At 66.0% G+C, this 111,284-nt stretch carries 108 protein-coding genes (2 of these 108 cut by a window edge); 50 read left to right on the top strand and 58 right to left on the bottom strand.

All coding sequences use genetic code 11. The features are described from left to right. Together G467_RS17410 and G467_RS0106870 are read right to left on the bottom strand one after the other, a co-directional pair. On the bottom strand, positions 1 to 241 hold the start of the coding sequence (locus tag G467_RS17410; protein ID WP_022968997.1) for a DUF418 domain-containing protein. The gene continues 1,211 nt to the left of window position 1, outside the view; 241 of the gene's 1,452 nt are visible here — the first part of the coding sequence; the start codon lies at positions 239 to 241; its stop codon lies beyond the left edge, outside the window. Between the two features lie 188 nt (positions 242 to 429). Further along, positions 430 to 909 carry an FKBP-type peptidyl-prolyl cis-trans isomerase gene (locus G467_RS0106870; protein WP_022968998.1) on the bottom strand — a complete coding sequence of 160 codons (480 nt, stop codon included), beginning with the start codon at positions 907 to 909 and terminating at the stop codon, positions 430 to 432. 126 nt (positions 910 to 1,035) lie between these two features. On the opposite strand from G467_RS0106870, the gene G467_RS0106875 reads away from it, so the two are divergent. Both G467_RS0106875 and G467_RS15765 read left to right on the top strand, forming a co-directional pair. After that, the gene (locus tag G467_RS0106875; RefSeq protein ID WP_022968999.1) at positions 1,036 to 1,536 is read left to right on the top strand and encodes a C40 family peptidase; all 501 of its coding nucleotides are present in this window, start codon (positions 1,036 to 1,038) and stop codon (positions 1,534 to 1,536) included. A gap of 263 nt (positions 1,537 to 1,799) precedes the next feature. Continuing rightward, positions 1,800 to 3,128 carry a DEAD/DEAH box helicase gene (locus tag G467_RS15765; RefSeq protein WP_022969000.1) on the top strand — a complete coding sequence of 443 codons (1,329 nt, stop codon included), beginning with the start codon at positions 1,800 to 1,802 and terminating at the stop codon, positions 3,126 to 3,128. 66 nt (positions 3,129 to 3,194) lie between these two features. Here G467_RS15765 and G467_RS0106885 read toward each other — a convergent pair whose 3' ends face one another. Further along, positions 3,195 to 4,463, bottom strand: a complete 1,269-nt coding sequence (locus tag G467_RS0106885) for a dicarboxylate/amino acid:cation symporter (protein ID WP_022969001.1) — start codon at positions 4,461 to 4,463, stop codon at positions 3,195 to 3,197. A gap of 150 nt (positions 4,464 to 4,613) precedes the next feature. Between G467_RS0106885 and G467_RS0106890 the strand changes: the two genes are divergently transcribed. After that, positions 4,614 to 5,042, top strand: coding sequence for a hypothetical protein (locus G467_RS0106890; protein WP_022969002.1), 429 nt, complete (start codon positions 4,614 to 4,616; stop codon positions 5,040 to 5,042). Here G467_RS0106890 and G467_RS0106895 read toward each other — a convergent pair. Further along, complete coding sequence (locus G467_RS0106895; protein WP_022969003.1) at positions 5,015 to 5,461, bottom strand: CopD family protein; 447 nt, start codon at positions 5,459 to 5,461, stop codon at positions 5,015 to 5,017. The genes G467_RS0106890 and G467_RS0106895 overlap by 28 nt on opposite strands. Positions 5,462 to 5,596: 135 nt before the next feature. Between G467_RS0106895 and G467_RS15770 the strand changes: the two genes are divergently transcribed. Next, the gene (locus tag G467_RS15770) at positions 5,597 to 7,528 is read left to right on the top strand and encodes a DEAD/DEAH box helicase (RefSeq protein ID WP_022969004.1); all 1,932 of its coding nucleotides are present in this window, start codon (positions 5,597 to 5,599) and stop codon (positions 7,526 to 7,528) included. Positions 7,529 to 7,576: 48 nt separating this feature from the next. Here the strand turns inward: G467_RS15770 and G467_RS0106905 are convergent, their stop codons facing one another. Beyond that, positions 7,577 to 8,416 carry a DUF4349 domain-containing protein gene (locus tag G467_RS0106905; protein WP_022969005.1) on the bottom strand — a complete coding sequence of 280 codons (840 nt, stop codon included), beginning with the start codon at positions 8,414 to 8,416 and terminating at the stop codon, positions 7,577 to 7,579. Between the two features lie 160 nt (positions 8,417 to 8,576). Here G467_RS0106905 and G467_RS15775 point away from each other — a divergent pair, with 160 nt between their 5' ends. The 5 genes from G467_RS15775 to G467_RS0106930 all read left to right on the top strand — a co-directional run bounded on the left by G467_RS15775 (position 8,577) and on the right by G467_RS0106930 (position 14,299). Further along, the gene (locus G467_RS15775) at positions 8,577 to 9,248 is read left to right on the top strand and encodes a GntR family transcriptional regulator (protein WP_022969006.1); all 672 of its coding nucleotides are present in this window, start codon (positions 8,577 to 8,579) and stop codon (positions 9,246 to 9,248) included. Then, positions 9,245 to 10,900, top strand: a complete 1,656-nt coding sequence (locus G467_RS0106915) for a S41 family peptidase (protein ID WP_022969007.1) — start codon at positions 9,245 to 9,247, stop codon at positions 10,898 to 10,900. Before G467_RS15775 ends, G467_RS0106915 begins: the two co-directional genes overlap by 4 nt. A gap of 1 nt (position 10,901) precedes the next feature. Beyond that, entirely contained in the window at positions 10,902 to 12,056 is a 1,155-nt protein-coding gene (locus G467_RS0106920) for a tetratricopeptide repeat protein (RefSeq protein WP_022969008.1), read from the top strand. A 69-nt stretch (positions 12,057 to 12,125) separates the two neighbouring features. Continuing rightward, positions 12,126 to 13,130, top strand: a complete 1,005-nt coding sequence (locus G467_RS0106925) for an NADP-dependent oxidoreductase (RefSeq protein WP_026802444.1) — start codon at positions 12,126 to 12,128, stop codon at positions 13,128 to 13,130. Further along, positions 13,127 to 14,299 carry a BaiN/RdsA family NAD(P)/FAD-dependent oxidoreductase gene (locus G467_RS0106930; RefSeq protein WP_026802445.1) on the top strand — a complete coding sequence of 391 codons (1,173 nt, stop codon included), beginning with the start codon at positions 13,127 to 13,129 and terminating at the stop codon, positions 14,297 to 14,299. Before G467_RS0106925 ends, G467_RS0106930 begins: the two co-directional genes overlap by 4 nt. 10 nt (positions 14,300 to 14,309) lie before the next feature. Here G467_RS0106930 and G467_RS0106935 read toward each other — a convergent pair whose 3' ends face one another. Further along, complete coding sequence (locus G467_RS0106935; protein WP_022969011.1) at positions 14,310 to 14,921, bottom strand: hypothetical protein; 612 nt, start codon at positions 14,919 to 14,921, stop codon at positions 14,310 to 14,312. A 139-nt stretch (positions 14,922 to 15,060) separates the two neighbouring features. On the opposite strand from G467_RS0106935, the gene G467_RS0106940 reads away from it, so the two are divergent. Beyond that, a complete protein-coding gene (locus tag G467_RS0106940) occupies positions 15,061 to 16,848 on the top strand; it encodes an acyl-CoA dehydrogenase C-terminal domain-containing protein (RefSeq protein WP_022969012.1) in 1,788 nt (595 codons plus the stop codon). A 211-nt stretch (positions 16,849 to 17,059) separates the two neighbouring features. On the opposite strand, the gene G467_RS15780 is transcribed toward G467_RS0106940, so the two are convergent. Both G467_RS15780 and G467_RS0106955 read right to left on the bottom strand, forming a co-directional pair. Then, entirely contained in the window at positions 17,060 to 17,593 is a 534-nt protein-coding gene (locus G467_RS15780) for a DUF1415 domain-containing protein (RefSeq protein WP_022969013.1), read from the bottom strand. An 89-nt stretch (positions 17,594 to 17,682) separates the two neighbouring features. Further along, positions 17,683 to 18,984 (bottom strand): NADH:flavin oxidoreductase/NADH oxidase family protein, encoded by a 1,302-nt coding sequence (locus tag G467_RS0106955; protein ID WP_022969014.1) that lies wholly within the window; start codon positions 18,982 to 18,984, stop codon positions 17,683 to 17,685. A gap of 115 nt (positions 18,985 to 19,099) precedes the next feature. On the opposite strand from G467_RS0106955, the gene G467_RS0106960 reads away from it, so the two are divergent. After that, positions 19,100 to 19,489, top strand: coding sequence for an MAPEG family protein (locus tag G467_RS0106960; protein WP_022969015.1), 390 nt, complete (start codon positions 19,100 to 19,102; stop codon positions 19,487 to 19,489). Between the two features lie 74 nt (positions 19,490 to 19,563). On the opposite strand, the gene G467_RS0106965 is transcribed toward G467_RS0106960, so the two are convergent. Then, positions 19,564 to 20,460: a sensor domain-containing protein gene (locus G467_RS0106965; RefSeq protein WP_022969016.1), complete on the bottom strand. Its 897-nt coding sequence runs from the start codon at positions 20,458 to 20,460 to the stop codon at positions 19,564 to 19,566. After that, positions 20,460 to 20,825, bottom strand: a complete 366-nt coding sequence (locus tag G467_RS0106970; RefSeq protein WP_022969017.1) for a PadR family transcriptional regulator — start codon at positions 20,823 to 20,825, stop codon at positions 20,460 to 20,462. Before G467_RS0106970 ends, G467_RS0106965 begins: the two co-directional genes overlap by 1 nt. A 144-nt stretch (positions 20,826 to 20,969) precedes the next feature. On the opposite strand from G467_RS0106970, the gene ygiD reads away from it, so the two are divergent. After that, entirely contained in the window at positions 20,970 to 21,758 is a 789-nt protein-coding gene (ygiD, locus tag G467_RS0106975; protein WP_245559041.1) for a 4,5-DOPA-extradiol-dioxygenase, read from the top strand. A 46-nt stretch (positions 21,759 to 21,804) separates the two neighbouring features. Here the strand turns inward: ygiD and G467_RS15785 are convergent, their stop codons facing one another. From G467_RS15785 to G467_RS0106990, 3 genes are all read right to left on the bottom strand, one after another. Next, on the bottom strand, positions 21,805 to 23,748 hold the full coding sequence (locus tag G467_RS15785) for a glycoside hydrolase family 44 protein (protein ID WP_022969019.1): 1,944 nt from the start codon (positions 23,746 to 23,748) through the stop codon (positions 21,805 to 21,807). A 186-nt stretch (positions 23,749 to 23,934) separates the two neighbouring features. Next, positions 23,935 to 24,324, bottom strand: a complete 390-nt coding sequence (locus G467_RS0106985) for a TfoX/Sxy family protein (RefSeq protein WP_022969020.1) — start codon at positions 24,322 to 24,324, stop codon at positions 23,935 to 23,937. Beyond that, on the bottom strand, positions 24,321 to 25,088 hold the full coding sequence (locus G467_RS0106990) for a class II aldolase/adducin family protein (RefSeq protein ID WP_022969021.1): 768 nt from the start codon (positions 25,086 to 25,088) through the stop codon (positions 24,321 to 24,323). Before G467_RS0106990 ends, G467_RS0106985 begins: the two co-directional genes overlap by 4 nt. Before the next feature lie 69 nt (positions 25,089 to 25,157). Here G467_RS0106990 and G467_RS0106995 point away from each other — a divergent pair, with 69 nt between their 5' ends. The 4 genes from G467_RS0106995 (at position 25,158) to G467_RS0107010 (ending at position 31,324) form a co-directional block, all read left to right on the top strand. Further along, on the top strand, positions 25,158 to 25,751 hold the full coding sequence (locus G467_RS0106995) for a class I SAM-dependent DNA methyltransferase (protein WP_022969022.1): 594 nt from the start codon (positions 25,158 to 25,160) through the stop codon (positions 25,749 to 25,751). A 56-nt stretch (positions 25,752 to 25,807) separates the two neighbouring features. Then, positions 25,808 to 26,734 carry a peptidylprolyl isomerase gene (locus G467_RS0107000; RefSeq protein WP_022969023.1) on the top strand — a complete coding sequence of 309 codons (927 nt, stop codon included), beginning with the start codon at positions 25,808 to 25,810 and terminating at the stop codon, positions 26,732 to 26,734. A gap of 120 nt (positions 26,735 to 26,854) precedes the next feature. Continuing rightward, positions 26,855 to 28,876, top strand: coding sequence for a tetratricopeptide repeat-containing sulfotransferase family protein (locus G467_RS0107005; protein ID WP_022969024.1), 2,022 nt, complete (start codon positions 26,855 to 26,857; stop codon positions 28,874 to 28,876). A gap of 108 nt (positions 28,877 to 28,984) precedes the next feature. Next, positions 28,985 to 31,324, top strand: coding sequence for a TonB-dependent receptor (locus G467_RS0107010; RefSeq protein ID WP_022969026.1), 2,340 nt, complete (start codon positions 28,985 to 28,987; stop codon positions 31,322 to 31,324). Between the two features lie 120 nt (positions 31,325 to 31,444). Here G467_RS0107010 and G467_RS0107015 read toward each other — a convergent pair whose 3' ends face one another. Further along, positions 31,445 to 32,359 (bottom strand): DUF2785 domain-containing protein, encoded by a 915-nt coding sequence (locus tag G467_RS0107015; protein WP_022969027.1) that lies wholly within the window; start codon positions 32,357 to 32,359, stop codon positions 31,445 to 31,447. Between the two features lie 96 nt (positions 32,360 to 32,455). Here G467_RS0107015 and G467_RS18030 point away from each other — a divergent pair, with 96 nt between their 5' ends. Together G467_RS18030 and G467_RS0107025 are read left to right on the top strand one after the other, a co-directional pair. Then, positions 32,456 to 32,773 (top strand): YkgJ family cysteine cluster protein, encoded by a 318-nt coding sequence (locus tag G467_RS18030; protein ID WP_022969028.1) that lies wholly within the window; start codon positions 32,456 to 32,458, stop codon positions 32,771 to 32,773. Between the two features lie 6 nt (positions 32,774 to 32,779). Next, entirely contained in the window at positions 32,780 to 33,037 is a 258-nt protein-coding gene (locus G467_RS0107025; protein WP_022969029.1) for a GIY-YIG nuclease family protein, read from the top strand. Here G467_RS0107025 and G467_RS0107030 read toward each other — a convergent pair. Beyond that, positions 33,027 to 33,578: a YaeQ family protein gene (locus G467_RS0107030; RefSeq protein WP_022969030.1), complete on the bottom strand. Its 552-nt coding sequence runs from the start codon at positions 33,576 to 33,578 to the stop codon at positions 33,027 to 33,029. The genes G467_RS0107025 and G467_RS0107030 overlap by 11 nt on opposite strands. 61 nt (positions 33,579 to 33,639) lie before the next feature. After that, positions 33,640 to 34,923, bottom strand: coding sequence for a 4-aminobutyrate--2-oxoglutarate transaminase (gene gabT, locus G467_RS0107035; RefSeq protein WP_022969031.1), 1,284 nt, complete (start codon positions 34,921 to 34,923; stop codon positions 33,640 to 33,642). Positions 34,924 to 35,066: 143 nt separating this feature from the next. Here gabT and bcp point away from each other — a divergent pair, with 143 nt between their 5' ends. From bcp to G467_RS0107065, 6 genes are all read left to right on the top strand, one after another. Beyond that, on the top strand, positions 35,067 to 35,723 hold the full coding sequence (bcp, locus tag G467_RS17790; protein WP_022969032.1) for a thioredoxin-dependent thiol peroxidase: 657 nt from the start codon (positions 35,067 to 35,069) through the stop codon (positions 35,721 to 35,723). Positions 35,724 to 35,747: 24 nt separating this feature from the next. After that, complete coding sequence (locus G467_RS0107045) at positions 35,748 to 36,689, top strand: DMT family transporter (protein WP_022969033.1); 942 nt, start codon at positions 35,748 to 35,750, stop codon at positions 36,687 to 36,689. A gap of 146 nt (positions 36,690 to 36,835) precedes the next feature. Beyond that, entirely contained in the window at positions 36,836 to 37,420 is a 585-nt protein-coding gene (locus tag G467_RS15795; protein ID WP_081644595.1) for a response regulator, read from the top strand. 67 nt (positions 37,421 to 37,487) lie between these two features. Beyond that, positions 37,488 to 39,710, top strand: a complete 2,223-nt coding sequence (locus tag G467_RS0107055) for a M1 family metallopeptidase (protein WP_022969035.1) — start codon at positions 37,488 to 37,490, stop codon at positions 39,708 to 39,710. Next, complete coding sequence (locus G467_RS0107060; protein ID WP_022969036.1) at positions 39,707 to 40,582, top strand: hypothetical protein; 876 nt, start codon at positions 39,707 to 39,709, stop codon at positions 40,580 to 40,582. Before G467_RS0107055 ends, G467_RS0107060 begins: the two co-directional genes overlap by 4 nt. Before the next feature lie 43 nt (positions 40,583 to 40,625). Next, positions 40,626 to 41,615 (top strand): serine/threonine protein kinase, encoded by a 990-nt coding sequence (locus G467_RS0107065; RefSeq protein ID WP_026802451.1) that lies wholly within the window; start codon positions 40,626 to 40,628, stop codon positions 41,613 to 41,615. Positions 41,616 to 41,621: 6 nt separating this feature from the next. Here G467_RS0107065 and G467_RS0107070 read toward each other — a convergent pair whose 3' ends face one another. Beyond that, positions 41,622 to 42,839, bottom strand: a complete 1,218-nt coding sequence (locus tag G467_RS0107070) for a putative bifunctional diguanylate cyclase/phosphodiesterase (RefSeq protein ID WP_022969038.1) — start codon at positions 42,837 to 42,839, stop codon at positions 41,622 to 41,624. 6 nt (positions 42,840 to 42,845) lie between these two features. Further along, on the bottom strand, positions 42,846 to 44,168 hold the full coding sequence (locus G467_RS0107075) for a cyclic di-GMP phosphodiesterase (protein ID WP_022969039.1): 1,323 nt from the start codon (positions 44,166 to 44,168) through the stop codon (positions 42,846 to 42,848). Between the two features lie 276 nt (positions 44,169 to 44,444). Between G467_RS0107075 and msrB the strand changes: the two genes are divergently transcribed. Together msrB and msrA are read left to right on the top strand one after the other, a co-directional pair. Continuing rightward, the gene (gene msrB, locus G467_RS0107080) at positions 44,445 to 45,029 is read left to right on the top strand and encodes a peptide-methionine (R)-S-oxide reductase MsrB (protein WP_022969040.1); all 585 of its coding nucleotides are present in this window, start codon (positions 44,445 to 44,447) and stop codon (positions 45,027 to 45,029) included. A 32-nt stretch (positions 45,030 to 45,061) separates the two neighbouring features. After that, positions 45,062 to 45,751, top strand: a complete 690-nt coding sequence (gene msrA / locus G467_RS0107085; RefSeq protein WP_022969041.1) for a peptide-methionine (S)-S-oxide reductase MsrA — start codon at positions 45,062 to 45,064, stop codon at positions 45,749 to 45,751. Here msrA and G467_RS15800 read toward each other — a convergent pair. The 4 genes from G467_RS15800 to G467_RS15805 all read right to left on the bottom strand — a co-directional run bounded on the left by G467_RS15800 (position 45,748) and on the right by G467_RS15805 (position 49,193). Continuing rightward, entirely contained in the window at positions 45,748 to 46,878 is a 1,131-nt protein-coding gene (locus tag G467_RS15800; protein ID WP_022969042.1) for a carboxylate-amine ligase, read from the bottom strand. The genes msrA and G467_RS15800 overlap by 4 nt on opposite strands. Positions 46,879 to 46,991: 113 nt before the next feature. Beyond that, positions 46,992 to 47,669 (bottom strand): hypothetical protein, encoded by a 678-nt coding sequence (locus tag G467_RS0107095; RefSeq protein ID WP_022969043.1) that lies wholly within the window; start codon positions 47,667 to 47,669, stop codon positions 46,992 to 46,994. Positions 47,670 to 47,728: 59 nt separating this feature from the next. Continuing rightward, positions 47,729 to 48,097, bottom strand: a complete 369-nt coding sequence (locus G467_RS0107100) for a VOC family protein (protein WP_022969044.1) — start codon at positions 48,095 to 48,097, stop codon at positions 47,729 to 47,731. 76 nt (positions 48,098 to 48,173) lie between these two features. Continuing rightward, positions 48,174 to 49,193, bottom strand: coding sequence for a fatty acid desaturase (locus G467_RS15805; RefSeq protein ID WP_022969045.1), 1,020 nt, complete (start codon positions 49,191 to 49,193; stop codon positions 48,174 to 48,176). 160 nt (positions 49,194 to 49,353) lie between these two features. Here G467_RS15805 and G467_RS0107110 point away from each other — a divergent pair, with 160 nt between their 5' ends. Beyond that, positions 49,354 to 49,749 carry a DoxX family protein gene (locus G467_RS0107110; RefSeq protein ID WP_022969046.1) on the top strand — a complete coding sequence of 132 codons (396 nt, stop codon included), beginning with the start codon at positions 49,354 to 49,356 and terminating at the stop codon, positions 49,747 to 49,749. 45 nt (positions 49,750 to 49,794) lie between these two features. Here G467_RS0107110 and G467_RS0107115 read toward each other — a convergent pair whose 3' ends face one another. Further along, positions 49,795 to 50,697, bottom strand: coding sequence for a DMT family transporter (locus tag G467_RS0107115; RefSeq protein ID WP_022969047.1), 903 nt, complete (start codon positions 50,695 to 50,697; stop codon positions 49,795 to 49,797). A 102-nt stretch (positions 50,698 to 50,799) separates the two neighbouring features. Between G467_RS0107115 and G467_RS15810 the strand changes: the two genes are divergently transcribed. The 3 genes from G467_RS15810 to G467_RS15820 are packed head-to-tail and all read left to right on the top strand — an operon-like array spanning position 50,800 to position 53,818. After that, complete coding sequence (locus tag G467_RS15810; RefSeq protein WP_022969048.1) at positions 50,800 to 51,717, top strand: LysR substrate-binding domain-containing protein; 918 nt, start codon at positions 50,800 to 50,802, stop codon at positions 51,715 to 51,717. Between the two features lie 48 nt (positions 51,718 to 51,765). Next, entirely contained in the window at positions 51,766 to 52,932 is a 1,167-nt protein-coding gene (locus G467_RS15815; protein ID WP_022969049.1) for a PQQ-dependent sugar dehydrogenase, read from the top strand. 10 nt (positions 52,933 to 52,942) lie between these two features. Then, positions 52,943 to 53,818, top strand: a complete 876-nt coding sequence (locus G467_RS15820) for a DUF72 domain-containing protein (RefSeq protein ID WP_022969050.1) — start codon at positions 52,943 to 52,945, stop codon at positions 53,816 to 53,818. Here G467_RS15820 and G467_RS0107135 read toward each other — a convergent pair. Together G467_RS0107135 and hutU are read right to left on the bottom strand one after the other, a co-directional pair. Then, complete coding sequence (locus G467_RS0107135) at positions 53,815 to 54,498, bottom strand: GNAT family N-acetyltransferase (RefSeq protein WP_022969051.1); 684 nt, start codon at positions 54,496 to 54,498, stop codon at positions 53,815 to 53,817. The genes G467_RS15820 and G467_RS0107135 overlap by 4 nt on opposite strands. 14 nt (positions 54,499 to 54,512) lie before the next feature. Continuing rightward, a complete protein-coding gene (hutU, locus tag G467_RS0107140; RefSeq protein ID WP_022969052.1) occupies positions 54,513 to 56,183 on the bottom strand; it encodes a urocanate hydratase in 1,671 nt (556 codons plus the stop codon). A 119-nt stretch (positions 56,184 to 56,302) separates the two neighbouring features. Here hutU and G467_RS0107145 point away from each other — a divergent pair, with 119 nt between their 5' ends. From G467_RS0107145 to G467_RS15825, 4 genes are all read left to right on the top strand, one after another. Then, entirely contained in the window at positions 56,303 to 57,769 is a 1,467-nt protein-coding gene (locus tag G467_RS0107145) for an AlkA N-terminal domain-containing protein (protein WP_022969053.1), read from the top strand. Further along, entirely contained in the window at positions 57,769 to 58,263 is a 495-nt protein-coding gene (locus G467_RS0107150; protein WP_022969054.1) for a methylated-DNA--[protein]-cysteine S-methyltransferase, read from the top strand. The genes G467_RS0107145 and G467_RS0107150 overlap by 1 nt, the downstream gene beginning before the upstream one ends. An 86-nt stretch (positions 58,264 to 58,349) precedes the next feature. After that, a complete protein-coding gene (locus G467_RS0107155) occupies positions 58,350 to 59,087 on the top strand; it encodes a sulfite exporter TauE/SafE family protein (RefSeq protein ID WP_022969055.1) in 738 nt (245 codons plus the stop codon). 170 nt (positions 59,088 to 59,257) lie between these two features. Further along, positions 59,258 to 59,749, top strand: a complete 492-nt coding sequence (locus G467_RS15825; RefSeq protein ID WP_022969056.1) for a copper chaperone PCu(A)C — start codon at positions 59,258 to 59,260, stop codon at positions 59,747 to 59,749. 1 nt (position 59,750) lies between these two features. On the opposite strand, the gene G467_RS15830 is transcribed toward G467_RS15825, so the two are convergent. Next, positions 59,751 to 60,965, bottom strand: coding sequence for a formimidoylglutamate deiminase (locus G467_RS15830; RefSeq protein ID WP_022969057.1), 1,215 nt, complete (start codon positions 60,963 to 60,965; stop codon positions 59,751 to 59,753). A 30-nt stretch (positions 60,966 to 60,995) separates the two neighbouring features. On the opposite strand from G467_RS15830, the gene G467_RS15835 reads away from it, so the two are divergent. Together G467_RS15835 and hutI are read left to right on the top strand one after the other, a co-directional pair. Beyond that, positions 60,996 to 62,156, top strand: coding sequence for a CaiB/BaiF CoA transferase family protein (locus G467_RS15835; protein WP_033397418.1), 1,161 nt, complete (start codon positions 60,996 to 60,998; stop codon positions 62,154 to 62,156). Then, a complete protein-coding gene (gene hutI / locus G467_RS15840; RefSeq protein WP_022969059.1) occupies positions 62,153 to 63,373 on the top strand; it encodes an imidazolonepropionase in 1,221 nt (406 codons plus the stop codon). The genes G467_RS15835 and hutI overlap by 4 nt, the downstream gene beginning before the upstream one ends. Positions 63,374 to 63,452: 79 nt before the next feature. On the opposite strand, the gene G467_RS17795 is transcribed toward hutI, so the two are convergent. From G467_RS17795 to G467_RS0107200, 5 genes are all read right to left on the bottom strand, one after another. Continuing rightward, positions 63,453 to 63,617, bottom strand: coding sequence for a 30S ribosomal protein THX (locus G467_RS17795; RefSeq protein ID WP_022969060.1), 165 nt, complete (start codon positions 63,615 to 63,617; stop codon positions 63,453 to 63,455). A gap of 68 nt (positions 63,618 to 63,685) precedes the next feature. Continuing rightward, positions 63,686 to 64,144: a MerC domain-containing protein gene (locus G467_RS15845; protein WP_081644599.1), complete on the bottom strand. Its 459-nt coding sequence runs from the start codon at positions 64,142 to 64,144 to the stop codon at positions 63,686 to 63,688. Positions 64,145 to 64,624: 480 nt separating this feature from the next. Then, a complete protein-coding gene (locus tag G467_RS0107190) occupies positions 64,625 to 65,119 on the bottom strand; it encodes a transcriptional repressor (protein WP_022969061.1) in 495 nt (164 codons plus the stop codon). 31 nt (positions 65,120 to 65,150) lie between these two features. After that, positions 65,151 to 66,560, bottom strand: coding sequence for a glutamate--tRNA ligase (gene gltX, locus G467_RS0107195; protein WP_026802457.1), 1,410 nt, complete (start codon positions 66,558 to 66,560; stop codon positions 65,151 to 65,153). A gap of 70 nt (positions 66,561 to 66,630) precedes the next feature. Next, the gene (locus G467_RS0107200; protein ID WP_245559042.1) at positions 66,631 to 67,074 is read right to left on the bottom strand and encodes a DUF4399 domain-containing protein; all 444 of its coding nucleotides are present in this window, start codon (positions 67,072 to 67,074) and stop codon (positions 66,631 to 66,633) included. 96 nt (positions 67,075 to 67,170) lie between these two features. Between G467_RS0107200 and G467_RS0107205 the strand changes: the two genes are divergently transcribed. Next, entirely contained in the window at positions 67,171 to 67,809 is a 639-nt protein-coding gene (locus tag G467_RS0107205; protein WP_022969062.1) for a peptidylprolyl isomerase, read from the top strand. 3 nt (positions 67,810 to 67,812) lie between these two features. Next, positions 67,813 to 68,544 carry a UDP-2,3-diacylglucosamine diphosphatase gene (lpxH, locus tag G467_RS0107210; RefSeq protein WP_022969063.1) on the top strand — a complete coding sequence of 244 codons (732 nt, stop codon included), beginning with the start codon at positions 67,813 to 67,815 and terminating at the stop codon, positions 68,542 to 68,544. 11 nt (positions 68,545 to 68,555) lie between these two features. Here lpxH and G467_RS17415 read toward each other — a convergent pair whose 3' ends face one another. From G467_RS17415 to serA, 7 genes are all read right to left on the bottom strand, one after another. Further along, entirely contained in the window at positions 68,556 to 69,266 is a 711-nt protein-coding gene (locus G467_RS17415; RefSeq protein WP_022969064.1) for a hypothetical protein, read from the bottom strand. A 9-nt stretch (positions 69,267 to 69,275) separates the two neighbouring features. Then, complete coding sequence (locus G467_RS0107220; RefSeq protein ID WP_022969065.1) at positions 69,276 to 70,082, bottom strand: ferritin-like domain-containing protein; 807 nt, start codon at positions 70,080 to 70,082, stop codon at positions 69,276 to 69,278. A gap of 11 nt (positions 70,083 to 70,093) precedes the next feature. Then, positions 70,094 to 71,563, bottom strand: coding sequence for an amidophosphoribosyltransferase (purF, locus tag G467_RS0107225; RefSeq protein WP_022969066.1), 1,470 nt, complete (start codon positions 71,561 to 71,563; stop codon positions 70,094 to 70,096). A gap of 38 nt (positions 71,564 to 71,601) precedes the next feature. After that, a complete protein-coding gene (locus G467_RS0107230) occupies positions 71,602 to 72,636 on the bottom strand; it encodes an SPOR domain-containing protein (protein WP_022969067.1) in 1,035 nt (344 codons plus the stop codon). Positions 72,637 to 72,689: 53 nt separating this feature from the next. Next, a complete protein-coding gene (gene folC, locus G467_RS0107235) occupies positions 72,690 to 73,952 on the bottom strand; it encodes a bifunctional tetrahydrofolate synthase/dihydrofolate synthase (protein ID WP_022969068.1) in 1,263 nt (420 codons plus the stop codon). Between the two features lie 7 nt (positions 73,953 to 73,959). Continuing rightward, positions 73,960 to 74,604 carry a histidine phosphatase family protein gene (locus tag G467_RS0107240; protein WP_022969069.1) on the bottom strand — a complete coding sequence of 215 codons (645 nt, stop codon included), beginning with the start codon at positions 74,602 to 74,604 and terminating at the stop codon, positions 73,960 to 73,962. Positions 74,605 to 74,679: 75 nt separating this feature from the next. Then, the gene (serA, locus tag G467_RS0107245; protein WP_033397421.1) at positions 74,680 to 76,242 is read right to left on the bottom strand and encodes a phosphoglycerate dehydrogenase; all 1,563 of its coding nucleotides are present in this window, start codon (positions 76,240 to 76,242) and stop codon (positions 74,680 to 74,682) included. Between the two features lie 423 nt (positions 76,243 to 76,665). On the opposite strand from serA, the gene G467_RS0107250 reads away from it, so the two are divergent. The 3 genes from G467_RS0107250 to rapA all read left to right on the top strand — a co-directional run bounded on the left by G467_RS0107250 (position 76,666) and on the right by rapA (position 83,661). Continuing rightward, on the top strand, positions 76,666 to 78,780 hold the full coding sequence (locus tag G467_RS0107250; RefSeq protein WP_022969071.1) for a M13 family metallopeptidase: 2,115 nt from the start codon (positions 76,666 to 76,668) through the stop codon (positions 78,778 to 78,780). Between the two features lie 116 nt (positions 78,781 to 78,896). Further along, positions 78,897 to 80,798, top strand: coding sequence for a M13 family metallopeptidase (locus G467_RS0107255; protein ID WP_022969072.1), 1,902 nt, complete (start codon positions 78,897 to 78,899; stop codon positions 80,796 to 80,798). 1 nt (position 80,799) lies between these two features. Continuing rightward, positions 80,800 to 83,661: an RNA polymerase-associated protein RapA gene (gene rapA, locus G467_RS0107260; RefSeq protein ID WP_022969073.1), complete on the top strand. Its 2,862-nt coding sequence runs from the start codon at positions 80,800 to 80,802 to the stop codon at positions 83,659 to 83,661. A gap of 3 nt (positions 83,662 to 83,664) precedes the next feature. Here rapA and G467_RS0107265 read toward each other — a convergent pair whose 3' ends face one another. Continuing rightward, positions 83,665 to 84,351, bottom strand: coding sequence for a rhomboid family intramembrane serine protease (locus G467_RS0107265; RefSeq protein ID WP_022969074.1), 687 nt, complete (start codon positions 84,349 to 84,351; stop codon positions 83,665 to 83,667). 59 nt (positions 84,352 to 84,410) lie between these two features. Next, on the bottom strand, positions 84,411 to 85,085 hold the full coding sequence (locus G467_RS0107270; protein ID WP_022969075.1) for a rhomboid family intramembrane serine protease: 675 nt from the start codon (positions 85,083 to 85,085) through the stop codon (positions 84,411 to 84,413). A gap of 39 nt (positions 85,086 to 85,124) precedes the next feature. Between G467_RS0107270 and G467_RS0107275 the strand changes: the two genes are divergently transcribed. Beyond that, on the top strand, positions 85,125 to 85,748 hold the full coding sequence (locus tag G467_RS0107275; RefSeq protein WP_022969076.1) for a 2OG-Fe(II) oxygenase: 624 nt from the start codon (positions 85,125 to 85,127) through the stop codon (positions 85,746 to 85,748). A gap of 13 nt (positions 85,749 to 85,761) precedes the next feature. Here the strand turns inward: G467_RS0107275 and G467_RS0107280 are convergent, their stop codons facing one another. Further along, entirely contained in the window at positions 85,762 to 86,091 is a 330-nt protein-coding gene (locus tag G467_RS0107280; RefSeq protein ID WP_022969077.1) for an MGMT family protein, read from the bottom strand. A 38-nt stretch (positions 86,092 to 86,129) separates the two neighbouring features. On the opposite strand from G467_RS0107280, the gene G467_RS0107285 reads away from it, so the two are divergent. Further along, a complete protein-coding gene (locus G467_RS0107285; RefSeq protein WP_022969078.1) occupies positions 86,130 to 86,537 on the top strand; it encodes a hypothetical protein in 408 nt (135 codons plus the stop codon). Positions 86,538 to 86,564: 27 nt separating this feature from the next. Here G467_RS0107285 and G467_RS0107290 read toward each other — a convergent pair whose 3' ends face one another. Together G467_RS0107290 and G467_RS0107295 are read right to left on the bottom strand one after the other, a co-directional pair. After that, entirely contained in the window at positions 86,565 to 87,683 is a 1,119-nt protein-coding gene (locus G467_RS0107290) for an inorganic phosphate transporter (protein WP_022969079.1), read from the bottom strand. Positions 87,684 to 87,693: 10 nt separating this feature from the next. Further along, complete coding sequence (locus tag G467_RS0107295) at positions 87,694 to 88,323, bottom strand: DUF47 domain-containing protein (RefSeq protein ID WP_022969080.1); 630 nt, start codon at positions 88,321 to 88,323, stop codon at positions 87,694 to 87,696. A gap of 128 nt (positions 88,324 to 88,451) precedes the next feature. Here G467_RS0107295 and nhaD point away from each other — a divergent pair, with 128 nt between their 5' ends. From nhaD to G467_RS0107310, 3 genes are read left to right on the top strand one after another with little or no spacing between them, the layout of a single operon-like run. Next, positions 88,452 to 89,852 (top strand): sodium:proton antiporter NhaD, encoded by a 1,401-nt coding sequence (nhaD, locus tag G467_RS0107300; RefSeq protein WP_022969081.1) that lies wholly within the window; start codon positions 88,452 to 88,454, stop codon positions 89,850 to 89,852. A 9-nt stretch (positions 89,853 to 89,861) separates the two neighbouring features. Then, a complete protein-coding gene (locus G467_RS0107305; protein WP_022969082.1) occupies positions 89,862 to 91,172 on the top strand; it encodes a hemolysin family protein in 1,311 nt (436 codons plus the stop codon). Positions 91,173 to 91,208: 36 nt separating this feature from the next. Beyond that, a complete protein-coding gene (locus tag G467_RS0107310; RefSeq protein WP_022969083.1) occupies positions 91,209 to 91,832 on the top strand; it encodes an exopolysaccharide biosynthesis protein in 624 nt (207 codons plus the stop codon). 21 nt (positions 91,833 to 91,853) lie between these two features. Here the strand turns inward: G467_RS0107310 and G467_RS0107315 are convergent, their stop codons facing one another. Further along, complete coding sequence (locus G467_RS0107315) at positions 91,854 to 93,977, bottom strand: putative bifunctional diguanylate cyclase/phosphodiesterase (RefSeq protein ID WP_169512590.1); 2,124 nt, start codon at positions 93,975 to 93,977, stop codon at positions 91,854 to 91,856. Positions 93,978 to 94,063: 86 nt separating this feature from the next. Beyond that, complete coding sequence (locus tag G467_RS0107320) at positions 94,064 to 94,798, bottom strand: RNA methyltransferase (RefSeq protein WP_022969085.1); 735 nt, start codon at positions 94,796 to 94,798, stop codon at positions 94,064 to 94,066. 139 nt (positions 94,799 to 94,937) lie between these two features. Between G467_RS0107320 and G467_RS0107325 the strand changes: the two genes are divergently transcribed. Then, the gene (locus G467_RS0107325; protein ID WP_022969086.1) at positions 94,938 to 95,741 is read left to right on the top strand and encodes an inositol monophosphatase family protein; all 804 of its coding nucleotides are present in this window, start codon (positions 94,938 to 94,940) and stop codon (positions 95,739 to 95,741) included. 72 nt (positions 95,742 to 95,813) lie between these two features. Here the strand turns inward: G467_RS0107325 and secF are convergent, their stop codons facing one another. From secF to G467_RS0107375, 10 genes are all read right to left on the bottom strand, one after another. Further along, entirely contained in the window at positions 95,814 to 96,800 is a 987-nt protein-coding gene (gene secF, locus G467_RS0107330) for a protein translocase subunit SecF (protein WP_022969087.1), read from the bottom strand. Between the two features lie 3 nt (positions 96,801 to 96,803). Then, positions 96,804 to 98,672: a protein translocase subunit SecD gene (secD, locus tag G467_RS0107335; RefSeq protein WP_022969088.1), complete on the bottom strand. Its 1,869-nt coding sequence runs from the start codon at positions 98,670 to 98,672 to the stop codon at positions 96,804 to 96,806. Between the two features lie 53 nt (positions 98,673 to 98,725). Then, positions 98,726 to 99,064, bottom strand: coding sequence for a preprotein translocase subunit YajC (gene yajC, locus G467_RS0107340; protein ID WP_022969089.1), 339 nt, complete (start codon positions 99,062 to 99,064; stop codon positions 98,726 to 98,728). A gap of 109 nt (positions 99,065 to 99,173) precedes the next feature. Next, positions 99,174 to 100,292: a tRNA guanosine(34) transglycosylase Tgt gene (tgt, locus tag G467_RS0107345; RefSeq protein WP_026802465.1), complete on the bottom strand. Its 1,119-nt coding sequence runs from the start codon at positions 100,290 to 100,292 to the stop codon at positions 99,174 to 99,176. Between the two features lie 76 nt (positions 100,293 to 100,368). Next, positions 100,369 to 101,397: a tRNA preQ1(34) S-adenosylmethionine ribosyltransferase-isomerase QueA gene (gene queA / locus G467_RS0107350; RefSeq protein WP_022969091.1), complete on the bottom strand. Its 1,029-nt coding sequence runs from the start codon at positions 101,395 to 101,397 to the stop codon at positions 100,369 to 100,371. 96 nt (positions 101,398 to 101,493) lie between these two features. Beyond that, positions 101,494 to 102,096, bottom strand: a complete 603-nt coding sequence (locus G467_RS0107355) for a response regulator transcription factor (RefSeq protein ID WP_022969092.1) — start codon at positions 102,094 to 102,096, stop codon at positions 101,494 to 101,496. After that, positions 102,093 to 103,211 carry a sensor histidine kinase gene (locus G467_RS15855; RefSeq protein ID WP_022969093.1) on the bottom strand — a complete coding sequence of 373 codons (1,119 nt, stop codon included), beginning with the start codon at positions 103,209 to 103,211 and terminating at the stop codon, positions 102,093 to 102,095. Before G467_RS15855 ends, G467_RS0107355 begins: the two co-directional genes overlap by 4 nt. A gap of 21 nt (positions 103,212 to 103,232) precedes the next feature. Beyond that, entirely contained in the window at positions 103,233 to 105,059 is a 1,827-nt protein-coding gene (locus tag G467_RS15860) for a CIA30 family protein (protein WP_022969094.1), read from the bottom strand. 7 nt (positions 105,060 to 105,066) lie between these two features. Beyond that, positions 105,067 to 105,849: an ABC transporter permease gene (locus G467_RS0107370; RefSeq protein ID WP_022969095.1), complete on the bottom strand. Its 783-nt coding sequence runs from the start codon at positions 105,847 to 105,849 to the stop codon at positions 105,067 to 105,069. After that, positions 105,846 to 106,802 carry an ABC transporter ATP-binding protein gene (locus G467_RS0107375; protein ID WP_051130413.1) on the bottom strand — a complete coding sequence of 319 codons (957 nt, stop codon included), beginning with the start codon at positions 106,800 to 106,802 and terminating at the stop codon, positions 105,846 to 105,848. Before G467_RS0107375 ends, G467_RS0107370 begins: the two co-directional genes overlap by 4 nt. Positions 106,803 to 107,078: 276 nt before the next feature. Here G467_RS0107375 and G467_RS0107380 point away from each other — a divergent pair, with 276 nt between their 5' ends. From G467_RS0107380 to G467_RS0107390, 3 genes are all read left to right on the top strand, one after another. Then, on the top strand, positions 107,079 to 108,575 hold the full coding sequence (locus tag G467_RS0107380; RefSeq protein ID WP_022969097.1) for an aminotransferase class III-fold pyridoxal phosphate-dependent enzyme: 1,497 nt from the start codon (positions 107,079 to 107,081) through the stop codon (positions 108,573 to 108,575). A gap of 28 nt (positions 108,576 to 108,603) precedes the next feature. Continuing rightward, positions 108,604 to 108,843 (top strand): hypothetical protein, encoded by a 240-nt coding sequence (locus G467_RS0107385; RefSeq protein ID WP_022969098.1) that lies wholly within the window; start codon positions 108,604 to 108,606, stop codon positions 108,841 to 108,843. A gap of 132 nt (positions 108,844 to 108,975) precedes the next feature. Next, positions 108,976 to 109,821, top strand: a complete 846-nt coding sequence (locus tag G467_RS0107390) for a hypothetical protein (protein WP_022969099.1) — start codon at positions 108,976 to 108,978, stop codon at positions 109,819 to 109,821. Here G467_RS0107390 and G467_RS0107395 read toward each other — a convergent pair. The 3 genes in view from G467_RS0107395 to G467_RS0107405 are tightly spaced (at most 10 nt apart) and all read right to left on the bottom strand, a layout consistent with a single transcriptional unit that may run on beyond the window. Continuing rightward, positions 109,810 to 110,205 (bottom strand): MAPEG family protein, encoded by a 396-nt coding sequence (locus tag G467_RS0107395; protein ID WP_022969100.1) that lies wholly within the window; start codon positions 110,203 to 110,205, stop codon positions 109,810 to 109,812. The two genes, G467_RS0107390 and G467_RS0107395, sit on opposite strands and share 12 nt — an antisense overlap. A gap of 5 nt (positions 110,206 to 110,210) precedes the next feature. Then, entirely contained in the window at positions 110,211 to 110,678 is a 468-nt protein-coding gene (locus G467_RS17420) for a DUF4920 domain-containing protein (protein ID WP_022969101.1), read from the bottom strand. A gap of 10 nt (positions 110,679 to 110,688) precedes the next feature. After that, a protein-coding gene (locus G467_RS0107405; protein ID WP_022969102.1) for an MBL fold metallo-hydrolase crosses the window boundary here: on the bottom strand, positions 110,689 to 111,284 show its 3' portion. Its footprint extends 280 nt past the window's final position; the window shows 596 of its 876 coding nt (coding positions 281–876); its start codon lies beyond the right edge, outside the window; its stop codon occupies positions 110,689 to 110,691.

Here is a 111,284-nt window from a genome sequence, read left to right on the forward strand (position 1 = left end):
GGGTCCAGAACTTGCCCTGGACGAAGGTGTAGACGAACCAGCTCGCCGCGTAGTCGATGCCGGTCTGGGAGGCGTCGACGCCGGTGCCCAGGAAGGTGATCGGACGCGTGAACCACTCGACGTTCATCAGGAAGATGCCGATCAGGGCGAACCCGCGAATGATGTCGAGGGCGTGGATGCGCTCGCTGCGACTGACCGGAGCGAGCCCGGATTCGGACGCGCTGGAAGCGATGTCTGACATGGTGTTCCCCTGGTTGGTGCGCACACAGTAGGCAAGTCCGGCCAAGCCGCCATGTGTCAGAGGTATCGGAACCCCGACCCGGACCGCACCGAGCCTACGCCTTTCGTCCGCAGGGAACAGCTAACGCAGTGCAGCAAAAAAAACGGCCCGCGCAGGCGGGCCGTCTGTTTGCGCTGCAAATCCGCCGATCAGTGCTGCACGCCACCGTCGCCATGGACGTGACCGTGTGCCTTCTCCTCGTCGCTGGCGTCGCGCACGTCGATGATCTCGACGTCGAAGTCCAGCGTCTTGCCGGCCATCGGATGATTGAGGTCGACATCGACCACGCTCATGCCGACCTTGAGCACGGTCATCGCGCGCGGACCCATGCCGGTCGGCAGCACGACCTGCATGCCCGGAACGAGTTTGGCGTTCTTGAAATGCTTGCGCGGCACGCGCTGGGTCATGCCGTCGCGACGCTCGCCGTAGGCCTGGTCGGGCGTGATCGTGACCTGGAAGGTCTCGCCGGCATCGCGGCCGATCATCGCCTTCTCGAGGCCCGGAATGATGTTCTGGTGACCGATCAGGACCGCCATCGGATCGCGATCACGCGACGTTTCCAGCGAGGGCTGGCCCGATTCGGAAACGGAGTAGTGGAAACGCACGACGCTGTTTTCTTCGATCTTCATTGCTGGTTCCGGAGGGGCCGGCCGGGATGACTCGGCGTCGGCGATGGGGCAAACTCGCCCGTGATGAGGGACGCGCATTATCCGCAGCCAACAGCCTGGACGCCAGTTTTCCGGGCTTTTTTCCTGATGTGGCTCGCGCTGCAGCTGGGCGCGTGCGCGACGACCGGGGGTTCGGCCACCGGCGGCGGCGACTCCCAGGCCTATGGACTGGGCGAGGACTCCTACCGGGAACCGGGGGCCTTGGCCGCTGTTTCCAACGATGTGCTGATGCGCGCCATCGGCCTGGTCGGCATTCCCTACCGCTACGGCGGCACCTCGCCGCAGGGCGGTTTCGACTGCAGCGGCCTGGTCGGCTTCGTGTTCAAGGACGCGGCCGGCCTCTCGCTGCCGCGCAGTACGCGCGAGCTCATCGACATCGATGCGCCCAAAATCGACCGCGATGACCTGCAGCCGGGCGATCTGGTGTTCTTCAATCCGCGCGGCGGGCGGGTCAGCCATATCGGCATCTATGTCGGCGAGGGCCGCTTCGTGCACGCTCCCGCCACGGGCGGCACCGTGCGCCTGGACTCGCTCGAGAGCACCTATTGGCGCAAGCACTACGTCAGCGCCAAACGCCTGCTGCACTAGGCCCGCGGTCGTCGTCTGAACGCGCATTCACGCGCAATTGGCTAATCGCCGGCCCTTCCTGTAGGATGCGCCCCGTTTGCAGCACCGGCTTCGTTTTCCCCGGTCGCCAAAGCCGATTTACACAAGCTTGCTTCTCGAAGCGCGCCCCCGGCCCAAGCCCACCCCGCACGTCACGCTGCGCAAACACGCCACTCTGGCGTCACTGATTTATCAAGCTCGCAGCGCGGTTTTTGGGAACGCTCCGGGTACAACGGAGCATCATCATGTCTTTCGAATCGCTCGGGCTTTCGCCCGCGCTGGTCCGCGTGCTGTCGGAAATCGGCTACACGCAGCCCACCCCCATCCAGGCCGAGGCCATTCCGCTCGCCCTCGCCCGCCACGATCTTCTCGGCGGCGCCCAGACTGGCACCGGCAAGACGGCGGCGTTTTCGCTGCCGCTGCTGCAGCGTCTGTCGGAAACCGCGCCGGCCTTCGGCGGCCCGCGCCGCATTCGCGCCCTGGTGCTCACCCCGACGCGCGAACTCGCGCATCAGGTCCATGAAAGCCTGCGCACCTACGGCAAGCACCTGCGCCTGAACTCCACCGTGATCTACGGCGGCGCCGGCATGAACCCGCAGCTCGACGCCCTGCGTCGCGGCGTCGACATCCTCGTCGCCACGCCCGGCCGCCTGATCGATCACCTCGAGCGCGGCAGCGTCAAGCTCGGCGACGTCGAAGTGCTCGTGCTCGACGAGGCTGATCGCATGCTCGACATGGGCTTCCTGCCCGCGATCAAGCGCATCCTCAACAAGCTGCCGGCGACGCGCCAGACGATGCTGTTCTCGGCGACGTTCGAGGAAGCAATCAAGAAGCTCGCACTGGAATTCATGCGCAATCCGCGCCAGGTCCAGGTCGAGACGCAGAACAAGGTCGCCAACACCGTCACCCATCGCGCCCATCCGGTCGATGGCGCGCGCAAGCGTGACCTGCTGATCGACATCCTCAGCCAGCGCTGGCAGGAACAGATCCTCGTGTTCGGCAAGACCAAGCACGGCTGCAACCGCCTGTCCGAGCAGCTCGAGAAAGCCGGCATCACTTCGGTCGCCATCCACGGCAACAAGAGCCAGTCGCAGCGTCTGAAAGCTCTGGCCGACTTCAAGTCGGGCAAGGCGCGCGTGCTCGTCGCGACCGACGTCGCGGCGCGTGGCCTCGACATCCCGCTGCTGCCGCTGGTCATCAACTTCGACCTGCCGATGGTCGCCGAAGACTATGTGCACCGCATCGGCCGCACCGGCCGCGCCGGCGCCAGCGGCGAAGCGATTTCGCTGGTCTCGCCCGACGAAGGCGGTCTGCTGCGCGCGATTCACCGCGTGCTCAAAGCCGATATCGAAATGGTGGAAGTCGAAGGCTACAAGCCCAGCCGCGGCATCCGCATGGGCAACGACAACGCTTCTGCCGGTCGCCCGGCCGGTCAGCGTCCGCCGAGCCGTCAGCGCCGTCCGCATGCCGACCAGGCACCGCGTCACGCCCACGCCGGCGCGAAAGCGCACCCGGCCGCGGATCGTCGCGAACGCCGCAGCGTCAACGCACCGCGCGCGCCGCGCGGTCTGTAAACGCATTGCCACCAAGCAAAAAGGCCGCGAAAGCGGCCTTTTTCTTTGCTGCGACGACCCTCGCGCTCAGGCGTCCGCTTCGCCCAGGCCGACTTCGTTCTCGTCGCTGTCGTACACCGCCTGGTCCAGCAGGCCGGTCTCTTTCGCGACCAGCACGGGCACCAGCATCTGACCGGTGACATTGGTCATCGTACGCACCATGTCGAGTACGCGATCGATCGCGATGATGTAGCCGATGCCTTCGAGCGGCAGACCGGCCGCACTCAACACCAGGGTCACCATCACGATCGCCGTGCCGGGCACGCCGGCCGTGCCGAAGCTGCCGAGCACCGACGCAAGCAGGATGGTGAAGTACTGCGACAGCGACAGGTCGATGCCGAAATACTGCGCGACGAACACCGACGTCACCGCCGGATAGATCGCGCCGCAGCCATCCATCTTGATCGTGGCACCCAGCGGCACGGCGAACGCGGCGTATTCGGATTTCACGCCGAGGTTGTGCACGACGCTGCGCAGCGCGACCGGCATCGCCGCCAGGCTCGAGGACGCGACGAAGCCCACCTGCATGCCCGGCCACGCGCCGCGCAGGAACTTGATCGGGTTCAGGCCGTGCGCCAGCAGCAGGCCGCCGTAGACGAAAACGATATGCAGACCGCAGGCCAGAAACAGCGTGAACACATAGGTGCCCAGCGGCAGCAACTGGCCGAAACCGAAATGGCCGACCAGGGCGGCGATCAGTCCGAAGGTGCCGATCGGCGTGACTTCGAGCACGAAGCGCGTCACCTGCACCATCACCGCGCTCGCTTCGCCGGCGAGCTTGCGCAGGCTGGCGGTTTTTTCGCCGAGTTTGACCAGGGCAAAACCGACCAGACCGGCGAAGAAAATCACCTGCAGGATCTTGCCTTCCGCGAGCGCCTTGAAGGGATTCGCCGGCAGCACGTCCAACAGCACCTGCACGACGGTGGGCACTTCCCGGACCGTGTAGTCGGAAGCGAGGCTCAGTCCGGTCACGCCTTGGCCCGGGCCGATCAACAAGGCCACGGACAGGCCGACCGCAACCGCGAGCGCCGCGGTCAGCGCGAACCACGCGAAGGTGCGTCCGCCGAGGGCCGCGACGGACTGCTGTCCGTGCAGGCTCGCCACCGCATTGATGACCGCGAAGAACACCAGCGGCGTCGCGATCATCTTGATCAGGGTCACGTAGGCCGTGCCCAAGGGCTGGAACCAGGTCGCGGCCGGTTCGCCGAGCGCCCAACCCGCGAGCGCACCAAGCACGAAGGCGCCGACCACCCGTTGCCAGAAAGGAATGCGCAGCCAGCGGGACAAGAGATTCACGGCGAGAGTCCGGGCGGAAGACCTCGAGTATCTGGGCAGCTGGCGACGCCCTCAAGTGCATTCCGGCGAACACAGTGTCCCGAATGGGCTTGCCTTCACGCCGGCCAGCGACGATGCTCGCGGCATTCGGCCGGCGGAGAGCTCTCGATCATGTGGCGCAATCTGTTCGCACTGGTGTCGGGCGTATTCGGCGCGATGATCGTGATCACCTTCATCGAACTGATCGGGGCCAAGCTCTATCGCGCGCCCCCGGGTTTCGATTTCAAGGACCCGGCAGCCGTCGCCGCCTTCGTGCACAGCATGCCGCTCAGTGCCGAACTGCTGATCGTGTCGGCCTGGTGCCTGGGCGGTTTCGCCGGGGCGTTCGTCGCCGCGCGGCTCGCCCTGGGCTACAAGACCGCGCTCGCGATGCTGATCGGCGTGCTGATCGCCGTCGGCACGCTCGCCAACGCCCAGTCGATTCCGCACCCGACCTGGATGGTCGTCGCCGGCGTGATCGGGCCCGTGTTGCTGGCCTGGCTAGCGCAGTGGCTGGTGCAGAAGCGGCAGAATCAGAACGGCTTGGCCAGCACCAGATAAATCACGCCCAGCAGCAGAAACACCGGCAGCTCGTTGAGGATGCGCAGGGTTTTCGCCGACGGCAGGGCGCCACCGGCCGCGGCGCGTTTGAGCATGCGCCCGCATACGACGTAATAGCCCATCAGCAGGACCACCAGGCCGAGTTTGGCGTGGATCCACTTCATGCCCGCGACGACATTGGGCAGGGCATCGGTGAACTTGAAGCCGAGCAGCAGGATCAGGCCGAGGAGGAAGGCCACGCCGAACATGTTGTGGCCGAAGCTGTACAGACGCTTCCCCATCAGCAGCAGACGCTCGCGCACGGCGGGCACGTCGCCGGCCTCGGCCAGATTGACCAGGATGCGCGGCAGGTAGAACACCGTCACCATCCACGCGATCACGAACAGCAGATGGAAGCTCTTGATCCACAAATAAGCCATGCGCTTGCTCCAAAAAGTGCCGGCAGCATGCCATGCCCGCCCCCGTTCCAGGCGTCAAGCCGGGTGAAGGGGTAGAATACGCCCCCATTCCTCCCCGCCCGGCCGTCAGCGCCCCGGCGCTACACGAGACATCCCATGACTTCCGAGACGGCCGCGAACGCGCCCTCCGCTGCACCCGCGGTCACTTTCCGCGATCTGGCCCTGGCCGACACCCTGCTGCAGACCCTGACCGACCTGGGGTATGAAGCACCGACGCCGATCCAGGCCGCCACCATTCCGCTGCTGCTCGCCGGCCGCGACGTCCTGGGCCAGGCCCAGACCGGTACCGGCAAGACCGGCGCGTTCGCGCTGCCGCTGCTGACGCGCCTGGACTTCAAGAAGAACAAGCCGCAGGTGCTGGTGCTCGCGCCGACGCGCGAACTCGCGATCCAGGTCGCCGAGGCCTTCCAGAGCTACGCCGCGCATATCCCCGGCTTCCAGGTCCTGCCGATCTACGGCGGCCAGAGCTATGGTCCGCAGCTGTCGGCCCTGCGCCGCGGCGTGCATGTCGTCGTCGGTACGCCCGGTCGCGTGATCGACCATCTCGACAAGGGCACGCTCGACATCTCCCAGCTCACCACGCTCGTGCTCGACGAAGCCGACGAAATGCTGCGCATGGGTTTCATCGACGATGTCGAAAGCATCCTCAAGAAGACGCCGGAAAGCCGCCAGGTCGCGCTGTTCTCGGCAACGATGCCGTCGGCCATCCGCCGCATCGCGCAGACCTACCTGAAGGATCCGGCCGAAGTCACCATCGAGGCCAAGACGCGCACTGCGGACAACATCAAGCAGCGCTTCTGGCAGGTCAGCGGCCTGCACAAGCTCGACGCGCTGACGCGCATTCTGGAAGCCGAACCGTTCGATGCGATGATCGTGTTCGCGCGCACCAAGCTGGCCACCGATGAACTCGCGCAGAAACTGCAGGCGCGCGGCTTCTCCGCCGCCGCGATCAACGGCGACGTGCAGCAGGCACAGCGCGAACGCACGATCCAGCAGCTCAAAGACGGCAAGATCGACATCCTCGTCGCGACTGACGTCGCCGCACGCGGCCTGGACGTCGACCGCATCAGCCACGTGCTCAATTACGACGTGCCTTACGACACCGAGAGCTACGTGCACCGCATTGGTCGTACCGGCCGTGCCGGCCGCAGTGGCCAGGCGATCCTGTTCATCGCCCCGCGCGAGCGCAACATGCTGCGCTCGATCGAACGCGCCACGCGCCAGCCGATCGAAGCGATGGAGTTGCCGACCGTCGAAGCGATCAATGACGTACGCATCGCCAAGTTCAAGTCGCAGATCACCGAGACCCTCGCCAATGGCGAACTCGGCCTGTTCCAGCGCCTGATCGAAGATTACGAGCAGGCGCACAACGTGCCGGCGGTGGAAATCGCCGCTGCGCTCGCCAAGATGTTCCGCGGCGACGTGCCCTTGCTGCTCGAAGCGCCCAAGCATGCGCCGCGTCCGGCCTTCGAAAAGAACGAGCGCAGCTTCGAGCGTCCCGAACGTGCCGAGCGCGCGCCGCGCGGCGATCGTCCCGAGCGCAGCGAACGCGGCGAGCGTCCGGCGTTCCCGAAAAAAGAGCGTTCCGCGCACAAGCCGCAGGACGGCATGGACACCTTCCGCATCGAAGTCGGTTACGACGACGGCGTGAAGCCCGGCAACATCGTCGGCGCGATCGCCAACGAAGCGGGACTGGAGAGCAAGCACATCGGCCGCATCGAGATCTTCGAGGACCACAGCCTCATCGATCTGCCGTCGGGCATGCCCGCCGACGTGATGCAGCATCTGAAAACCGTCTGGTGCGCCGGCCAGCAGCTGCGCATCACGCGCGATGGCGACGCGCCGGACAATGCCGGCAAGAAACCCTCGGGCGGCCGCCCGCCGTTCGCGGGCAAGAAGTCCTTCGGCGACAAGAAGTCGTTCGGCGATCGTCCGCCGTTCAAGGCCAAGCGCGATTTCAAGGACAGCCCGCCCGGCATGGGCAAGCCCAAGCCCAAGCCGCATCGCAAGGGTCCGGCGTCGGAATAACGACGACAGCTCCCTCCCTCTCCCTTTGGGAGAGGGTTGGGGTGAGGGCTAGCTCCCCTTGCCGCGCCGCCTTGCAATCCAGCGCACGATCACGAACACGGCGCCCGCAAACAACGCGAACGGCAGCAAGGCCCCGACCAGGATAATCAGGGCACCGAGGCTGGAATCCCAGATGCTGCCCAGGCGACCAAACGCCTCCCGCGTCGCCGACGCCTCCGTCATCGTCACGCCCTGCGCATTGAAATGCAGGGTCAGCAGGTTCGTGCGGATGCGGCGCTGCTGTTGCGCGGCTTCCTGTTCGACGCCTTGCAGCTCGGCTTCGATCGTCGCCTGCTGCTGACTCAGCGCGATCAGGTCTTCGACCTTGATGTCCTTGCGCGCCATGATCTCGGCCAGCTTCGCGTGCTGCGATTCCAGGCGGGCCTTGCGCAGGCCGTTGTCGCGCACCGCGTCGGCCAGGTCTTCGGCGGTGGTGCTGCGCTGACCGACTTCGGCGCCCTCGGCGGCGAGTGCGACCAGGGGCTCGATGGCCGAAGGAATCGCGCGCAATTTCAGGTTACCCGACGGTGAATCGCCAGCCGTCTGGTCTTCGCCGAGCACATTGCAGGCACCGAATCGCTCGGCCATGCAGGCCGCGCGCACCTTGCCGATGCGGGCCGCGATGTCCTTGCCGCCAGACCAGATCGTCACTTCGTGCTCGTAGGCCAATTGGCTGCCGGCCCGGTTGTCCTGGCCTTCGACGGTCGCCGCTGCCGGCGCGACGGAGAAGCCTTCCGCAGAAGGCGCCGCCTCGGAGGCCGATTTCGAGCAGGCGGACAGTCCGCCCCCCAGCGAGGCGAGGACAAGAAGCGACCAGACCGTCGCGTAATACCGCGGAAATTTGCGCATAGATCCCCCAGACAAGGAATCCGCAGGGTATCCCAGATTTTCCTGCAGGCCCAAAGACCTCCTTTCCGAACAATCGCTTACAGCAAGCTTCTACCAGCCTGAGCCCGGATTCAGAAAAATCCAGTTGACTTCGACATTTTGCATATTGTATACAATATGCATGATCGAACAACGCCAACCCCTGCGCCGCGACGTCACCACCGAGGTCCTGGAGCGCCTGCTCGCGGGCCACCTGCCGGTCGGCCGCGTCAACGAATCCGAACTCGCTGACGATATCGGCGTCAGCCGCACGCCGCTGCGCGAAGCCCTCGTCGTCCTGGAACAACGCGGGCTGATCGACTCGGCCATGGGCCGGGGCTTCCTGGTGCGTCCGCTCAATCGCGAAGAAGCCGGCGAGCTCTATCCCCTGCTGTCCGTGCTGGAGCCCTTCGCATTCCGCCTCAGCGCCGACGAACTACGCCGGCAAGCCCCGATCCTGCGCGGCATACTTTCCGACATGGCCGTCGCCTACAGCCCCGATGCCCTGCTCGCCCTGTCCGGCGAATGGAGCCATGTGCTGGTCACCGCCTGCCCGAACAAGAAACTGCGCAGCATGCTCGAGGACCTGCACCGCCTCGCCGCCCGCTACGAACGCGCTACCCTCGAACGTGGCTTCGCCGTCGAAGCCGCCCTCGGAAAACACGAGGCGATCGTCGATGCGCTGGAAACCGGCGACGTCGAACGCGCCTGCAGCCTCGTCGCCGAAACCTGGAACGACTGCCTCGCCTCCCTGATGCAATGGCTGGAGCCCGCGCCGCCGATGCCGGTCCGGAAGCGCCGGAGTCTGCGATGAAAACCCTTCTCTGCATCGCGCTGCTGATGCTCGCCGGCAGCGCTCCTTGCCTGGCCGCGATGCCGCCGGAGGAAGCTGCCCGTTTCCGCAAGGACCTCGACTATCTCGCCGACGAGCTGCCTAAGCGTCACGCGAACCTGTTCCACACCACGTCACGCGAAACCTTCGCCGCCGAAGTCGCGCGCCTGCGCACGCAGCTACCCACGCTCGATCGCGGCGACGCCATCGTCGGCCTGGCGAAGATTGTCGCGCTCGCGCGCGACGGCCATTCGGCGCTGTTCCTGCTGCCTTTCCCGGGCATGAAGGCGATCGAGGGCATCCATCCGATGCCGATCCAGCTCTACGACTTCCCCGATGGCTTGCGCGTGATCGCGATCGACAAGGCACACGCCAACTTGCTCGGCGCGAAGCTCGTCGCCGTCGGCGATGTCCCCGTGGAAGAAGCAACGCGCCGCGTCGCCGATCTGGTGCCGCAAGACAACGCGATGGGCGTGCACGAATACGTGCCCTACTACCTCGCCCTCGCCGAAGTCGCTTCCGCGCTGGCGCTGTCGAAGGACGCGACCGGTGTCGACTACGTGTTCGACACCGGCAAAGGGCGGCAGAAACTCCATCTCGCACCGATGGCCGTGCCCGCCGACAGCGGCTGGGTGACGCGACTGCGCACTTTGCCCGGTCCGCGCGCAGCCTGGGTCGCGGCCGGCGACAGTGCCACGACGCCGCGCTGGTTGGCCAACGAGGAGCAACCCTGGTGGTTCGAAGTCTGGCCCGACGGCACCGTGTATGCGCAGATCAACGCGATGCATGAAACGCCTCAGGCGCGTTTCGCCGATTTCGCCGAGAAACTATTCGCGGCGGTGCCCAAGGACGGCAACTCGCACCTCATCCTCGACTTGCGATTGAACCGCGGCGGCAATGGCGATTTGATCTGGTCGGTTATCCACGGCGTGATCCGCCACGACGCGATCAATCGTCCGGATCGCCTGTTCGTGTTGACCGGGCGCCGCACTTTCTCCGCCGGGCAGATGTTCGCCAATGGTCTGGAAAAGCACACACACGCCACCTTCGTCGGCGAACCGACCGGCTCGAGCCCCAACCACTATGGCGAACTCGGCCAGCTGCCGCTGCCGGAAACGAAACTCATGGTGTTCTATTCGCAGCTGTATTGGCAGCACAGCGCCACCGACCACCGCGCGTGGATCGCGCCGCGCCTCGCCGCACCGCTGCAGTACGCCGATCTCGCGGCCGGTCGCGATCCGGCGATCGCCGCCATCGCCGGCTATCGTCCGCTGCCGAAAGCGCGCGAGGTCATGGGCGCGTTGATCGAACAGGGACAGACCGCGAAGGCGATCGCCGCGTTCCGCGGAACGATCGCCGCCCAGCGCAATCCCTGGGCCAATCTGTTCGAGAAGGATCTCAACAACTACGGCTATTCCTTGCTGGAAGAAAAAAAGACGGACGCCGCCGTCGCCGTGTTGTCGCTCGCCGCCGAGCTCTACCCCGAGTCCGCCAATGCCTGGGACAGCCTGGGCGAAGCCTGGCTGAGCGCCGGCGTGCGCCACCGCGCCGCCTATTGCTACGCCCGCTCGCTGCGACTCAACCCCGACAACCCCCAGGGTCGCGACACGCTCGCGTCCATCCTTGGAGAATGAAATGAAACGCCTGCTCGTCCTCGTCCTCGCCGCCCTCTGCGCGCCAACTGCCGCCGCGCAAGTGAGCGCCTTTTCCTATCGCGCCGAGCGCGCCCCCGCCCCCGGCACCGTCTGGCACTACACCAAGTCCAATCGTGACGGCAGCAAACCCTGGCATCTGGACGCGTACATCGCCTCGCCCACGCGCATCACCGTGGTGAAATGGGTCGAGGGCGCCAGCGACTTCGTCGAAGTCACCGCCGACCTGTCCCTCGCGCAGGCGATGCCGGTCAACCTGCAGCAATGGAATACCGCCGCACACCGTCGCGAACCGAAGCTGTACGCGAGTTCCACCGACGGCAAGACCATGCACGCGGTACTCGCCGACGGCCAGACCTTCGACCTGCATGCCGCACAAGGGCCGCTGAACTTCTGGGGTTTCGATCTCATGGGCGTGGCCTTCATGCTGCCGCACCTGGCCGATCCGACCAAAGCCTTCGAGATGAGTTTCATCAACACCAACCAGCCCGGCACGCACGGTCAGCCGCTCGATGTCGATGTCGTACGCTTCGAGCCAGCGGGCATGGAAACCATCGAAGGCGTGGCCTGCCGCAAGTTCAAACTGACCGGTCCGCTGTTCGGCGACCAGACCGGCTTCGTCTGGATCGACGCCAGCACGGGCCGCCTGGAACGTGCGGAACACGCCGTGCCCACGAGTACCGACTGGAGCGACTGGCGACTCGACCGCGTGAGCTCGGAAACCATGGACGGCATCGCTTGGGAGAAATTCAAGCTCGGTCTCGCCGACGCGCAGGCGGGCGGCGGCGGCACGCGCTCGGCCGCAGGCGCGATGAAGACCGCCTACGACAAGGCCGGCATCGCGGCGGCTTTCGAGGCCGGGGAACAGTTCAAGCGCGACAGCCTCAAGGCCTTCGAGGGCGACCTCAACACCTTCGGCTATGCCCTGCTGGGCTTCGGCAAGAACGAAGACGCGCTGGCAGTATTCCAGCGCGCGGCCCGCGACTATCCGCAATCGGCCAACGCCTGGGACAGCCTGGGCGAGGCGCAGGCTGCCGCCGGCCGCAAAGCCGAGGCGATCGCCAGCTATCGCAAGTCGCTGCAGCTCGATCCGGGCAACGACAACGCGCGCAAGCAGATCGAGGCCCTCGCGAAATAATCCCGCCGCGTCGCGCATCGGCGGCTCCGGGCCCGGCATAATCGCCGCATGCCCCGTCCGGAGATCGTCATGAGCACACCGCATCGCGCCCTGCACCTCGCCTCCCGTCCCGAAGGCCTGCCCAAGGACAGCGATTTCGAACTGCGCGAGTCCGCGCCGGCGGCCCTGGCCGACGGCCAGATCCGCATCGCGGTGAAATTCCTGTCGATCGATCCGGCGATGCGCGTGTGGATGACAGAAGCGAAATCCTACTGGCCGCCGGTCGGCCTGGGCGAAATCATGCGCTCGGCGGGCATCGGCGAAGTCGTCGAATCCAAGAACGAGAAATTCCCGGTCGGCGTCTGGGTCAGCGGTATGACCGGCGTGCAGGATCAGCTGGTGTCCGACGGCAAGGGCATGCAGCGATTCGACGCGCAACGTCTGCCGCATCCGGGCTGGGCCTTGAGCGTGTTCGGCGCCACCGGCCTGACCGCCTACTTCGGCCTGATCGAGATCGGCACGCCCAAGGCCGGCGAAGTGCTGGTCGTCTCCGCCGCCGCGGGTGCGGTCGGTTCGAACGTCGTGCAGATCGGCAAGGCCCTGGGCATGCGCGTCATCGGCATCGCCGGCGGCGCCGACAAGTGCGCCTTCGTCAAGGATACGCTCGGCGCGGACGAAGTCATCGACTACAAGAACGAAAAGATCTCCGACGCGATCAAGCAGCACTGCCCGGACGGCATCGACGTGTACTTCGACAACGTCGGTGGCGAGATCCTCGATGCGGTGCTCAAGCGCCTGAAGCTGCGCGCGCGCATCGTGCTGTGCGGCGGCATCTCGCAGTACAACGCCACCGGCGAAACGCGCGGCCCGGCGAATTACCTGTCGCTGATCTCCGCGCGCGGCAAGATGGAGGGTTTCGTCGTGATCGACTACCTGCATCGCGCCGAGGAAGCGATCACCGCGATGGCGCCGTGGGTGCAGGCGGGCAAACTGACCAGCAAGCTCGATATCGTCGAGGGTCTGCCGAACTTCGCCGAAGCGCTGCGCCGTCTGTACACCGGCAAGAATTTCGGCAAGCAGCTGGTGCAGATCTGACCGACGTCATCGTCATCGGCGGCGGTGCCGCCGGCCTGATGTGCGCGCTGGCCGCCGGCCAGCGCGGCCGCCGCGTGCTCGTGATCGAGCACGCCAACCGCTGCGGCAAGAAAATCCTGATGTCGGGTGGCGGCCGCTGCAATTTCACCAACACCGGCACGAGCCCGGCGAACTTCCTGTCGGCGAACCCGCATTTCTGCAAATCGGCGCTCGCGCGCTACACGCCGGCGCATTTCATCGCGATGGTCGAACGCCACGGCATCGCCTATCACGAAAAAGAACTCGGCCAGCTGTTCTGCGACGAGTCGTCCAAACTCATCGTCAAGATGCTGCTCGACGAATGCGCCGCGGCCGGCGTGCGCATCGAAACCAGTTGCGGCGTGGACAAGGTCGCGACCGCCGCCGGCGGCTATCGCGTGCAGACCGCACGGGGCAATTTCGACGCGCCGTCCCTGGTCATCGCCAGCGGCGGCTTGTCGATCCCGAGCATGGGCGCGAGCGGCTTCGGCTACGAGATCGCGCGACAGTTCGGCCACACCGTGCTGCCGACGCGCGCGGGCCTGGTGCCGCTGACACTCAGTGGCAAGCACCAGGAAAACTACGCCGATCTCGCCGGCGTCGCCCTACCGGTCTCGGCGCGCTGCGGCAAGGCGCAGTTCGACAACGCCATGCTGATCACCCACCGCGGCCTCAGCGGCCCGAGCATCCTGCAGATCTCTTCGTACTGGGAGCCGGGCAAGGAGCTGCTGCTCGACCTGCTGCCGCAGCACGATATCGAGGCATTTCTGTTCGAACGCCAGGCCGCGCAACCGGGGGCGGAGCTGAAAACCGTGCTCGGCGACGTGCTGCCGAAACGCTTCGCGCAGCGGCTGTGCGAGGTCTGGTTCACGAACAAGCCGATGCGCCAGTTCGTGCATGCGGAGATCCGCGCGATGGCGAAACTGCTCGCGCACTGGCCGATCGTGGCCAGCGGCACCGAAGGCTATCGCACGGCGGAGGTCACGCTGGGCGGTGTCGATACCGACGGCCTGTCGTCGTCGACGATGGCCTCGAAACTGTCGCCGGGATTGTTCTTCATCGGCGAAGTCGCCGATGTCACCGGGCACCTGGGCGGTTACAACTTCCAGTGGGCCTGGGCATCGGGTCAGGCCGCGGGACACGCGGCCTGACCCGGCGTACTTACATGCCGATCATCGCGTTGCCCATGCTCTTGGCGATCAATTCCTTGTGCGGGCGCACCAGCTCGACGTTGGCCATGTTGACCTCGCCCTTGAGCTGATCGGGAATCGCGTCCATCGAGGCATACGGGAACGCGGCGTACACCTGTTCGCGCACCCAGTCGTACTCGGCTTCGGAAACGCCAGCAGCGTTGAGCCCGTCGACCTTGATCTGCTGACCTTTCGCGACCAGGGCCGACATCTCGGTGATCAAGGCCATGCCCTCGGTCGCGGTGGGTTCGCGGCCTTCGGCCTTCGCCTTGGCTTCGAGCGCCTTGCCCTTGGCTTCGAAGCCAGCGTATTCGCCGGCCATCTTCGCCTGCAGCTGCGTCTGCACGTTGACGAACATCGTCACCTGCGCGGCCGTCAGCGTGCCATCGGCGGGCGCCGTGTACGGGCTCTTGTTTTTCACCTGCGCGCTGACCTCGGCGATCTTCGCCATGTCCTGCACCGCCGACAGCCCGTTGCTCGCCGAGGCCCACATCGGTCGCACCACGAACCAGTAAGCCAAGCCACCGCCCACCACGAGCAGCAACAGACCCACCACGAGACAACCGATCAGACCCTTTTTCATGACGAACCCTCGAATGATTGAACCAAGTGTGCAACACGCGGCGCGATTTTGCTTCCGGACAGGCCGGGGCCGGCATTCGCCAAACCGGGCCGACATACGCTAGAGTACGGACTGGCCGCTACCGCTGTCCGGAGTCCTCATGCCCAGCTACACCGCGCCCCTGCGCGACATGCGTTTCGTGATGTTCGAACTGCTCGATGCCATGACCGAGCTCAAGACCCTGCCCGCACACGCCGACCTCGACATCGACACCATCGATGCCGTGCTCGAGGAAGGCGCGCGCTTCGCCAGCCAGGTCGCCTTCCCGCTCAACGGCATCGGCGACGTCGAAGGCTGCACATTCCATGGCGACGGCGTCGTCACCACGCCCAAGGGCTTCAAGGAGGCCTACGCGCAATTCGTCGAGGCCGGCTGGCCGTCGCTGAGCTGCTCGCCCGATTTCGGCGGCCAGGGCTTGCCGGTGCTGCTCAACAATCGCCTGTACGAAATGCTCAATTCCGCGAACCAGGCCTGGCTGATGTATGCCGGCCTTTCGCACAGCGCCTACGAATGCCTGATGACCTTCGGCACCGACGAGCAGAAGCGCGTCTATCTGACCAAGCTCGTGTCCGGCCAGTGGACCGGCACGATGTGCCTGACCGAAGCGCACTGCGGCACCGACCTGGGCCTGCTGAAAACGCGTGCCGACGACAACGGCGACGGCAGCTACGCCCTGACCGGAACGAAAATCTTCATTTCTGCCGGCGAGCACGATGTTTCCGAGAACATCCTGCATCTCGTGCTCGGCCGCCTGCCCGGCGCACCCGCGGGCGTGAAAGGCATCTCGCTGTTCCTGGTGCCGAAATTCCTGCCCGACGCGAATGGCGACGTCGGCGCCCGCAACACGATCCGGGCTGGTTCGATCGAACACAAGATGGGCATCCACGGCAACGCGACCTGCGTGATGAACCTCGACGCCGCGAAAGGCTGGCTGATCGGCGAACCGAACAAGGGTCTCGCGGCGATGTTCGTGATGATGAATTCCGCGCGCCTGGGCGTGGGCATGCAGTCGCTGGGCATCGCCGAGACCGCGTACCAGAACGCGCTCGCCTATGCGCGCGACCGCCTGCAGGGCCGTTCGGCGACCGGCGCGAAGCAGCCGGAAAAGCCTGCCGATTCGATCATGGTGCATCCGGACGTGCGACGCATGCTGCTGACCTGCAAGGCCTACACCGAAGGCGGCCGCGCGATCACGACCTGGGCCGCGCAGCTCACCGACCGCCATCTCTATCATCCCGATGCGAAGGTCCGCGCCGAGGCCGACGAGCTGATCGCCTTCGTCACGCCGATCATCAAGGCCTTCATCACCGACAACGCCTTCGAGACCAACAATCTCGCGCTGCAGGTGTTCGGCGGGCATGGCTACATCCGCGAATGGGGCGTCGAGCAGTATGTGCGCGACGCCCGCATCAACATGATCTATGAAGGCACCAACGGCATCCAGGCGCTCGACCTGCTCGGCCGCAAGGTGCTGCACGACCAAGGCGCACGACTGCGCTTGTTCGGCGGCATCGTCAAGGCCTTCGTGGAGGAACAGGCAGACAAGCCCGAGATGCGCGAATTCGTCGGACCGCTGGTCGCGCTCGGCGAAGAAGTGAGCAAGCTCAGCACCGAGCTCGCGATGAAGGCGATGACCGATGCCGACGAAATCGGGGCCGCGTCCGTGCCCTATCTGCGCGTGGTCGGCCATCTGGTGTACGCGTGGCTGTGGGCGCGCATGGCACGGGTCGCGCTGGACAAGCTCGATTCGGGCGATGATTTCTACAAGGCCAAACTCGCGACCGCGCGTTTCTACTACGCGAAGCTGTTGCCGGAGACAGCGTTCCAGTTGCAGGCGGCACGCGCGGGTGCGAAGTCGTTGATGGAACTGGATGCGGCGTTGTTCTGAGGGCTGAAGAGCTTCCCCTCACCCCGGCCCTCTCCCCTCGCGGGGAGAGGGAGTCGACTGCCGAAGCAATCCTTCTCCCCACCGGGGAGAAGGTGCCCCAACGGGGCGGACGAGGGGCGCATCACCAGCGAAAGCTACGCACCCTTCATCAACAACCCGACCGCGAGCAAGGTCAAGGCCACGGCCAGCATCAAGCGTACGCGTACCGTGCTCATGGCCGTCCGTCCGGCCACAGATCGCGCCAACCGTCCTTGCCGAGCTTGTGCAAGGTCTCGATGTTGCGCTCGTAGATGTCGCCGGCTTCCGGAAACGCGGCGACCGCCTTCGCTACGCTCGTTTCGCGCAGCAGATGCAGGGTCGGGTATGGCGAGCGGTTGCTGAAATTGCCGACGTCGTCGAATTCGGTATCCGCGAACTGGTAATCCGGATGGAAACTCGCGACCTGGATCTCGCCGTCGAGTTCGAGCTCCGACACCGCCGCGTCGGCGACGTCGAGGAAATCGTTGTAGTCCAGGAAATCGGTCAATACGTAGGGATGGATCAGCAGGGTCGTCTCGATCTCGTCGGCATTCGCGTCGTAGAGCGACTGCAACTCGTGCAGCAGATCGGCGAGCAGGCCTTCCTCGTCGGTGGCGTCGCTGACGACATAGCGGACTTGTCGCTTGGCGTGCACGGCTTTCGCGAACGGGCACAGGTTCAGGCCGATCACGGCCTTCTCCAGCCATTGCTGCGTCCTGGCGATCATGGCGTCGTGCGATTCCACGGAGGGTCCTTGCGGGCAGCGTCTTGCGAGGCCCAGTGTAGCCCCGCCGCGCCCGCGACCCAAGCGGCGGGTCAGCGCCGCAGCGCGACTGCCCGCGAGAGATCGTCCCACCAGTAGCGCAGGAACGAGCGCAACACGCCGCGCCCCAACTGCACCGGCCGCCCGGCCGCGAGTCGGTCCATCTGCTGGTAGTACCAGCCCTGGGCGCCGAGCACATTGATCATTTTCAACAGCAGCACCGGCGTCGTCGGCGACAGCCAGCCGCGTTCGCGCAACACGAGCTTGTGTTCGAAGGCCGGCAAGGCGTCGATTTCGCCGGCCAGCAGTCGCCGTGCGGTGTCGGGATGCGTGCAGAACGGCCGCGCCAGACCAATCAGGTCGGTACCGCCTTCGGCGAGCGCGGCCTCCATGCCTGCCCGCGTGCGAAACCCGCCCGTGACCATCAGCGGCATCGTCGCGACTGCACGGATCGCCTGGGCGTAGTCGAGAAAATACGCCTCGCGCACCCGCGTGCTCGCGCGCACCGGCAGCGCATCGTCGGCGCGCCCGGCGACGCCGAGCAGACGCGGCTGTTCGTAGTTGCCGCCGGAAATCTCCAGCAGGTCGATGCCCTCGGCGTTCAGCAGCTGCACCACGCCCAGGCAATCCTCGTGGCTGAATCCGCCTTTGCGGAAGTCGTCAGAATTGAGTTTGACCGCCACGGGGAAATCCGGCCCGACCGCCTGCCGCGTCGCACGCACCGCCTCGAGCAGGAAGCGCGCGCGGTTCGGCAGCGAGCCGCCCCAGCGATCGTCCCGGCGATTGGTGACCGGCGAAAGGAACGAGCTGATCAGATAGCCATGCGCGCCGTGCACTTGCACGCCGGTGAAACCGCACTCGCGCGCGATCTTCGCGACGTGGCCGAAGCGCGAGATGAAGTCGACGATTTCGTCCTCGCGCAGCGCCCGCGGTCGCGCATAGTTGCCGAGCAGGTCCAGCTGCACGGCGGACGGCGCCACCGGCTGTCGCGTCGCGTAACGCGGCGATTGCCGGCCCGCGTGGGAGATCTGCATCCACAGCTGGTTGCCGGCCACCGTACCGGCCTTTGCCCAGCGCGCGAGCGCCGCGCGTGCTTCGCCGTCGACGCTGGCAGCATGGGTGACATCGATCGCGACATTGCCCGGGCGTTCGATCACGTGCCGGTCGATCATGACATTGCCCGTCACCAGCAAGCCGGCCCCGCCTTCGCTCCAGGCGCGATACAGACGTTCGTGCTTGTCGGTCGCCCGCAGTTGCGCATCGCCGAGACCTTCGGTCATGGCGGCCTTGCACAGGCGATTGGGAAGCACGACACCACAGGGGAGACGGAATGGCTCAGCCAGGGCATCGGTCATCGCGGGTTTCTCGGCAGGATCAGCGCCGACCATAACGCAATCGCCGCCCGCGGTCGTTGGCGAGTTCCGCCGCAGGGGATAGAGTATCGGCCACTCTTCTGTTCCGGACGACTCCATGCATCTGCACGCTGCGCTGATCACCGCCCTCAACGTCGTCCTCATTTTCGTCGCCATGCTCCTGGTCGGTCGCGCGCGCGGCCGCTCGGGCATCGAGGCGCCGGCGATCACCGGCGATCCGGGTTTCGAACGCGCGTTCCGCGCCCACCAGAACACGCTCGAACAGACGATGATGTTCTTGCCGGTGCTGTGGCTGGCCACGCTCTACAGCAACGAGAAGTACGCCGCGTGGCTCGGCTTCGCCTGGCTGGCCGGTCGCCTGTGGTACGTGTTCGGCTACATCCAGGACGCCGGCAAGCGCAGCGGCGGCTTCCTCGTCGGCTTTCTCGCCTTCGCGCTGCTGACGCTCATGGCGCTGTGGGGCATCGGCAAGCAGCTGCTCGCCTGACCGACCGAAAACTCCCGGCTCCAATGAAAACGGGTGGCTTGCGCCACCCGTTTTTTTTGCGCCGTCTCGCCGGCTCAGGCCGCCGACTGCACCAGCAGATGCTTGGCCAGCAAGGCATGCACGCGACCGATACCGCGCGCGATGTGCAGGGTCAGCACGAACATCACCACGCCCGCTGCGATCGTCAGGGGCAAGGTCCACAGCGGCAGGCGGAAATACCAGTCGCCGATGCTGATCGTGCCGTGATGATTGAACAGGTCGATGACCGGAATCGCGGCGACACCCGCCGACAGGCTGATCGCGACCGTGGCGAAGGTGAAATACGCCACGCCCAGCGGCTGCATCATGACCATGTAGATCATCGACGACCAGGTGCGCGGGTCGGTGAACAGGGTTTTGATGCGCGCCATCATCGACTGGTCGCGATCGGTGTACAGCGGCCGGCGCGGCATGCGTTCGCCGAGCATCGCCTCGACCAGACGGCCTTCGACCAGCGAAATACCGCGCACGCTGGCGAAGAACAGGATCGCGACCGGAATACCGATGATCAGGATCGCCAGGCCCAGCGACAGGCTGATGCCGGTTACCGCCCAGGTGAAATACAGCGTGCCCGTCGCCAGCGACAACAGCATGTAGAACAGCGAGGTGTACGCGCGCGGATCGGCCAGCACGCCGAAGAACTTGCCCGGCAAGGAGCGGTGTTCGCGCTTCGGTGGCGGGCGCAGGGCCTGCACGACGGTGCTCTCGGTCTGCCGATAGATATCGGCGACTTCGTCGGGCGCGCCGTAACTGGTGGCGATACTCGCCAGCAGCGTGGCCTCGTCGACGCCCGGTTGCGCGGCGAGTTCTGAGCGCAGGTATTCCTCGGCGTCGTAGAGCGCATCCTGCAGCAGGGCCGGATCGGCGCCGGCCAGTGCCTGGCGCAGCTGGTCGAGGTACTCGGGGATGGTTTTCGGGGTCGTGGCGGTCATCACGGGTTCCTCTCTTGCAGCACGGTATCGACAAAATCGCGGGCGGTGTTCCATTGCTGGACCCAGTCTTCGAGCACCTGTTGCCCGAGCGGGGTGATGCGGTAGTAGCGACGCGGTGGTCCGGCGACCGAGGGCTCGACTTCGCTGGCCAGCAGGCCGGCGCCGTCGAGATTGCGCAGCACCGGATACAGCGCGCTTTGCTTGCCGCTGAGGAAGCCTTCGCCATTGCGCTCCAGGCGCTTGGCGATCTGGTAGCCATACATCGGCTCGCCGGCCTGACTGAGCACCGCCAGCAGGACCAGGGACACCGTGCCGGTGCTCAGCTCCTTCTGGAATTTCTTCACATGGGACTCGATCTCGGTCATGGGACCTCCCGCAGCACTAACGTGGAGCGAACAGTAGTACGAACTTAACTATAGCGAACCTGCCATAAGTCACGCCTCGCCCGACTGCCCTTCGCACCGGCCCCGGGAGTAAGGTGGCGAGGTGACCGAAACCCGAGGTGGGTGATGAGCGTAGCGGCTGGTGCGGGCACGATGCCCGTCGTGTTCCTTGGGCATGGGTCTCCGATGAACGCCATCGAGGACAATGCCTACCGCCGCAGTTGGCAGGCGCTGGGCAAGCGGCTACCCCGCCCCAAGGCCATCCTGTGCGTCTCGGCGCATTGGGAAACGCGCGGCGTGTACGTGACCGCGACCGAAAAGCCGGAAACGATCCACGATTTCTACGGCTTTCCGAAAACCCTGTTCGACGTGCGCTATCGCGCGCCCGGCAGTCCCGCCCTCGCCCATCGCGTCGCCGAACTGCTCGCCGGCGTGCGCGTGCATCTCGATGCAGGTCGCGGCCTGGACCACGGCGTCTGGTCGGTGCTCGAACCGATGTATCCCGAGGCCGATATTCCGATCGTGCAACTGAGCTTGTCGATCCTGCAGCCTGGCGCCTGGCACTACGATCTGGCCAAGGCGCTCGCGCCCTTGCGCGATGAAGGCGTGCTCGTGGTCGGCAGCGGCAATATCGTGCACAACCTGCGCCTGTTCCGCTTCAACGATCCGACGCCGTACGACTGGGCGCTGCGTTTCGACGAGGAAATCGCCGAGCGCATCGAACAGGATCACCACGAAGGCCTGCTCGGCTACGAGACCCTCGGTCCCGATGCGCTGCTGTCGATCCCCACGCCCGAGCACTACCTGCCCTTGCTGTACATCCTGGCGCTGCAACGCAAGGGCGAGCGCGCGAGCTTCTTCAACGAGGAAGTGACCGGATCGATTTCGATGCGCTCGGTGGTCATCGGCGCCTGAGCGGCCAGTACGGCGAGCCCGGGGGCCGCGCACTGAGACCTAGGCGTCAATCGGTGCGCTGACGACGCAAGGTCGCGGTCGGGCGGGCCGGCGAGGTCGGCGGCGGATCGAGGTAACGCGTCGGCAGCGGGATGCGATTGTTCGAGCACACGCTCGTTCCCGCATTGCACACGACATACACCGGCTGCAGGCCGAATACGACCTTGTCGGAATAGCTGCCGCTGTTGTCGACGGTGGCGCGCTTGACGCCATCGCGGAAAATATCAACCTGCGGAGCGCCGCCGGCCCAGCGCAACAAGGCATTGGGCTGGATGCCCCGCCCCAGGCGGGCCTGTTCGACCGTAAGGTTGGCCGGCGCCGCGACCGCGAGCACGAACAGCGTGATGCTCTGCGCGGGCAAGGACGCGGTGATCGCATTGCCGGCCACGCTCGCATCGGCCAGATGCGCGATCGTATTGGCCGAGGTGAGCTGCCACACCTGCACCGGACCGGCAGCCGCGTAGTTGGCCAGGCGCAGCGTCACCGGTGTGGCGCCGCTCAGCACTTTCGACACGACCATGATCGTCAAGGCGGCGTCGCTTCCCCGCGTCGCGGCGAACACCGATACCTTGTCCGGATCAGGCGCGAGTGCCGACACCGAGATGTCGCCGAAGCCGTGCAAGGCACCGTCGTAGTTGCGATACATCTTCATCGCCTTGTACGTCGGCGAGTTGGTCGCGGGCGTCGTCCAGCGCGCCGCCATGTCCAGACCTTCACGGCCGAAGATGCCGTAGACGTCAGCCTGCGTCGTCGCCCCGTTGATGTGCCCCTCGGCGCCCCAGTTGTATTCGGTGATCGCGGTCTGCAGGCCGGGATAGTTGCCCGACACCCAGGCCTTCATGCGCGGAATCAGGTTGATCTTGGCATTGATCCAGGTCGTGTCCGTGTAGTTCGGATCCCACAGGGAGCGCGTGGACCGGTTGCGCAACTGCTGCATGGACGTCGAGACGTCGTCACTGAATTCGCCGCCCTGCGGGTAGTAGTGCAGCGAGAACACGTCGAGCAGACGCTTGCCGTTCGCGACTTCGTACTGGCGCAGTTGATCGAGCAGCCAGGGCATGTAGTCCTTGTTGCCGTGCGCCTCGCGGTCGGGATAGCAGCACCAGCCGTGGGCAGCGCCGTATTGCTGGTCGTAGCCGGACCAGAAATAGCCGCTCCAGCCCCATTCCTCGGGGCCGACGACGATCGCGCCCGGATCGAGCGTCTTGATCATCGCGGCGTAGTCGATCATTTTCTGGCGCATCTCATCCATGGTCGGACCGACCGGATGCACGTCGCGGTGCGTGGATTGCCAGATGCTCGGTTCGTTGTCGAGCAGGTAATACTTGAGGCCGCCGCTCGCCGACGCCCCCCACTTCGAAATCAGATGCTGCACCCAGAGCTGCTGGAACGACACGCCGGCGGCGACATTGGCATCGTTCGGATCGTTGACCACATTCTGGCCCGTGCTCTGCAGCACGCCATTGCCCGCATCGGGATACCACTGCCAGTCGTTGCCGGTCTGAGCGCCATACTTGGCCTGCGAAAAACTGGCGAGGCGCCCGCGATTGGCGCCGAGCTTGGCGACCCATCCCAGCATCGGGATCGTCAGCATCGGCTGCGCATTGCCGGCACGCGTACCGCTGATGAAGGTGTCGCCCTGCTCGCCGGCAGTCGCGCTGGACTCGGCCAGACTCTGGAAATACCAGTCGAAGCCGCGATTGGCGGCATTGAGCTGCCAGTTGTAGCGCGAACTGGTATTACCGCCGGAGCGATTGAGCGGCGCATTCAGATCGGCGAGCTGCGCGGTGCTCGCGAACGCGACGCCATAGATGTTGGGATTGATCGGGCGCCGGTTGGCGTTCGCGTCGATGTCGACGGTGATCGCCGGATTGTCGGCCAGCGCCGCCGTCGGCGCGAGAACGGCGGCGACGAACAGGATACGACGAAGGCACAAGGACAACGTGCTCATGAATCACCCCCGGCAAGAACCGACAAGCCCGCGTATCGATGGTCCGGCCGCCTGATCGGTGATTCCGATTCGAGTCGCGGCCAACAGACGCCGGATCATGCTCGGCCTTCGCCCGGCCTCGGTCAAGCCGACCCGGTATCCCGTTCAGCCGGCACTGCGCTGCGCTTCAGGAAACACGGGGCCGCACTAGGCTGACGGTGTGCGCTTGCGCTTTGCCGCCGTCGCCTTCACGCGTGCCGCTTTCTTGGCCGGCTTGCGCAAGGCAGCGGCAATCGCCAGCTTCGCCCAAGGACGCATTTCCTCTTCGGAATCCATCGCCGCTTCCGGCGCGCTCCAGTAGCTCATCTCGACCGGCTTGTCCTTGCCTTCGTACACGAACGGCGCGCAGCCGGCCGCGTCGAACTGTGCCCGCGTTTCATCGTCGACCTTCAGATACAGGCGATTGTCGATGACGATCGCGAAGAACACGCCGCCGCAATACACGCCGTGGCCCCCAAACATGCGCCGCGTGCTGATCGCCCCGAGCGGATCGAGCAGTTCGTGCAGGTAGTCGATGAACCCGTCGTCGCGTTTCATTGCCGGAAACTGGCGTCGAGGCGGTCGAGCTTGCGCAGCAGTCCGGGCCAGGCGAGCTGGCCGCCGAGATTCTTCGTCACCTGCATCGCCTGCTGCTGCGCCGTGGCCACGATCATCGGATGCACCTGGACGAGTTCGCCGCCGCCGCTTTGCGCGCGCAGCTGGATCGCGCAGGTGGTTTCGAACAAGTACATGGCCAGGAAAGCGTCGGCGATCGTCGCGCCGACCGTAAGCAGGCCGTGGTTGCGCAACATCAGGAAAGTGTTGCTGCCGAGGTTCGCGACCAGACGCGGTTTCTCCTCGTCGCGCAGGGCCACGCCTTCGTAGTCGTGATAGCCCAGGCTGGACAGCACGAAGATCGACTGCTGCGACAGCGGCAGGACGCCGCCCTTCTGCGCCGACACGCCGATGCCGTTGACGGTATGCACATGCAGAACGCAACCGACATCGTGACGCGCCGCGTGCACCGCGCTGTGGATGGTGAAACCGGCCGGATTCACCGGAAACGGCGAATCGCCTACGATATTGCCATGCAGATCGACCTTGACCAGGCTGCTCGCGGTGATCTCCTCGAACAGGGCGCCGTAGGGATTGATCAGGAAATGTTCGTCCGGCCCGGGCAGCTTCGCCGAGATATGCGTGAACACGAGATCGGCCCAGCCATGCAGGGCGATCAGGCGATAGCAGGCGGCGAGATCGACGCGCAGCTGCCATTCCTCGGCGGATACGCGGGACTGCACCTCGGGACGGACCAGAGCATTCATGAGGCACCTTTGCGCTGACGAAACCAGGCAATGACTGTACTCTCCCGCCAGCCCCCTGCCGAGCGGACCATGAGCAAGATCTACGACGACCGCTATTTCGATCGCTGGTACCGCGAACGCGGCCTGCACAGCCCGGCGGCGCTCGCACGGAAAGTCGCCATGGCGGTGGCGATCGCCGAGTACTACCTGCAGCGTCCGATCCGCAGTGTGCTCGACGTCGGCTGCGGCGAAGGCGGCTGGCGCGCGCCCCTGCTCAAGCTGCGCCCCAAGCTGCACTACCAGGGCGTGGATTCGAGCGAATACGCGGTGCGCAAATACGGCCGGCGCCGGAACCTCGCGCTCGCCACGTTCGGACAGCTGGAACAATTGCGCTTCGGCCAGCCGGCCGATCTGCTGGTGTGCTCGGACGTGCTGCACTACGTGCCCAATGCCGAGCTCAAGCGCGGCCTCGCCGGTTTCGGCGAACTGTGCGACGGCGTCGCTTTCATCGAGCTCTACACCCGCGATGACGCGATCGTCGGCGACAAGCACGGATTCCTGCCGCGCCGCGCCGCCTGGTACCGCGCCCAGTTTGCGACCGCGGGGCTGCGCGCCTGCGGTTCGCATGCGTACCTGAGTCCGCATCTGGCCGGCCAGGCCTCCGCACTGGAAGTCCCGGCCTAACAACGGGACACCGGCGCGGGCTGTGGCAGAATCGCCACGACTTCGAGGAGACTCCGATGAACCGCCATTCGCTCCGCCTCACGGCCCTGGCCGTCAGCCTCGCTCTCGGTACCGCACTCGCCGCCGACAAGCCCGCGGGTAAATCGCGCAGCGTGTCGGAAATCATCGAGGCGTCGACCGCCGACGACTGGCGTCCGCTCGATCCCGAAAACACGCTGTACATGGAATTGCCCAGCGGCCGCGTGGTCATCGAACTCGCGCCGGCATTTTCGCCCGAGCACGTCGTCAACCTGCGCACCCTGGTGCGCGAGAAATATTTCGACGGCCTGGCGGTCATCCGTTCGCAGGACAACTATGTCGTGCAATGGGGCGATGCCGAGGAAGACGAGGCGAAGGCCAAACCCATCGGCAGCGCGAAAGCGAAACTGCCGCCGGAATTCACCGTGCCGCTCGATCCGAAGGTGCCCTTCACCCGCCTGCCCGACAAGGACGGCTATGCCCCGGAGGTCGGCTTCAGCAACGGCTTCCCGGTCGGTCGCAATCCCAAGACCCGGCAGATGTGGCTGACGCATTGTTATGGCGCCGTCGGCGTCGGCCGCGGCAACGAGCCCGACAGCGGCAACGGCAGCAGCCTGTACGCGATCACCAGCCATGCGCCGCGGCATCTGGACCGCAACATCGCCGTCGTCGGTCGCGTCGTGCAGGGCATCGAGCGGCTGTCGGTGATGCCGCGTGGCCCCGCGCCGATGGGTTTCTATGCGCAGGCCGAGCAACGCACGCCGATCGCCTCGGTGCGTCTGGCCGCGGACGTTCCGGAAAACGAGCGCAGCCATCTGGAAGTCATGCGCACCGATCGCCCGGCCTTCGCGGCCGTGGCCGAGGCCCGTCGCAATCGCCATGACGACTGGTATGTCGCGCCGGCCGGCTACATCGAGCTGTGCAATGTCCCGATCCCGGTACGGGACCGCGACGCCAAGAAATAAGCGGCTCCTGGCGGCCCCGGCAGCGCTGTGAAGGTTTGTTGAAACTCCTCTTCACATGGGCCAAACTCGAACGAACATCCCGCCTTCCGGGGCAGCCAGCAGCCAAGGCAGTGGGTCACGATGAGTTTTGCCTCCGAACCGACCGGCTCTCTCGACGTGGCGTTGGCGCACGCGTCCCGGCTTCTGGAAAGCGATCCCGCGCTGGCCGGCGAACAGGCCACCGAAATCATCCGCGCCGTCGGCAACCATCCGATGGCCCTGCTCCTGCTCGGCGCCTCGCATACCGCGCGTGGCCAGACCCGCCAGGCCCTCGATGTCCTCGGCCCGCTCGCCAACGCACAGCCGCGCTGGGCGCCGGCCCATATCGAACTTGGTCATGCCCTGGCCCGCGCCGGCCAAGGCGACGAGGCGCTCGCCGCGATGCGCCATGCCGTGGCCGTGCAACCGGATCTGCCGCAGGCCTGGCTGGCACTGGGCAATCATCTGGCCGCACTCGGCGACACCGAGGGCGCGCAGACTGCATTCGCGAACCACGTGCGCTTTTCCACGCGCGATCCGGGCCTGCTCGCCGCTGCGACCGCCCTGCATGAGAACCGCATCCCCGAGGCCGAGAGCCTGCTGCGCGAGCAGCTGAAGAAAGCGCCGACCGATGTCGCCGCGATCCGCATGCTCGCCGAAGTCGCCGCCCGCCTGGGCCGGCAGGAAGACGCGGAAAACCTGCTGGCGCGTTGCCTCGAACTCGCGCCGGCCTTCGATGCCGCGCGCCAGAACTATGCCCTCGTGCTCTATCGCGGCAACAAGCCGCGCGAGGCGCTGATCCAGATCGACACCCTGCTCGCGCAGGACCCGGCCAACCCCGGCTACCGCAATCTCAAGGCCGTCATCCTCAGCCGCGTGGGCGAGTACGAGCCGGCGATCGCGATCTACGCCGACATCGTCGCGCAATACCCCAAGCACGCGAAGATCTGGCTCAGCTACGGCCACGCGCTGAAAACCGCCGGCCACCAGGACCGGGCCGTCGCCGCCTACCGCAAGAGCATCGCGCTCGATGCCGGTTTTGGCGAGGCGTACTGGAGCCTGGCCAATCTCAAGACCTTCCGTTTCAGCGCGGCCGACCTCGACGCCATGCAGGCGCAGCTGCGACGCGACGATCTCGACACTGACGCGCGCCTGCATTTCGAATTCGCCGTGGGCAAGGCGCTTGAGGACCTCGGCGACTATGCCGGGTCGTTCGCGCACTACGAACGCGGCAACGTGCTGCGCCTGGGCGAGTTGCCGTACAACGCCGACGACACCTCGCTGCGCGTGCGACGTGCGAAACAGCTGTTCACCGGCGAGTTCTTCCGCGAGCGCGCCGGCCGCGGCGCCGAGGCCGCCGATCCGATCTTCATCGTCGGCCTGCCGCGCGCCGGCTCGACCCTGATCGAGCAGATCCTGTCCAGCCACTCGGCCGTCGAAGGCACGATGGAGCTGCCGGAAATCATCTCGATGACGCGCGTGCTGCGCCAGCAGGGCGATGCCGCGCAGGCCATGCCCTACTACGATGCACTCACGCAGCTCGATGCCGCGGCGCTGCGCGATCTGGGCGAGCAGTACATCGAGCGCACGCGCATCCACCGCAAGGAAGGCACGCCGTTCTTCATCGACAAGATGCCGAACAATTTTTCGCACGTGGCCCTGATCCACCTGATCCTGCCGAACGCGAAGATCATCGATGCGCGCCGGCATCCGTTGGCCTGCTGCTTCTCGGGTTACAAGCAACATTTCGCGCGCGGCCAGAACTTCAGCTACAACCTCGCCGACCTCGGCCGCTACTACCGCGACTATGTCGAGCTCATGGCGCATTACGACGCCGCCCTGCCCGGCCGCGTGCACCGCGTGATCTACGAAACCCTGGTCGACGACACCGAGGCCGAAGTGCGCCGGCTGCTCGCCTACTGCGGCCTGCCGTTCGAGGAGCAGTGCCTGCGCTTCTTCGAGAACGCGCGCCCGGTGCGCACCGCCAGCTCCGAACAGGTGCGGCAACCGATCTACCGCGAAGGCGTCGACCACTGGCGCCATTACGAACCCTGGCTCGGACCGCTCAAGTCCGCGCTCGGCCCGGTGCTCGAGGCCTATCCGAAAGCGCCCGATTTTTCTTAGCTAGTGCGGCAAAGTCCGATCAACACGAAGAGGGGAGCCACCAAGATGCACACGTCGAGTAAGGCAAGACCGAAGCAAAAAACGTCGCGGGCGCTGACCAGATTGCCCTTGGCGGCCGCCATCTATTTCGCGATGAGCTCGGCCTCGTTCGCCCAGGCCGAACCGGCTGCGGGCGCCGAAAAGGCCAAGACGCTCGATACGATCACCGTGACCTCGCAAAAGCGCGAGGAGAACCTGCAGAAGGTTCCGGTCAGCATCCAGGTGCTCGGCGAGCAGAAGCTCAAGGAACAGCACGTCGCCTCGTTCCAGGACTATGCGGCGCTATTGCCCAGCGTGTCCTTCCAGGCCCAGGGCGGCGGCGTATTCCCCGGTCCCGGCTTCCTGCAGGTCTACATGCGCGGTGTCGCCAGCGGCGGTGACGGCAACCACTCCGGTTCCCAGCCCAGCGTCGGCGTGTATCTCGACGAACAGCCGATCACGACCATCCAGGGCGCGCTCGACGTCAACATCTACGACGTGTCCCGCATCGAGGCGCTCGCCGGTCCGCAGGGCACGCTGTACGGCGCCAGCTCCCAGGCCGGTACCTTGCGCATCATCACCAACAAGCCCGATCCGAGCGGCTTCGCGGCCGGTTACTCGATCGAAGGCAGCAAGATCGAGGGCGGCGGTGTCGGCCATGTCCTGCAGGGCTTCGGCAATTTCCCGGTCAGCGACAATGCGGCCATTCGACTCGTCGCGTGGACCCGCCATGACGCGGGCTATGTCGACAACGTACGTGGCACGCGCACATTCCCGACCTCGGGCATCACCATCGACAACGCCAACCGCGCGGAGAATGACTACAACACCTCCGACACCGACGGCCTGCGCGCGGCATTGAAAGTGGACCTCAACGACCGCTGGTCGATCACCCCGACGGTGATGACGCAGCGTCAGAAGTCCTACGGCAGCGCGGGTTACGAGCCGGCACGCGGCGATCTGCAGCTGACGCACTTCTATCCCGAGTCGTCCAAAGACAAGTGGACGCAGGCGGCGCTGACGATCCAGGGCAAGATCGGCAACTTCGATCTGACCTACACGTACTCGCACCTCAAGCGCGACGTCGATTCCGAGTCCGACTACAACGACTATGCGTTCTGGTACGACACGCTCAATGGGTCGGGCGCGTTCTTCTACGACGATTCGTTCACCCTGATCAATCCGTCGCAGTACATCCAGGCGGTCGACGGCTACAAGAAGCAGACGCACGAACTGCGCATTGCTTCGCCGGCCGACAACCGCTGGCGCTTCGTCGCCGGCGTGTTCTGGCAATCGCAGACGCACGACATCCTGCAGCGTTACCGCGTCGACAACCTGGCCTCGATCATTTCCGTGCCGGGCTGGGAAGACACGATCTGGCTGACCGCGCAGCAGCGTCGGGACAAGGACACGGCCTTCTTCGGCGAAGTCTCCTTCGACATCACCGACAAGCTGACCGCGACCGGCGGCATGCGCTTCTTCAAGGCCGACAACAGCCTCAAGGGCTTCTTCGGTTATGGCGCGGGCTTCAGCGGTTCGACCGGCGAGTCGCAGTGCTTCTCCGCGGAGAAATTCCACGGCGCGCCCTGTACCAACCTGGACAAGTCCGTGGATGAAAGCGACCACCTGGGCCGCTTCAATCTGACCTACCAGATCGACGACAAGCGCATGATCTACTTCACCTGGTCGGAAGGTTATCGTCCGGGCGGCATCAACCGTCGCGGCACGCTGCCGCCCTACCAGTCCGACTTCCTGACCAACTACGAGTTCGGCTGGAAAACCACGCTGCTCGACGACCGTCTGTCGTTCAACGGCGCGGTGTTCCAGGAAAACTGGAAGGACTTCCAGTTCTCGTTCCTGGGCACGAACGGCCTGACCGAGATCCGCAATGCCGCGCAAGCGCGCATCCGCGGTGTCGAGGCCGAGCTCAACTGGCAGGCGACGTACAACCTGGTGATCTCCGGCGGCGTCGCGCTGTACGACCCGAAACTGACCGAGAACTACTGCAATGCGGTCGATGTCAACGGCGACGCGATCACCAACTGCGCCGCCCCGGAAGCTCGCGCGGGAACGCGCTTGCCGCTGACGGCACGCACCAAGGGCAACCTGACCGCGCGTTACACCTTCGATGTCGGCAGCTACGAGGCGTTCTGGCAGGGCACGGTCGTGCATGTCGGCGACCGCACCGTCGACCTTCGCGATGCGCAGCAGGCGATGTACGGCAAGCTCGATGCGTACTCCACGTTCGATCTGTCGGCGGGCTTCAAGAAGAACAACTGGTCCTGGGACTTCTACCTGAAGAACGCCTTCGACGAGCGCGGCGAACTCGCCCGCTTCTCGCAGTGCGCCGCCCTCACCTGCGGTTTCGAGCCCTACACCACCGTCGTGCAGCCGCGCACCTTCGGCGTGCGGTTCTCGCAGGAGTTCTAAGCAACACGCGACACGCAACAGCGGAACATCCCGGGCGGTGCAATGCCGCCCGGGATCCTCGAATCAGGAATCATCGCAAGCGCGAGAAAACAGCCGCGCCTCCTCGGCTCGCCGATGCCGTCAAAGGGCCTTCAGTCCCGCTTCCGCCCCACCTGCCAACGCCGTCATCGTCGGATCGGCATTGCCCGCGGATTCCGCGCGCAACAGCATCAGGAACAGGACGAGGTTGTGGCGTCGCGCCAGACCCGCCTGCGAGGAATAGGCCTCCGACCAGGCTTTCATCGGCGCCGGGTCGACGAGCTTCTGCGTCCACGCGGTCCATTCTTCCGGTGTGTGCAAACCACGCGCGGCGATGAACAGCACCGGCCGCAGCAGTCGCTCGGACTCACCGAAGACATAGGCGTGACCGTCGTTCGCGGCGATCTGGCTCGTCGCCGCGGCGAGCAGACGATCGAGTTGCGGCTTGTCGAGTTTCGGATTCAGCGCTAGCTGCATCAGCAGGTCCGCACCGTGCGCGACACCATGTCGCCAGCCTTCGCGATCGTCGAAGCCGCGGTAGTCGCGCACGCCTTCCACATACGTCGCCGCGGCCTGCACGAGCTGCTCGCGCTGCGCGGGCGTCATCCACGCGGCGATGCGATCGGTGCGTGCGACTTCCGACAGCACCAGGGTGGCGAACGGCTTTCCGAAGCCGTCGGTATCGGCGGCTTTCGGATCGATGCGCGGCAACAGATCAACGAGCAGCGAGGCGCGCGTGGCGTCGGACAATTGCTTGCCGCGCAGCCAAGTGCTCAGGGCATCGAAGGCGACCTTGTCGCGCAGGACCGGATCGGGATCGGCGAGGCAGGCGAGCAGGTCTTTGGCGAGGGCATCGCGCTTGCCGGCATCGGCGACGACGAAACCCGAGTCGCGAAGCCCCAGCAGTTTCTCTTTGGTCCAGCCGGCGGGTGCGCAGGCGAATGCCGGCCAGGCTGCCAGCAGCAACAAGCCGGCAAGCACCGGGCGGGCAAAACGCGACGGGAGGAAGGTGCGCATCGTGGTCTCCGGTGGATGCCCGAATGTACCTGCGCCGCCGCCCCAGGGAACAGGGCCATTCGTCCCGGCCTCCTGGCCGCCGTGGGAGAATGGCCCGTGCCCATCGAACACAGCCCGCCGCAGGACATCGACCCGAGCATCCGCTGTGCGGACTGCCAGGCGATGTGCTGCCAGCTGCCGGTCATGCTGCTGCCGGGCGACGATCCGCCGGAGCATTTCATCGAACACGATGAACAGGGTTTCGAGATCATGGGCAAGGCCGACGACGGCTGGTGCCGGGCGCTGGACCGCGACACGATGCGCTGCACGATCTACGAACGGCGTCCCTGGGTCTGCCGCGAGTTCGCCGAAGGCGGCAGCGACTGCCGGCAGGTGCGCGCCGACTGGCATCGCATCGCCTCCACCCTGCTCTGAGCGCGCATGGCCTGGTTCGTCTACGTCATCGAATGTCGCGACGGCAGCCTCTATACCGGCATCGCCGTGGATGTCGCCAAACGCTATGCCCTGCATGTCGCGGGCAAGGGCGCGCGCTACACGCGTTCGCGGCCACCGGTGCGGCTGCTCGCCGTCATGCCCTGCGCGGACCGGTCCGGCGCGCTGAAAGCCGAATACGCGATCAAGCAGCTCTCGCCCACGGAAAAACGCGCGTGGTGCGCCGACAACCTGTTTACGAATTAGCCGGATCGCGGCGGGTGGCGAGTTCGATCGTCACGGTCGTCACGTCGTCCATGACCTGCACCTGGCCGTCCTGCACGAACACCTGCAGCTTCATGTTGCGGTTCGCGAGCGCGACGAGCGCCTGCACCTGATCCTGCGAAAGATCGAACACCGACAGGTTCTTGCAGCGTTCGACCGCGTCGGAAATCTTGTCCCACCAGATGTCGGCACTGCGGCCGCTGTAGGTCAGCAGCACGACCTTGCGCGCCCGACCGCAGGCCTTGCGGATGCGCTGTTCGTCCGGCTGGCCGATGTCGATCCACAGGTCGATCACGCCGGTCAGATCGCGGTCCCACAGATCGGGTTCGTCGTCGGTGCTGATGCCCTTGCCGAAGGCCAGCGACTCGCTCGCATGCAGCGCGAAGGCGAGCAGACGCACCATCAAACGCTCTTCGGTTTCGGACGGATGCTGGGCCAGGGTCAGGGTGTGTGCCTGGTAGTAGTGCCGATCCATGTCGCTGATCTGCAACTCACATTTGTAGATCGTCGCCTTGACGGCCATGCGCACACCTTCGGAAAGCCAGGTGGCGATTGTAGCGTGTGCGTCGCAGACGCGAGGCTGTCTAGCGGCGGATCTCGCGCAGAGCCTGTGCGAGCAGCGTCAGGCCTTCGTCGAGAATCGCGTCCTCGACCGTGATCGGCACCAGCACGCGGATCGTATTGGCGTAGACGCCGCAGGACAGCAGGATCAGACCCAGATCCGCAGCCCGCGCCGTCAGCGCTTTCGCGGCCTCGGCATCAGGTGAGTTGCTGGTACCGGGCACGATCAGTTCGAACGCCGTCATGCCGCCCAGACCGCGGATCTCACCGATGCCCAAGGTCGGATCCGACTGCAGCGCGCCGACAGACGACCGGATGCGTTCCCCGATGGCCGCCGAACGCGCGAGCAGACCTTCCTTCTCGATCGCCTCGAACACCGCCAACGCCGCCGCGCAGGCCACGGGATTGCCGCCGTACGTGCCGCCCAGGCCACCCACGGCCGGCGCATCCATGATGTCCGCACGCCCTACCACGCCGGCCAGCGGCAGTCCGCCGCCGATGGATTTGGCCACGGTGATGAGGTCGGCCTGCACGTCGTAATGTTCCATCGCGAACATCTTTCCGGTGCGCGCGAAACCGCTTTGCACTTCGTCGGCGATCAGCACGATGCCGTGTTCGTCGCACAAATGCCGCAGTGCGTGCAGGAACTCCACCGGCGCCACGGTGAATCCACCCTCGCCCTGCACGGGTTCGATGAGGATGGCGGCGACGCGAGCGGGTTCGATGTCGTATTTGAACAATTGCGCGATGTCCGCCAACGCATCGGTCACGCTGACACCGTGATAGTCGTGCGGAAAACGCGCGTGATAGATGTCGGCGGGAAACGGCCCGAAACCGAGCTTGTACGGCGCGACCTTGCCGGTCAGCGCCATGCCCAGCATCGTGCGGCCATGGAACCCGCCGGAAAACGCGATCACGCCCGGGCGCCGCGTATGCGCACGCGCGATCTTCACCGCGTTCTCGACGGCTTCTGCGCCGGTAGTGACGAACAGGGATTTCACCGGGCCGGCGATCGGGGCGGCGGCATTGAGCTTCTCGGCGAGCGCGATGTACGGCTCGTAGGGCATCACCTGGAAACAGCTGTGGATGAACCCCTCGAGCTGCCGCCGGATCGCCGCCATCACGCCCGGATGCCGATGCCCGGTATTGAGCACGCCGATGCCGCCAGCGAAATCGATGTAGCGTCGGCCGTCGGCGTCCCATATCTCGGCGTTGAGCGCACGCACGGCGTAACGCTGCGTGGCATGACCGACGCCGCGCGCGACGGCGGCCTCGCGGCGACGCTGAAGATCGGCGTTCTGGCTCATGGCTGTCTCCGGCGCGAGATCGTTTAATATATCGAACGCCCCATTCAACACCCGGGCGGCCAGGGCTGCAAGCGACTGGAACCGGTCGTCTGCGCCGACGCTGCCGCTCGTCCTCACCGGCCCCCAGCCCCTTGGAGTAGCGCATGCTCAACGTCGGCGACCTCGCCCCCGCGTTCCATCTCGGCACCGATTCGGGAAAGAAATTTTCCAGCGCCGGCCTCAAGGGCACGCGCTACGTGCTGTATTTCTATCCCAAGGACGATACGCCCGGCTGCACGAAAGAAGCTTGCGGCTTTCGCGACAACTTGCCGGCCTTCGACAAGCTCGGCGTGCCGGTGTTCGGCGTCAGCGCCGACGACGAGAACCGCCACGCGAAGTTCGCGAAGAAGTACGGACTGAATTTTCCGCTGTTGTCCGACCCCGATCATGTCCTGCTCGATGCCTATGGCGTGTGGGTGGAAAAAAGCCTGTACGGGCGCAAGTATTTCGGCATCCTGCGCAGCACCTTCGTGGTCGGTCGCGATGGCCGCATCGAACACGTCTGGGACAAGGTCAACACGAACACGCATGCCGACGACGTGATGGCGTATCTGAGCGGCCAGCCGGCCGTGGCCGCGAAACCTGCGGCGAAGAAAGCTGCGGCGCCGGCAAAGAAGGTAGCGGCGAAGAAGACCGCCACGAAAAAAGTCGCGCTGAAAAAGGCCGCGGCAAAAAAGGTCGTCGCGAAAAAAGCACCCGCCAAAAAAGCTGCGCGCAAACCGGCGGCCCGGAAAACTGTCGCGCCGGCGCGCAAGCGCTAGACCCCGGGCCAAGACACGACAGGCATGAACGAACACCGCCGAGCCCAGTGGCAGATCCATTTTTGCGTGCTGCTGTGGGGCTTCACTGCGATCCTGGGCAAGGCGATCACGCTGTCGGCGCTCGCGCTGGTGTGGTGGCGCATGGGACTGGTCACGCTCGCGTTGCTGGTCTTGCCGCGCGTCTGGCGCGGACTGCGCGCACTCACGCCGCGGCTGCTGGCGATCTATGCGGGCATCGGCGTGGTCGTGGCCCTGCATTGGCTGAGCTTCTACGGATCGATCAAGCTCGCGAACGCCTCGGTCGCGGTGACCTGCATCGCCTTGAGTCCGGCCTTTCTCGCAGCGGTGGAACCCTGGCTCACCGGCCGGCGTTTCGATGCGCGCGAACTCGCGCTGGGCCTGGCGGTCGTGCCGGGCGTGGCCCTGGTCGTGGGCGGCGTTCCCGCCGGCATGCACACGGGCATGATCGTGGGCGCGATCTCGGCGTTCCTGGTGGCGATCTTCGGGGCGCTCAACAAACGTTTCGTCGATCGGGCCGATGCGTTGACGGTGACCTGCGTGGAACTGGGCGCCGGCGCCCTGTTCCTCACGCTGATCACGCCGCTGGTTGCCCCGCTGATCGGCAACCCGGGGCCGATGTTTCCCGTGCCCGACACGCACGATGCGATCCTGCTCGTGGTGCTGGCCATGGGCTGCACGCTGCTGCCGTTCGCACTTTCGCTCAAGGCGCTGCGTCATCTGAGTGCGTTCGGCGCGCAACTGGCGATCAACCTCGAGCCGGTGTACGCGATCATTCTGGCGATCGTGCTGCTCGGCGAACAACGCGAGCTGACGCCGCAGTTCTACGCGGGCGTAGCGATCATCCTGCTCGCCGTCTTCGTGCACCCCTTCCTCAGCCGCCGCCCCGACCGCCTCCCGCAAGCCGACGTCCTCGCCTGCGCCGAGGCCAAAAACGTCGCGGAATAGCCTTCGCCTCGGATGCGCAGGCGAGACGTGCGAATCGCCAGCAAGCTGGCTCCCACGGGGGACGGGTGGGACGGCGTGATTGCCAGCGCGCCGGGCTCAGGCGAAACTGTGGCTTGAGTCACAGACCCGGGGAGGGGACGCCGACCATGGCCATGTTCGACCTGTTCAAGCGGATCTTCAGCACCAGTCACGACAGCAAACCGGCGCTCCTGCCCGAGGCCACGCCCACCCCCGACGCCCCCCTTCCCGAATTGCCCCTGATGCCGACCGGCTCCGAGCGCCGGGTGAAATCGCGCGTCAATGCCCGCGAGGGCACCCGCGTTCTGATCATCGACGACTCCGCGACCATCGTGGCCCTGCTTCGTCGCATGATGAAACAGAACAGCTACGAGACCTTCGAGGCCGGCGACGCCGAATCAGGCATCGAGATCGCGCGCACCGAACGCCCCGGCCTGATCTTCCTGGACATCGTGCTGCCCGGCATGAACGGCTTCGAGGCCCTGCGCCGCCTGCGCCGCGATCCGCTGACCAAGGACGTGCCGATCATCATGATCAGCGGCAACGAGCAGGCGACCGAACAGTTCTACGCCCATCGCATCGGCGCCGACGACTTCATGAAGAAACCCTTTGCGCGTGCCGAGGTATTCGCCCGCATCGAACGCCTGCTCGACAAGGACCTGGTGCCGCGCCGACCGAGCGCCCAGGAACCCGAGAGCGAGACGCAGGACTGACGGCACCCTCGACACGCGGGCAATCCAAGCTATATTCCGGCCCTTGTCCGTCTGGCCGGAGAGTTGCATGGCACGTGTGTTCGGGAACCTCAAATGGAGTTTGGCCGCCGCGCTACTGGTAGCGGGCGTCGCGTCCCAGGCCGATATGCGGCCGTCACCCCCCGCCAGCAGCACCGGCGCCAGCGCGGAATCTCCCGCGACCGACGACATCCCGTTCGCCTCGCCGCACGCTGCCGCGGTCACCGAAGCGAGCGCGCCGCAGGCCTGGGGCGGACCGCGCACCGGCAGCGAACCAACCCTGTCGGACCGCGTCGTCGATTACGACATCCACGCCACGCTCGATCCGGTCAAGCACACCATCGATGGCCAGCAGAAGCTGACCTGGCGCAACCGCAGCGATCGCGAGATCCGCAGCGTCTACCTGCACCTGTATCTCAATGCCTTTGAAAGCAGCGGCAGCACGTACTACAGCGAGCAGCGCAATCTCGACTTCACCTTCCGCAGCGACGTGCCGGTCGAAGACGGCGAATGGGGCCATATCGAACTGCGCTCGGTCCTGCAGAACGGGCAGAAGGTCGCCTGGTCCTTCGTGCATCCCGACGATGGCCCGGCCACCGACCACACCGTCGTGCGCTTCGATCTGCCTACGCCGGTCGCGCCCGGCGGCAGCACGACGATCGACATCGGTTTCCATGACCAACTGCCGCGTGTGGTTTCGCGCACGGGCTATTTCGGCAGCTTCCATCTGGTCGGCCAGTGGTTCCCGAAGATCGGCGTGCTCGAGCTCGCCGGCGAACGCGGTGCGACCGCGCCGCGCTGGAACGTGCACGAGATGCACACCAACAGTGAGTTCTACGCCGACTACGGCCACTACGACGTCAAGCTGACCGTGCCCAAGGGCTACACGGTCGGCGCGACGGGCGAGGAAACCGGCGCGCCGGTCGAGAAGAACGGTCTGGTCACGCACCGTTTCGTGCAGGGCGACGTGCATGACTTCGCCTGGACCGCCGACAACCGCACCGCGAAACCGCTCGAAGGCACCTATCACGGCCCGGGCAGCCCGCCGGTCAAGGTGCGCGTGCTGTTCCCGCCCGAGTTCGCCTCGAATGCGGCGCCCGCGCTGAAGGCGACGATCGATTCGCTGAAGTATTTCTCGCAGACGCTCGGTCCGTATCCGTACAACACCGTCACGGTCGTCATCCCGCCCAAGAACGCCGACGAAGCCGGCGGCATGGAGTACCCGACCTTCTTCACCGCCGAAAGCTACGACGACGTCACGCCGGACACGCTGGCCTCGCACGGTCTGGACTTCGTCACCATCCATGAATTCGGCCACGGCTATTTCTACGGCCTGCTCGGCTCGAACGAATTCGAAGAGCCGATGCTCGACGAAGGCCTGAACGAGTACTGGGACATGCGCATGCTGCGCGCCAAGGGCGCCGACATCCATGTGACCACGCCCTTCCTGCGCCGTATCGGCATCGAACCAGTGGTCGCCCCGTTCGCGTTCGAACGCGGCGGCGCCTCGATCTGGGAGCCGGCCGATGGCGTGGGCTTCAACTCCTGGGATCGCCTGTCCAGCGGCAGCTACGGCACGGTGTATTCGCGCACGGCGACCATGATGCGCGACCTCGAAGCGCATCTGGGCACGGACGTGACCGAGCGCGCTTTCAAGGTGTATTACGCGCGCTGGAAATTCCGTCATCCGAGCATCGCCGACCTGCGCGATACCCTCGCCGAAGTCAGCGGCCGCCCGGAACTGGTCGACGCTTATTTCGCCCAGCAGGTGTACGCCACGCGCAAGGTCGACGACCGCATCGCGAACTTCGCCAGCGTCGAACAGAAGCCGCAGCCGGGCACGAGCGAGGTCAAGGGCAAGTGGGTCGAGGTGACCGCCGAGCAGGCCGACAAACTGGCCGACGATCAGCGCGATGCCTGGAAAAAAGCGCACCCGAAAGCAAAACCGGGCGAAGGCCCGTTCCCCTACCGCACCACCGTGACCCTGCGTCGCCAGGGCGCGGCGGTACCGCAGACGCTGGTGGTGAAATTCGCCGATGGCTCAAGCGAGACCGTGCACTGGAACGAGAATCGCGCCTGGGCGCGGTTCGTGTGGACCAAGCCGGTCAAGGCGGTCTCGGCCGAGCTCGATCCGCAGGGCCTGAATCTGCTCGACGCCAACAAGCTTGACGACAGCCGCACGCTCGAACCGGATCCGTCGGCCTCGCGCCGCTGGTCCAGCGATGTCGCTGCCGTCATCGAAACCGCCTATTCCCTGCTGGTGACCCTATGAGCTCCTCGACCTCCCGCGTGGGCCTGACCACGCCGCTGCGCGCCTACGCCTCTGCCTTGCAGTGGCGCTTGCTGCTGCTGTGGCTCGCCGGCCTGCTGCTGCCCACCGCGATCCTGACGCTGCCGATCAGCGGAATGCTGTCCAGGCACATGGACAACTCCGTGCACTCGCTTGCCCTGGCCCAGCGTCTGGATGTGAATGCGTTCGCCGACATGCTCGGCGTGCTGCGCGCGATCAGCCCCGTGCTGGGCAATGCCAGCCTGCTGGCCACGATCGTCGCGCTGCTGTTGTCGCCGCTGCTGACCGGCATGGCGATCACCGCCGTCCGTGCCGGTCGCGCACCGGGCTTCGGCGATCTGCTGCGCGGCGGCGTGAGCGAATATGGCCGCCTGTTCCGTCTGCTGCTGGTGGGCATCCTGCCGATGATCGTCGCATTCGTGATCGCGACGGCGGCTTATGGCTACCTCGGCGAGCGTGACCTGGAGGCGATCGTTCCCGCCGACGTGAAGACCTTGGGCTGGCTGGCGCTCGCGGCGACCTTGTTCGCCTTCCTCATCGCGCATGCCAGCGTCGAAGCTGCCCGTGCGCAGTTCGCCGCCGACGGCCAGTTGCGCTCGGCCTTCCGCGCCTGGGGACGGGGTCTCAAGCAATTGCTGCGTCGCCCCTTCGCCACGCTGGGACAGTACCTGCTGGTAACTGCGATCGGTCTGGCCATCGCCGGTGCGCTGGCGGTATGGCGCATCAACATCCCGCATGCGAACTCGCTGGGGCTGGCGGGTGCGTTCGCGCTGGCGCAGCTGATCGTGCTGAGCACGGCCTGGATGCGCACCGCGCGCCTCTACGCGTTGACCGAGGTGGTGCGCTCGCGCTGAGCCTCGCCTCCCGTAGGGGCCGGCAGCGATTACGATGCCGACGATGTCCGACACCGCACCCGTTCCTTTCGATGGCCTCGACCCCGACCGCATCATCGCGGTCGTGGAAGCGCTCGGCCTGCACTGCGACGGTCGCGTGCTGGCGCTCAACAGCTACGAGAACCGCGTGTTCCGTGTCGGCCGCGAAGACGACACGCCGCTGGTCCTGAAGTTCTATCGGTCCGGTCGCTGGACCGATGCCGCCATCGCCGAAGAGCATGCGTTCGCGGCGGAACTGCGCGCCGCCGATCTGTCCGTGGTCGCCCCGCTTGCTCTGCACGGCGCGACCCTGCATCACGACGGCGATTTCCGTTTCGCCCTGTTTCCGATGCAGGGCGGGCACGCGCCCGAACCGGGCGACCGCGACACCCTGCGCCAGATCGGTCGCACGCTGGGTCGCATGCATGCCGTCGGCGCAAGCGCCGCCTTTGTGCACCGCGCGACGCTGAGCATCGAAGCGATGGCGATCGCGCCCGTGCGCTACCTGCTCGAGGCCCACTGGCTGCCGCCGAGCCTGGAAGAAAATTTCGAAGCCGTCTGCCACCTGCTTATCGACGGCATCGAAGACGCTTTCGAAAACGCTGGCGATGTGGCGACGCTGCGACTGCACGGCGACTGCCATCTGGGCAATATCCTGTGGCGCGACGGCGCGGCGCATTTCGTCGATCTCGACGATGCCCTGACCGGCCCGGCGATGCAGGACCTGTGGATGCTGTTTTCCGGCGATGCCGCCGCGCAGAGGCAGCAACTGGGCTGGCTGCTAGAAGGCTACGAAACCTTCCGGCGTTTCGACCGCCGCGAGCTGCACCTCATTGAAGCTCTGCGCGCGATGCGCCTGCTGCACTACCACGCCTGGATTGCGCGGCGCTGGCACGACCCGGCGTTTCCCGCGGCGTTTCCGTGGTTCGATTCGCCACGGCACTGGGAAAGCGTGATCACCCAGCTGCAGGAACAGGTATCGACCCTGCGCGAACCGACGCTCGTGCTCGAATGAGCGCGCCTACAGCGAGGCGATGAAGGTATCCGCCGGTTGCGGCCGGCCGAAATACCAGCCCTGCCCGAAGTCGCAGCCCATGCCGATCAGGCGATCGGCGGTTTCCTTGTCCTCGACACCTTCGGCGACGGCATCGATCTTCAGATGGTGCGCGAGATCGATCATCGCGCGTACCAGCTGCGCCGCGCGTGGATCGACCAGCATGTCCTTGACGAAGGAACGGTCGATCTTCAGTTCGCTCGCCGGAAACTGCTTGAGGTACGAGAACGAGGCGTAGCCGGCGCCGAAATCGTCGATCGCGATGCGCAGGCCCTTGTCGCGCAGGCGTTCGAGCACCCGCGCGCTGAGCACCGGGTCTTCCATGATCGCGTTCTCGGTGACTTCGAGAACGACCGATTCGGGCGGCACTTCCCACAGATTCAGGGCGCCGAGCACCTGCTCGACGATGCCCTGTTCGTGGAAGACACGCGCGGACAGATTGATCGACACCGGCAGGCCGTGGCCGGCCTTGAAGGCCGTTGCGCAATGGCGCAGCGTCGCGTTGACGCTCCAGCGCGTCAGCGGCACGATCAGACCGGTCTGTTCCGAAAGCGGAATGAAGGCGTCCGGCGGCACCAGGCCGCGTTCGCGATGGTTCCAGCGCGCCAGCGACTCCATGCCGCCGAGGCATTGCTTGCGCAGGTCCCATATCGGCTGCAGGTGCACTTCCAGACGATTATTGAGGATCGCGTCGCGCAGATCGTCAAACGGCACTTCCGCGCGTTCCTCGTGACTGGAATAGAGCGCGTAGTGTTCGCCGGATTGCTGCGCACGCGCGAACGCCACCTCGGCATGACGACACAGGATCTCCGGCGCCTCGCCGTGTTCGGGGCAGACCGCCAGACCGATGGTGACCGTGGCCTGGATCGGCGCATCGCCGACCTGGACCGGCTCCCGGAACACGCGCACGAGCCGGCTCGCGGCCAGCAGGGCGTGCTGGCTGTTGCGCACGCCGGGCAACAGCACCGCGAAATCGCATTCGCCGATGCGCATGACGCGATCGACCGGCCGCATCGCCCGGGCAATCAGCTCGCCGGCCGCCTTCCCCAGGTCGTCGGCAAACAGAAGATTGACCTGGCGAAATCGCTGCACCCGCACCAGCATCACGCCGAGCACGCCGCCGCTGTCAGGCTGGGCCGCGATCGCGGGCGCAAGTTCGGAGAAGAGGATGTCGCGGCCGAGCATCGCCCGCTAGCCCAGGTACAGTTCGGAAGGATCGATGCCGAACGCACCCGGTTCCAGCGTGCCGAGGATTTCCACGCGTCGGTTGCTGCCCGAAGCGAGCTGTTCCGACATCAGGTCCATTTCCATGAACTGGGTGTAGAGCTGCTTGTCGGCCGACATCAGCACCATCACGCGCGGACGCAGGCGACGCGAGAGGTTCTGCGCCATGACGATGGCGACTTCGCCGGTATTGAGCTCGACCAGGGAACCGGTCGGATAGATGCCCAGGCATTGCAGGAACTGTTCGACGATCTCGCCCTGGAACAACTGGTCGCGCACCCGATACAGCTGCTGCAGCGCGACGTGCGGCGGGAATGCCGCGCGATAGGTGCGGTCGCTGGTCATCGCGTCGTAGGTGTCGATGATGCCGGCCATGCGCCCGAACAGCGGAATGCCATTGCCCTTGAGTCCGCGCGGATAGCCCGAACCGTCGAAGCGCTCGTGGTGGCAGTGCACCATCTGGCGGATGTCGTCGTGATGGCTGCCGATGCTGTCGAGCAGACGCAGGCCGATCTCGACGTGGCGATTCACTTCCTGCGTCTCTTCCTCGTTGAGCTGGCCCGGGCGGTTGAGCAGCTCCTCGGACAGTTCGGACTTGCCGATGTCCAGCAACAGGCCGCCGCTGGCGAGATTGACCAGCACGTCTTCGGAAAAACCCATGTGCCGACCGAAGGCTGCGGCCAGCACGCTGCAATTGATCGCGTGACTGTATTCGTAGGCATCGCGCTTGCGCAGGCTGGCGATCCAGAAAAAGGCGTCGGCATTGCGGATCACGCTCTGCACCACCGGCTGCACCGCGTGGTTGACGTCGTCGACGGCGAGTTTCCGGCCGGAACGCACGTCTTCGATGATCTTGTTGGCCAGTGCGGTCGCGGTCGCATGCGCCTGATGCGCGCGCGGCAGTTCTTCGCTCAGGGTCGCGGTGTCGGAATAGCGGAAACGCGGCGAACGGTCGCCCAGGTCGATGAACAGCGCGGAATCGCGCGGCGTCATCGGTTCGCGTCCGGGAATCGCGCCGTTGCTCGCGCGCGCTTCCGTGCCGACGCCGTTGACCGACACGGTGGTGGGCGCATCGAGTGTGGCGAGCTGGAGGCGCTCATGCACTCGGGTCCGCACGACATCGATGTAAACGTGGCGGCAATACGCACGCAGGATGTTTATCTCGTCCAGCGTCTCGACCACGAAGCCCTGGATCGGAAAAGGCGTATCCGTCCACGGTCGGTCGAGGCGATAGACGAACATCCCTATCGCAAGCTCATCCACGTCAATCTTGCGTTCTTCGAGTTCCATGGCCCGTTGGGACGCAGTGACGATGAGGCATCCTAACCTGAATTGCCGGCCTGACCAGCCGTTGACGCGGGTGCCGGCCTCGTCTACCCCGGGGCCGGACCGACCACGGCGCCTGAAGCGCAGGCAACAAAGGCAGGCACGATGCAGGCGGTACGCATCCGATCGCCCACGTGCGGACTCTATATTGTCAGGTGACGCCTCCGGACCGGCCCGTCTTCACGTAGTAGGGACATCGGCCGAGCCCGCGACACCGCCATTGAATCCGGAGAATCCCGCATGTCCCGTTCCGATCCCCCCGCCGCTGCCCTGCCCCGTCGTCGGTTCCTGAGCACCTCGGCCTTCGCCGTCGCCGGCCTGGTCCTGTTGCGCAGCGGGCACAGCGCGGCTGCGGATCTGCCAGCTACCGGCGGCCTGATCACGCTGGTGAACTTCAGCGACGACGGCAAGAAGATCGGTGCTGTGCAAGTGGCCCGGGTCGTGAAGACCGAAGCCGAATGGCAGCGGCAACTCGACCCGCTCGCGTTCGAAGTCACCCGCCATGCCGCGACCGAACGCCCCTACACGGGCAAGACCTGGAATCTGCATGCGCGCGGCGTGTACCGCTGCATCTGCTGCGACACCGCGCTCTACCACTCGGCGACCAAGTTCGAATCCGGTACGGGCTGGCCGAGTTTCTGGCGGCCGATCGCCAAGGAAAACATCGCGACCAGCCGCGACCGATCGCTGGGCATGGTGCGCACCGCCGTGTCCTGCCCGCGCTGCGACGCGCACCTGGGCCATGTCTTCGACGACGGCCCGGCGCCGACCGGCCTGCGCTATTGCATGAACTCGGCGGCGATGCGCTTCGCGGCCGCGAAATGATGCCGTCCTCTCTTTCTTCCAGGAAATTCGCCATGTCCCTGCTGAAATCGCTGCGTCCGAATAATTCCTTGCCGGGCCTGCTGCTTGCCGGTCTTGCGTTCACGTTCGCGGCGGCCGCGACAGCCAGCACGCCGGTCGCCCTGCCCGATCCGAAAGTCGATCTGCCGCGCGCGGCCGCCGGTCAGGAACAGGTCGCGGTGTTCGCCGGTGGCTGTTTCTGGGGCGTCGAGGCGGTCTTCGAACACGTCAAGGGCGTCAAGCGCGTCGTCTCCGGCTATGCGGGCGGCAAGGCCGGCAGCGCCAACTACAGCGCAGTCAGCGACGGTAACAGCGGCCACGCGGAATCGGTGAAGGTGAGTTTCGATCCGGCGTTGATCAGCTATGGCCAGCTGCTGAAGGTCTATTTTTCGGTCGCACACGATCCGACCCAGCTCAATCGCCAGGGGCCGGACGAAGGCACGCAGTACCGCTCGGAGATCTTCTACGGCAATGAAGACCAAAAACGCGTGGCGATCGCCTACATCGCGCAGCTGCAGACGGCGAAGTCCTTCCCGGCACCGATCGTCACGGTGGTCGCGCCCCTGAGGGGTTTCTATGCTGCGGAGGCGTACCACCAGGATTTCGCGCGCCTGCACCCGAACCATCCGTACATCGTCTATCACGACCTGCCGAAGGTCGCGAATCTCAAGCGGCAGTTTCCGGCGCTCTACACGGGCAACTAGGCGCGCGCAGTACGGACCATCAGGTCGTCCACCACGGCCTGCAAGGATTCGCGCCGGCGCTTTCCGGCTTCGCGTTGCTCGCGATACACCGTCAACTGCCGATCGGCGCTGGTGCCGCGCGCGAGAATGGCGCGCGCCTGCACGATTGCGTCTTCGCAGCCCAGCGCGTGCGCATGCTCGCCGATCAGCGCGATCAGTGATTCCAGCCATTCGCCAGCGGAGACCACGCGACGCGCGGCCTGATCGATGAAGGTGGCTGCCAGGCCGTGGCGTTTCGCCCGCCAGCGATTTTCCTCGATCAGCAGCCGGGTCATTTCGTTGTGCGTCGCGCCGAGGTCGGGATCGAACACCGCCGCGCGCAACAAGGCGCGGAACAGGCCGGCGATGCAGACGGCGTCGGCGGGATCCGTGCAGGCATCGGTGATACGCATCTCGAGCGTGGGGAATCGCGGTGATGGCCGGATGGCCCACCACAGCGAACTCGCGCTATCGAGACTGCCCAGCTCGATGAGCAGGTCGACGAAGGCCTGGTAGGCACGTTCGTTGTCGAAATGGTCGGGAATGCCGGTGCGCGGCCACTCGTCGTAGGCCGCCTGCCGGTAACTCATCATGCCGGTGCGCTTGTGGCTCCAGAACGGCGAGGAGGTGCTGAGCGCGAGGAACAGCGGCAACCAGGACAGGATGCGGTTCATCAGTGCGACGCGGTCGATGTCCGGCGGCGTGCCCACGTGCACATGCAGGCCGCACATCAGATTGCGCTGGGCGACGATCTGGAAATCGCCCATGAGTCGTTCGTAACGCGGTTTATCGGTCGAGACCTGTTCGCGCCACTCCGCCAGCGGGTGCGTGCCCGAAGCCATGAGGCCCAGGCCGTAACCGGCCGCGATCTGGTTGATGCCTTGGCGCAGCTCGCGGATTTCGGTCAGCGCATCGGCCGGTGTCGTACAGATCGAGGTTGCGATCTCGATTTGGCTTTGCAGCAGCTCGTGCGTGACGCATGCGCCGAACCGGTCCTTGCAGCGCAGGTACAGGCGCGCGGGCATCGCGCGGGCGATGCGGCCGCCATCGAGATGGCTGAGGAAGAATTCTTCCTCGATACCGAAATGGAAAGGCCAGTCGCTGTGCACGCGTGATCTCCCCGGGAGACGCGACGCGTCGAAGATGCTCCTACTCTAAAGGCCCGATCCGCGAGGGGTGCTAACAAACAGTTAGCGCAGCGCGCACGTGGCGTGAAGACTGTTCATCGCGGACAAATGGTTTCCACCAGATCGAGGCCCGCACCATCACGTCGAAATCGCATCCGAACAATTCCAGAAACTTTGGGATGGAAAAGTTCAACGAACACTCCCCCGGGGCCTACTTCGCCAATCTCGGAGATCCTGAATTCCGACGTCGGCAGCGTGCCGACACTTGGATCCACCCATCGACGGCAAACGTCTCCCAGCAAAGGCCCAGACTCAAGCCAATGCCTGGCAGCGGCCTTGGCTTGCGGAATGACCGGCATCAGACTCTCGATACTGATGGCCGCTGCGTCACGGCTGACATCTTCGGGCAGGCACTCGTCCCTATCGGGCGCAGAGACGAAGGTGATTTCCCTGTCCAGCGGTTCGTAGACGATCCGAAGTCCGTTCTTGCCGAACACGTCGACCATGAAAGTTCTCGAGTGGAAGAAACAAACCGTTCCTTCATGCCGCGCCGGCTGGCGGACGAGAGAGATTTGATAGTAGATGGTCTGCGCACCATCCGTGGACACGTCCTTGGCGAAATAGAGGACAGACTCATCCTTTCGAGCGCCGACGAACTGCGCGATGCGTTGCTGCTCCGCGACATGATCTTGCTGAGACTTCCCTGACGTCGAAGCACAGGAGCCGAGACAAAGAAACATGACCGACAGGGCCGGCAAGGCGAGGTTCTTCATGGACGGGAACCCCTACCCCATGCCACTGCTTTCCGGATAGAAATGTCCGCGCAACCGGTTCAACGCATGCAGAACGCGTTGAGCTTGTTGCCGTCGGGGTCGCGGAAATAGCCGGCGTAGAAGGTGTCGCCGCGCGGACCGGCCGGACCTTCGCAGGTGCCGCCGAGCGCGAGGGCCTTGTTGTAGAGGCGATCGACTTTTTCCGGGCTGTCGACGGCCAACGCGACCATGACGCCGTTGCCGACCGACGCTTCCTTGCCGTTGTGCGGCTTGATGATGCCCAGGCTCGGCTGCGTCGGCGAGACCGCCCACGCGATGAACTGGTCGGATTCCATGAAGCGGCTTGCGCCGATCTCCGCCAGCAGTGCGTCGTAGAACTTCGCGGCGCGGTCGAAATCGTTGGTGCCGAGGGTGACGTAACCGATCATGACAGCACTCCGCGAAGAAGATGGGAGTGCTGTTATAGCGCCGCGGCGTGACCGCAGCAAGAACCCGCCGGAGGGATCAGGCGCGCGAACGCTTCGGGAAACCCACCATGCGCTGCAGCTCCTCGTCCCACAGCTTCAGGCGGGCGCTTTTCAGGCTCGTCCACAGCGTGAGTTTCGGCGCGGCCTGCAGCATCGGATGCGACTCGAACGCCTCGCGCAGACGATAGTTCGGAATGCGGCTGGCCAGATGGTGGATGTGGTGATAGCCGATGTTGCCGGTGAACCAGTGCATCACGCGCGGCAGTGCGTAGTAGGAGCTACCCGCGATCGCGGCCTGGTGCGAATCCCAGTTTTCCTTGCGCGACCAGTACGCATTCTCGAACGTGTGCTGCACGTAGAACAGCCACACGCCCAGGGCACCGGCGATCAGCACGATCGGCACATGCGTCAGCAGGACAGTCTTCCAGCCGATCAGGTAACCCAGCGCGCCACCGACGACGACCAGCAGGATGTTGTTGATGATCACGCTCGCCCATTCCTTCTTCCACGAGAACGGCAGGTCGAACGGGAAACGATGCTTGATCACGAACTGCCACAGCGGTCCGATGCCCAGCAGGACCGGCGTGCTGCGATAGAAGCGGTAGCTGAAGCGGCCGAACCACGAGCGCGCCTGGTATTCGGCGACCGTCAGGGTTTCGACATCGCCCAGTTCACGGCGATCGAGATTGCCCGAGGTGCCGTGATGCACGGCATGGGTCTTTTTCCAGTAGCCGTAGGGGAACAGCGTGATCAGACCCAGGCAGCCGCCGACCCAGTTGTTCGCACGCGCGCTGGCGAAGTACGACCCGTGGCCGCAGTCGTGCTGGATGATGAAGATACGCACGTACAGACCCGCAGCCGGCAGCGCCAGCAGCAAGGTCCAGAAATAGTTCCAGCCGGCATGCTGGCTCCAGGCCATCAGCGCCCAGAGCGCAGCGAAGGTCGGAAGCGTGTTGAGCACCTGCCACAGGGCGCGTCCCAGATGCGGTTTGGCGAAACCGGCACACAACTGGCGAAGATTGACGGTTGCGGACTGCGTTGTGTCGTCGATGCTCACGGCACGGTTTCTCCCTGGATTCCGGCCATTGTCCGGTCCGGGCGAAGCATTAGCAAATTCAAGCGCTTGTTTCGCACACGCCTGCGTACGCTGGCGCTTGCCAGCGGGTTGCCGACCTGGTCTAACATCGCCGCTCACCTCCCAGCATAGAGAAGCCCCCATGAACCAGGCCGCCCTGCAGGACGCCGGCAAGCTCATTCTCCGCGTCGCGCTCGGCGCCCTGATCCTGTTGCATGGCATCGCCAAGATCACCGGCGGCGTCGGCGGCATCGGTCAGATGCTGCAATCCGCGGGCCTGCCCGCGCAGTTGGCCTGGGGTGCGCTGGTCGGCGAAGTGCTCGCGCCCTTGCTGGTCATCGCCGGGTTCCACGCGCGCATCGGCGCAGCCCTGATCGTGGTCAACATGCTGTTTGCGCTGTGGCTGGTGCACATGAGCCAGCTCACCCAGCTCAACGAGCAGGGTGGCTGGGCGTTGGAACTGCAGGGCATGTACCTGTTCGGCGCGCTCGCCGTGGCCCTGATGGGCCCCGGCCGACACAGTGTCAACCAGCGCTGAGATTGAAGGCGGCAGGCGACGCTGCCGCCGCGATTCCCGGCGCGACTAGCGTCCGGCGTTGCGCTGGCTCAGCGCGACGCTGCCGACGATCAGCAGGCCGGCGATCAGCATCGCGACCGTCAGCGGTTCGTCGAGCAGCAACCAGGCCCAGGCGACCGCAAACAAGGGCACGAGATAGGTGACCATCACCGCGCGTGCCGCACCGACGCGCTGGATCAACCGGTAGTACACCGCGTACGCCACGCCGGTGCACAACACGCCCAGTGCCGTCGCGGCCAGCCAGGATTGCACCGGAATCGCATGCGCGGGCCATTTCGCGATCGCGAACGGCAGCATCAGCAGGGCCGACGTCGACAAGGTGGCTGCGGCGACCGCCGCGGGCGGCAGACCGGTCAGATGCTTGCGCACGAGATTGGCGCCGATGCCGTACAGGAAGGCCGCGAACGTACCGGCCGCGACGGCCCAGCCCACGCTCGCACCGGCGGTCTTGCTGCTGGCGAGCACGACGACACCGACGAAACCGGAGAACAGCGCCAACGTGCGCCGCGTGCCGATTTTCTCGCCGTAGAAAAAGAAGGCCACGAGCGCGGTGAACAATACCGCCATCGCATTGGTGATCGCGCCGATGCCCGCCGGTGCACGCTGCGCCGACCACGCGAACAGCATGAACGGCACCGCCGAATTGATCGCGCCGATCAGTGCCAGGCGCGGCCACAACTTGGCCGGGAACGAGGCGCGCGCACGCCACAGGAACGGCAGCAGGATCAGCGAGCCGAGCACGAGACGCATTTCGACCAGGGGCATCGCGCCGAAGTCCTTGGCCGCGACGCGCATGAACATGAACGACGCACCCCAGATCGCCGCCAGCACCCCCAGTTCCAGCGGGGTGAGCCAGGCGCGGGAGCCCGGCAGGGACAGGTCGGTGACGGCGGACGGGACGGAAGACATGGCAGCGAGCTCGATTCGTGTCTGACCGCCATTTTCCTCTCCCACACGGGCCGGACAAGCGCATACTTTCGCCGGTAGACACAAATCAGATTTGAGGCTCGCATGGCCCTGCGCCCGGATTGGCTCCCTGCCCTGGCCGCGTTCGAAGCGGCTGCCCGCCACCAGAACTTCGCGCACGCCGCCGAAGAACTGCATCTCACGGCCAGCGCCGTCAGTCATCACGTGCGCAAGCTAGAGTCGCGCCTGGGCGTCGCCTTGTTCCAGCGTCATGCGCGCGGCGTGGCGCTGACGTCAGAGGGCCGGCAACTCGCCGACTCCGCCAGCAGTGCGCTCGCCGACATGGAAGGCGTGCTGCGCGGACTACGCAGCGCGAAAGACGAACAGGCACGCGTGCGCATCAGCACCCTGCACTCTCTGACCTACACCTGGCTGCTGCCACGGCTGCCGCGGTTCGCCCAGGCGCATCCGGACATCCGCCTCAATGTCGACACCGAAGTGGCGCTGACGCGCTTCGACGAGGGTGGTGCCGATCTCGCGATCCGCCACGGTCCGGGCCATTGGCCAGGACTGACCGCGCATCACCTCATGGACGACGCCTTGTTTCCGGTCGCCTCGCCCACGCTGCGCGACATCAAACGCATCCGGCGGGCTGCCGACATTCCCCTGCTGCCGCTGATCTCCGATCTCGCGCGGCAAGGCTGGCATGACTGGTTCCGTGCGGCCGACGTGCACGGCGCCAAGCTCGACGAGCGCTACACCTTCAGCGACACGACCGATGCGCTCAATGCCGCCGCCTGTGGGCTCGGCGCGGCGCTCGCGCGCGAACAGATCGTCGCGCCCTACCTCGCCAGCGGGCGCCTGCGCGAATTGCCTGGACCACGCATCCGCGCGCGCTGGAGCTACGCGGTGGTCTACCCGGCGCACCGCCGGCTGCGTCCGGCGGCGCAGGCTTTCGTGGACTGGCTGCTGGCCGATGTCGCCCAGTCGCCACCGTCGTTGGCGACGGCCACGGAAATTTAATCGGCACTGCCGTATGTTCATCCGACGCCTTCGCCACCGGACTCGCCCATGACACTCCGGATTCTCAGCCTGTGCTGCCTCATCCTCGTCGCCAGCTGCTCCGCGGCGGGCGACGACCGCACGATTCCCGATGTCGCGATCACCGACAGCGCCATCGGAAAACTGCGCGTGACCACCGTGGTGCGCAATCTGCGCCATCCCTGGAGCCTGGCCTTTCTTCCCGACGGCCGCGCGCTGATCACCGAGCGGCCGGGCCGTCTGCGCCTGCTCGACGGTCCGCAGGTTTCCGCGCCGATCAAGGGCGTGCCCAAAGTCTGGGCCGAAGGCCAGGGCGGACTGCTCGATGTCGTGATCGATCCGGCGTTCGCGCAGAACCACCGCATCTACCTGTCCTACGCCGAAGCCGGCCCGGGCGGCGGCGGCACGGCCGTGATGCGCGCGACGCTCGTCGACGGCGCGCTGAGCGAACGTCAGGTGATCTTCCGGCAAAGTCCGAAACTCAGCGTCGGCCATCATTTCGGTTCGCGCCTGGTGTTCGATCGCACGGGACATCTGTTCATTACGCTCGGTGAAAACAATCAACGGGAAACCGCGCAGCAACTTGACCACCTGCAGGGCAAGGTCGTGCGCCTGTGGCCCGACGGCACGATCCCGGACGACAATCCGTTCGTCGGCCGCGGCGATGCCCGTGCGGAAATCTGGTCGTACGGCCATCGCAATCCGCAGGGCGCCGCCCTCAATCCCTGGACCGGGCAGCTGTGGGTCAACGAACACGGGCCCAAGGGCGGCGACGAAATCAACATTCCGCAGGCGGGGAAAAACTACGGTTGGCCGTTGATCACCTTCGGTATCAACTACGACGGCCAGCCCATTCCTGAAGCCCAGGGCAGCCACGCCGACGGCATGGAGGCGCCGATCAAGTACTGGGTGCCCTCGATCGCGCCGAGCGGCATGGCGTTCTACGACTCGCCACGCATTCCTGCGTGGCGCAACAGCGTGTTCGTCGGCGCCCTCGCGCTGATGCATCTCAATCGCCAGACGCTCGACGCCACGCACCAACACGTAACCGGCGAAGAGCGACTGCTCGGCGAGTTCGGCTTTCGCATCCGCGACGTGCGCGTCGGCCCGGATGGCGCGCTCTACGTGCTGACCGATGCCGACGACGGCCGGCTGCTGCGTATCGAACCCGTCGCCACCGCGCCCGCAACACCATGAGCCCGTCCCTATGACTGCCGACGCGGACCTGTCCTCCCCAACGGCAGGCCCCGATGCCATCCTTCGTGTCGGCGTCGGCGGCTGGACCTTCGTGCCCTGGCGCAACAACTTCTATCCGTCTGGCTGGGTGCAACGGCGCGAGCTCGAATACGCCAGCCGCAAACTCACCGCGATCGAGATCAACGGCACCTTCTACGGCGCGCAGAAGCCGGCGGTGTATGCGAAGTGGGCGCAGGACACGCCCGACGGTTTCGTGTTCTCGCTCAAAGCGCCCGGACGCATCGTCGACAGCCGCAGTCTGCGCGGCACTGGCGGAGCGATCGAAGCCTTCGTATCCGGTGGCCTCGCCGAGCTCGGCGATCGCCTCGGCCCCTTGCTGTGGCAACTGGGACCGAACCGGATTTTCGATGCCGATGAAATCGCCGCCTTCCTCGATCTGCTGCCGCGCGACCTCGACGGCCGACGCCTGCGTCATGTGCTGGAGGTGCGCAACGACAGTTTCCTGTGCCCGGCGTTTCTGGACCTGATGCGTCGGCACGGTCATGCGACGGTTTTCACCGATTCACCGAAGTATCCGTCCTTCGCCGACGTCTGCAGCGACTTCGTCTACGCGCGGCTCATGCGCAGTCAGGCGCACATCGACACCGGCTACACCGACGCCGATCTCGACACCTGGGCCGCGCGTGCGCGCCGCTGGTCGCAAGGCGGTGCGCCGACGGATCTGCCGCTGGTCATGCCGGCGTCGCCCGCGCCGGTGCAAGCGCGCGATGTCTTCGTGTATTTCATCAGCAGCGCCAAGGAACGCAATCCGGCCGCGGCCATGGCCCTGCGCTCGCGGCTGGATGTGGATCGACCTGCGCCAGTCGGTGGCGCGACGACGGCCTAGCCGGCCAGACGCGTCGCCGCCAGCAGGGCGATATCCGCGCGATGCGCGTAGCCCATGCGTTCGTACAGCGACTTCGCACGCGTGTTCTCGTGACTGACGTGCAGAAAAGGCACGCGGGCGCTGTCGAGAATGTCGTTGGTCAACACAGCGACCAGGCGCTGCGCATAACCACGACCGAGATAATCAGGGTGTGTGCACACCGCGCTGATTTCCTGATGGCCGTCGAAACGCATGCGCTCGCCCGCCATCGCGACCAAGCGGCCGTCGTCGTGTATGCCGAAATAACGGCCCATCTCGATCGTTCGCGGCCGGAAATAGTACGGATACACCAGCGCCGTCAGCGCCAGCATGTCGGCAACACACGCTGGCGACAGCTCGGTGATCGGCGGGCCGTCGGCGACGTCCAGACGGGCAAGACAAATCATCTGCGCGATCGGCACGACCGGCTTCACGCTCCAGCCCGACGACAGCGACGGCGCGAGGCCGACGAAACAGACCGACTCGCCGGCGGCAACCAGTCTTTCGACGTCGTCGTCTGCCTGCTCATCTTCGCTGCCGATCGCGACGAAGGGCGCGACGTCCGACGGGTAGCGCGCAGCCCGCCCCGCCGTGACCGCCAGATCGGCGTGCAGGCTGGTCAGCGAGGACCAGACCGGATTGTCGAGCGGGTGCTTCGCCACGGCCGCGTCGCGGCTCAGCCGATCATCGGCAGGTTCAGGCCCTGCTCTTTCGCGCAAGCTTTGGCGATCTCGTAACCGGCATCGGCATGGCGCATCACACCGGTACCGGGATCGTTCCAGAGCACGCGCGCCAGACGTTTGTCGGCGGCGTCCGTGCCGTCGGCAACGATCACCACGCCGCTGTGCTGGCTGTAGCCCATGCCGACGCCGCCGCCATGATGCAGGGACACCCAGGTCGCGCCGCCGGCCACATTCAACATCGCGTTGAGCAGCGGCCAGTCGGACACGGCATCGCTGCCGTCGAGCATCGCTTCGGTTTCGCGGTTCGGCGACGCGACTGATCCGGAGTCGAGGTGATCGCGACCGATGACGATCGGCGCACTGACTTCGCCCTTGCGCACCATGTCGTTGAACGCGAGCGCGAGACGATGGCGATCGCCGAGGCCGACCCAGCAGATGCGCGCCGGCAGACCCTGGAAGCTGATGCGTTCTTTCGCCATATCCAGCCAGCGGTGCAGGTGCTTGTTGTCCGGCAGCAGTTCCTTCACCTTCGCATCGGTCTTGTAGATGTCTTCCGGATCGCCCGACAGCGCGACCCAGCGGAACGGACCGACGCCGCGGCAGAACAGCGGCCGCACGTACGCCGGCACGAAGCCCGGGAAATCGAACGCGTTCGCGCATCCGACGTCCTTGGCCATTTGTCGGATGTTGTTGCCGTAGTCGAAGGTCGGGATGCCCTGCTTTTCGAAATGCAGCATCGCTTCGACATGCACGCGCATGGACTGTTTGGCCGCATCGCGCACTTCTTCCGGTGCGGATTTCTGCTTGTCCCACCACTGTTCCAGCGTCCAGCCGATGGGCAGATAGCCGTGCACAGGATCATGCGCGGAGGTCTGGTCGGTGACGGCATCGGGACGCACGCCGCGACGCACGAGTTCGGGCAGGATTTCCGCTGCATTTCCGAGCAACGCGATCGAACGCGCCTTGCCTTCCTTGCCGTAGCGTTCCAGGCGCGCGAGCGCGTCGTCGAGATCGCTGGCCTGCTCGTCGACGTAACGCGTGCGCAGGCGCATGTCGATGCGGCTCTGCTGGCATTCGATGTTCAGCGACGAAGCGCCGGCCAGCGAGGCCGCGAGCGGCTGCGCGCCGCCCATGCCGCCGAGACCGGCGGTGAGAATCCATTTGCCGGTCAGGTCGCCTTGGTAGTGCTGGCGACCCATCTCGACGAAGGTTTCGTAGGTGCCCTGCACGATGCCTTGCGAGCCGATGTAGATCCAGCTGCCCGCGGTCATCTGCCCGTACATCATCAAGCCCTTCTTATCGAGCTCGTTGAAATGCTCCCAAGTCGCCCAGTGCGGTACGAGGTTGGAATTGGCGATGAGCACGCGCGGGGCATCGGCATGCGAGGGAAACACGCCGACCGGCTTGCCCGACTGCACGAGCAGGGTCTGGTCATCCTGCAGCGTGCGCAGGGTTTCCAGAATCTTGTCGTAGCTTTGCCAATCGCGTGCCGCGCGCCCGATGCCGCCGTACACGACCAGCTCCTGCGGATTCTCGGCGACTTCGTCGTCGAGATTGTTCTGCAGCATCCGGTACGCCGCCTCGGTCAGCCAGCTCCGGCAGCTGAGCGTATTGCCGCGCGGCGCGCGGATCTTGCGGGACGGGTCTTTTCGATTGGCGGACATGCGGGGCTCCGGAAGCGAGATGCGAATTATAGCCACCCCGACACCGCGCCCAGACGGGACCCGGCATCGATGTCCGAAAACGGCGAGTCCGGGCTTCGGTCCAAGGGTAGGATGCGCCCATGCTCTCCCAGGCCATGCCCTCTCCGGAAATCTGCGACCGCGCCCGTGCCGCCAAGGACGCACGCTTCGACGGGCTGTTTTTCACCGCCGTGCGCAGCACACGCATCTACTGCCGGCCGGTGTGTCCGGCGCCGACACCGAAGCGCCAGAACATCACCTACTACCCCAGCGCCGCCGCCGCGACCGCCGCCGGCTACCGTCCCTGTCTGCGCTGCCGGCCGGAGTTGTCGCCCGGCGCGAACCAACGCGGCGGCGAAGACGCCGTGCAACGCGCGCTCGCTCTGATCGCCGACGGCGCCTTGCAGGAAGGGTCGATCGAAACACTGGCCGCGCAAGTCGGCATCGGCAGCCGGCAATTGCGCCGCGTTTTTCTGCACACCGCCGGTGCCACGCCGATCGCCGTGCACACCACGCGACGTCTGCTGCTCGCCAAACAACTGCTGACGGAGACCTCGCTGCCGGTGACCCAGGTCGCGCTGGCGGCGGGCTTCAACAGCCTGCGTCGCTTCAACGCCGCCTTCGTCGAGGGCTGCGGCATGGCGCCGACCGCGATCCGTCGGCAACGCATCGAAACTCCGGCGGGAATGCTAAGCCTGCGTCTGGGCTACCGGCCGCCGCTGGACTTCGCCGCGATGCTCGCGTTTCTCGGCAAACGGGCGATCCCGGGCATCGAGCGCATCGGCCCGCACAGCTACGAACGCGTGATCGGACCGGCGCAGGCATCGACCTGGATCCGCGTCACGGCCGATTTGGTCAAACCGGAACTGCGCCTGGAGATTTCCGAGACCGATCCGCGTGCGATTCCGGACATCGTGCGACGTGTGCGCCGGATCTTCGATCTCGATGCCGATCTCGGCGCCGTGCACGCAGCGTTTGCCGACGACCCCTTGCTCGCCCAGGCCGTGCGCAAACGCCCCGGTTTGCGTGTGCCCGGGGGCTGGGATGGTTTTGAAGTCGCCGTGCGCGCCGTGCTCGGCCAGCAGGTCAGCGTGGCCGGGGCGACCACCCTGGCCCGCCGGCTCGTCGATGCCTACGGCTGCGAGCGCACGCCGGCACGCGAGGGCCTCGATCGTCTGTTCCCGACGCCGGAAAGCCTGCTCGACGCACCGCTGGAAACAATCGGCCTGCCGAAGTCGCGCGCCGCGAGCCTGCGTTCGCTCGCCGCAGCGACGATCGCCGGTCGCGTGCATTTCGGCGCGGGGCAACGTTTGCAGGAATTCGTCGATGCCCTTGTTGCGCTGCCGGGCATCGGCCCATGGACCGCGCATCACGTGGCGATGCGCGCGCTCAGTCATCCCGACGCCTTCCCCGCCGGCGATCTGGTGTTGCAGCAGGTGCTCGGCGGCGAGAAGCGGTTGAGCGAGCGCGACACCGAAGCACGCTCGCAATCCTGGCGACCGTGGCGCGCTTATGCGGTGCTGCAGCTGTGGCATCTGTCGGGCGACCGACCCAAGGAGAAACGCTGATGTGGTTCGATCAATTCGATACGCCGATCGGCCTGCTGACGATCGCCGGCGAGCCACAGGCGCTGCGCCATGTGCTGTTCCCGAGCAACCGGCACGACATCGGCGACCGGTCCGGCTGGAAACGCGACGGCGCGCCCTTGCGTGCGGCACGCGAGCAATTGCTGGCGTATTTCGAAGGCGAGCGTCGCCAATTCGACCTGCCGCTGGATCCAGTCGGCACACCGTTCCAGCGCCGCGTCTGGACCGTGCTCGCGGAGATTCCCTTCGGTGCGACCTGGAGCTACGGCGACGTCGCGCGCCGCCTCGGCGAGCCGAAAGCCGTGCGCGCCGTCGGCGCCGCGAACGGCCGCAATCCCTTGCCGATCCTCTTGCCCTGTCATCGCGTGATCGGTGCGGACGGCAGCCTGACCGGCTTCGGTGGTGGCTTGCCGATCAAGCAATTTCTGCTCGCGCACGAGGGCGTGGGCACGCCACAGGCTTCGCTGGCCTTTTGATTACCCGAACCACTGTCCTGCTTTCCGATGAAGTGAAGCGTCACGATTTCCGGCTACACTCCGCGCTTTCTCGCGGATGGCCCCGTATGCCGATTGAATCGCTTGCCTTGATTGCGCTCGCCATTCTCGTGGTCGCTTTCCTGTATGCCTCGGTCGGTCATGCCGGCGCCTCCGGCTACATCGCGGTCATGTCGCTGGCGTCGCTGGCCCCGGCGGTCATCAAACCCAGTGCGCTGGTGTTGAACATCCTCGTGGCGAGCATCGGCACCTGGCAGTTCTGGCGCGCCGGCCACTTTTCCTGGCGATTGTTCTGGCCGTTTGCCCTGCTGTCGATCCCGATGGCGTTCGTGGGCGGCTATATCAATCTGCCGACCCACGTCTTCAAGGTGCTCGTGGGCATCGTGTTGCTGCTTTCCGCGGCGCATTTTTTCTGGAATCCGCACGTCGACGACGTTCGCGCGGAACCGTCACGTCCCGTCGCCATCGCCTCGGGTGGCGTGCTCGGGCTGTTCGCCGGCCTGACCGGGACCGGCGGCGGAATTTTCCTGACTCCGCTGCTGTTGATCCTGCGCTGGGCACGCACCAAGACCGCCGCCGCTACGTCGGCCCTGTTCATCCTGGTCAATTCGATTTCCGGTCTGCTGGGAAACTTCAGCAGCACGCGACAGGTGCCGGCGTTCGTGCTGCCACTGGCGATCGCAGCAATGGCGGGCGGCGCGGCGGGCTCGTATTTCGGCAGCCGCCGCTTTTCGCCGGCGATCATCAAGCGACTGTTGGCGACGGTCCTCGTCATCGCCGGTCTCAAGCTTGTTCTTACTGCCTGAGGCTACATACCCTTGAAACCCTGCTGATCTTGCCGAGTTCGTTGCGTCCCTGAAACGAGGCCCTCCGTGCCCGTCGGGGATTGCGCCGACGACGCCCTGCGGCAATCGGTCGCATGAGTCGCGACCGGGCTTAACCTAGAATGGCGCAACTTTTCCGCCGGTGGCCTCCGATGCGTCTCGCCCGTCCCTGGTTCCTCGCCCTGCTGGTCGTCTTGCCCCTGATCGCCGCCGCGCACGAGTTCAAGGTCGGCGCACTGAAGATCGGGCATCCCTGGGCTCGGGCGACGCCACCGAACGCCCAGGTCGCAGCCGGCTATCTGAAGATCGACAACACCGGCCGCCGGAACGATCGCCTCGTCTCGGTCACGACGCGATCCGCGGCGCGCGTGGAAATCCACGAGATGGTCCGCGAGGTCGACATCATGGTCATGCGGCAGCTCAACGACGGCCTGCCCATTCCCGCCGGCAAGCAGGTCGTGCTCGAACCGTATCGCGTGCACCTGATGTTCATCGGGCCCACGCAGCCGTGGAAGGACGGCGACCGGATCAAGGCGACGCTGCACTTCGCGCGCGCCGGCAAGGTCGATGTGGAGTTTGCGGTAGCCGGGATCGAAACGCCGCCCAGCAGCGCGCCGACCGTCGATCCGCACGCCGGGCACTGACTCAGGCCAGCAGTCCGTTCAACGCGGCGCGGTAGCGGGCCGCGATGGCGTCCCGCTGTGGATGGCGTCCGTCGGCGACCACGCAACGACCTTCGATCGTTACCGTTTTTACCAGCGGCTGGTTGCCCGCGAACACGAACCGGTCGTGCAGGCTGTCGTCGGTGACGGCTGCAAGCGCAGGCGCGTCGGCGTCGAGCACCACGCGATCCGCCGCCTGCCCCGTCTGCTGGCAGGACTGCAGGCCACCCGCGATCACGGCGTCGAACAGACGACCGCCGGCGCTGGGCTGTGCCGGGGTCGAGGCGATATTGCGGCCACGCACCAGCAGACGTTGCCCGTATTCGAGCCAACGCAATTCTTCGACAGGCGACACCGACACGTTTGAATCCGAACCGATGCCGATGCGTCCGCCCTGGTCGAGAAATTCCCGCAGCGGAAACAAGCCATCGCCGAGATTGGCTTCCGTCGTCGGACACAGGCCGACCACGGCGCGGCGCTCGGCGATGCCGCGGACTTCGCCGGGCGTGAGATGCGTGGCGTGCACGAGCGTCCAGCGTTCATCGACGGCGGCGTTTTCCAGCAGCCATTCGACCGGGCGCGCGCCGCGCGTGGCCAGGCAATCGTCGACTTCCGCCGTCTGCTCGGCGATGTGGATGTGGATCGGCAAGGTCTGCGAACCGATCGCCGACAAGACTTCGCGCAGCGCGAACTCCGGCACCGCGCGCAAGCTGTGCAACGCGACCCCGACGCGCAAGCGCGCGTCCTCTTCCGCGCGCAGCGTCGCCAGCAAGGACAGATAGGCATCCACCGTGTGGCCGAATCGCTGCTGCCGTTCCGACAAGGCGCGGCCGTCGAAGCCTCCGGTCATGTACAGCACCGGCAACAAGGTGAGGCGGATGCCGGTGTCGCGCGCGGCCGCGATGATCGCGCGCGACATCGCGGCGGGATCGTCGTAGGGCCTTCCGTCGGGCTGGTGATGCAGGTAGTGGAACTCGCAGACGCTCGTGTACCCCGCTTCGAGCAGCTCCGCATACAACTGGGCGGCGATGTCGTACTGCGTCTGCGGCGTGATCCGACCAGCAAAGCGATACATCAGCTCGCGCCAGGTCCAAAAGCTGTCAGCGGGGTCGGTCTGCCGTTCGGCCAGGCCGGCCATGGCGCGCTGGAAGGCGTGCGAGTGGATATTGGGGATGCCGGGCAAGGTCGGTTCGCGCATTTGTCGATTCTAGCCGCTTACAATCGCCCCATGTCCGCCCTGTCCGGTATCGTCGTCCTCGAACTCTCGCGCGTGCTCGCCGGCCCCTGGTGCGGCATGCAGCTGGCAGATCTGGGCGCGGACGTCATCAAGCTCGAACCCTTCGAAGGCGACGACACGCGCGGCCTCGGCCCACCGTTCAAGGACGGTCTGTCGGCGTATTTCGCCTGCTGCAACCGCAACAAGCGATCGCTCGCGATCGACCTGCGCGCACCCGCCGCGCGACCGCTGGTCGAAGCCCTGGTGCGCGAAGCCGACGTGCTGATCGAGAACTATCGCACCGGCGCCGCCGAGGCCCTCGGCGTGGGCTACGCCGAGCTGTCGGCGATCAATCCACGATTGATCTATTGCTCGATCTCCGGCTACGGCCGCACCGGACCGGGCGCGACGCGTCCGGGCTACGACTATGTCGTGCAAGCCGAAGCCGGGCTCATGGCGATCACCGGCGACATCGACGGCGAGCCGCACAAGGTTGGCGTGGCGGTCGCGGATCTGGCGACCGGACAGAACGCGACGATCGCCATTCTTGCCGCGCTGCAACACCGGCATGTCAGCGGACGCGGCCAGCGCATCGACATCTCCCTGTTCGACACGCAACTGAGCTGGCTGGCCAATGTCGGCAGCAATGTCCTGTTCACCGGCGAGGACGCGCCGCGCTTCGGCAATACGCATCCGAGCATCGTGCCCTACCAGGCTTTCCACGGCAGCGACGGCGAATTCGTGCTGGCGGTCGCCAGCGAGAAACTGTGGGTGCAGACCTGCGAGGCGCTCGACCGCGAAGATTGGTTGCGCGAGCCGCGCTATCTCAACAACGCCGCGCGCGTGAAAAATCGCGAAGCGCTGTGCGAGGAAATGGATCGCGTGTTCTCCGGCGAAACCTGCGCGCATTGGCTGCAGCTGTTCGATGCCGCCGGCGTGCCGGCCGCGCCGATCAACTCGGTCAAGCAGGCGCTCGAGCATCCGGTCGCGGCGGCGCGCGGCTTGCTCGTCGAGCTCGGCGGCGTGCCGCTGATCGGCAGCCCGCTGAATCTCGACGCGACGCCAGTCGCCTACCGCCGGCCGCCACCGCAGTTGGGCGAACACAGCGACGACATCGCGCGCGCCTGTGGCCAGAACCCGGGCGCCCTGCGCGCGGACGGAGCGATCCGATGAAACCCTGGGACCGGCTGATCACCGACGCCCGACTGGCGACGCTGCGCGCCGATCTCGAGGGCTATGGTGCGATCGAAGACGCGGCGATCGCCTTCAAGGACGGCCGGATCGCGTTCGCTGGCGCGCAATCGGACTTGCCGGCCGCGCTGGACGCGCTGGCCGAACACGTCCAGTCCGCGAACGGTCACTGGTTGACGCCGGCCCTGATCGATTGCCACACGCATCTGGTGTTCGCCGGCAGCCGGGCACCGGAATTCGAACGCCGCCTGCAGGGCGTGAGCTACGAGCAGATCGCGCGCGAAGGCGGCGGCATTCTCGCCACCGTCGCCGCGACCCGCGCCAGTTCGGAAGAGGCGTTGCTGGCGGCCGCCTTGCCACGCGCACGGGCCTTGCGCGCCGACGGCGTGGCGACGCTCGAAATCAAATCCGGTTATGGCCTGGACTGCGACAGCGAACGCAAGATGCTGCGCGTCGCGCGGCGCATCGGCGACGAACTGGGCATGACCGTGCGCACCACGTATCTCGGCGCACACGCCTTGCCGCGCGAGTACGCCGGACAGGCCGACGACTACATCGCCGCGGCCTGCGGCTGGCTGAGCGCCTTGCATGCCGAAGGCCTGGTCGATGCCGTTGATGCTTTCTGCGAAGGCATCGGCTTCAGCCCGGTGCAGACGCGGCGCATGTTCGAGGCCGCGCGCGAACTCGGCCTGCCGGTGAAGCTGCATGCCGATCAGCTCAGTGATCTCGGCGGTGCCGCCCTGTGCGCGCAGTTCGACGGCCTGTCGGCGGACCACCTCGAATACGTCGAGGAAAACGGCGTGCGCGCGATGGCCGAGCACGGGACGGTCGCGGTGCTGCTGCCCGGTGCGTTCCATGTGCTGCGCGAGACGCGGCTGCCGCCGATCGCCTTGCTGCGCCAACACGGCGTCGCGATGGCCGTATCGACCGATCTCAATCCGGGCACGTCGCCGCTGCAATCCCTGCGGCTGGCGATGTCGCTGGCCTGCACGCATTTCCGCATCACGCCCGAGGAAGCCCTGCGCGGCGCCACCACGCATGCGGCGAAAGCGCTCGGCCTGGCCGATCGCGGCGTGCTCGCCGTCGGCCTGCGCGCGGACGTCGCCGAATGGAACATCGCGCATCCGGCCGAGCTGTCGTACTGGCTGGGCGGCGATCCGCTGCGACGCCTGTTCATCGCTGGGCACGCCGTCGACTGAGTCAGCGCGCGACACACGCCCGCCCAAACGAAGAAGCCCCGCATCGGCGGGGCTTCGTTCGTTCGCGACAGGCGCGGAATTACTTGGCGGCAGCCTTCTTCGCCGGCGCCTTCTTGGCAGCGACGGGCGCCTTCGGGGTGGCAGCGGCCTTGGTCACGACCTTCTTGACGGTGGTGCCACGGGCATTGCCGTAGCTGGAGATGTTGCGCTTGCCTTTCGCGGTCTTGCGGTCGCCCTTGCCCATGGTGATTTCCTTTCGAGTGTGGATTCCGAGGCGCGTAGCCTACCATCCGCGAGCACAGCCGACCAAGCTCAGTGGTGGTGGGCGCAGCCCGCGTCGTGCACGTGACCGTGCGTCAGGCGCAGATTGATCAGGTGTGCGACCGCAATCAGCGTGCCGCCGAAGGTCATCACGACGGCATGGCGCACGACATCCTCGTGCAGCGCCGGCACCAGGATTCCCGCCCAGACGGCGGCCAGGCCCGGTACCAGGAAGGCCAGCGCGCGATAAACGCGATGGCGCCGATAGCCTTGCCACAGGCTCGCGACCGCGAGCGCGGTGGCGAAAGCGACATACCCCAACTCGATGCCGGATGAGGCTAGCCACCCCAGTCCGAGAGCCGGCAACAGAGCGATCGCGAACGGCAGCACCGCGCAATGGACTGCGCAAACGACCGCGCCGGCCGAACCGACGGAATCGGCCCAGGTCGCCCAGCGCGAGCGGGCGCGCGGCGGCGGGACGGACAGGAGTTTGGGCGGGGCGGACTGCATTTGTAATAATATAACATTGCGCTCTATCCGGGAGCAAGCCCGGCCAAGCCGGGCCCGGATCGCCACCCCGCCTCGCCATCGGCGCGTCACGGTTTTCGATGCGACGCGACGAATTGCATACGTCGACGTACGTGTTTTTTCGTGCACGCCGTCGGCAGACGCGTGCGCACTTGTCAACGTCATCAACGACTATGCGTTCAGCCAGCATGAGCAAATCGCATGGGAAACTTTTGCACAGGGGCCACACGCCAATCGATCGAACCACGCGATTTCCGACGTCGTTTTCACCAGACGTCATCGCGATGCAACGACGACGTCATTACGCCCGTCCAGATTAGATAAAGCCGTACCGGCATGCCGGGATACGGAAACAACGACGATCGTCACAGCGATCTTCAAGCCGCCGGAGTCCCCACCCGGTGGCTTTTTTTTGCCTGCGCTGCGGCGCACGGCCCGCATGCTGCGCGTCGAAGAGTTCGTCTATCGCGTTGCCGCCGCACAGGCAGCGCAGATGCCGTGGACTTCGAGCGTCTGCGCGCGCGGGATGAAGCCCAGCTCCCGGGCCTGCGTATCGAGCAGGCCGGTGATGCGCTTGTCTTCGAGTTCGATCGCGTTCTGGCAGTTGTCGCAGATCAGAAACGGCACCGAGTGCTGCACCTGCGGATGGTGACAACTCACGAACGCGTTGATCGATGCCAAGCGATGGATGAAGCCCTGTTCGAGCAGGAAATCCAGCGCCCGATACACCGTCGGCGGCGCCACCGATCCCGTTTCTGATTTCATGCGGTCAAGAAGATCGTAGGCCTTGATCGGCTTGCCGGCCGCCGCGACCAGGCCCAGCACCTGCGCGCGCAACGGTGTCAGACGCAAGCCGCGGGCTTCGCAGGCCTGCTCCACCGCCGACACGAAACCCTCGGCATCGTGCACGTGATGACCCGGGTCGGTGCAGGCGTGATCGTGCGCGTGCTTGCTCATGACCCTAGGTTGGGCTTGCTCCGGGCGGGTTTCAAGCCGCCGACCGGCGGACGCGGATCAAGGCCGCGTCGATGCGCGCCAGCGCCTCGGCCTGGCCGGCCAGGAACACCGTGTGCTCGATCGACGGCGACACCTGCGTACCGGTGATCGCGACGCGCAGCGGCTGGGCGATCTTGCCCAGACCCACCGACAACGCTTCGCCGGTCGCCGCCAGCGCGGCATGCACGGATTCGGGCGACCACTCGCCGATGAGGGCCAGGCGATCGCGCACCGCCACGAGCGGCGCTTCCGCTGCCGCGACCAGATGCTTGGCGACGGCGGCTTCGTCGTAGGTTTCCAGCGGCAGATACCAGACCGCGGCGCGCGCCGCCATGTCCTTGAGCGTCTGCACGCGATCGCGCAACGCCACCACGACGTCGGCGGGTTTCGGGCCACGTGCGAGGTCGTAGCCGGCCTGCGTGAGATGCCAGACGAAATGCTTGGCGACCTCGTTCGGATCGTCGCTCTTGAGATAGTGCTGGTTGAGCCAGCCGAGCTTGTCCGGGTCCAGGCGCGAAGCCTTGGAATTGACGTTTTCGATCTGGAACAGCGCGATCATCTCGTCCTTGCTGAAGATTTCCTGGTCGCCATGCGACCAGCCCAGGCGGACGAGATAGTTCATCAGCGCATGCGGCAGATAGCCGTCGTCGCGGTACTGCATGACATTGGCCGCACCGTGACGCTTGGACAGCTTGTTGCCCTCGGGGTCGAGGATCATCGGCATGTGCGAGAAATGCGGCACCGTCGCGCCGAGCGCGTGGTAGATGTTGATCTGGCGCGGCGTGTTGTTGACGTGGTCGTCGCCGCGGATCACGTCGGTGATCTGCATGTCGAGATCGTCGACGACGACGGCGAAGTTGTAGGTCGGATAGCCGTCGGAGCGGAAGATCACCAGATCGTCGAGCTCGGTATTGCTCCACTCGATGCGACCCTTGATCTTGTCCTCGAACACGACGCTGCCGGTCAGCGGGTTCTTGAAGCGGATCACGCGGTTCGGGTCGTCGCGGAACGGCGCATTGGCGTCGCGGTAGGCGCCGTTGTAACGCGGCTTTTCCTTGATCGCGAGCGCGGCGTCGCGCATCGCTTCGAGTTCTTCCTTGGTCTCGTAGGCGTAGTAGGCCTTGCCGTCGGCGACCATCTGCTCGGCAACCTGGCGATAGCGGTCCAGGCGCTGGGTCTGGTAAATCGGACCCTCGTCGTATTCCAGGCCCATCCAGTCCATCGCGTCGAGGATGGCCTGCACGGCCTCCTGCGTGGAGCGTTCCTGGTCGGTGTCCTCGACACGCAGCACGAACTGGCCGCCGCGGCGGCGTGCTTCCAGATAGCAATAGAGCGCCGTGCGGGCGCCGCCGATATGCAGGAAACCGGTGGGACTGGGGGCAAAACGGGTGCGGCAGGTCATCGGGCCGGGCTCGAAGGGCGAGAACCGGCGATTTTACCGGAGCCCAGGCTCCGGTGCCGCCTCCCTGCCCTCAGTGCCCGACCGTGGTCAGGCGAATCTGCTCGGACACCAGCGGCGGCGTATGCGGGACATGGCTGCCATCGGCGAAAACCAGCTGGAGCGTGTGCTTTCCGGCCGGCAGCTTGAGCGTCACTTCGGTCTGACCCTTGCCGAAATGCAGGTGCTTGTCGTCCATCGGGATCGGCTGGTTCAGGTCCGGCAGGGGCGAATCGATGATCAGGTGATGATGCCCGGTGTTTTCCACCTGGGTGCCGGCCGGGGCGACGCCCATGCCGCGCAGGCCGAAGCGGATCGTCACTTCGCCGCTGATGACCGAGCCGCTCTTGGGCGAAATGAAATACACCTCGGCGTCCGGCGCAGAAGGCGAACGCGGCAGGCCATCGGCCACGGCCGTGCCGACCAGGGCAAGGGACAACAGGCTCAGACCAAGGACACGATGGGACATGCGGTTCATGAAACCTCCAGGGCTCGGCAACGGGTGGACGCTCTCCGGGCCGAATCTTATCCCGCCGGCCGGCGAACGGGCGCGGCCGCGGGTTAAAATGCGCGCATGAACACATCCCGTCGCCGTCTCACCGCCCTGCTGCTCACCCTCGCCGGGCTCTTCGCCACCGCCGCCATCGCCCAGACCGAAACCACCGCCGTCGCTCGTCCGACGGAGAACGTGGCAGCGGCCGGCCCGCGCGTGGTGCTGGAAACCCGCCTCGGCCGCATCGTGATCGAACTGTATCCGGCGAAGGCGCCGCGCACGGTCGAGAATTTCCTGTCCTATGTCCGCGACGGCCACTACAACGGCACCGTCTTCCATCGCGTGATTCCCGATCTGCTGATCCAGGGCGGCGCGTTCACCTCGGACCTGCAGCAAAAACCCGAGCGCGCTCCGATCGCCAACGAGTCCAACAACGGCCTGTCAAACCTGCGCGGCACGATCGCCGCCGCCCGTCGCGCCGGCGAGAAGGATTCGGCGCGCGCGCAGTTCTTCATCAACACCGTCGACAACCGCCAGCTCGACTACCACGGCGACGCCAGCGCGTTCACCACCGGCTATTGCGTGTTCGGTCGCGTCGTCGAAGGCCTGGATGTCATCGACAAGATCCGCGCCCTGCCGACCGCCGCCAAAGCGCCGTTCGCCGCCGACGTGCCGGTGACGCCGGTGCTGATCGAACGCGCCCAGATCCTCTCGGAATAGTCCGTGACCACGCTGTTCATTTCCGATCTGCATCTGGACGAGTCGCGTCCGGAGATCACGCACCTGTTCCTCGCTTTCCTGCGCGAGGAAGCGCGCTCAGCCGAAGCGCTGTACATCCTCGGCGACCTGTTCGAGGCCTGGCTCGGCGACGACGACCGCAGTCCGCTCACCGATGCGGTACGGCAGGCGCTGCGCGCGCTGGTGACGGCCGGCGTGCCGGTGTCGTTCCTGCGCGGCAATCGCGATTTTCTGGTCGGCACGGATTTCGCCGCCGAGACCGGTGTGACCCTGCTGCCCGATCCCTGCGTCATGGTGCTTTACGGCGAACCGACCCTGGTCATGCATGGCGACCTGTTGTGCACGGACGACCTGGCCTACCAGGCGTTTCGCAAGCAGGTGCGCGATCCGGCCTGGCAGGAAACTTTCCTCGCGCAACCGCTGCCCGCGCGCCAGGCCTTCGCCGCGCAGGCCCGCGCCGCGAGCCAGCAGCGCCAGGCCGGCCTGATCGCCGCCAATACGCTGGAAGCGATCACCGACGTGAATGCCGCGGCGGTCGAAGACACGATGCAGCGCTTTGGCGTGACCCGACTCATCCACGGCCACACGCACCGACCGGCGATCCATGCCCTGACCGCAGGCGGTCATCGCGCGCACCGCGTCGTACTCGGCGACTGGTACGAACAGGGATCGGTGCTGCGCGTATCGTCCGACGGCTACGCGCTCACGGCGCTGTAGCCGAGCCGCCTTCAGGGCTTGGCGTAACGTGCCGGATCGTAGCCGTCGACCTCAAAAACCAGCGAAGGAATCGTGCCGCTGCCTTTAGGCAGGGTGATGCGGACTTTTTTCGCTGCCTCGAGTGCGACGATGAATTTCTTCTCGTCGACGATGAACAGCGCCGGCCCCTTGCCGGAATCGGCCTGCTTGCCGGTCCATGCGCTCGCTGGCGCGTCGTCGAATGCGATGCCGATCGAACACGGCCGCCCGCAATCGAAATTCTTCTGCGCCAGCAGCAAGTAGGCACTGCGGCCCCAGGACGGATGATCGCGCAGGACCAGGCGCGCATCGGCGGTCGGTGCGATCTCGCCCTCCTCGACCGGCACGGTGCGGCTGTAGATCGCGGCACTGCGCTGCGTACCGCCGCCATCCGCATCGACCGCCTGGTAATCCCAGAGCTCCTGCAGGCGACGTTCCTCGCGCACGGCTTCCGCGTGGGCGCGCGTGTCGGCGAGTGTCGCGGAGAGCTTGCCCGCGGCACCGCTGTTGCCGTACTTGTCGCGCAACAGGTCGGCTTTTTCCTCTGCGCCCAGCCAGTCGCCGTTCGCGCGCGCGGCCTCGTATTCGGCGAACCATTGCGCCGACATAGCCACGTCGGCCTCGGACAGCACCGGTTCTTCGTCGCTCGCCGGCGTGCAGCTGGCCAAGGCGAGCATCAGGACGATGGCGAGACTCGGGCGCATCGGCAAACCTCAGTGTTTTTCGGACAATGCCGACAGTAACGCCATCTCGCTGTCGGCGAAACCAGCGGCGGCGCGCGCCGGGCGATTGAACGGCCCGCGGATCGCACCCTTGGCATGATCGCGAATCAGCGCGATGAAGGTCGCTTCCGGCGCAAGCCCTTCGCGTTCGCAGCACCAGACGAACCAGCGGCTGCCGATCGCGACATGGCGTACTTCCTCGTCGAGGATCAGTTCGAGCAGGCACGCGGATGCCTCGTCGCCGAGGCCGCGCAGACGGGCGATCATGCCCGGCGTGACATCGAGCCCGCGCGCTTCCAGTACGCGCGGCACCAGGGCCATGCGCGCCAGGCAGGAGTCGGCGGTTTTCTCCGCCATTTCCCACAGGCCGTTGTGTGCGCCGAAGTCGCCGTAGGCATAGCCCAGCTCCTGCAGACGCTGCGACAGCAGGGAAAAATGCCGCGCCTCGTCGTCGGCCACGCTCAGCCAGTCCGCGTAGAACGGCTCGGGCATGCCGCGAAACCGGTAGGCGGCGTCGAGCGCAAGATTGATCGCGTTGAATTCGATATGCGCGATCGCATGCAGGAAGGCGGCGCGGCCCTCGACACTGCCTAGTCCGCGCTGCGGCGTATCACGCGGCGCAACGAGTTCGGGACGCGGTGGCCGGCCGGGCGCGCGAATGGCGTCGGCGGGTGTGACCTCATCGCTGCCGGGCAACTGGCCGGCAGCGTGCAGACGGGCGGTTTCCCGGGTCGCGGCGACCTTCGCGGCAGGGTCGCCCGCGTCCAGGCAGGCTCGCAGGCTCGGGAAAAAACGCATGCGCGCGCCGCTCAGCTCGCGCGACGCTTGAGCTTGGATTCGTCGTTGCGCGCCTGCTGCAGGCGCTCGAAATATCCCGGCTCGATGCCGGTGACGTATTCGCCGGTAAAGCAGGACGAATCGAAGGTCGTGTGCTTCTTCTTCGGGCCCGCCACCGCTTCCTCGAGATCGGCGATGTCCTGATAGATCAGCCAGTCGCAACCGAGCAGGGTCTGCACTTCGGCTTCGGTGCGGCCATGCGCGACGAGTTCGCTCGCGGCCGGCATGTCGATGCCGTAGACGTTCGGAAAGCGCACCGGCGGCGCGGCCGAAGCGAGATAGACCTTGCGGGCGCCGGCGTCGCGCGCCATCTGGATGATCTGTTCGGACGTCGTGCCACGCACGATGGAGTCGTCGACCAGCAGCACCACGCGATCCTTGAACTCCAGCGGGATCGGATTGAGCTTGCGGCGTACCGATTTCACCCGCTCGCCCTGGCCGGGCATGATGAAGGTGCGGCCGATGTAGCGATTCTTGATGAAGCCTTCGCGGTATTTCACGCCGAGCAGGTTGGCGATTTCCAGCGCGGCGTCGCGCGAGGTGTCCGGAATCGGGATCACCACGTCGATGTCATGGTCCGGACGCAGGCGCTGGATCTTCTCGCCGAGCTTGACGCCCATGCGCATGCGCGCCTTGTGCACGGAGATGTCGTCCATCATCGAGTCGGGACGCGCGAAGTACACGTATTCGAAAATGCAGGGCGTGTGCTTGGCCGCGGGCGCGCAGATCTCGCTGATCAGTTCGCCGCGCGAGGTGATCACCAGCGCTTCGCCGGGCGCGACGTCGCGCACACGGGCGAAACCGAGGATGTCGAGCGCCACCGATTCCGACGCGACCGCGTATTCGACGCCACCGGCGGCTTCGCGCTTGCCCAGCACGAGCGGACGAATGCCGTTGGGATCGCGGAAGGCGACCAGACCCAGGCCGAGCACCATGCTGACGATCGCGTAACCGCCCTTGCAGCGGCGATGCACGCCGGCGACGGCGGCGATCGCCGACTTCGGCGTCAGCGCGCCTTGCTCCTGCAGCTCGTGCGCGAACACGTTGAGCAGGACTTCGGAATCGGATTCGGTGTTGATGTTGCGGCTGTCCTGCTCGAATACCTCGCGGCGCAGCGCGTCGGTATTGATGAGGTTGCCGTTGTGCGCCAGCGCGATGCCGAACGGCGAGTTGACGTAGAACGGCTGTGCCTCGTCCGAGCCGGCGGAACCGGCGGTCGGATACCGGCAATGACCGATGCCGACGCGACCGGTCAGCAGCTGCATCTGCGGCGCGTCGAAGACATCCTTCACCAGGCCGTTGCCCTTGTGGAGGCGGATCTTGTTGCCGTCCACCGTGGCGATGCCGGCAGCATCCTGGCCGCGGTGCTGCAGCACGGTCAGCCCGTCGTAGAGGGCCGCTGCCACGTCACTGGTGCCGACGATACCGATGATGCCGCACATAAACTTCTCCGATGACGCCGGACGATCGACGCTGGTTGTCAGGGATTGGGAACGACGATCCCGGAGGCGCCGAGTTTCTGGTTGACCGAATCGCGCAGGGCTTCCGCGGCCGGGCGATCGGCGACCGGTCCAACGCGAACGCGATAACGCGCACCGGCATCGGTATCGACACGCTGCACGAAGGCACTGAAGCCCTGGGCGCGCGCGCGATCACGCAAAGCGATCGCTTCGGCTTCGACACTGGGCGCAGCGAGCTGCACAGCGAAACCAGTGCCGACATTGCTGGTCGGCTTGCTTGCCGCGGGCGCGGCGGGCGTCGCCGGCTTCGGGGCCGGCGTGGCGGGCGTCGCGACCGGTTTGGCGGCGGCGCCATCGAGCGTCACCACCTTGCTGCTGCCGCCGGCGATGCCGTCGGCGCGCAGACGCGCGGCTTCGGCCGTGGCGCGATCGGCATACGGTCCGACGCGCACACGCAGGGCCGGCTTGCCGCCGACATCGACCTTGTCGGTGTTGACCGGCAGTTTCGCGGCACGCAGACGCGCGACCAGCGCATTGGCATTGTCGAGATTGCTGAAGGTGCCGATTGTCACCGAGTAGTTGCCGCCAGCGACGGCTGCCGGTGCGGCAGGCGGCGGCGTGACGACGGGCTTGGGCGGTACCGGCGTGGTGGCCGGCAGCGGCTTAGGCGGGGTGACCACAGCTGTTTCCGGCTTCGGCGGCGTGATCGCCGGCGTCACGGCCGGCGTGGTCGCGGGCGCGGTGGTCGCGGGCGGCGTCACCACCGTCGTATCCGGCGTGGGCAACGTATCGGTGCCGGCGGGCACAGGCGTCGTCGCCGGCGGCGCGGTATCCATCCCGAGCACGCCGCCGGGTGGCGTGGCGGTGTCGGGTGCGGACAGCGGCAGTTCGTGGGTTTCGAATTTCTGGTCGGGCGAAGCCGGCATCGTCAGCGGCACTTCGGCGGCGTCGGGCGCTTTGACGTCGGGGCCCTTGAGCAGCATGGGCAGGAAGATGATGGCCAGCGCCGCCAGGACGGCGGCACCGATCAGGCGCTGTTTGAGCGAGGATTCCATGCGGTCAACCTGCCGGGGGAACAGACGCGAATTATAGCCTGTCGCCGCCGCGCTCAACCGCCCCGCAATGCATCGGCCACGGTATGGAACGAGCCGAACACCAGGACCCGATCCTGCGCCTGGGCCGCGCCCCGGGCGGCTGTCAGCGCATCGGCGACGCGGTCGAACGCAACGATGCGTTCAGGATCCAGCTGCGACGCGAGGCGCTCGGCCAGGGCGGCACCGGTCAGCCCGCGCGCGCCCGCATCGTGGATGCCGGCCACGTACCAGCGCGCGATGCCGTCGGCCAGGGTCGCGACGACGGCCTCGATGTCCTTGTCCTTCAGGGCACTGAATACCGCGAACGTCGGTTTCGGATGCGCGCGCAACCAGTCGGCGAGCTGGCGTGCCGCCTGCGGATTGTGGGCGACATCGAGCACGACCTCGGGCGCTTCGGCGATGCGCTGCAGTCGGCCGGGCACGCGCGCGGCGGCGACACCCTTGCGCATCGCGGCATCGCCGATCCGGACCGGCAAGGCACGCAAGGTCGCGATGGCCGCGGCGGCGTTATCGAGTTGGGCGGGAGCGGCCAACTCAGGGAACGGAAGCTCGATTTCATGACCGGGTTCGCGCCAGCGCCAACCGTCGTCGAGACGGTCGATGAGGTAGTCGGAATGGCCGCGAATCGCGAACGCGCCGAGTTCGTAGGCGCGACGCAGGACCGACGAGGGCGGATCCTTCTCGCCAAGCACACAGGGTTTGCCCGCACGCAGGATGCCGGCCTTGTCGGCGCCGATGGCCTCGCGATCGGGACCGAGGTAGTCCTGATGATCGAGATCGACGGTGGTGATGACGGCGACGTCGGCATCCACGAGATTGACCGCATCGAGCTTGCCGCCGAGCCCGACTTCGAGAATCGCCAGATCGGGCTGGAACTGCTCGAACACCAGCAGCGCGGCCAGCGTGCCGAACTCGAAATAGGTCAGGGGCACGGGATCGGCGGGGTCGCGCAGACGCGCGGCTTCGATCCGTTCGAACGCGGCGATCAACTGCGCGTCGTCGGCGTCGGCGCCGTCGAGACGCACGCGTTCGTTGTAGCGCAACAGATGTGGCGAGGTGAAAGCCGCCACTTTCAATCCGGCCGCGCGCGCGATCGCCTCGATGAAGGCGACCGTCGAGCCCTTGCCATTGGTGCCGCCGACCACCACGACGTGTTTGCCCGGCCGGCCGATCTGCAGGCGCCGCGCGACTTCGCGCACGCGATCGAGCCCCATTGCGATGGTTTGCGGATGGGTGCGCAGCTGGTAGTCCAGCCAGTCTTCCAACGAACGATTCATGCGCGAATTATAGAGCGCGATGGACCGCTTCGCCGAACAGGGCGGTGTGGTGGTTGCAGTCGTTGAGGCGTACGACCTCGAGGTGATCGACGTCCGGGCCCTCGAGCAGATTGAGCGTGGTCGGCGCCTGCCGGAACGACCACAGCCGCGACAATGGCAAGCCGAGGATCTTGCAGAGCAGCACCCGATTGACCGCATCGTGCGCGACGATGAGCAGGGTGTCGTTCTCGCCCAGTCCCGCGCAGGCGCGCGCGAACGCCGGCCATGCGCGATCAAGCACCTGCTGCAGCGATTCGCCGCCCGGCATCTGCACCGATTCGGGCGTTTCCCGCCACGCCGCAAGGCGCTCGGGATCGCGCTCGCGGATTTCGCTGGCGAGCAGCCCTTCCCAATCCCCGTGTGCGATTTCCTGCAGACCCGCATCGAACAGCAGCTTGCTCGCGCGGCTGTCGCCCAACGCGAGTTGCGCCGTGCGCGTCGCCCGCACCAGCGGCGACGCCACCGACCGCGTTATCTGCACGAAGCGCAGGCGCTGGCCGAGTTTGTTGGCCTGCGCTTCGCCGACCTCCGAGAGCGGGATGTCCATTTGTCCCTGATAGCGGCCGGCCGCGTTCCAGGGCGTTTCACCATGTCTTGCCAGAAGTATTTTCATTCGAACATCCAAATTCCAGGAAAAGGCGCCGCCCTGCCCTCGCTCGCGCGAACGACCGGGCGGCGCAGAGCCGACTCAGACCATCGCCAAGGCGACGATGCCGGGAATCGTGCGCAGACCGACCAGCTGCTGCTCGGAAACTTCCCGATCGACCGTGATCGCCGCAACGGCCTGGCCATCGCCTTTCGCGCCGAGCGAGAAATTGATGATGTTGATCCCGGCCGCACCGAGGTGCGAACCGACCAGGCCGATCACGCCCGGACGATCTTCGTTGCGCATGAGCAGGATGTGCGCGCCCGGATCGAAATCGAGTTCGACGCCGTCCAGACGCACCACCCGCGGGCCTCGATGCAGGGTCGCTTCGATTTCGCGCACGCCGGCCTCGCCTTCGACGCGGATGCGCAACAGACGATCGAAACCGTCGCCGTCGCCGCCGAGCGTTTCCGAGACCTGCAGTCCGCGCGCGGCGGCCTCATGCAGCGCATTGACCGGCGTGACACGGCCCGAGGCCGAACCGAGCAGGGCCGCGACCAGCAGGCGCGACAGCGGACGCGTATCCAGGGCTTCGGTGCGGCCGGCGTAGGTGATCTGCAGCTGCGTCGGCGCCGGGACCAGGCGCGCGGACAACTTGCCCAGCGCCGTCATCAGCGGCATCCACGGACCGACTTCGCGTGCCGCTTCGGCGGTCAGCGGCGGCAGATTGACGCAGCCCGCGACGGCGCCGGTCTTGAGGAAGTCGATGATCTGGCGCGCGAGTATCGTGCTCACGGCCTGCTGGGCTTCGCTGGTCGAGGCGCCGAGGTGCGGCGTCAGGATCAGCTTGGCGTTGTTGCGCAGCGGCGACTCCTTCTGCAGCGGCTCGGTCACGAAGGTGTCGAGCGCGGCACCTGCGAGATGGCCTTCGTCGAGCAGACGCAGCAGCGCTTCTTCGTCGATGAGACCACCACGCGCAGCATTGATCAGGTAGCTGCCCTTTTTCATCGCGCGCATCTGCGCTTCACCGATGAGGTTGGTCGTTTCCTTGGTGCGCGGGATGTGCAGCGTGATGATGTCGGCCCAGGCGAGCAGTTCGTCGAGCGACTTCATCGGCACGCTCATGCGACCGGCCGCGGACGCAGGCAGGAAGGGATCGTAGGCAGCGACTTCCATGCCGATACCCGCGGCCTTGCGCGCGACCGTCGCGCCGATGCGGCCCAGACCGATGACGCCGAGCTTCTTGCCCTCGAGCTCGAAGCCGGTGAGGCCGTTTTTCGGCCATTCGCCGGCTTTCATGCCGGCGTCGGCGCGCGGAATGTGCCGTGCCAGCGCGAACAGCAGGGAAATCGCGTGTTCCGCCGCCGCCAGCGTATTGCCGTCCGGGGCGTTCATCACGGCGATGCCACGGGCCGTCGCCGCGTCGACATCAATGGTGTCGACACCGGCGCCGGCGCGGCCGATGACCTTGAGCTTGGCCGCCTTGGCCAAGGCATCGGCCCCGACGAGGGTGGCGGAGCGGACGAGGATCACGTCGTAGTCAGCCAGTTTGTCGGCCAGGACTTGCGGGTCCTTGATCGGTTCGCTGACATCCACCGTGTAACCGGCTTCTTTGAACAGCGTCAGGCCGTCGGCGTGAATGCCGTCGCAGGCGAGGATGCGCATGGGTAACTCCAGGTGGGGGAAGGGTCGTGGTGCGCCGGAGAAAACACGGACGCGGGAACCCCATGCACGAGGAGCGTGGCCTGAGCAGGCCGGGTGAAACAGACGAATTGTCGGGCAACCGGAACGGATGCAGCTGTTGCGGCGGCCAGGAGACGGGGCGTCATGCGCATGGGAGTCCTGTACCAACGCCTCGAACATATCAGATATGTCCCGAGAAGGAAGCCCAACCCGGTTTGGGGCACGGTCTTCCCGGGTGTCGACGCCCCAGGGGCGGCCGGGCGATGAAAGCCGGCCGATCTGGCGGCCAAAGCATGACCTTTGGCCCATCGCCGCCCTCGGCGGGAATGGCATACGCTCCCGCGCCTGTCCGCCGTTTTGGCGGTTTTCCGTAACCGACGCCCCCCGGGGGCCTGGAGCTCGATAGTGACCCTGAACACCCTGAAACACGTGACGCTGGCGCTGTCCATCGCCGCCGCGCTCGGCGCCTGCAAGAAACAGGAAGACGCCACGACCGCCACCCCCGCGACCGACGCCGCCCCGGCGCTGACCATCGACGAGTCCAAGCTGCCCAAGCTGCCCGCCTTCAACGTCGGCGACCTCGACGCCGCGACGCCGGTCTGCTCCGACCTCAATGGTTACGTCAACGGCAAGTGGCTCGCCGCCAATCCGGTGCCCGCCGACAAGACCACCTGGGGCAACTTCAACATCCTGCGCGACCGCTCGCTCGCCGTGCAGCAGCAGATCGCCGAAGCCGCCAGCAAGGCCAAGAACCCGGCCGGCAGCAACGAACAGAAGATCGGCGACTTCTACCGCCTCGGCATGGACGAGACCCGTCTCGACGCCGACGGCGCCGCACCGCTCAAGCCGCTGCTTGCGCGCATCGACGCGATCAAGGACGGCGCTGGCGTCAGCGACTTCCTGATCAGCTCGTTCGGCAAGGGCGACCAGTACGTGTTCGGCTTCGGTCCGGGCGAAGATTTCAAGGACGCCAAGAACGTCATCGCCTACGCCCAGGAAGGCGGTCTGTCGCTGCCCGAGCGCGCCTACTACCTCGAGCCGCAGTACGAAGATATTCGCGGCAAGTTCGTCGCCCACGTCGAGCGCATGCTCGTCCTCGGCGGCGTTGACGCCGCAGCCGCCAAGACCCAGGCCGCCGCCGTGCTCGCCGTCGAAACGCAGCTGGCCAAGGCCTCGCTGACGCCGATCGAAGCGCGCGACCCGAAGAACCAGTACAACTTCGTCTCGCTCGCCGATGCCGAAAAAGCCACGCCGCATTTCTCGTGGACCAAGCTGCTCGCCGCCGAAGGCGTCTCGGGCGTCACCGGCTTCTCGCTGAGCCAGCCGAAGTTCTTCGCTGAATTCGACAAGATGCTCACCGGCGTGCCGGCGACCGATTGGCAGGCCTACCTGCGCTACCACGCCATCCTCGGCGGCGCCCCGTTCCTGTCGAACGCCATGACCGAAGAGCGCTTCGGTTTCTACGGCCAGACCCTCAACGGTCAGGAAAAGCAGGAAGACCGCTGGAAGCGCGTGCTCGGCGCCGTGAACGGCACCATGGGCGAAGCCCTGGGCCAGATCTACGTGAAGCAGGTGTTCCCGGAAGAAGCCAAGGCGCAGATGAAGGCCCTGGTCGACAACCTGCGCGAGGCCCTCAAGGCCCGCCTGGAAAACCTCGAGTGGATGAGCGCCGAGACCAAGGCCAAGGCGATCGAAAAGTGGAACACCTTCGATCCGAAGATCGGCTACCCCGACAAGTGGCGTGATTTCAGCGGCCTGACGATCAACCCGGCCGACAGCTACTACGCCAACGCCGAAGCCGCAGGCGCGTTCGAGAACGCGTTCCAGATGGCCAAGATCGGCAAGCCGGCCGATCGCACCGAATGGGGCATGAGCCCGCAGACGGTCAACGCCTACTACAACCCGCTCAAGAACGAGATCGTGTTCCCGGCCGCGATCCTGCAGCCGCCCTTCTTCGATCCGAAGGCGGACCCGGCGCTCAACTACGGCGGCATCGGCGCGGTCATCGGCCACGAAATGCTGCACGGTTTCGACGACCAGGGCAGCCAGTTCGACGCCAGCGGCAACAATGCCAACTGGTGGTCGGATGCAGACATGAAGAACTTCCAGGCCCGTACCGGCAAGCTCGTGCAGCAGTTCGACGATTACGTCGCTCTGAAGGACGACAAGGGCGAGCACCACGTGAAGGGTCAGCTCACGCTCGGCGAGAACATCGCCGACCTGGGCGGCATCACCGTGGCCTACGACGCGATGAAGCGTGCGCAGGGCGCGAACTATGCCGATCCGAAAACCGACGGCTTCACCCAGGATCAGCGCTTCTTCCTGAACTTCGGCACGATCTGGCGCGCCAACATCCGCCCGCAGGCGCTGATGGTTCGCCTTAACACCGATCCGCACTCGCCGGCGATGTTCCGTGCCAACGGCGCGCCGTCGAACCTCGACACGTTCGCCACGGCGTTCTCCTGCAAGGCCGGCGACGCCATGGTCCGCGCGGGCGACAAGAAAGTCGTCATCTGGTAACACGCATCCTCGTCTGTGCGTGAACGACGGCCCGGGCAACCGGGCCGTTTTTTTGTCTGCCGCCGATCGGGTCCCACGAGGGTAGAATCCCGGGTTCGCCCCCAAGGACCTCCGCGATGACCCCAGCCTTTCGCCCCCTGCTCGCGATGCTCGCGTTGACCCTCGTCTCCGGCAGTGCCGAAGCCGCCAAGAAGCCCGCGGCGCCTGCCGCTCCGGCCGCCTGTGCGGACTTCTACGGCAACGTCAACGCCGCCTGGCTCAAGGCGCATCCGCTGCCGGCCGGTGCCGACAGCTTCAGCCGCTGGGACGAACTCAATGCCCTCGCCGCCCAACAGACACGCGACCTGACCCGTTCAGGCACGCGCGTGGGCGACGGCCGCGCCTCGGCCCTGCTCGCCGACCTCATCGCCAGCGGCCAGGACGAAAACGGCATGGACGCAGCCAGCAAGGCGGCGCTCGCCCCGCTGCTCGCCCGCGTGGATGCGATCAAGAAACCCAAGGATCTGGCGCAGGCGCTGATCGCGCTGCAGGCGGCCGGTGTGCCGGTGGTCTACGACTTCGACGTGCTGCGCGATCCGCAGAACGGTCAGCCGCGCGCGACACTCATCCCGAACGGTCTGGGTCTGGCCGACCCGGCGTTCTACGGCTCGGCCGATCCGGAACTGCAGCGCGTCGGTGGTCTGTATCGCGCCTACCTGGCCGACCTGCTGAAATTCTCCGGCGTGCCCGGCGACAAGCTCGCCGAGCAGACCAGCCAGGCGATCACGCTCGAAAACGAACTCGCCCAAGCGATGGCGGCCCCGACGGCGCAGTCGCAATCGCCGGCTGCGGCGGCGAAAGCGTATCCGCAGTTGCTGCTCGCCGACTTCCTCAAGTCGCAGGGCGTGGCTGCTGCGGAAATCACCATCCAGCAGCCGAACTATTTCCGCAACGTCGATCGCATGATCGCCAAGACGCCGGTGCCGCAATGGAAGGCCTATCTGCGCGCGCAGATCCTGCATTCGATGGCGCCGACGCTGGCCAGCGATTACCGTCGCGCCTACGCCAGTCTCGTCGATGACGGCATCGCCAAGCGTCAGCCGCGCACGCAGACCGACCGCGTGGCTTTGCTGGTGCAGGAAGAAGCCGCCGACCTGCTCAGCGCCGCGTACGCCGAGCGCTACGTCAGCGCCGCGCAGGAACAGAAGGCCGACGCGATCGGTGCCGCCATTCGCGCCGCCGGCAAGCGGGCGATCGATCGCGCGACCTGGCTCGATGCCGACGCCAAGACCGCTGCCAACAAGCAGCTCGACGCGATGTATCTGGCGATCGGCAAGCCGATGATCCCCGTCGCATTCACCAGCCTCGCCTTCAATCGCGACCAGTACGCCGCGAACGTGCTCGCCCTGCGCCGCTGGCAGCGCGCGCGTGCGATCGCGCGCCTCGAGCGTCCGATCTGGCCGTGGCCGGTCAGCCAGACGCATCCGGTGGTCGGCTTCGAACCCGCTGAGAATCGCCTGATCGTCACCGCCGCCGCCTTGCAGGCGCCGGTGTTCTCCGGCCAGTCCGACGGTGCCGACTACGGCGCGCTCGGTGCGCTGATGGCACAGCAGATCAGCACGGGCATGCACATGCCGGCCAATGTCGAGCAGGCCTGGGCCACACGCAGCCAGCCGCTGGTCGCGCAGTACAACGCGTATACCGTCGTCGGCGCCAACAAGGTCAACGGCGAGCGCACACGTGCGCAGAACGCCGCCGATCTGGTCGGCGTGGAAATCGCCTGGGATGCGTTCAACACGCAGAGCACGCCCGATTTCGCCGCAAAGAAAGCCTTCTTCGTCGCCTGGGGCTCGCTGTGGGCGCGCCAGGATCGCGATGCCGCCCTGGTCGCTTCCATGCCGACCGCGACCTATGCGCCCGCCAAGTGGCGCGTGAACGGCACCGTGGTCAACCAGCCACTGTTCCCGAAGATCTTCGCGTGCAAGGCCGGCCAGCCGATGTTCAAGGCCGACAAAGACATGGTTTCCCTGCTGCGCTGACATGTCCGACTTCCTGCCCGGCCAACGCTGGTTCAGCAGCGCCGAACCCGAACTCGGTCTGGGCACCGTGCTGCGCCTGGCCGGACGCCAGGTGCAGATCGTGTTCACCGGGTCCGGCGTCCTGCGCCATTACGCGATCGGCAGCGCACCGCTGCTGCGCGCGGCCTTCCGCAGCGGCGACCGCGTGCAGATCGGCGGCGCCGCCAAGGTCGTGGATCGCGTCGAGGACGAACAGGGCCTGCTGCGTTACCACTGCAACGGGCAATGCCATGCCGAAGGCGAACTCGATGCCGAACAGCCGGTTTCGCAGGCCGATGCGCGTCTGCTGGCCGGGCGCGTGGACCGCAACGATCGTTTCGAACTGCGCCGGGAAATCCTGCAGCGCCGTGCCGCTGCGCGCGCACATCCGGGCTGGGGTGTGCTCGGCGCGCGCATCGATCTGATTCCGCATCAATTGCGGGTCGCCGAAACGGCCGCCGCGCGGCGGCCGCCGCGTCTGCTGCTGGCCGATGAAGTCGGTCTGGGCAAGACCATCGAAGCCTGCCTGATCACCGCGCAGCTCATCGCGGCCGGACGTGCGCGCCGCGTACTGATCCTCGTGCCGGAAAGCCTGGTCAACCAGTGGTTCGTCGAACTGCTGCGCCGATTCAACCTCGCGTTCGCGATCTACGATGAAGAGCGTTGCGAATCGATCGAGCTCACCGAAAAAACCGGCAACCCGTTCGAAGACGAACAGCTGGTCATCGCTTCGGTCGATTGGCTCGCATCGCACGACAAACGCGGCGCGCAATTACTGCAGGCCGGCTGGGACCTGCTGCTCGTCGACGAGGCGCATCACCTGGCCTGGTCGCCTGCCGCCGCGAGTCCGGCCTACGATCTGGTCGAAGCGCTCGCCGCACAGACGCCGGCCCTGCTGCTGCTGACCGCGACGCCGGAGCAACTGGGCCTGGGCGGGCATTTCGCGCGCCTGCGCCTGCTCGATCCCGCGCGCTACACCGATCTGGACAGTTTCGTCGCCGAACAGAAGCGCTATCTCGCGCTGTCCGCGCTCGCCGAGCGCCTGCTCGCAAGCGAGTCATTGACGGCCGGCGACATCGAAACTCTCGCGCCCTTGTTCCCCGACGAGGGCGACGCCCTGGCGACGCGCCTGGCGAAGATCGCCGCGGGCGACGAAGCCGCGCGCGACGATCTGCTCGCCGATCTCATCGACCGCCACGGCACCGGCCGCGTGATGATCCGTAACCGACGCAGCGCGGTCGGCGGCTTCCCGACGCGCATCGTGCATGTCGAAACGCTGTCGCTGCCCGACGATCCCGCCCAGGACTACAGCCTGCGCGCGGAATTCGAGCACGATCTGAGTTCTGCCATCGATCCTTTCGACGAAGACGAACCCGCGCACGACTACAAGAACGACCCGCGCACCGACTGGCTGCTGCGCAAGCTCGACGAAATCGCGCCGGCGAAAGCGCTGCTGCTGTGCCGCACGCGCGCCAAGGTGCAGGCGCTGGAAGAAGCATTGCGCCTGCGCAGCGGCCTGCCGGTCGCACGCTTCCACGAAGACATGAACCTGCTGCAGCGCGACCGCAATGCCGCCTATTTCGCCGATCCGGATGGCGCGCGCCTGCTGATCGCCAGCGAGATCGGCGCGGAAGGCCGCAATTTCCAGTTCGCGCAGCACCTGATCTTCTGGGACCTGCCCCTGCATCCGGACATGCTCGAACAGCGCATCGGCCGTCTCGATCGCATCGGCCAGCGCGGCGACGTCAACGTGCATGTCGCGGCGGTCGCCGGCAGTTCGCAGGAAGTGCTGCTGCGCTGGTACCACGAAGGCCTCGACGCCTTCACCGGCGTGGTCGCCGACGGTCGCGAACTGCTGCGCCGCTACGGCGAGGAGCTGATCGGCCTGACCGAAACCGATGCCGAACAACGCGAACCGGCGCTCGCCGCGCTGATCGCCCGCACGCGCACCACGCATGGCGAACTCGCCGAGCTCATTGCGCAGGGCCGCGATCGTCTGCTCGAACTCGGCAGCCGTCGCGGTGCGACCGACGGCGCCCTGCTGCAGTCGCTGCAGACGGACGACGCTTCGGCGCGCGACGACGAATTCCCGATGCGCCTGCTCGAAGCCTTCGGCGTGCATCACGAACCCCTCAGCGAAACCCTGTGGCTGCTCGACCCCGAATATCTGACCACGGAAGGCTTCGAGGAACTCAAGAACGGGCCGCGCCAGGCGACCTTCGACCGCGCTACCGCTCTCGGTCGCGACGACCTGCTCTATCTGCGTGCCGACCATCCGATGCTGCGTTCGGCGCAGGAAATGCTGCTGTCGAGCGAAACGGGCAATGTCGCGTTCCTGATCGACGACAGCCTGCCGCCGCGCAGCGTGATCCTGGAAGCGGTGTTCGTCATCGAATGCGTGGCGAACGAAGCCCTGAACGCCGAGCGCTTCCTGCCGCCGCTGCCGATGAGCATCGCCATCGATACCAAACTGCAGCCGCGCCCGGACTTCGCGCCCAACGAACGCGCGGGCCTGCGCGCTGGCGATCGTCAGTACGACCTGTCGCCGATGCGCAAGGTGCTGTTGACCCTGGTGCCGCCGATGCTCGAACGGGCGCGCAAGGAAAGCGAAACGCGCTCGCTGGATCTGATCGCGCAGGCGCTGGCCCAGGCCGATGCCCTGCTCGGCGGCGAACTGCAGCGCCTGCAGGCGCTGGCTCGTGTCAATCCGGCCGTGCGTGCCGAGGAAATCGCCGCGTTGGCCGACGAGCGCGAGCGTCTGCTGACGGCCTTGCCGACGGCGCGTCCGCGCCTGGATTCCCTGCGACTGGTCGCGAGCGCGGACTTCCTCTCGCTGCGCCGCTGAGGCTCAGTGCACGATACGCAAGTGGTTCTTTTTCTTTTCGGGTTTGCTGTCTTTCCGGCGTTTGCCGAACGGCGGCTCGCCGCGCCAATAGCGAATATGCAGCCAGGCGGCGAGCAGTCCGCCCAGAAATCCGAACTGGCTGACGAGACCCTCGTTCCATAGCCCGAACGCGAGACTGAGCGCGCACATCACGATCACGAGCGTCTTCAGTTTCATCGGAATCGGCGGCAGGATCAGCATGACCTGCTGATTCGGCGCGATGTACGCACAGGCGAACAGGATGCCGTACATCACGCCATCGGCACCGGCGGTGGCCTGGTAGCCGCCCAGCCCTGCGCCATAGGCCAGGGTGGACGCGAGAAACTGCAGCAAGGTCGCACCGATCGCGCAGGCCAGCAGGAACAGACCATAGCGGCGCGCGCCCCACCAGGTCTCCAGCATCAGGCCGCCGAAGAAGTACAAGGTCAAGGCGATGAAAATCAGCTTGCCGCCCAGGTTGACGAACAAATGCGTGACCAGCTGCCACGGCATGAAGTTGCCGAGTACGCCGCCCGCGGAGCCGTCCGCGCCGAACACATTGAGCGGCCACAACAGCAAGTGCATCAGCAGCGCATCGGGCAGCAGCGCGAGCAACAGGCTGGCAGCCGCGGCCCAGAGCAGCTTGAGGGTCAGCGGGGGAATCGAATTCATCGCGTCTCGTCGTCGTTCATGCGATTGCAGAGCACCATCTTATCGCCATCGGCTGCCGGTCAGGGCGAGCTGAAGGGATTGTCGGGCGGCGCCGGCGAGCGCGGCGGCGGACGGCGTCGCCACGCGTACAGCAAGACCGCGCCGAACAGCAGACCGCCGAGATGCGCGAAGTGCGCGACCCCGGACTGTGCGCCGCTGAGCCCCAGGTACAGCTCGATCGCGCCGTAGATCAGCACGGCATAGCGCGCCGGCACGGGCACGGGAATCAGGAAGAAAATGATCCGCGCGCGTGGATAGAACACGGCATAGGCCAGCAGCAGTCCGAAAATCCCGCCCGACGCGCCCACCGTGGGAATGGCGTTGGAGCCGTCGGCTGCGAGCATCGCCGTGGTCACGAACAACTGGCACAGACCGGCACCAAAAACGCAGAACAGGAAAAAGAACAGAAACCTGCGCGAGCCGAGCGCGGACTCCACGGCGGATCCGAACTGATAGAGCGTGAAGCCGTTGAACAGCAGATGCATCGGGCTGCCGTGCATGAGGCCATAGGTCAGCAGCTGCCACGGCTGGAACCCGCCGGTGACCATGCGGCCATCCTGTCCCAGGCCCAGATCGAACCGGCCCAGCGGCCACAGCTCGAAGGCGACGAGATATTCCGCCGGCACCGTCCACTGAATCAGGTAGACAACCACGATGCTGATCAACAGCAGCAATGTCACGGGCGGCAAGCGCATTCGCAAGCTCCGGGAGGGGATGCGCCGTATCATAGCCCGATGACCTCACCTGCCTCAGACATCACCGAAGACGCCTTGCAGGACGTGGCGGAACGATTGGCAGATTCGGGCATCGCCGTCGGCCGGAATCTCTTTTCCGACGCATTGCTCAACGACCTGCTGGACGATGCCCGCAGCCTGGCCGCCGCAGGAACCTTGCGCTCTGCCGCCACGGGCCGCGGCACAGGCAAACAAACCGGCGCGCTGCGCGGCGATGCCACGCTGTGGCTGGACGATCCGGCCTGCGGACCGGCAGCGACACGATTTCTGGCCGAGCTCGACACGCTGCGTCAACGGCTGAACCGGCGCCTGCTGCTGGGTCTGTCGGAAGTGGAGGCGCACTACGCGCTCTATCCGCCCGGCGCTGGGTATGCGCGACACCGCGACCGTTTCCGCGACGACGATGCGCGGGTTCTTTCGCTGGTCTGCTATCTCAATCACGATTGGCCGCCGGAGGCCGGTGGTCAGCTGCGTTTGCATCTGCCCGACGGCGCACGCGACATCGAACCGCAATGCGGTACGACCGTGATCTTCCTCAGCGCCGACATCGAGCACGAAGTCCTGCCGGCCATGCGCGAGCGCTACAGCATCGCCGCCTGGTTCCGTCAGCGTCCCGTCCGATAGTTTCGCGCCGACGTCAGGGCCGCCAGAGAACTTCATCGAGGGTTGCGGCAGCGCGCTGGCCGCGGACACGGCCGTTTTCGACGCGCACGCCTTCCGCGCGTAGGCGTTGTGCCTGCTCGGCGAAGCGCGGATCGTCTTCAGGAAATGCGATGCGCCCGTCCGAGCGCAGGATGCGATGCCAGGGCAGTTTCGGGTCGTCGTTTTCAGACAGCAGGCGCACAACCATCCGCGCCCGTCCCGGCAGCCCCGCACGGCGCGCGATTTCCCCGTAGCCGGCGACCTGCCCGCGCGGAACGGCGCGTATGGCGGCAAATATCCTGTCGGCGGCAGACTTTCCGGGCATGCCGGTTTAGGATACCGTTTCCGAACGAGAATGCCGCCATGTTGAACTTCGAACAAATCCGCAGCCACGTCCAGGGCAAATACAAGATCACCGCACGCGACCCCTACCTGGTCTGCGTCGAACTTTCCCTCGAAAAAGGCACCCGCCACCAGAGCATCTATCTGGCCGAGCTCGACGGCGACGACGGCCGCAAGTTCCTGCGCGTGAACACCGCGCTCGCGCCGATGACCGGCCTGGATGCCAAGCGCACGCTCGCGTTCAACTGGCAGAGCCGCGTCGGCTACATGGCCGTCGGCGAACTCGATGGCGTTCCGTATCTGCAGCTGTGCGAGAACCGTCCCTACGACACGCTGACGGGTTCGGAAATCGATCGTCTGATCCTCGAGATCGGCGGCATGGGCGACAACCTCGAGCGCGAATTGTCCGCAGGCGGCGACCTGCTGTAAGTCGCGGTCAAACCCGCCGAAGCAGGATCAGGCCCAGCCCTGTGACTTGAGCAGACGCACCAGGCCGTAGGCGATGCCGCCGGCGGCGGGGATCGTCAGGATCCACGCCCAGACGATGCGCTCGATCACCGACCACTTCAGCGCGCGCGGATTCTTGGCGAAGCCCACGCCCATGATCGCGGTCGAAATACTGTGCGTCGTCGACACCGGCATGCCGAAATGCGCCGCCGCCACGAGGATCGTCGCCGAACTCGTTTCTGCGGCGAATCCATTGATCGGATGCAGCTTGATCATCTTGTGACCGAGCGTCTTGATGATGCGCCAGCCGCCCATCGCCGTGCCGGCAGCCATGACCAGCGCGCAGCTCACCACGATCCACTTGTCGATCTGATCCTTGCCGCCGTCCGGATGCAGGAAGGCCAGCCACGACGGCAAATTGTCCAGCGTGCCCGAGGCCTGCGCACCGAATAGCGCCAGCGCGATCACGCCCATGGTTTTCTGCGCGTCGTTGGTGCCGTGCGCAAAGCCCATGTAGCCGGCGCTGAGGATCTGCGCCTTGCCGAACACCGCGTTCACCCAGCGCGGCCGGGAAATACGTCCGAGCCAGCCGCCGGCATTGTTCATGCTGCTGATCAGGGCCATGAGGCCGCCCATGATGATCACGCCGAGCAGGAAGCCCGCGACCGGCGAGGAGATCATCGGCACGACGACTTTCCAGTACAGGCCGCTGTTCTTGGCCAGGCTTTCGCCGGTCTTGGCCCAGATCAAGGCATGCCAGTTGTTGTCGGCCGCCGCGAGACCGGCGCCGCAGATGCCGCCGATCAATGCGTGACTCGACGAAGACGGCAAGCCCAGCCACCAGGTGAACAGATTCCAGGCGATGCCGCCGGTCAGCGCGCAGATGATGACCTGCGAGGTGACGTTGACGACTTCCGCGTCGACCAGGCCCGAGGAAATGGTCTTGGCCACGGCCGTGCCGTAGAACGCGCCGATGAGGTTGGTGGCCGCCGCCATCATCACCGCCTGCGTCGGCGTCAGCACCTTGGTGGCGACGACCGTGGCGATGGAATTGGCGGTGTCGTGGAAGCCGTTGATGAATTCGAACACCAACGCCGTCGCAATGACGAGCAGGAGCAGGGTCAACACGGGCTGCTCCTCAGGAGTTCTTCAGGACGACCTGGTGCACCACGTTGCCGGCGTCGCGGCAGCGGTCGATGGCTTTTTCCAGCAGTTCGAACAGGTCCTTGAGGATCAGGTAACGCATCGGATCGGTCTCGCGCGCGTAGGCATCGCGGTACAGCTCCAGGATCAGGCGGTCGGCTTCGGCCTCGATCGCCTGCATCTTGTCGTTGAGGGCCTTGCTGGTGTCGATGTTCATGCCCTGGCGCAGCAGGCCGACCATCTGTTCGATGACTTCGCAGGCGCGCTCGAGCATCTGCGCGCGCGAGGCGAAATCGACGTCGCCCAGCCGCTCGGAGGCCAGGGTGTAGCGCTCGGCGAATTTCTCGACGATTTTCGGGATCTTGTACAGCGCGCTCGACAGCGCATCGATGTCCTCGCGCTCGAGTGCGGTCACGAAAGTATTGACCAGCTCCTGGCTGATCTGTGCGGCCAGGGCCTTCTCGCGCTGGCGGGCCAGCTTGAACTTCTCGAGCGAACGCTGGGCCGGGGCGGTGTCCAGTAGCTCGATCAGGGCCCGGGTGCTCTCACGGGCCGCGGCGGCACTGGATTCGAGCAATCCGTAGAACTTGTCGCCTTTGCCGAAGATGGTCTGGAGAGAAAACATCGCGCCGCCCCTGGTTCCGCCGGACCGCCCGGCACATGACGCTTAGTTTACCCGGAGATGACAGCAGCGGGCTTGTCCGGGCCTGCGTGTATGCTTGTGGCGTGTATTCCGCGCCCCATCCGCCCCGAATGTCCCCTGCCCCTGTTGTCGGACGCGTCCTGGCCCTTGGCCTGACCTGCCTGCCCCTGCCGGCCCTGGCCCACGCCGGGAGCGCGCCGAGCGTCGATTTGACCGGACATCCACTGGGCCTGATCGCCGTGGCGGTCTTCGTGATCGCCTACCTGCTCGTCGTCCTCGAGGAGCGCCTGCACCTGCGCAAGTCCAAGCCGGTCATGCTGGGCGCGGCCGTCATCTGGGGCCTGATCGCCTGGTACGGGGCGAACACGCCGGGCATGCCGGCCGATTTCGCGGCGAATGCATTCCGGCATATCTTCCTGGAGTTCGCCGAGCTGTTCTTTTTTCTGATCGTCGCGATGACCTTCGTCGCGGCGATGACCGAGCGCAATGTGTTCGAGTCCCTGCGCGCGACCCTGGTGAGCCGCGGCTTCGGTTACCGGCAGCTGTTCTGGATCACCGGCGTGATTTCGTTCTTCCTGTCGGCGGTGCTCGACAACCTGACCACGGCATTGATCATGTCGGCGGTGATCATGGCCGTCGGCGCGGGCAACCTGCGATTCATCACCCTGGGCTTCATCAACCTCGTTGTCGCGGCCAATGCCGGCGGGGCCTGGAGCGCTTTCGGCGACATCACCACCTTGATGGTCTGGCAGGCGCACCGCGTGGAATTCTTCGAATTCTTCAGCCTGTTCATTCCATCCGTGGTGAACTGGCTGGTGCCGGCGCTGATCCTGCATTTTGCCCTGCCGCCGGGCTCACCGCCGCCCGGGCGCGACGACGCCGAAGTAAAATACGGCGGCTGGTTCATCTGCGGACTGTTTGCGGTGACCATCGCCCTCACCGTCGCGGGCAAGCAGTTCCTGCATATGCCGCCGGTGTTCGGAATGATGGCTGGGCTGGCCTTGCTCAAGCTGCAGGGATTTTTCATCCAGCGTCGCGATGCCAGGACCGGTGCGCGCGACGGCGGCCGCTACAACGTCTTCGAACTCATCGCCCAGGCCGAATGGGACACCTTGCTGTTCTTCTACGGCGTGCTGCTTTGCGTAGGCGGACTGGCGACGATGGGCTTCCTACAGCTGATGTCGACCGGGCTGTACGGCCAGCTCGGGCCGACCGGCGCCAACGTCGCGCTCGGCACCCTGTCGGCGATCGTCGACAATATCCCGATCATGTACGCGGTCCTGCAGATGAATCCAGCGATGGACCACGGCCAGTGGCTGCTGATCACGCTGACGGCCGGCGTCGGCGGCAGCCTGTTGTCGGTCGGATCGGCGGCGGGCGTGGCGCTGATGGGTGTCTCGCGCGGACGCTACACTTTCATGAGTCATCTAAAATGGACCTGGGCGATCGCGCTGGGCTACATCGCCAGCATCTTCACCCATCTGTGGATCAACGCGCGTCACTTCAGCTGACCCAAACGCATGCTCGAACTATTCGTAGTACTGATCCTGGTGTTGATGAGCGGCTTCTTCGCGATGTCGGAGATGGCCGTGATCACCTCGCGCAAGGCGCGGCTCAAGGACATGGCCAAGGACAGCCGCGGTGCTGCCAAGGCGATCGAGCTGGCCGAGCATCCGGAAAATTTCCTGTCCGCGGTGCAGGTCTGGATCACCCTGCTTGGCCTGCTGACCGGTTCGTACGGCGGTGAGTCGCTGGCAGCCCATCTGGAAGTGCCGCTGTCGCAGTTCGCGCTGATCGCGCCGTACGCGCACCGCATCTCGCTGGCCTTGAGCTTCGGCCTGATCCTGTTCATTACCGTCGTGCTCGGCGAACTCGTGCCCAAGCGACTGGGCACGCTGCGCCCGGAACCTATCGCGAAGGCGGTGGCCCTGCCGATGAGCTTCCTGGCCCTGGTGGCCAAGCCGTTCGTCTACATCCTCACGGCCAGCACGCGCCTGCTGATGCGACTGATCGGCCAGGGCGCACTGGCCGAAGAAAAAGTGACGGAAGAAGAAATCCGCCACCTGGTCGCGGAAAGCCACGAACAGGGCGTCATCGACGCCGACGAACGCAACATGCTCAACCGCGTGCTGCGCCTGGGCGATCGCAGTGCCGAATCGCTGATGACGCCGCGCATCCGCATCGTCTGGCTCGATGCCGATGCCGATCGCGAGGAGAACCTCGCCACGATGCGGGAAACGCCACTCGCGCGCTATCCGGTCTACCGCGGCGGCGACACCGAAGTGCTGGGCATACTCGAGGCCAAGCATCTCGCCGGCTTGATCGACAGCGATCCCCCGGCCGACTTGTTCGCCAAGCTTGGCACGGCGCTGTTCGTTTCCGATTCGACCAATGCTCTCAAGCTGCTCGACATCTTCCGCGAGGAACAGCAGACGCTCGCCCTGGTCGTAGACGAATACGGTGACATCCAGGGCCTGGTCACGCTCAACGATCTGCTCGGCGCGGTGCTCGGCCGCGTGCACGAGCTCGAAAACGACGACGACGAGGCGCTGGTGGTCGAACGCGACGACGGCAGCTGGCTCGTCGACGGCCGCCTGTCGATCGAGGAATTCCGCGAACTGCTGGCGCTGCAGGCCCTGCCCGGCGAAGACGACCACGATTTCACCACCGTCGCCGGCATGACCATCGCGCACTACGGCCGCATCCCGCACGCGGGCGAGCATTTCGACTGGAAAGGCTGGCGCATCGAGGTCGTCGATCTCGACGGCGCCCGCATCGACAAGTTGCTGGTCGCGCGCACACTGCTGTCACGCGCCGAAAACGAGACTTGAACTTGAAGCCGCGGCATTGACCCCCAAAACTGACCAATGACCGCACGCATCCCCCCACCCAGCACCCGCGCCCTCGTCGACCAGCTCGCCGAAGGCGATCCGGACGAGGTGGTGACCTTCGCCGAGTTGCTCGATCGCTTCAGCGAGCGCAGCTTCGGCCTGTTCCTGCTGCTGGTGATGCTGCCCTGCTTCATTCCGCTGCCGGTCGGCGTCGGCGGCGTCAGCGGCGCGTTCGTCGCCCTGATCGGCCTGCAGTTCCTGATGCGCTTCGAACACCCCTGGCTTCCGGGTTTCCTCGCACGTCGCAAGATCCACCGGCACACGCTCGCGGGTTTTCGCAACCGCATGGGCAAATGGCTCGGACGCATCGAGAAGCTCACGCGTCCGCGCAACGAAGGCATGTTCCTGCACCCGGCCGCGCATGCGTTCACCGGTCTGCTGCTGTTGCTGCTGGGCATCGCACTCGCCCTGCCCCTGCCGCTGACCAATTATCCGTTCGGTCTGATCCTGCTTTCGTTCGCCTTCGCGCTGATCGAACGCGATGGTCGGCTCATGTTGATCGCCTGGGGTCTGGGCGTCGCGGAGATCGTCGTCGTTGCGGGCTTCTCGGGCACGGTCACGAAGATGTGCATGGACGCGCTGCACTGGCTGCAGTCGTAAGCCCGCAGACGAACCGGCCGATCAGCTGATCGGTGCATCCTGGAACTTGCGCGCAAGATCGTCGGCCGACATCGGCCGGCCCAGCCAGAAACCCTGCCCCTGATCGCAGCCGCGCTCGCGCAGGATCGCGTACTGGCCTTCGGTCTCGATGCCCTCGGCAACGACGGTGATGCCGAGCGAATGTGCCATCGCGATGATCGCGGTGGTCAGGGCCAGATCGTCGGGATCGCGCAATACGTCGGCGACGAAGCTGCGATCGATCTTCACGCCATCGACCGGCACGCGGCGCAGATGGCTGAGGCCGGAAAAACCGGTGCCGAAATCATCGAGCCAGACTTTCACGCCGGTTGCGCGCACGCGCGAGAGCAAGGCGCTCGCCTGGGCCTCATCGCTGAGCACGGCGGTTTCGGTCAGCTCCAGGTGCAGCTGCTGCGGCAGCAGGCCGGATGTTTTCAGCGAGTGGCCGACCACGTCCGGCAATTCGCCGCTGCGCAGCTGGCGCGGCGAGATGTTCACCGACACGAAGGGTTTCGCGCCCGCGGCCTGCGACCATTGCGCGGCGTCGTGGCAGGCGGTTTCGAGCACATGGCGGCCGAGCACTTCGATGAGACCGCTTTGCTCGGCGACCTCGATGAACACCGAGGGTGGCACCATGCCCAGGCGCGGATGCTGCCAGCGCAGCAGGGCCTCGGCGCCGGTGATGCGGCCATCGGTGAGATGGAAGATCGGCTGGTAAAGCACGGTCAGCTCGCCGCGCTCCCAGGCGCCGCGCAGTTCCTGCTCGAGCTGCACGCGGCGCTCGACGGCCTGGTCCATCGCGCGGCTATAGAAGCGGTAGCAGTTCTTGCCGGCGACCTTGGCCTGGTACATCGCGATGTCGGCGTTCTTGAGCAACTGCCCGGCATTGCTGGCATCAAACGGGAACAGCGTGATACCGACCGACGCACCCAGGAATACCTGCTTTCCCTGCAGCACGAGCGGGCGTTGGATTTCCTCGATCAATGCTTCGGCCAGACGCGCCGACGTGGCGCGGATATCGTCGCCGAGGAAAAGCACGATGAATTCGTCTCCGCCGAAACGCGCGATCTCCGAACCCTTGGCGCCGTGACTTTCGAGCGCGACGCGCACGCGTACCGACAGCTGGCTCAACACGTCGTCGCCGACTTCGTGACCGAGGGTATCGTTGACGCGCTTGAAATCGTCGAGGTCGATGAACAACAAGGCCAATTCGCCGCTGTTCGCATGCAGGGTCAGCAGACGATCGTCGAGCGCCTCGCGGAAGGCCAGGCGATTCGACAGGCCGGTCAACGGATCGGTGTAGGCCATGCGGCGGATTTCGCGATCGTGCCGCGCGACGCCGGCGCTCATGCGCGAGAAGGCGCGGAACAGGTCGCCGATCTCATCGGCGCGCGCGGTGTCGATGACGACGGCCTTTTCCTGGTCGGGCTCGCGCTCTTCCATCGTATGGGCCAGCGCGCGTATCGGCGCAAGGATGCGCCGTTCGAGCACGTACACCGCCAGTGCGCTGGTCAGCAGCAGGCCGGCCAGTGCGATCGCGAGCCAGCGACGGTGCTGCGCGCTGGCTTCGTGCAGATGCACGTTCAGCGGCGCAAGGATGCGCGCCTGGGCGGCGCTGGGCTTGTTGTTGACCAGGCCCACGCGTACGCCGCCGAGCCGACGACCGTCGCCGAGCACCGGCGCGGAGACGTCCAGCAAGTTGTCCGTCCACTGCAGTTTCAATGCGCTCGCGGCCAGGGCGGCGTCGGCGAGTGGATCGACCATCGGCTGGCCGACATGGCTGCCGTCGCCGCCGTCGTCGAGGATGCGGCCCTGCTGGTCGTAGACGATGACGTATTCGACGTCGGGCTGATGCAGGGTCGCGCGCGTGACGACCGCGATGCGCGCGACATCGGCGCTCGCCATGGGCACGGCGACGGACTTGGCGAACTGGCCCGCGAGCTGCTCGCCGCGACGTTGGAGATTGTCCTTGGCCAGAGCGAGCATCGCGGCGTTGGAATGCGCGATGACCTGGCGACGATTGCTCTCCTCGCCGCGCCACAGCGCGAAGGCCACGGCGAGCACGAGCAGCACGAGGAGCGCGAGCACCGCCAGGAGCTGTCCACGCAGCCCCAGCCTGATGTTCATCGGCATTCCGTGCCCCGCAAGATCATCCGCAACCCCGTGTCCGCCTGATCGCCAAGCCTAACCGATAGCCCGGCCGGACGCATCGCTCAGGGCTTCTTGAGCAGACGCTGCGTGTCGGAAAAAATCCCGCGCAGGATGCGCAGTTCGCGGGGCTCGGGCTGCGCCCGCAGGAACAGCCGGCGCAGGCGCTGGCTGATCATGTCCGGCGGCCGGCCCTTGTGGAAATCGATGTCGTCGAGCAATTCGCCGAAATGCTGGAAGAAGCCTTCCATCTCCGCATGCGTCGCCGGGCGCTCGTCCGGATCGGCGGGGCCCGGCAGCGAAGCACCGGCGCCCTCGAGCGCGGCCAGACGCAGTTCGTAGGCCAACACCTGCACGGCGGCGGCGAGATTGAGCGAGCTGTAGTCGGGGTTGGCGGGAATGCACACGGCCGCATGACACAGCTGCAGTTCGTCGTTTTCCAGCCCCGTGCGTTCGCGTCCGAACACCAGCGCGACCGGGCCCAGCGCCTGCGCTGCGAGCAAGCGCTGCGCGGCCTCGCGCGGCGGCAGTTCGGGCATGGTCACCGTGCGCTTGCGTGCAGTGGTGCCCATGACGAAGCGGCAATCGGCGAGCGCACTGGCCAGCGTCGGATGGACTTCGGCCACGTCGAGCAGGTCGTTGGCGCCGGCCGCGAGGGCATAGGCCTCGGGATGCGGGAATTTTTCCGGGGTGACCAAGGCGAGCCGGGACAGCCCCATCGTCTTCATGGCCCGCGCTGCGGAACCGATATTTCCCGGGTGCTGGGTGCCGACCAGGACGATCTTGAGTGCGTCGTTCATGCCGGTATTGTAGCGGCGTGGCTGCCGGACAGGCCCATGGAGCCCAGGCTCCAGGCCCCGTCTGGTATCATGCCCACCGCTCGGGCACCGACCCGGCATGGCTCTTCATCAATTCAGCGGAATTCTGGACGCGAACGGTATGCAAAAACCTGTCGTCAACGTCATGGTCAAGGCTGCCCGCCAGGCGGGCAACGTGATCCTGCGCCACATGGGCAAGCTCGACAGTCTCAACGTGTTCGAGAAGGGCCGCCAGGATTACGCCAGCGAGGTCGACTCGCTCGCCGAAGCCGAAATCATCAAGGAATTGCGCCGCGCCTATCCCGACTACGCCATTTTGGCGGAGGAATCGGGCTCGATGGGCAAGGGTCGCCAGACCTTCGTCATCGATCCGCTCGATGGCACGTCCAACTACCTGCGCGGCCTGCCGCATTTCTGCGTCTCGATCGCGCTGGTGGAAAACGGCGAACCGACCGACGCGGTGATCTTCGATCCGCTGCGCAACGAGCTGTTCACCGCCAGCCGCGGCAACGGCGCCCTGCTCAACGACAAGAAGCTGCGCATCGGCGACCGCAAGGATCTGACCGGCAGCCTGCTGATTACGGGCTTCCCGCCGCGCGAACGCGCGCGGCTGGACATCCAGCTGGACACGATCAAGACGCTGCTGACGGAAGCCGAAGACATTCGCCGCACCGGTTCGGCCGCGCTGGACCTGGCCTATGTCGCCTGCGGCCGCGCCGACGGGTATTTCGAAGCGGGCGTGAAAGCCTGGGATGTCGCCGCCGGCATGTTGCTGGTGCGCGAGGCCGGTGGCCGCGTCTGCGATTTCCGTGGCCGCGGCGAGCAGATCCTCAACGCCAGCCAGATGGTTGCGGGCAACCTCAAGCTGTGCGAGGTGCTGCAGAAGGCGATCGTGCAGTCGGGCTACGCGGCCGCGTTCACCTGATCGACCGTCGCCGGATGCCCACAAAAAAGCCGCGCATCTGCGCGGCTTTTTCTTTGCCCGGAACGCTGCCGGTCAGGGCCGGCGTGCGAGTTCCGCGTCTTCCTTGGCCTTGGGCATCAGGTCCTGCTTGGTCACGCCCAGCCACAGCAGCAGCGGGTTCGCGAAGAAGATCGAGGACAGGGTGCCGACCACGATGCCGATCAGCAGGGCCGAGGAGAAGCCCTTCAGGGTCGGGCCGCCGAACAGGAACAGGGCCACGACCGTCAGCGCCGTCGCCAAGGAGGTCATGATCGTACGCGACAGGGTCGAGTTGATCGCCTTGTTGAGCACTTCGATCGGCTGCAGGTTGCGCGTGGTCTTGAACAGTTCGCGGACGCGGTCGAACACCACGATCGTGTCGTTCACCGAGTAGCCGTCGACCGCCAGGATCGCGGCAAGCACCGCCAGATCGAACTCCATGCCGGTCAGCGAGAAGAAGCCGAGCGTGAGCACGACGTCGTGCAGTTCCGTCACCACGGTCGCGATCGCGAACTTCAGTTCGAAGCGCATCATGATGTAGATCATGATGCCGACCAGGACGACCACGACGGCCACCAGGCCGCCCCAGGCGAGATCGTTGCCGACCTGCGGACCGACGTACTCACTTCGCTTCTTGGTCACCTGCGCGCCGTCGGCGGTCAATGCCTTGATGAGGTTGGTGGCGATCTGCGAATTGCGCGAATCCAGGCTGGTGCTGTCGCCCGGCTGGGCATGCACGGCTTCGGCAAGCTCGGCCACTTCCTTGGGCGACAGGCGGACGGCGTAGTTGGTCGAGTCGAAACGCTGCACGACCGCCTTTTCCATGCCGATCTTGGCGAGGGATGCGGTCACCGCGGACTGCTCGGTCGGCTTGGCGTAGATGACCTCGACCAGCGTGCCGCCAGTGAAGTCGAGCGCCAGGTTCAGGCCGCGCGTGGACAGCGAAACGATGGAGGCGAGGAACAGCAGCACGGACAGACCCACCGTCCAGCGGCGGATGCCCATGAAGTTGACGTTGCTATTGGGATTGAAGAATTCCATGGCTTAGAACCCGCCTCCGACGGAGACGCTCTTGATCTTGCGGCCGTGACCGTAGACCAGCGTGGACAGGGCACGGCTGACCGTGACGGAAGTGAACATCGAGGTCAGTACACCGAGGAACAGCACCACGGCGAAGCCGCGCACCGGGCCGGAGCCGAACGAGAACAGCGCGATAGCGGCGATGATCTTGGCGACGTTGGAGTCGAGGATGACGGTCCAGGCGCGCTCGTAACCGGCCTTGATGCTGGCGATCGGCGAATTCCCCACGCGCAACTCTTCGCGTATTCGTTCGTTGATCAGCACGTTGCCGTCGATCGCCATGCCCAGGGTCAGCACGATGCCGGCGATACCGGGCATGGTCATCGTCGCGCCGAGCAGCGACAGCACGGCCGTCAGCAGCACCAGGTTGGTGAACAGCGACAGCACCGAGATCACGCCGAACACGCGGTAGTAGAGAATCATCAGGCCGCAGACCAGCAGGAAGCCGATCTCGACGGCCTTGCGGCCGGCGGCGATGTTGGCGGCACCGAGCGAGGGACCGATGACGCGTTCCTCAACGATGTCGACGGGCGCGGCAAGCGCGCCGGCCTTGAGCTGCTTGGCCAGCGCAGCAGCCTCGTCCTGGCTCAGACCGGTGGTCTGGAAGTCCTTGCCGAACACGCCCTGGATCGTCGAGGCGCTGATCACGCGCTCATCGATCTTCGACGAACGCACTTCCTTGCCATCGACCAGGGTCGTGACCGGGGTGCGCTCGACATAGACGATGCCGAGGCGGTTGCCGACGTTCTCCAGCGTGTGATCGAGCATGCGCTTGCCGCCGGCGCTGTCGAGCTTGATGCTGACCGACGGACGACCGTCTTCCTGGTTCACCTGCGGCGTCGCATCGACGAGCTGGTCACCCGACACGAGCAGACGCTTGGACAGCAGGATCGGGCTGCGCTGACCGTCCGGGGTGACCTGGTAGTACACGCGGGCATCAGCAGGCACCGTGCCGGACTTAAGCATCGTCGCGGCATCGCCATCGACGACGGCGCGGAATTCCAGGGTCGCGGTTGCGCCGAGCGCCAGCTTGGCGCCGGCGGTGTCCTGCACGCCCGGCAGCTGCACGACGATGCGGTTGCTGCCCTGACGCTGGATGATCGGCTCGGCGACGCCGAGGCCGTTGATGCGGTTGCGCAGCGTGCTGACGTTCTGCTCGATCGCGCCGTCGGCGATCGCCTTGAGCTCTTCGGGCGTGACCACGACGCGGATCGTGGTGGCATCGACGTCCTCGAAACGCAGCTTCGGCATCTGGCTGCTGAGCAGGTTCTGCGCCGCGGTCTTGTCGGCCGGGCTGCTGAGCTGCACGCGGATGCCGGCCGGGCTGCGGCTGACTTCGCTGTAGCGGATGGTCTTCTCGCGCAGCGAGGCGCGGATGTCTTCGACGTAGGCGTTCTCGCGCTTTTCGCGCGCCGCCGCTTGGTCGACTTCCATGAGGAAGTGCACGCCGCCCTGCAAGTCCAGGCCCAGGGTCATCGGTTTGGCACCGATCGAACGCAGCCATTGCGGGACGGTCGGCGCGAGGTTCAGCGCGACCGTGTAGTTGTCGCCCATCGCCGGACGCAGCAGATCGGAGGCCTTGGTCTGCACGTCGCCGTCGGACAGGCGGACGATGAGGCTTTTGCCCTCGATCGCGGCCGACTTGTACGGGATGTGGCTCGTATCGAGCAGACCTTTCACGCGCGTGGTCAGGTTGGCGTCGAGCGTGGTGCCCTTGTTGGCCGAGATCTGCACCGACGGATCGGACGGATACAGGTTGGGCATCGCGTACAGGGCAGCGAACAGCAGCACCAGGGCGACGAGGACATATTTCCAGCGGGGAAAATCGAGCATGGGCAAGAACCGCTAAGGCCCGAAGGCCGTGAATGTTATGGGTTGGGGACGGCTCAGGCCGACTTCAACGTACCCTTGGGCAGAACGGCCGTGATCGCGCCTTTCTGCAGTTTCACCTTGAAGCCGTCGGCGATCTCGACCGTGATGAAGTTCTCGCCAATGTCGTCGACGCGACCGGCGATGCCGCCGCTGGTGATCACTTCATCGCCCTTGTTGAGCTTGCCGAGCATGTCGCGGTGCTCTTTCTGGCGCTTCATCTGCGGGCGAACGACGATGAAGAACATGCCGATCAACACGGCGCCCATCAACAGGAAGCTGGGCAGCGGGCTCTGGGCGCCTGCGCCGGCGGTCTGGGCGGCGGCGGGGGAAATCAGCAAATCGAGCAGGGACATGGGCTTGCGGGTCCGATCAGATGGGTCAAAGCGGGCAAGTATGCCATAGCCCTCCCCCGGCCGGGCCGGCCGGCCCCCGGCCCGTCCTGGAGGCCGGGGCGGGAGGGATTCAGTCCTCGCCGCGGGCCCGGGCGGCGTAGAACTCGGTCCGGAAGGCCTCGAAGCGGCCGGCCTCGATCGCGGCGCGGATCTCGCGCATCAGCTGCTGGTAGTAGTGCAGGTTGTGGATCGTGGCCAGCATCGACGCCAGGATCTCGTTGCACTTGTCCAGGTGGCGCAGGTAGGCGCGGGTGAAGCCGTTGGCGCAGGCGTGGCAGGTGCAGCCGGGTTCGATCGGGCGCAGGTCCTTCTCGTTCTTCTGGTTGCGGATGCGCACTTGGCCGAAACGGGTGAAGTAATGGCCGTTGCGCGCGTTGCGGGTCGGCATCACGCAGTCGAACATGTCGATGCCGCGCGCGACGGCCTCGACGATGTCCTCGGGCTTGCCTACGCCCATGAGGTAGCGCGGCTTGTCTTCCGGCAACTGCGGGCAGATCGCCTCTAGGGTTTGCTCGCGTTCCGCCGCCGGCTCGCCGACGGCCAGACCGCCGACCGCATAGCCGTCGAAACCGATCGCCTGCAGGCCTTCGGCCGAGCGCGTGCGCAATTCCGGATACGTGCCGCCCTGCACGATGCCGAACAACGCGGCGTCGTTGCCGGCATGCGCGGCCTTCGATCGCGCCGCCCAGCGCAGCGACAGCTCCATCGAATCGCGCGCCTGCTTTTCCGTCGCCGGATACGGCGTGCACTCGTCGAAGATCATCACGATGTCCGAGCCGAGCACGCGCTGAATGTTCATGCTCTCCTCGGGCCCGAGGAAGACTTTCGATCCGTCGACCGGCGAGGCGAAGGTCACGCCCTGCTCGGTGATCTTGCGGCGCTTGGCCAGGGACCAGACCTGGAAGCCGCCGGAATCGGTGAGGATCGGCCGCTGCCAGCCGGTGAACCGGTGCAGCCCCTCGTGCGCGGAGATCACGTCCAGACCCGGGCGCAGGAAAAGATGAAAGGTATTGCCGAGGATGATTTCTGCACCGATCGCCTCGATGTCGCTCGGTTTCATCGCCTTGACCGTGCCGTAGGTGCCCACAGGCATGAAGGCAGGGGTTTCTATCGTCCCACGTGGAAAAGTCAGCCTGCCGCGGCGCGCGTTGCCATCTTGGGCGAATTTTTCGAACTGCATGCGGCTCATCGGGTCATCCAGAATCATTCAATGTAGGCGCCAGCTTGCTGGCGACAGGGTGCGCGAATCGCCAGCAGGCTGGCTCCTACGCAGATGGATACAGCAACATCGCGTCGCCGTAGGAGAAGAAGCGATATTTCTCGCGGACCGCATGCGCGTAAGCCTCGAGAATACGTTCCCGCCCCGCGAACGCCGAAACCAGCATCAGCAGCGTGCTTTCCGGCAGATGGAAATTGGTGACCATCGCGTCGATCGAGCGGATGCGGTAGCCGGGGAAAATGAAGATCTGCGTATCGCCGGCGAAGGGCTTGAGCTCGCCGCCCTGCAGCGCGGACTCCAGCGCGCGCACGACCGTCGTGCCGACCGCGATCACGCGACCGCCGGCGGCGCGCACGCGCGCGACCTGCGCGCACAGTTCGGCGCCGACGTTGAGCCATTCGCGATGCATCACATGCTCGTCGAGTGATTCGGCGCGCATCGGCTGGAAAGTGCCCGCGCCGACGTGCAGGGTCACATGACCGAATTCCACGCCCTGCGCCCGCAGCCGGTCCAGCAAGGGCTCGTCGAAATGCAGGCCGGCGGTCGGTGCGGCGACGGCGCCCTGGTTTTTCGCGAACACGGTCTGGTAGCGCTCGTCGTCGCTGATATCCGCTTCGCGCGCGATGTACGGCGGCAACGGCATGCGACCGGCGCGCAGCAGGACCTTGTCCATCGGCTCATCGGTGTCGAAGCGCAGGCGATAGAACTCGCCGTCGCGGCCGAGCACGGTCAGCTTCGTGCCCTCGTCGAGCGTGATGCGCGACTGGGGCTTGGGTGATTTGCTCGCGCCGATCTGCGCACGCACTTCATGCGCACCGGTGATGCGTTCGAGCAGGATCTCGACGCGACCGCCGGTTTCCTTGACGCCGAACAAGCGCGCCGGGATCACCCGGGTGTCGTTGAACACGAGCAGGTCGCCCGCCCGCAGGAACGCCGGCAGCTCGCGCATGCCGTGGTCGGCGAAGGCCGCCGGGGATGGCGGCACCACCAGCAATCGGCTGTCCGAGCGCACGGGCAAGGGCGCCTGGGCGATGAGCTCGGGCGGCAGGTCGAAATGGAAGTCGGATTTCTTCAAGGCGGGACAGCGGCGAACCGGGCACGCTGCCCAGGGGCGCGCATTATCCGTTCGCGAGCCCCGGGGCGCCATCGTCCCCTGCCCGCCCGGCAAGGATCACAGCCAGCCTTTCGAGCGCGCGGTCCGGTAGGCCTCGATGCGGTTGGCCGCGCCGAGCTTGCCGATCGCTTCGGAAAGATAGTTGCGCACGGTGCCCTGGGACAGGCTCAGGCGCTCGGCGATTTCGGCACTTTTCACGCCTTCGCCGGCCAGGCGCAGCACTTCGCGCTCGCGCTCGGTCAGCGGATCCTCGTCGCCCCAGGCCGCCACCGCCAGCTGCGGGTCGATCGCCCGGCCGCCGGCGTGCACCTGCCGCAGCGCGGCTGCGAGCTGGTCGGAAGGCGCGTCCTTGAGCAGATAGCCGCGCACGCCGGCGTCGAGCGCGCGACGCAGATAGCCGGCGCGCGCGAACGTGGTCAGGATCACCACGCGCGTGGGCAGATCTGCTTCCTTGACCCGCAGGGCCAGATCGAGCCCGGTCAACCAGGGCATTTCGATGTCGGTCACCAGCAGGTCGGGTTTCTGCGTCTGCACGGCGAGCCAGGCGGCTTCGCCGTCACCGGCCTCGGCCACGACCTCGAGATCACTTTCCATGCCCAGCAAGGCGGCGAGCGCGCCGCGCACCATCGCCTGATCCTCGGCGAGCACCAGACGAATCATGAGCCACTCCTTTCCGGCGCCAACGGCGCACGCAGCACCAGGCGCGTACCGCCGCCCGGCGGACTTTCGATTTCGAGACTGCCGGCGATCGCACGCACGCGTTCGCGCATGCCTTCCAGGCCGTTGCCGGCGCGATCGACGCCACCGCGACCGTCGTCGGCGATGACCAGGCGCAGGCCGGACGCTTCCTGCACCAGTTCCACATCGACCTGACGCGCGCCGGCATGGCGAATGACATTGGTGACTGCCTCGCGCACGATCATCGCCAACGCGAGTTCGACTTTCGGCTCCAGCGCCAGCGGCGCGAGCCGCTGATCCAGACGCACTTCGGCCGACAGTAGAGCCAGTCGTGCGGACGCCAGTTCGGCCTGCAGTCCGGTCGCGCGAATACCCGCGACCGCTTCGCGCACCTGCGCCAGCGCCTGCCGGGCGACGGTTTCGACTTCATGGATCTGCGCGCGCGCGGCTTCGACATCGCGGTCGAGCAGTTTGCCGGCGAGTTCGCTTTTCAGCGCCACCACCGACAGGGTGTGCCCGAGCAGATCGTGCAGATCGCGACCGATGCGTTCGCGCTCGGCCATGCTCGCGAGGCGTCGCACCTCGTCCTGGGTCAGGCGCAGTTCGGCATTGCGGCGCCAGCGCGCCCGCGAATAGATGTTGCCGGCCACGACCATCGTGCCGATCACCGCGACCACGGCCACCGAGCCCAGGGCGAGAAACGGACTGGGCATCACCCACCAGAATTCCAGCGCCATCAGCAACACGAAAAACACCGCGAGCACGATCGTCTGACGCGCACTCACCGCGATCGCCAGCATCGCCAGCGCATAGATGATGAAGGTATTGCCGCCGGGATTGAAAGGAATCAGCCCGTAACCGACCGCCGCGACGGCGAACACCATCCACAGCCGGTAGCGTTCGTCAACGCGATAGAAGCCGAAATACAAGGGCAGAAACACGACTGTTGCGATGGCGCTGGCGAGCACCGCCTTCATCGGGCGGTCCTGCCAGAACACCAGCGGCAGATAGACGAAAATCAGGTAGGCCAGGCCGAACCACGGCTTGGAATGCAGGTCGTCTTCGTCGGCGGTCTTGGTGGATGGCGGATTCGACACGTGGCCTCCGAAGACCGGTGCTTAGCGGATTTCCACGGCGTCCACATCCAGTTGGAAGTGTCCCGCCGGTGCTCCGGCCGTGATCGCCACGGCGCGGAATTGTCTCAGGTCGGCGCCGGCGAAGTCAGCCAGCGGCAGACGCAGCGTTTGCCAGTCCTTGCCCGGATGGATGTTGACGATACTCGGTCGCGCCTGGGCATCGTTGCCGGAGAACACCATGACGCTGTATTCGCGGCCATCGCCACGCGCCTGGAAAACGAGTTCCTGCCGCGACGACACATCCACCGGCTGCATCGGCTGCGTGCCGGGATGCAGCATCGCACCAGCCCAGGGCCAGCTGCCAGCGAGCACGACCTCGCCCTGCATGCGCAGGGCGCCGGCGCTGCCGGCGGCACCGCCATCGATGCGCACGAGCTCGGCCTTGGAGCTGCCGCCGGCCATTTCATCGGTGGTCGGCATCCACTGGCCACCGTCTTTGGCAGCGAGATCCTGGTCGAAGCCGCTGATCACGCCTGGCGGATACGCCGGTGCGGCCACCGCCACCGCCTTCGCCGCCGGATCGCGATCGACGCGGCGGCCGTTTTTCCAGATCGTGACGATCGCGCGCGTGGCCTCGATGTTCGTGGTCGGATCGCCGTCGACGAGCACCAGATCGGCGCGCAGATCGCGCGCGATGCGGCCGCGATCGGATAGTCCAAAGGCCTTAGCCGGCAGCGATGTCGCTGCTTTCAGGGCCTCCTGCGGACTGAGACCGGCCGCGACGAGTTGGGCGATTTCCTCATGCAGGGCCGCGCCATGCGCCGTGTGCGGATTGGGCGCATCGGTGCCGGCGAGCAGCATCACGCCGGCGGCGTGCAGACGGCGCACGCTTTCGCGGGCATTGGCGATCAGCGCTGGATTGGCGTCGCCGATCGGCAAACGCGAGGCCAGGGTCTGTGTCTGGGCGGCGGAAAGAAACGGCGCGATGCGCGGATCGGTGGCCAGCGTGCTTTTTTCGCCCGCGAAACCGGCGACCACGGTCAAGGTCGGCACGAAGAACACGCCGTCGCGCTTGGCCAGCTGAATGAGTGCGTCGTCGGCCGGCGCATCCTGGAAAACATGCACCAGGCCGTCGATGCCATCGCGCAGGGATTCGCGCGCCTGCTCCTGCGCCGACGCGTGCACCACGGCCTTGAGGCCCTGCGCATGCGCGGCAGCGATCAGCGCCGCGGCGGTCGCGGCATCGAGTGTGGGCATCTTCCGTGCGTCGGTATAGACGTGCAGGTCCTCGCGCACGATCTTGATGTAGTCCGACCCTTCGGCCTTGCGCGCGGCGACCCAGGCCGGCGCTTCGGCGGGCGTGGTCAGGGTGGGAATCTGCATGCCGTATTCGGTGCCGTGTCCGCCCGGCGCGGTCGCGAGCGTGCCGGCCGACCACAGGTCGGCGCGATCGGTCGCCGCCAGGCTTTCGCGTTCGCGACGGGCGTCGGCGAGCTGGTGGAAATCAGTGAACATGTCGAGCTCGGTGGTCACGCCGAAACGCAGCGCATCCTTGCGGGCGTCGCCCCAGGCATGCACATGCGCGTCGATCAGACCCGGCAGCAAGGTGCGTCCCTGCCCTTCGACGATTTCGGCATCAGCGGGCATCGCCAGGTGTTCGCCGATGTCCTGGATCCGCCCATCACGCACGACGACATCGGCCTTGGGCCAGACGCGCTCGCCGTCGAAAACGCGGACGCCGCGAATCATCGTCGCCGCCGGCTGTCCGTCCGATGCGGAGGCCGCCTCCTTGGGCGTGGTCGACATCTGCATCAGCAGGAAGATCAGCACCGCGATGCTCGCACCTACCACCAGCTTCAGAAATTTCATTGCGGCCTCACTTCGAGCGCAGCCGCATCGCGGCCAGGGAAAGGAAGAGAACGGTCATCGTCAGCAACACGGCGGCATGCATGCCGAAGCGCACATTCGGATCCTGTCCGACGATGCCCAGCGCCATGCGGCTCAGATGCCAGGCCGGCCACAGCACCGCCATCTTCTGCAGGATCGGCGGGAACACCATCAGCGGAATCCACAGACCCGAGAGCACCGACATCGGCAGATAGATCAGATTGACCACGGCCACGGCTGCCTGTCCGCGCACCAGCGTGCCGATCCACAGACCCAGCGCGCAGAACGGCAAGGTACCGAGCAGCAAGGTTCCAACCAGGGCGAGCCATTGGCCGACACCGAGGCGCACGCCGCCGAATCCGATCGCCGCGATCGACAGCAAGATCAGGATGGTGAGCGCGAACATCAGACTCGTGGCGATCTTCGCGAAGAAGTACGCGCCGGTCGGCATCGGCGAAACACGCTTGAGCTCCAGCCAGCCCTGCTGGCGCTCGATCGCCAGACCGACGCCGAAACCGAACAGGGCCGGGCCGATCACGCCGAATACGCCGTAAGTCGCGAACAGGTACGTAGCCTTTTCCAGGCCCGGCCAACGGCCCGGAATCAGCAGCGCGAACATCACGTAGAACACCAGCGGGAAGGCCAGCGAAGGCACGGCGAAACTCGGCGTGCGGATCAGGCGCAGCAGTTCGCAGAATGCCTCGCCGAAATAGATGCGCAGCATCGACGGTCGTGCGGTGGGATAGGAACGGGTACGGGCGGCGGTATTCATGCGGTTTCCTCCACGGAGCTGGCCTGGGCGGCGGTCAGGGACAGGAAAGCCTCTTCCAGGCTGAGCGGACGCACTTCGAGATCGGCCAGGGTTTCATCGGCGGCGAACCAGCGGCGCAGCACCGACTCGGCGTGATTGCTGACGACTTCGACGCCGCTATCGGTCGCGACCGCCGAACGCACGTCCGGCCAGGAAGCGATCAGCTCGGACGCGAGATGGGTGCGGGCGCGCAGGCGTTTGCCGGCCGCGCGCGATTTGATGCCGGTCGGCGTGTCTTCCGCGAGCACCTGGCCGGCGGCCATCAGGGCGACGCGATCGGCCAGGGCGTCGGCTTCTTCCAGGTAATGCGTGGTCAGCACGATACCGGTGCCTTCGTCGCGCAGCTGTCGCAGCACCGCCCAGAAATTGCGCCGCGATTCCACATCCAGACCGACCGTGGGCTCGTCGACGAACAACAGTGGCGCGCGACCGCAGATCGCCAGCGCGAACTGCACGCGCCGCTGCTGCCCGCCCGACAGCGCCGAATACGGGCGCTGGGCGATCTCGGTCAATCCGGCCAGGGCCAGCGATTCCGCGAGCGGACGCGGGTCCGGGTAGTAGCTCGAATACAGACGCACGTGCTCGGCCACGCGCAGCGTGTCGGGCAGGTTGCCTTCCTGCAGCATCACGCCGATGCCACGGCGGATCGCCGGGTCGGTTGGATCGCCGCCGAGCAACTCGACCTCGCCGCCGTCGGCGGTCAGCCGCCCGGTCAACAGACCCAGCGCCGTGGTCTTGCCGGCGCCATTGGCGCCCAGCACCGCGAGCACCTCGCCTGCGCGCACATCCAGATCGACGCCCGCCAGCGCCTGCACGGCGCCATAGCGCTTTTGCGCGCCGCGCAGACAGGCGAGCAACGCCCCGCGTTCGGGAGAAGGGGTCTTGCCGGGGGAGAAATCTTGTCGCGGTGTCATGGTGCGCCTCCTGGTGTGGCCCTACTTTCGCCCGACGCCCCCGGCTGTGTTCAGTGGCCGCTGTCAGCGGCTGCACCTGACAGCTGTCATGCGCGCGCCGGCGGGGCCCGGCGACCTGGCGCACGGGCGCTGACCAGCGGCGGGAAAAATTCAAACGCCCGGGGGTTACGCCAGCCCTTTCGGGGTGGTAATATCGACCTAAGTATTTGTTTTTATTAACTTAGACGGGACAAACCGCCGCCTCCGCAGCGCGCGCCCCGGGTCCTGGAGCACAGCATGAACCTCATCGATACCCTCAAGCCCCTGCGCAGCCACGCGGGCAAGGTCCGCACCACCGGTCTGGACGACGCGACGCTGCTGCGTCTGGCGGAAAAATTCCCGGAACTGGGTGCCGCCGTGCAGGCCGCCGTCGCGCAGTACGAGGCGATCAAGGCCGAGTTCGCCGAGCTCATGGATGCCGACGAGCAGGCGCAGATCGATGCCGTGCAGTCGGGCTTCGTCAATTTCTACTCCGAAGACGCGGTCAACCCGTATGTCGCGATCGCCGCGCGCGGCCCGTGGCTGGTCACGCTCAAGGGCGCGGTGGTCCACGACTCCGGCGGCTACGGCATGCTCGGCTTCGGCCATACGCCGGCCAAGGTGCTCGAAGCGATGGCCAAGCCGCAGGTCATGGCGAACGTGATGTCGCCGAGCCTGTCGCAGCTGCGCATCGTGCGCGCGCTGCGCAAGGAAATCGGCCAGACGCGCGGCGGCTGTCCGTACACGAAATTCCTGTGCCTGAACTCGGGTTCGGAATCGGTTTCGCTGGCCGGCCGCATCGCCGACGTCAACAGCAAGCTCATGACCGACGCGGGCGGCAAGTACGCCGGCCGCACGATCAAGCGCCTCGCGATGAAGGGCGCCTTCCACGGCCGCACCGAACGTCCGGCGATCTTCTCCGACTCCAGCCGCAAGGCTTACGAAACGCATCTGGCGAGCTTCCGCAACGAAGATTCGCTGATCACGATCGAGCCGTACTCGATCGAGCAGCTCAAGAAGGCGTTTGCCGACGCGGAAAGCAACGGCTGGTTCATCGAGGCGATGTTCCTCGAACCGGTGATGGGCGAAGGCGACCCGGGCCGCGCGTTGCCGCCGGCGTTCTACGCCGCCGCACGCGAGCTGACCAAGGCGCACGGCACCCTGCTGCTGATCGACTCGATCCAGGCCGGCCTGCGCGCACACGGCGTGCTGTCGGTCATCGACTACCCGGGATTCGAAGGCCTGGAAGCGCCGGACATGGAAACCTATTCGAAGGCGCTCAACGGCGGCCAGTACCCGCTGTCGGTGCTCGCGGTCACCGAGCGCACTGCCGGCCTGTACCGCAAGGGCGTCTACGGCAACACGATGACCACGAACCCGCGCGCGATGGACATCGCTGCGGTCGTGCTCGACTCGCTGACGCCGGAACTGCGCGCGAACATCCGCAACAAGGGCACGGAATTCCTCGACAAGCTCAACAAGCTCAAGGACGAACTCGGCGGCCTGATCACCAAGGTCCAGGGCACCGGCCTGCTGTTCTCCTGCGAACTCGACCCGAGCTTCAAGTGCTACGGCGCCGGCTCGACGGAAGAATTCCTGCGCGAACGCGGCCTGGGCGTCATCCATGGCGGCGTCAACTCGCTGCGCTTCACGCCGCATTTCGGCATCACCAGCGAGGAAGTCGACCTGATGATCTCGCATGTGCGCATCGGCCTGCTGCAGGGTCCGCGCAAGACGCAGGCCGCGGCAGCCTGATCACACCATCGTTGCGCAGGGGAAACGCATGATCACGCTACGCGAGAAGGACAGCGGCAAGCTCATCGGCAGCATCACCGAGTCGGATCTGAAGATCCTCATCGACGCGCTGGAAGAAGAGAGCAGCACGGACCAGGACTACTACGTCGATGCGGCGACGCTCGACAAGATCCAGGAAGACACGCCCTACGCGGTGAACACGGTCACGCTGCTGCGTGCGGCCCTGGGCAGCAACGAAGGCATCGACATCGTGTGGTCGCGCGGCTGATCCCCCGCTTCGCTGGTCCGATCCAAAAGCCGGGTTCGCCCGGCCTTTTCTTTTGTGCCTTTGGGCGCGGGTGTGAAAGCAAGATTCCGCGGCGATTCGCTACACTGGCGTCGGTCGATCCGCTGGTGTCCCATGTCCCTGCGCCGAAAACTCGCCGAGCACGGCTTCGAATCCAACGATGATTACGATCATGCCCTGCGTTCGCTGTTCGGGCAGGAGCCGGATCATCTGCGCGTGCTGCACGTCGACGGCCTGGCCGGCCGGCGCAAGACCGCGTTCGCCCAGGCCCTCGGACGCGCCCTCGACTATCCGCATGTCCTGTATCACGACTTCAGCGGCGAAGAGGCCCCGCCCGCGCCCTTCCCCGTGCAATTGGACGATGGCAGCACCGGGCCGGTCGAGCCGCCGCTGTCGGGATTCGAACGCGTGATGACCGAGGCCTGCGCCTATTCCGAAGCCGCGCAGACCCTGTTGATTCTGGACCAATTGCAGGCCGCGCACTTCGCCGACCAGGCCCGTCTCTACCATTTCGTCATGAAGCGCGAATGGAGCAATGCCGCCGGCACCGTGCACGCCCATGGCAAGAATCTCCTGCTGGCGGTGATCTCCGAGCAGCCGCTGTACCACTCGCTGGCCAAGTGCAGCTATCGCGTCTGGACCGATGCCCAGCGCGCGTTTCTCGACTACCGGCCCGGCGAGTTTGGCCTCGGTGTCGAAGCCCAGGGACTGTTTGCGGCGATCGCCACCGTCTGCGTGGCCTTGCAGGCGGCGCCCACGCCGAGCGAGTTCGCGCACCTGCTGTCCGACCTCGTGCGCCATGCGCGCAGCGAGGACCAGATCCGGCAGAGTTTTTTCGGCCGCATCGAGAACATCGACCGGCCGCGCCTGTATTCGCCCGAACTGGTCGTGCCCTTGCGCGACCTGCTCGTCGAGCTCGAACGCCTGCTCGGCGCCGACGAAGTGATCCTAGGCGACTGAGAACTGCTGGAAGTAGCCGACGATGACCACCACGGCCATCGCCGCCATTAGCAGCCAGGTGAACACGATACCCACCATCCGGCCCTTGGATGAGCCGCTGCTATGGCTCACGCCCCAGGCGTGCGCGACGCGCGACACCAGCAAGGTCGCGCCGAAGCCGTGGATCAGGTTCGTCGAGAAGCCGTTGAGCTCCATGCCACCGAGCAGCAGCAGTGCCAGCGGCATGTTCTCGATCGCATTGGCGTGCGCGCGCATCCGCTTGAGCAGTTCCCTGTCGCCACCGTCGCCCAGGCCGATCTTGTGCCGCAGACGCCAGGCCGCGACGCGCACCGCGAGGAAAATCACCAGCAGCACGCACAGGCCGCCATAGAGCATCGTGATCATGGCGCTTACTTGTCCCGGTCTGGCGCGGTGATCGAAACAGCGGTCGCGAGAATGCGGTATTCCTTCGGCAGCACGTCGTGCGCCGCATGCCCTTCATGGCCCGCGTCCTCGGCCATGTGCTTGGCCGCCTCGGGCGTCATCGCCTTCTCGCTGAGCACGCCGTAGACCACCGCGCGACCGCTGGCATCCTTGGGCACGGCGAACGCGTGATCCTTGACCATGACGCGCGCGGCCATGCCGTTTTCCTCGATCATCAGCCAGCAGCCTTCCTTCTGGCAGACCTCGGTGATGCGGCCGGCGAACAGCTGCGGCTTGTCGGCATAGGCCTGCGCATTCGCTGCCGCGATGTCGATCGACACGGCTTCGCCCTTCGGCAGCGGAGCGCCGAAATCGGCGGCTTTCGTGCTGAAGGCCAGTACCAGGCTCGCCGCCATCGCGGCGACGCCGATCATGTCGCGGGGAAGATTCTTCATCGTCGTTTTCCTAGGCCGCCAGCGGCAGCGCGTTGAGTTCAGACAGGTCGTGGGTGGTCGAGTAGCGGCCCTTGTCGTCGCGCTGCACGTCCGACATCGCGCAGGCGACGTCGTGGGTGAAGAACAGGCGCACGCCACGGGCGAGTTTGTCTTCGAGAAAACGGCGCTTCTCGTCGATGATCATTTCCGGGTAACGGTCGTAACCCATGGTCACCGGCAGGTGCACCCAGGGCCGCCCGGGAATCAGGTCCGCGCAGAAAACTACGCCGCCCTGCCCGCCCGCGCCGACGATCTCGGCGAGCATCAGCCCCGGCGTGTGGCCGTCGCTGTAATGGAAGCGCACGGATTTGCCGAGCGCATGGCAATGATCGCCATCGACGATCTCGAGGCGGCCGCTGGCCTTGAGCAGGGGCGCGAGTTCGGGGATGAAACTGGCGCGATCACGCGGGTGCGGATGCTGTGCGCGATCCCAGCAGGCTTCGCTGACCACATAGGTCGCGTTCGGGAACAGCAGCCCCGGCGCTTCGCCCTCGCGCCAGGCCGACAGCAGGCCGCCGGCATGGTCGAAATGCAGATGCGAGAGCACGACGACGTCGATGTCCTCGT

The sequence above is a fragment of the Arenimonas oryziterrae DSM 21050 = YC6267 genome (assembly GCF_000420545.1).
Taxonomy (GTDB): Bacteria; Pseudomonadota; Gammaproteobacteria; order Xanthomonadales; family Xanthomonadaceae; genus Arenimonas; species Arenimonas oryziterrae.

What these genes read in the sequence shown, in the direction of transcription:
- G467_RS0106870 (WP_022968998.1), bottom strand. Translation starts at nt 909, where the DNA reads ATGAAGATCGAAGAAAACAGCGTCGTGCGTTTCCACTACTCCGTTTCC.
- G467_RS0106875 (WP_022968999.1), top strand. Translation starts at nt 1,036, where the DNA reads ATGTGGCTCGCGCTGCAGCTGGGCGCGTGCGCGACGACCGGGGGTTCG.
- G467_RS15765 (WP_022969000.1), top strand. Translation starts at nt 1,800, where the DNA reads ATGTCTTTCGAATCGCTCGGGCTTTCGCCCGCGCTGGTCCGCGTGCTG.
- G467_RS0106890 (WP_022969002.1), top strand. Translation starts at nt 4,614, where the DNA reads ATGTGGCGCAATCTGTTCGCACTGGTGTCGGGCGTATTCGGCGCGATG.
- G467_RS0106895 (WP_022969003.1), bottom strand. Translation starts at nt 5,461, where the DNA reads ATGGCTTATTTGTGGATCAAGAGCTTCCATCTGCTGTTCGTGATCGCG.
- G467_RS15770 (WP_022969004.1), top strand. Translation starts at nt 5,597, where the DNA reads ATGACTTCCGAGACGGCCGCGAACGCGCCCTCCGCTGCACCCGCGGTC.
- G467_RS0106905 (WP_022969005.1), bottom strand. Translation starts at nt 8,416, where the DNA reads ATGCGCAAATTTCCGCGGTATTACGCGACGGTCTGGTCGCTTCTTGTC.
- G467_RS15775 (WP_022969006.1), top strand. Translation starts at nt 8,577, where the DNA reads ATGATCGAACAACGCCAACCCCTGCGCCGCGACGTCACCACCGAGGTC.
- G467_RS0106915 (WP_022969007.1), top strand. Translation starts at nt 9,245, where the DNA reads ATGAAAACCCTTCTCTGCATCGCGCTGCTGATGCTCGCCGGCAGCGCT.
- G467_RS0106920 (WP_022969008.1), top strand. Translation starts at nt 10,902, where the DNA reads ATGAAACGCCTGCTCGTCCTCGTCCTCGCCGCCCTCTGCGCGCCAACT.
- G467_RS0106925 (WP_026802444.1), top strand. Translation starts at nt 12,126, where the DNA reads ATGAGCACACCGCATCGCGCCCTGCACCTCGCCTCCCGTCCCGAAGGC.
- G467_RS0106935 (WP_022969011.1), bottom strand. Translation starts at nt 14,921, where the DNA reads ATGAAAAAGGGTCTGATCGGTTGTCTCGTGGTGGGTCTGTTGCTGCTC.
- G467_RS0106940 (WP_022969012.1), top strand. Translation starts at nt 15,061, where the DNA reads ATGCCCAGCTACACCGCGCCCCTGCGCGACATGCGTTTCGTGATGTTC.
- G467_RS15780 (WP_022969013.1), bottom strand. Translation starts at nt 17,593, where the DNA reads ATGATCGCCAGGACGCAGCAATGGCTGGAGAAGGCCGTGATCGGCCTG.
- G467_RS0106955 (WP_022969014.1), bottom strand. Translation starts at nt 18,984, where the DNA reads ATGACCGATGCCCTGGCTGAGCCATTCCGTCTCCCCTGTGGTGTCGTG.
- G467_RS0106960 (WP_022969015.1), top strand. Translation starts at nt 19,100, where the DNA reads ATGCATCTGCACGCTGCGCTGATCACCGCCCTCAACGTCGTCCTCATT.
- G467_RS0106965 (WP_022969016.1), bottom strand. Translation starts at nt 20,460, where the DNA reads ATGACCGCCACGACCCCGAAAACCATCCCCGAGTACCTCGACCAGCTG.
- G467_RS0106970 (WP_022969017.1), bottom strand. Translation starts at nt 20,825, where the DNA reads ATGACCGAGATCGAGTCCCATGTGAAGAAATTCCAGAAGGAGCTGAGC.
- ygiD (WP_245559041.1), top strand. Translation starts at nt 20,970, where the DNA reads ATGAGCGTAGCGGCTGGTGCGGGCACGATGCCCGTCGTGTTCCTTGGG.
- G467_RS15785 (WP_022969019.1), bottom strand. Translation starts at nt 23,748, where the DNA reads ATGAGCACGTTGTCCTTGTGCCTTCGTCGTATCCTGTTCGTCGCCGCC.
- G467_RS0106985 (WP_022969020.1), bottom strand. Translation starts at nt 24,324, where the DNA reads ATGAAACGCGACGACGGGTTCATCGACTACCTGCACGAACTGCTCGAT.
- G467_RS0106990 (WP_022969021.1), bottom strand. Translation starts at nt 25,088, where the DNA reads ATGAATGCTCTGGTCCGTCCCGAGGTGCAGTCCCGCGTATCCGCCGAG.
- G467_RS0106995 (WP_022969022.1), top strand. Translation starts at nt 25,158, where the DNA reads ATGAGCAAGATCTACGACGACCGCTATTTCGATCGCTGGTACCGCGAA.
- G467_RS0107000 (WP_022969023.1), top strand. Translation starts at nt 25,808, where the DNA reads ATGAACCGCCATTCGCTCCGCCTCACGGCCCTGGCCGTCAGCCTCGCT.
- G467_RS0107005 (WP_022969024.1), top strand. Translation starts at nt 26,855, where the DNA reads ATGAGTTTTGCCTCCGAACCGACCGGCTCTCTCGACGTGGCGTTGGCG.
- G467_RS0107015 (WP_022969027.1), bottom strand. Translation starts at nt 32,359, where the DNA reads ATGCGCACCTTCCTCCCGTCGCGTTTTGCCCGCCCGGTGCTTGCCGGC.
- G467_RS0107025 (WP_022969029.1), top strand. Translation starts at nt 32,780, where the DNA reads ATGGCCTGGTTCGTCTACGTCATCGAATGTCGCGACGGCAGCCTCTAT.
- G467_RS0107030 (WP_022969030.1), bottom strand. Translation starts at nt 33,578, where the DNA reads ATGGCCGTCAAGGCGACGATCTACAAATGTGAGTTGCAGATCAGCGAC.
- gabT (WP_022969031.1), bottom strand. Translation starts at nt 34,923, where the DNA reads ATGAGCCAGAACGCCGATCTTCAGCGTCGCCGCGAGGCCGCCGTCGCG.
- bcp (WP_022969032.1), top strand. Translation starts at nt 35,067, where the DNA reads ATGCTCAACGTCGGCGACCTCGCCCCCGCGTTCCATCTCGGCACCGAT.
- G467_RS0107045 (WP_022969033.1), top strand. Translation starts at nt 35,748, where the DNA reads ATGAACGAACACCGCCGAGCCCAGTGGCAGATCCATTTTTGCGTGCTG.
- G467_RS15795 (WP_081644595.1), top strand. Translation starts at nt 36,836, where the DNA reads ATGGCCATGTTCGACCTGTTCAAGCGGATCTTCAGCACCAGTCACGAC.
- G467_RS0107055 (WP_022969035.1), top strand. Translation starts at nt 37,488, where the DNA reads ATGGCACGTGTGTTCGGGAACCTCAAATGGAGTTTGGCCGCCGCGCTA.
- G467_RS0107060 (WP_022969036.1), top strand. Translation starts at nt 39,707, where the DNA reads ATGAGCTCCTCGACCTCCCGCGTGGGCCTGACCACGCCGCTGCGCGCC.
- G467_RS0107065 (WP_026802451.1), top strand. Translation starts at nt 40,626, where the DNA reads ATGTCCGACACCGCACCCGTTCCTTTCGATGGCCTCGACCCCGACCGC.
- G467_RS0107070 (WP_022969038.1), bottom strand. Translation starts at nt 42,839, where the DNA reads ATGCTCGGCCGCGACATCCTCTTCTCCGAACTTGCGCCCGCGATCGCG.
- G467_RS0107075 (WP_022969039.1), bottom strand. Translation starts at nt 44,168, where the DNA reads ATGGAACTCGAAGAACGCAAGATTGACGTGGATGAGCTTGCGATAGGG.
- msrB (WP_022969040.1), top strand. Translation starts at nt 44,445, where the DNA reads ATGTCCCGTTCCGATCCCCCCGCCGCTGCCCTGCCCCGTCGTCGGTTC.
- msrA (WP_022969041.1), top strand. Translation starts at nt 45,062, where the DNA reads ATGTCCCTGCTGAAATCGCTGCGTCCGAATAATTCCTTGCCGGGCCTG.
- G467_RS0107095 (WP_022969043.1), bottom strand. Translation starts at nt 47,669, where the DNA reads ATGAAGAACCTCGCCTTGCCGGCCCTGTCGGTCATGTTTCTTTGTCTC.
- G467_RS0107100 (WP_022969044.1), bottom strand. Translation starts at nt 48,097, where the DNA reads ATGATCGGTTACGTCACCCTCGGCACCAACGATTTCGACCGCGCCGCG.
- G467_RS0107110 (WP_022969046.1), top strand. Translation starts at nt 49,354, where the DNA reads ATGAACCAGGCCGCCCTGCAGGACGCCGGCAAGCTCATTCTCCGCGTC.
- G467_RS0107115 (WP_022969047.1), bottom strand. Translation starts at nt 50,697, where the DNA reads ATGTCTTCCGTCCCGTCCGCCGTCACCGACCTGTCCCTGCCGGGCTCC.
- G467_RS15810 (WP_022969048.1), top strand. Translation starts at nt 50,800, where the DNA reads ATGGCCCTGCGCCCGGATTGGCTCCCTGCCCTGGCCGCGTTCGAAGCG.
- G467_RS15815 (WP_022969049.1), top strand. Translation starts at nt 51,766, where the DNA reads ATGACACTCCGGATTCTCAGCCTGTGCTGCCTCATCCTCGTCGCCAGC.
- G467_RS15820 (WP_022969050.1), top strand. Translation starts at nt 52,943, where the DNA reads ATGACTGCCGACGCGGACCTGTCCTCCCCAACGGCAGGCCCCGATGCC.
- hutU (WP_022969052.1), bottom strand. Translation starts at nt 56,183, where the DNA reads ATGTCCGCCAATCGAAAAGACCCGTCCCGCAAGATCCGCGCGCCGCGC.
- G467_RS0107145 (WP_022969053.1), top strand. Translation starts at nt 56,303, where the DNA reads ATGCTCTCCCAGGCCATGCCCTCTCCGGAAATCTGCGACCGCGCCCGT.
- G467_RS0107150 (WP_022969054.1), top strand. Translation starts at nt 57,769, where the DNA reads ATGTGGTTCGATCAATTCGATACGCCGATCGGCCTGCTGACGATCGCC.
- G467_RS0107155 (WP_022969055.1), top strand. Translation starts at nt 58,350, where the DNA reads ATGCCGATTGAATCGCTTGCCTTGATTGCGCTCGCCATTCTCGTGGTC.
- G467_RS15825 (WP_022969056.1), top strand. Translation starts at nt 59,258, where the DNA reads ATGCGTCTCGCCCGTCCCTGGTTCCTCGCCCTGCTGGTCGTCTTGCCC.
- G467_RS15830 (WP_022969057.1), bottom strand. Translation starts at nt 60,965, where the DNA reads ATGCGCGAACCGACCTTGCCCGGCATCCCCAATATCCACTCGCACGCC.
- G467_RS15835 (WP_033397418.1), top strand. Translation starts at nt 60,996, where the DNA reads ATGTCCGCCCTGTCCGGTATCGTCGTCCTCGAACTCTCGCGCGTGCTC.
- hutI (WP_022969059.1), top strand. Translation starts at nt 62,153, where the DNA reads ATGAAACCCTGGGACCGGCTGATCACCGACGCCCGACTGGCGACGCTG.
- G467_RS17795 (WP_022969060.1), bottom strand. Translation starts at nt 63,617, where the DNA reads ATGGGCAAGGGCGACCGCAAGACCGCGAAAGGCAAGCGCAACATCTCC.
- G467_RS15845 (WP_081644599.1), bottom strand. Translation starts at nt 64,144, where the DNA reads ATGCAGTCCGCCCCGCCCAAACTCCTGTCCGTCCCGCCGCCGCGCGCC.
- G467_RS0107190 (WP_022969061.1), bottom strand. Translation starts at nt 65,119, where the DNA reads ATGAGCAAGCACGCGCACGATCACGCCTGCACCGACCCGGGTCATCAC.
- gltX (WP_026802457.1), bottom strand. Translation starts at nt 66,560, where the DNA reads ATGACCTGCCGCACCCGTTTTGCCCCCAGTCCCACCGGTTTCCTGCAT.
- G467_RS0107200 (WP_245559042.1), bottom strand. Translation starts at nt 67,074, where the DNA reads ATGAACCGCATGTCCCATCGTGTCCTTGGTCTGAGCCTGTTGTCCCTT.
- G467_RS0107205 (WP_022969062.1), top strand. Translation starts at nt 67,171, where the DNA reads ATGAACACATCCCGTCGCCGTCTCACCGCCCTGCTGCTCACCCTCGCC.
- G467_RS17415 (WP_022969064.1), bottom strand. Translation starts at nt 69,266, where the DNA reads ATGCGCCCGAGTCTCGCCATCGTCCTGATGCTCGCCTTGGCCAGCTGC.
- G467_RS0107220 (WP_022969065.1), bottom strand. Translation starts at nt 70,082, where the DNA reads ATGCGTTTTTTCCCGAGCCTGCGAGCCTGCCTGGACGCGGGCGACCCT.
- purF (WP_022969066.1), bottom strand. Translation starts at nt 71,563, where the DNA reads ATGTGCGGCATCATCGGTATCGTCGGCACCAGTGACGTGGCAGCGGCC.
- G467_RS0107230 (WP_022969067.1), bottom strand. Translation starts at nt 72,636, where the DNA reads ATGGAATCCTCGCTCAAACAGCGCCTGATCGGTGCCGCCGTCCTGGCG.
- folC (WP_022969068.1), bottom strand. Translation starts at nt 73,952, where the DNA reads ATGAATCGTTCGTTGGAAGACTGGCTGGACTACCAGCTGCGCACCCAT.
- G467_RS0107240 (WP_022969069.1), bottom strand. Translation starts at nt 74,604, where the DNA reads ATGAAAATACTTCTGGCAAGACATGGTGAAACGCCCTGGAACGCGGCC.
- serA (WP_033397421.1), bottom strand. Translation starts at nt 76,242, where the DNA reads ATGCGCATCCTCGCCTGCGACGGCATTCACGCCGACGGCCTGACGCTG.
- G467_RS0107255 (WP_022969072.1), top strand. Translation starts at nt 78,897, where the DNA reads ATGACCCCAGCCTTTCGCCCCCTGCTCGCGATGCTCGCGTTGACCCTC.
- rapA (WP_022969073.1), top strand. Translation starts at nt 80,800, where the DNA reads ATGTCCGACTTCCTGCCCGGCCAACGCTGGTTCAGCAGCGCCGAACCC.
- G467_RS0107265 (WP_022969074.1), bottom strand. Translation starts at nt 84,351, where the DNA reads ATGAATTCGATTCCCCCGCTGACCCTCAAGCTGCTCTGGGCCGCGGCT.
- G467_RS0107270 (WP_022969075.1), bottom strand. Translation starts at nt 85,085, where the DNA reads ATGCGCTTGCCGCCCGTGACATTGCTGCTGTTGATCAGCATCGTGGTT.
- G467_RS0107275 (WP_022969076.1), top strand. Translation starts at nt 85,125, where the DNA reads ATGACCTCACCTGCCTCAGACATCACCGAAGACGCCTTGCAGGACGTG.
- G467_RS0107280 (WP_022969077.1), bottom strand. Translation starts at nt 86,091, where the DNA reads ATGCCCGGAAAGTCTGCCGCCGACAGGATATTTGCCGCCATACGCGCC.
- G467_RS0107285 (WP_022969078.1), top strand. Translation starts at nt 86,130, where the DNA reads ATGTTGAACTTCGAACAAATCCGCAGCCACGTCCAGGGCAAATACAAG.
- G467_RS0107295 (WP_022969080.1), bottom strand. Translation starts at nt 88,323, where the DNA reads ATGTTTTCTCTCCAGACCATCTTCGGCAAAGGCGACAAGTTCTACGGA.
- nhaD (WP_022969081.1), top strand. Translation starts at nt 88,452, where the DNA reads ATGTCCCCTGCCCCTGTTGTCGGACGCGTCCTGGCCCTTGGCCTGACC.
- G467_RS0107305 (WP_022969082.1), top strand. Translation starts at nt 89,862, where the DNA reads ATGCTCGAACTATTCGTAGTACTGATCCTGGTGTTGATGAGCGGCTTC.
- G467_RS0107310 (WP_022969083.1), top strand. Translation starts at nt 91,209, where the DNA reads ATGACCGCACGCATCCCCCCACCCAGCACCCGCGCCCTCGTCGACCAG.
- G467_RS0107315 (WP_169512590.1), bottom strand. Translation starts at nt 93,977, where the DNA reads ATGAACATCAGGCTGGGGCTGCGTGGACAGCTCCTGGCGGTGCTCGCG.
- G467_RS0107320 (WP_022969085.1), bottom strand. Translation starts at nt 94,798, where the DNA reads ATGAACGACGCACTCAAGATCGTCCTGGTCGGCACCCAGCACCCGGGA.
- G467_RS0107325 (WP_022969086.1), top strand. Translation starts at nt 94,938, where the DNA reads ATGCAAAAACCTGTCGTCAACGTCATGGTCAAGGCTGCCCGCCAGGCG.
- secF (WP_022969087.1), bottom strand. Translation starts at nt 96,800, where the DNA reads ATGGAATTCTTCAATCCCAATAGCAACGTCAACTTCATGGGCATCCGC.
- secD (WP_022969088.1), bottom strand. Translation starts at nt 98,672, where the DNA reads ATGCTCGATTTTCCCCGCTGGAAATATGTCCTCGTCGCCCTGGTGCTG.
- yajC (WP_022969089.1), bottom strand. Translation starts at nt 99,064, where the DNA reads ATGTCCCTGCTCGATTTGCTGATTTCCCCCGCCGCCGCCCAGACCGCC.
- tgt (WP_026802465.1), bottom strand. Translation starts at nt 100,292, where the DNA reads ATGAGCCGCATGCAGTTCGAAAAATTCGCCCAAGATGGCAACGCGCGC.
- G467_RS0107355 (WP_022969092.1), bottom strand. Translation starts at nt 102,096, where the DNA reads ATGATTCGTCTGGTGCTCGCCGAGGATCAGGCGATGGTGCGCGGCGCG.
- G467_RS15860 (WP_022969094.1), bottom strand. Translation starts at nt 105,059, where the DNA reads ATGAAATTTCTGAAGCTGGTGGTAGGTGCGAGCATCGCGGTGCTGATC.
- G467_RS0107370 (WP_022969095.1), bottom strand. Translation starts at nt 105,849, where the DNA reads ATGAATACCGCCGCCCGTACCCGTTCCTATCCCACCGCACGACCGTCG.
- G467_RS0107375 (WP_051130413.1), bottom strand. Translation starts at nt 106,802, where the DNA reads ATGACACCGCGACAAGATTTCTCCCCCGGCAAGACCCCTTCTCCCGAA.
- G467_RS0107380 (WP_022969097.1), top strand. Translation starts at nt 107,079, where the DNA reads ATGAACCTCATCGATACCCTCAAGCCCCTGCGCAGCCACGCGGGCAAG.
- G467_RS0107385 (WP_022969098.1), top strand. Translation starts at nt 108,604, where the DNA reads ATGATCACGCTACGCGAGAAGGACAGCGGCAAGCTCATCGGCAGCATC.
- G467_RS0107390 (WP_022969099.1), top strand. Translation starts at nt 108,976, where the DNA reads ATGTCCCTGCGCCGAAAACTCGCCGAGCACGGCTTCGAATCCAACGAT.
- G467_RS0107395 (WP_022969100.1), bottom strand. Translation starts at nt 110,205, where the DNA reads ATGATCACGATGCTCTATGGCGGCCTGTGCGTGCTGCTGGTGATTTTC.
- G467_RS17420 (WP_022969101.1), bottom strand. Translation starts at nt 110,678, where the DNA reads ATGAAGAATCTTCCCCGCGACATGATCGGCGTCGCCGCGATGGCGGCG.